The sequence below is a fragment of the Escherichia sp. MOD1-EC5495 genome (assembly GCF_002965965.1).
Lineage (GTDB): Bacteria > Pseudomonadota > Gammaproteobacteria > Enterobacterales > Enterobacteriaceae > Escherichia > Escherichia ruysiae.
In genome coordinates this window covers 1-88,710 of sequence record NZ_PTRI01000021.1, presented here as the reverse complement: position 1 = coordinate 88,710, position 88,710 = coordinate 1, and the positions used below count along the sequence as shown (strand labels likewise).

Sequence of the window (88,710 nt, the reverse complement as noted above, 5' to 3'; positions counted from 1 at the left end):
GACTATCACTTATTTAAGTGATATTGGTTGTCTGGAGATTCAGGGGGCCAGTCTAGCATCAACAAAGTTCATTTGTAAAAATGGAGATAATTATGATTGCACATCACTTCGGAACTGATGAAATACCACGTCAGTGTGTGACTCCTGGTGATTATGTTCTTCATGAAGGCCGGACATATATCGCCTCGGCTAACAATATTAAAAAGCGAAAACTTTATATTCGTAACCTGACTACAAAAACATGCATTTCTGACTGCATGATTAAAGTCTTCCTCGGTCGTGATGGTTTACCTGTAAAGGCGGAGTCATGGTGATGACTAAGAAAATAAAATGTGCTTACCACCTTTGCAATAAAGGAATTGAAGAAAGCAAAAGCATTAAAAGACCGCTTCATTTCATGCGTGGAGTTATCCCAACGACGGAAATGAAAAAATATTGTAGTGAAAATTGTGCCGAAAAAGACCAGATGGCACACGAACTTTAATTAACTGACTATGCGAAACTGAATTTATGCCAGCAATGGCAGGGATTCACTCAACCTTAATTAAGGAGAAAAAATGATTACCAATTATGAAGTCACTGTTGTAACTACCGATGACATTGTTCACGAGGTTAATCTGGAAGGAAAGCGTATTGGCTACGTGATTAAAACAGAAAATAAAGAAACCCCATTCACTGTGGTTGATATTGACGGCCCATCAGGCAACGTAAAAACACTTGATGAAGGTGTCACAAAAATGAGTCTGGTTCACATCGGAAAGAATCTGCCCGCAGAAAAAAAAGCCGGATTTCTGGCAACTCTGATTGCAATGAAATTAAAAGGTGAAATCTAAAAAAAGAAAGCCTGCACAACGTGCAGGCCTGAGTGAAGAACCTGGGACATTTATTCATCACTCGCAGTAATTTTAATCTGAGTTGAGGTTAAAAAACAATGAGCACAAAACCACTCTTCCTGTTACGAAAAGCGAAAAAATCATCCGGTGAACCTGACGTCGTCCTGTGGGCAAGTGACGATTTTGAATCGACCTGTGCCACTCTGGACTACCTGATCGTTAAGTCAGGTAAAAAACTGAGCAACTATTTTAAAGCTGTTGCCACAAATTTTCCTGTCGTTAATGACCTTCCCCCTGAAGGTGAGATCGATTTTACCTGGAGTGAACGCTATCAACTCAGCAAAGACTCCATGACATGGGAACTAAAACCGGGAGCAGCGCCAGACGACGTTCACCACCAGGATAATGCTCAAGAAACCAACGAACTGGCGGGAGGCCAGGAAGAAAACGCGCAGGCAGACGCCCACGAGGATTGCCAGGATTGCGAAGTCTCTGTAGCCACTTTGCGGTTCACACAGCGTCTTCTGCACATTTTTACGTATGCGGCCGGGGATCGGAAATACCTGCATCATGCCACCCGAGAACAACGCGAACACATTACTGCTCTTGAGATGGATCAGGAAAACAGCTATGTCCAGAATCTGCTGTTGGCCATACGCGGCATGGCAGAACCGACAACTCTGGATAATGCCGCCCTGCTCCGCCTGACTGATGCAATTAAGGCAGTTTTCTCTATCACTAAAAAACATCAGCCCTATGAATTTAAGAATTTCATTTCAGCCTGGCTGGATACCGAACACATTGATCGCGGTCTTCTGACAAAAGAATGGCGAAAAGGGAATCGTGTTTCACGCATCACTCGCACGGCTTCCGGTGCTAATGCTGGCGGCGGGAACCTCACAGATCGCGGCGAAGGTTTCGTCCACGATCTGACGTCACTGGCGCGCGATATAGCCACTGGCGTACTGGCCCGTTCAATGGACGTGGACATCTATAACCTTCATCCGGCACACGCTAAACGCATTGAGGAAATTATCGCTGAAAATAAACCGCCCTTTTCTGTTTTCCGCGACAAATTCATCACCATGCCTGGCGGGCTGGATTATTCCCGCGCCATCGTGGTTGCGTCCGTGAAAGAAGCACCAATTGGGATCGAGGTCATCCCCGCTCACGTCACTGCATATCTGAACAAAGTACTGACTGAAACCGATCATGCCAACACTGATCCGGAAATCGTGGATATTGCCTGCGGTCGCTCCTCTGCCCCGATGCCGCAGCGAGTAACAGAAGAAGGAAAACAGGATGATGAAGAAAAACTGCAACCATCTGGAACAACGGCAGATGAACAGGGAGAGGCTGAAACAATGGAACCGGACGCAACTAAACATCATCAGGACACGCAGCCGCTGGATGCTCAGTCACAGGTAAATTCTGTTGATGCGAAATATCAGGAACTGCGGGCAGAACTCCATGAAGCCCGGAAAAACATTCCATCAAAAAATCCTGTCGATGCCGATAAATTGCTTGCTGCATCACGTGGTGAATTTGTTGACGGAATTAGCGACCCGAACGATCCGAAATGGGTTAAGGGGATCCAGACTCGCGATTCTGTGTACCAGAACCAGCCAGAAACGGAAAAAACCAGCCCGGATATGAAACAACCTGAGCCAGTAGTGCAACAGGAACCGGAAATAGCCTGCAATGCCTGCGGCCAGACTGGCGGGGATAACTGCCCTGACTGTGGTGCGGTGATGGGCGACGCAACAAACCAGGAAACATTCGATGAAGAGAATCAGGTTGAAGCTAAGGAAAATGATCCGGAGGAAATGGAAGGCGCTGAACATCCGCACAATGAGAATGCTGGCAGCGATCCGCATCGCGATTGCAGTGATGAAACTGGCGAAGTCGCAGATCCCGTAATCGTAGAAGACATAGAGCCAGGTATTTATTACGGAATTTCGAATGAGAATTACCACGCAGGTCCCGGTGTCAGTAAGTCTCAGCTCGATGACATTGCTGATACTCCGGCACTGTATTTGTGGCGTAAAAATGCCCCCGTGGACACCACAAAGACAAAAACGCTCGATTTAGGAACTGCTTTCCACTGCCGGGTACTTGAACCGGAAGAATTCAGTAACCGCTTTATCGTAGCACCTGAATTTAACCGCCGTACAAACGCCGGAAAAGAAGAAGAGAAAGCGTTTCTGATGGAATGCGCAAGCACAGGAAAAATGGTTATCACTGCGGAAGAAGGCCGGAAAATTGAACTGATGTATCAAAGCGTTATGGCTTTGCCGCTGGGGCAATGGCTTGTTGAAAGCGCCGGACACGCTGAATCATCAATTTACTGGGAAGATCCTGAAACAGGAATTTTGTGTCGGTGCCGTCCGGACAAAATTATCCCTGAATTTCACTGGATCATGGACGTGAAAACTACGGCGGATATTCAACGATTCAAAACCGCTTATTACGACTACCGCTATCACGTTCAGGATGCATTCTACAGTGACGGTTATGAAGCACAGTTTGGAGTGCAGCCAACTTTCGTTTTTCTGGTTGCCAGCACAACTATTGAATGCGGACGTTATCCGGTTGAAATTTTCATGATGGGCGAAGAAGCAAAACTGGCAGGTCAGCTGGAATATCACCGCAATCTGCGAACCCTGGCTGACTGCCTCAATACCGATGAATGGCCAGCTATTAAGACGTTATCACTGCCCCGCTGGGCTAAGGAATATGCAAATGACTAAGCAACCACCAATCGCAAAAGCCGATCTGCAAAAAACTCAGGGAAACCGTGCACCAGCAGCAATTAAAAATAACGACGTGATTAGTTTTATTAACCAGCCATCAATGAAAGAGCAACTGGCAGCAGCTCTTCCACGCCATATGACGGCTGAACGTATGATCCGTATCGCCACCACAGAAATTCGTAAAGTTCCGGCGTTAGGAAACTGTGACACTATGAGTTTTGTCAGTGCAATCGTACAGTGTTCACAGCTCGGACTTGAGCCAGGTAGCGCCCTCGGTCATGCATATTTACTGCCTTTTGGTAATAAAAACGAAAAGAGCGGTAAAAAAAACGTTCAGCTAATCATTGGCTATCGCGGCATGATTGATCTGGCTCGCCGTTCAGGTCAAATCGCCAGCCTGTCAGCCCGTGTTGTCCGTGAAGGTGACGAATTTAATTTCGAATTTGGCCTTGATGAAAAGTTAATACACCGCCCAGGAGAAAACGAAGATGCCCCGGTTACCCACGTCTATGCTGTCGCAAGACTGAAAGACGGAGGTACTCAGTTTGAAGTTATGACGCGCAGACAGATTGAGCTGGTGCGCAGCCAGAGTAAAGCTGGTAATAACGGGCCGTGGGTAACTCACTGGGAAGAAATGGCAAAGAAAACAGCTATTCGTCGCCTGTTCAAATATCTGCCCGTATCAATTGAGATCCAGCGTGCAGTATCAATGGATGAAAAGGAACCACTGACAATCGATCCTGCAGATTCCTCTGTATTAACCGGGGAATACAGTGTAATCGATAATTCAGAGGAATAATTCAGTCTGGCGGTGTAATGCACCGCCAACTTGAAATATTTTTTATGAGAAAAATTATGAGATATGACAATGTTAAACCATGTCCATTTTGTGGTTGTCCATCAGTAACGGTGAAAGCCATTTCAGGATATTACCGAGCGAAGTGTAACGGATGCGAATCCCGAACCGGTTATGGTGGAAGTGAAAAAGAAGCACTCGAAAGATGGAATAAACGAACCACTGGAAATAATAATGGAGGTGTTCATGTATAAAATTACCGCCACTATTGAAAAGGAAGGTGGCACTCCTACTAACTGGACAAGATATTCAAAATCTAAACTAACGAAATCAGAATGCGAAAAAATGCTCTCAGGTAAAAAAGAAGCAGCCGTTTCCAGAGAGCAGAAAGTAAAACTGATAAATTTTAATTGCGAGAGACTTCAGTCCTCGTGAATTGCATTGTATTCAAATTAAAACTTCATAGCTGATTATTAATAATCAACATCGGGCGTCAATTTCAGTCTAACATTGGCGCCTGCCAGAGGTGATGCGATGGCACAAGTAATCTTTAATGAAGAGTGGATGGTTGAATACGGCCTGATGCTTCGCACTGGTCTGGGGGCCAGACAAATTGAAGCATACCGCCAGAACTGTTGGGTGGAAGGATTCCACTTCAAACGAGTATCTCCTTTAGGGAAGCCAGACAGTAAGCGAGGGATTATCTGGTACAACTATCCAAAGATAAATCAGTTTATCAAAGACTCATGATATGTCTAAATTACCAACAGGTGTCGAGATTAGAGGTAGATACATTCGCATCTGGTTCATGTTTCGAGGAAAACGATGTCGGGAAACATTAAAAGGCTGGGAGATTACAAACAGTAATATTAAAAAGGCCGGAAATTTAAGATCGCTGATAGTTCATGAAATAAACTCCGGTGAATTTGAGTATTTAAGACGTTTTCCCCAGTCCAGCACTGGGGCAAAAATGGTGACAACGAGAGTCATAAAAACGTTCGGAGAACTTTGTGATATCTGGACAAAAATTAAAGAGACAGAGTTAACAACAAACACAATGAAGAAAACGAAATCACAATTAAAAACACTCAGAATAATAATTTGTGAAAGTACCCCGATATCACATATTCGTTATAGCGATATCTTAAACTACCGGAATGAACTGCTGCATGGAGAAACGCTTTACCTGGATAATCCAAGATCCAACAAAAAAGGAAGAACCGTGCGCACAGTTGATAACTATATCGCCCTGCTCTGTTCGCTGTTGCGTTTTGCGTATCAGTCGGGATTTATATCAACCAAACCATTTGAAGGAGTAAAAAAATTACAGCGAAACAGAATAAAGCCTGATCCGTTATCTAAAACAGAATTCAATGCATTAATGGAAAGTGAAAAAGGACAGAGCCAGAACTTGTGGAAATTTGCCGTTTACTCAGGACTTCGTCACGGGGAACTGGCAGCTCTGGCGTGGGAGGATGTGGATCTCGAAAAGGGAATAGTGAATGTCAGAAGAAACCTGACGATACTTGATATGTTCGGTCCCCCAAAAACAAATGCCGGGATCCGGACAGTAACACTACTGCAGCCTGCTCTTGAAGCACTGAAGGAGCAATACAAACTGACCGGGCATCATCGCAAAAGCGAAATCACTTTTTATCATCGGGAGTACGGCAGAACCGAAAAGCAAAAACTGCATTTTGTTTTCATGCCCAGAGTGTGTAACGGAAAACAGAAACCTTATTACTCGGTAAGCAGTTTGGGTGCGAGATGGAATGCAGCAGTAAAACGTGCTGGTATTCGCCGCCGTAATCCGTACCATACGCGGCATACTTTTGCCTGCTGGCTGTTGACGGCAGGAGCGAACCCGGCGTTTATAGCCAGCCAGATGGGGCATGAAACTGCGCAGATGGTGTATGAAATTTACGGTATGTGGATTGATGACATGAACGACGAACAGGTAGCCATGTTGAATGCGCGGTTATCGTAGTTGCAAAGTTTGCCCCCAATTTGCCCCATTTAGTACCAGAGAACTGAAATAATGAAAGAAAATCAACAAATTACAAAGAAAGAACAATACAACCTGAACAAATTGCAAAAACGTCTGCGTCGTAACGTAGGCGAAGCCATTGCTGACTTCAATATGATTGAAGATGGCGATCGCATTATGGTTTGCCTCTCCGGGGGTAAAGACAGCTATACCATGCTGGAGATTCTGCGTAATTTGCAGCAAAGTGCGCCAATCAGTTTTTCGCTGGTTGCCGTTAACCTCGACCAGAAACAACCTGGTTTCCCGGAACATGTTCTGCCGGAGTATCTCGAAAAGCTGGGCGTTGAGTACAAGATTGTTGAAGAGAACACTTACGGTATTGTGAAAGAGAAGATTCCTGAGGGCAAAACTACCTGCTCACTGTGCTCTCGTCTGCGTCGCGGTATCCTTTACCGCACCGCAACGGAACTGGGTGCGACGAAGATCGCGCTGGGTCACCATCGTGACGATATCCTGCAAACGTTGTTCCTGAATATGTTCTACGGCGGCAAGATGAAAGGTATGCCGCCGAAGCTGATGAGCGATGATGGCAAGCACATCGTTATTCGCCCGTTGGCCTACTGCCGCGAAAAAGATATTCAACGCTTTGCCGATGCGAAAGCATTCCCGATTATTCCGTGCAACCTGTGCGGTTCACAGCCTAACCTGCAACGTCAGGTGATTGCCGATATGCTGCGTGACTGGGATAAGCGTTATCCGGGGCGAATTGAGACGATGTTCAGCGCGATGCAGAATGTGGTGCCGTCTCATTTGTGCGATACCAGTCTTTTCGATTTCAAAGGTATTACCCACGGTTCCGAAGTGGTTAACGGCGGAGATCTGGCGTTCGATCGCGAAGAGATCCCACTACAGCCTGCGGGCTGGCAGCCTGAAGAAGATGAGAATCAGCTGGATGAATTACGGCTGAATGTGGTTGAAGTGAAATAACCAGGATAGCGCCCGATGCGCAAACTTATCGGGCTACTCTTGCATAGGCCGGATAAGACGCAACCAGCGTCGCATCCGGCAATTCAACATTTCGTTATTTTAATAATCGCACCCGGCACGTTTTCCCTTTAATCTTCCCGCCCTGTAACTGCTTCCATGCCTTATGGGCGACACTCTGACGCACTGCGACATAGACATGCGCCGGATGCACAGCGATTTTGCCAATATCTGCGCCATCAAGACCAATATCGCCCGTCAATGCACCTAACACATCGCCCGGTCGCATTTTGGCTTTTTTCCCGCCATCAATGCACAACGTCGCCATCTCTGCTTCCAGCGGCACAATGGAACTACTGGCTGGCGGCGTTTGCCAGTTAAGTTTTATCTGCAACATGTCAGAAATGATATTGGCGCGCTGTGCTTCTTCCGGGGCACAGAAACTGATCGCCAGTCCGCTATTTCCTGCACGCGCTGTACGCCCGATGCGATGTACATGAACTTCAGGGTCCCACGCAAGTTCAAAGTTCACTACCAGCTCAAGAGATTTGATATCCAGACCGCGCGCTGCGACATTGGTCGCTACCAGCACGCGGGCGCTACCGTTAGCAAAACGTACCAGGGTCTGATCGCGGTCACGTTGCTCCAGATCGCCATGTAACGACAATGCACTTTGCCCTACTTCATTCAGCGCGTCACACACAGCCTGACAATCTTTTTTAGTATTACAAAACACCACACAAGACGAGGGTTGATGCAAACTTAATAACCGTTGTAATAACGGAATTTTAGCCTTGCTGGATGTTTCATAAAATTGTTGTTCAATAGGCGGTAAAGCATCTGTCGAATCAATTTCTATCGCCAAAGGATCGCGTTGTACACGACCGCTAATCGCAGCAATTGCGTCTGGCCAGGTCGCCGAAAACAAAAGCGTCTGACGAGAAGCAGGTGCAAAACGGATCACATCATCAATGGCATCACTAAATCCCATATCCAACATGCGGTCGGCTTCATCCATCACCAGCGTATTCAACGCATCCAGCGATACCGTGCCTTTTTGCAGGTGATCGAGCAAACGACCCGGCGTTGCCACGATAATATGCGGCGCATGTTGCAGCGAATCACGCTGAATACCGAACGGCTGACCGCCGCATAAGGTCAAGATTTTAGTATTTGGCAGAAAACGCGCCAACCGACGCAATTCCCCGGCAACCTGATCCGCCAGCTCACGCGTAGGACACAGTACCAAAGCCTGGGTCTGAAACAGCGACGCATCAATCTGCTGTAACAACCCGAGGCCAAATGCCGCCGTTTTGCCGCTGCCGGTTTTCGCCTGCACGCGAACGTCTTTTCCGGCAAGGATCGCAGGAAGCGCGGCGGCCTGCACCGGCGTCATGATTAAATAACCCAACTCATTAAGGTTAGTGAGCTGGGCGGGAGGCAAAACGTTCAGGGTAGAAAAAGCGGTCACAATCTATTCTCGTGGTCATCGACGCAAAATTAGCAGGCGCGTATCCTCGCAGATCTACGCTCACGATGCGACAATTTAATCGGTTCTTCATCTGGCGGCGGATCGGGCATAGGTTGCGGACGAGGAATCGGATCAGGCACTGGAACAGGATCGCCAGGAATCGGTTCAGGGACAGGAATTTGCAAATAAATGAGTGTCGTCATATTTCCCTCCGGTCATTGGGTGGACTCTTAAAGGGTAGACGCTGACAAATAACAGGCAAAAAAAAGCCGACTCATCTAAGTCGGCGTCGTACGAATCAATTGTGCTATGCAGTAATTCAAAAAAGGAAGTAAGACAATATGGAGCGCAACGCCCATCGCTTGACGTTGCATTCACCTGCGAGGAAGATATTGCCCTGAATGGGTAGAGAGTTTATTGACTTCGCTCAAACTTTACGGCGTTTTTGTATACAGGAAGTAGACAAATTTTCTTTTGTTACAACCATTTACTACGATGCAACCATAAAGCAACACCACCAATAAGAACAACTAACAGAATACAAAAAAGCGAAAAGCCGAATTGCCATCCCCCACCAGGAATACCACCAAGGTTGACGCCAAATAATCCCGTTAAAAACGTACTGGGTAAAAAGACCATTGCCATCAAGGACATTGTATACGTGCGACGCGCTAAATTTTCCTGCATGACCTGGGCGATTTCATCTGCCATCACGCCAGTTCGGGCAATACAGGCGTCAATCTCATCCAGACCACGTCCGAGACGATCGGCAATATCCTGCATTCGACGGCGTTGGTCGTCATTCATCCACGGCAGGCGCTCGCTGGCAAGACGAGCATAAACATCACGTTGCGGCGCCATATAGCGACGCATAACAATTAATTGTTTACGCAGTAGCGCCAGGAAACCGCGCGGAGGAATTTGTTGATCGAGTAGATTATCTTCCAGGTCGATAATTTTATCGTGCAGTTGTTCTATAAACTCACTGGAATGATCGGTCAACGCATCACACACATCCACCAACCAGCCGCCGCAATCGGTCGGACCAGTGCCCTCTTCCAGATCGCTAACCACATCATCCAACGCCAACACTTTACGTTGTCGGGTCGAGACAATTAACCGTCCGTCCATATAAACACGCATGGCCACCAGCTGGTCGGGACGTTCATCAGTACTGCCATTAATGCAGCGCAAAGTAATCAGCGTCCCTTCGCCAAGACGACTGACTCTGGGCCGTGTACTTTCTCCCGCCAGCGCATCGCGCACATTATTTGGCAGCAGTGGTGTCGTCGCCAGCCACTGGGCGCTGTCATGGTGCACATAATTGAGGTGGAGCCAGCAAGGATGCGCTTCATCTATCTCATCTGTATTTTCCAGCGGTTTAACGCCACCTTTGCCATCCAGAATCCAGGCAAATACTGCATCCGGGACATTTACGTCCGCTCCCTTAATCACTTCCACAGTGCCTCCCATCATCAACGGATTATTTTGTAGTCTAGTCTTCTGGTCATGTTACGCAAAATCTCATCACCCCATTACCTTGAAATGATTAATAAAATCCTGTCAAAATTAAATACAGAAAGCAAAATACTTTTCCTGATTTGAAAACGTGTGAAGCGTTAAATAGCGTCTATCATTATCAGAATTATCTGATCATTTGTCGTGGCATTTTTGCGATCAGGTAGCAACAAAAGATTGATAAAAATAACGGGATTTCAATGACTACGCACAACTTCAATACCCTGGACTTATTAACCAGTCCTGTCTGGATCGTTTCACCCTTCGAGGAACAATTAATTTATGCCAATAGTGCTGCGCGACTGTTGATGCAAGAACTCACTTTTAGTCAGCTACGTACCGGCCTCTATTCCATCTCCTCGCAAAACGAACTGCCTAAATACCTTACAGACCTGCATAACCAGCTTGATATTGTAGAAATCCTCACTGTCCAGCGTAATGGTGAAGATACAGCATTAAGCTGTCGGTTGACCCTCAAAGAGATTAATGACATAGAGAAAGTAATTATATTTGAAGGAATGGAAACACCCGCAACTCTGGGTTTAAAAGCCAGCCGCTCTGCGAATTATCAACGTAAAAAACAAGGGTTTTATGCGCGTTTTTTTCTGACTAACTCCGCGCCAATGTTGTTGATAGATCCCTCGCGTGATGGCCAAATCGTCGATGCCAATCTGGCCGCGCTTAATTTCTATGGCTATAACCATGAAACAATGTGTCAGAAACACACCTGGGAAATTAATATGCTTGGGCGTCGCGTTATGCCTGTCATGCATGAAATTTCACGTTTACCCGGCGGGCATAAGCCCCTCAATTTTGTCCATAAACTGGCAGATGGTTCCGTTCGACACGTACAAACTTATGCTGGACCAATTGAGATTTACGGTGACAGGTTAATGTTATGCATCGTACATGATATTACTGAGCAAAAAAGGCTCGAGGAACAGCTGGAACATGCGGCCCACCATGATGCGCTAACGGGATTACTTAACCGTCGACAGTTTTACCACATAACTGAACCAGGACAGATGCAGCACCTGGCAATCGCTCAGGACTACAGTTTGCTGCTCATCGACACCGATCGTTTTAAACATATCAATGACTTATACGGTCATCAGAAAGGGGATGAAGTGTTATACGCACTTGCCCGTACACTCGAAAGCTGCGCCCGCAAAGGTGATTTGGTGTTTCGCTGGGGTGGTGAAGAGTTCGTCTTATTATTGCCCAGAACCCCTCTGGATACTGCACTTTCGTTGGCTGAAACTATCCGCTTGAGCGTGGCAAAAGTGAGCATTTCGGGCTTGCCGCGCTTCACCGTCAGTATTGGCGTGGCGCATAACGAAGGAAATGAAAGTATTGATGAACTGTTTAAACGGGTCGATGATGCGTTGTATCGGGCAAAAAATGATGGACGCAACCGCGTGCTGGCAGCATAAGCCACGGAAGCGTCCCGTGATCAACGGCTGCGTTTAGCGTGGCGCTCCCAGTTTTCCTGCTTCGCCTGCGCCGTTTTACGGAGTGCGACGTAACACGCCCCGCTGCCGCCATGATGCGGTAGCGCGGTACAATATGCCTGAACATCATCAAACTCGGTCAGCCAGCGCGCCACATAGCTGCGAACAATGTTGGCGTGCGATTTATCGTCCCGCCCCTTGCCATGAATAATCAGCACGTTACGCAAACCATCCGCCAATGCCTGTTGAATAAAACTGAACACCATTTTGCGGCACTCTTCCACCGGCTGACGTAGAAGATTCAGGCTGGCCTGCTGCGGATATTTACCGCTGCGTAACTTATCCAGCACCCCATGTTGCAGCCCTTCCCGCCGAAACTCCAGCGGCTGGCTTAGCGGGATGATGTCGAGAAATCCAGTGGTAAGGAAATTATCAAGTTGCAGCGTGTCGATACGCTGCGGCGCACGTTGGTTACGCGTTGGATGCCAGTGGACATCTGTAGCGCGCTTCAGTGGCTGGACATCTTCCATGGCGTCAAGAAACAGCGATTTGTCGTCAAGGTTCATGTAACCTCCTATGCACCTTCACACATCTGATATTTGCTGCATCGTTCACTTCGCAGATTGAAACAATACTTTGCTCCATACCTGCTGGTGTCTGCACAGGCGGGGCATTTTATACTAGCCTGGTGACAGTATCGAACAGTTTAGGCCGGGTTTAATTCAGGTATCCGATCAGGGTGATTTATTCATAGCAGGAACTAACAAAAATGCGATGAAGAGCAGAACGCAGATTAGCGATGCATGATTATGCAATCACGAGACGAATGATTTAACTTATATTTTCGTGAAATCTGTCACTGAAGAAAATTGGCAACGGATGGGCAAAACCGTTATAACACTGTCACCGGTCACGAGGAATCCAGGCCGGATTTAAGACGCGGATGCACTGCTGTGTGTACTGTAGAGTCTGGCGGATGTCGACAGGCTCTATTTTTTTATTCATTTTTTAGCTCTGTAAATAACTACAGAATCAAATAACAGGTCGCCTTCGGTAAAATTTCGCTGACTGGAATTATTCCAGCCTCGATCCAGGTGATGGAATACCCCCATTTATTCAGGCAGAAAAATCAAAAAATCGCTTTATGCTACCAGATCGCGACAAACCAGACGCGAAACCAGGTACTTACTCTTTGTTAGTTTTAATCTTTTTGGTGGTATGGCTGCTCATGTTGCTGGCGTGGTATCTTATCGGCCAGCCTATTGGTTCGGGGTTTTACCCACGTTTGTCTTAAGAGAGAACGGATGCTGAGATTACTTGAAGAAAAAATTGCCACGCCACTGGGACCTCTGTGGGTGATTTGCGATGAACAATTTCGTCTGCGGGCGGTTGAATGGGAAGAGTACAGCGAACGCATGGTGCAGCTGCTGGACATCCATTATCGCAAAGAAGGTTATGAGCGCATTTCTGCCACCAATCCAGGGGGCTTAAGCGACAAACTTCGTGACTATTTTGCCGGGAATCTTAGCATTATTGATAACCTTCCTACCGCCACAGGAGGCACGCCATTTCAGCGCGAGGTCTGGAAAACACTGCGCACTATCCCCTGCGGGCAGGTAATGCATTACGGTCAACTGGCTGAACATCTGGGTCGACCAGGCGCAGCGCGTGCCGTTGGCGCAGCAAATGGCTCTAATCCGATCAGCATCGTCGTCCCTTGCCACCGGGTTATTGGACGAAACGGCACGATGACAGGATATGCAGGCGGAGTGCAGCGAAAAGAGTGGTTATTGCGCCATGAAGGCTATCTGCTGCTATAAACCTTAAACAATTTGTGCCGATTTGTTCACAGTTTTATGTAAAGTTACCCTTAACAATTTAAAGATTTTCAAAGGGATAGACATAAATTTACATCTATTATCGGAATTCTCCGCTGTTAAGGTTTGCTTAGACTTACTTGCTCCCTAAAAAGATGTTAAAATTGACAAATATCAATTACGGCTTGAGCAGACCTATGATCCCGGAAAAGCGAATTATACGGCGCATTCAGTCTGGCGGTTGTGCTATCCATTGCCAGGATTGCAGCATCAGTCAGCTTTGCATCCCGTTCACACTCAACGAACATGAGCTTGATCAGCTTGATAATATCATCGAGCGAAAGAAGCCTATTCAGAAAGGCCAGACGCTGTTTAAGGCTGGTGATGAACTTAAATCGCTTTATGCCATCCGCTCCGGTACGATTAAAAGTTATACCATCACAGAGCAAGGCGACGAGCAAATCACTGGCTTCCATTTAGCAGGCGATCTGGTAGGTTTTGACGCTATTGGCAGCGGTCATCACCCGAGTTTCGCCCAGGCGCTGGAAACCTCAATGGTATGTGAAATCCCGTTCGAAACCCTGGACGATCTGTCTGGTAAAATGCCGAATCTGCGTCAGCAGATGATGCGTCTGATGAGCGGTGAAATCAAAGGCGATCAGGACATGATCCTGCTGTTGTCGAAGAAAAATGCAGAAGAACGCCTGGCTGCTTTTATCTACAACCTGTCCCGTCGTTTTGCCCAACGCGGCTTCTCCCCTCGTGAATTCCGCCTGACGATGACTCGTGGCGATATCGGTAACTATCTTGGCCTGACGGTAGAAACCATCAGTCGTCTGCTGGGTCGTTTCCAGAAAAGCGGCATGTTGGCAGTCAAAGGTAAATACATCACCATCGAAAATAACGATGCGCTGGCCCTGCTTGCTGGTCATACGCGTAACGTTGCCTGATTTTTCCGCATAATCAACTATCCTTCTGTCATATCATTAAATTTTTCTGATTTATTGATCTGGCAGAAGGTTCATCACTGTTTCATTCACCAGATATGGGTTAATCTTTTAATTACAAACTGCGTTGACAGTTGTTGTAAGGAGACCCTGTATGGCTATGTATCAGAACATGCTCGTTGTTATCGACCCTAACCAGGACGATCAACCGGCATTACGGCGAGCTGTTTATTTACATCAACGGATTGGTGGCAAAATTAAAGCCTTTTTGCCGATTTATGACTTCTCATACGAAATGACTACCCTGCTCTCTCCCGACGAGCGTACCGCTATGCGTCAGGGGGTTATCAGCCAGCGTACTGCCTGGATCCATGAGCAGGCAAAGTATTATCTCAACGCTGGCGTCCCGATTGAAATTAAAGTGGTATGGCATAACCGTCCTTTCGAGGCCATCATTCAGGAAGTGGTTAGCAGTGGGCACGATCTGGTGCTAAAAATGGCGCACCAACATGACCGTCTGGAAGCGGTTATTTTCACCCCTACCGACTGGCACCTGTTACGCAAATGCCCAAGCCCGGTGTGGATGGTGAAAGACCAGCCGTGGCCGGAAGGTGGTAAGGCGCTGGTGGCGGTGAATCTCGCCAGTGAAGAGCCGTATCATAATGCGCTCAATGAAAAACTGGTGAAAGAAACGATCGAGCTGGCGGAACAGGTAAATCACACCGAAGTCCATCTGGTTGGCGCCTACCCCGTAACACCTATCAATATTGCCATTGAACTGCCGGAATTTGATCCAAGCGTTTATAACGATGCCATTCGTGGACAACATTTGCTGGCGATGAAAGCCCTGCGGCAGAAATTCGGCATTAATGAAAACATGACGCACGTTGAAAAAGGTTTGCCTGAAGAAGTGATTCCAGATCTGGCCGAACATTTGCAGGCAGGGATTGTCGTTTTTGGCACTGTGGGACGCACCGGTATCTCTGCGGCATTCCTTGGTAATACGGCAGAACAGGTGATTGATCATCTCCGCTGCGATTTGCTGGTGATTAAACCTGACCAGTACCAGACGCCTGTCGAACTGGATGACGAAGAAGACGATTAATTGTTTATCAATTACTTGCAAGGCCCGATATCTCGGGCCTTTCTTTTATTTACTTCTCATCACCACCGAGGAAATAAATTCCCAGCGGGATTGCCAGCAATACAGTAAAGACCAGACTATAAACAAGAATCATCGATGACTGAATCACATACATTGATGTCGTCCAGTCAGAAAGCGGAATATTATATTGTTCGATAACACCGCCGATAGTCGCGCGAGTCACAACTGACGCCGCAATAATGAAAACCGCCAACAGACCAAAGAGAAACTTCTTCCCCTTTGCTGACTTCAGCTTCGCCATGATCATGATGTAATCCTTATGCAGACAAACCCTTTGTTACTTGTGTGTAACAATATCATGACATTTCCTCGTTGTCTGCCCCGAAAGCATGAGATTGTTGCCGTTCAAATCATCAACCCATTGATAAATTCGCTAATGTTGCTACTTCCTTCCCTGTCTATTGATGATATGAATGAATTATCGCGATAAAATACCCCCGCCAGGGGTTTCCGGCATGACATCAATTATCTGGAGGAGCCTGATAAAACAATGATCGCTGAACTGTTTACAAATAATGCGCTTAATCTGGTCATTATTTTCGGTAGCTGCGCAGCATTGATTCTGATGAGCTTTTGGTTTCGTCGTGGAAATCGTAAAAGAAAAGGATTCTTATTCCATGCGGTTCAATTTTTAATCTACACCATAATTATCAGTGCTGTCGGCAGCATCATTAATTATGTTATTGAAAATTACAAACTCAAATTTATCACCCCAGGCGTTATCGATTTTATCTGTACGTCACTGATTGCGCTTATTCTGACGGTTAAGTTATTTCTCCTGATTAATCAGTTTGAAAGGCAACAGATAAAAAAAGGTCGAGACATCACCAGCGCGCGGATTATGTCGCGCATCATCAAAATCAGCATTATCGTGGTGATTGTTCTGCTTTATGGCGAACATTTCGGCATGAGCCTTTCTGGCTTGTTGACCTTTGGTGGTATTGGTGGTCTGGCTGTCGGTATGGCCGGTAAAGATATTCTGAGTAACTTCTTTTCCGGGATTATGCTCTATTTCGATCGCCCTTTTAGTATTGGCGACTGGATCCGTTCACCGGACAGGAATATCGAAGGCACAGTAGCAGAAATTGGCTGGCGTATCACAAAAATCACCACCTTTGATAATCGCCCACTGTACGTACCAAACTCGCTTTTTTCGTCCATTAGCGTAGAAAACCCAGGGCGAATGACCAACCGGCGTATTACCACTACCATTGGTTTACGTTATGAAGATGCCGCAAAAGTTGGGGCTATTGTCGAAGCCGTACGTGAGATGCTGAAAAATCACCCCGCTATCGACCAGCGACAAACCTTACTGGTTTATTTCAACCAGTTTGCCGATTCGTCATTAAATATTATGGTCTATTGCTTTACTAAGACCACGGTCTGGGCCGAATGGCTGGCCGCCCAGCAGGATGTTTATTTGAAGATTATTGATATTGTGCAGTCACACGGCGCGGACTTTGCCTTCCCCAGCCAGACGCTGTATATGGATAATATTACACCTCCCGAACAGCTTAAATAACACTCAACAAAACCGGATGACGATAATAATATTCGACATCCGGTTTTATTTATTTCCTCAATTGACCGCAGCCAGAGCGACATTATTCTCACCCGCTTTAAACTGGGCATACTGTTCTTCAGTACCAAAGAAAACTTCTGACTCTGTGCTGTGACCAATGCCCGGCACCTTTTCGTTTCCTGAATATTGCCAAAGTGTCCAGGGATTACGCCCCTCGAGTTTCACACCAGCTTGTCCCCAATACCCCATCCACACCATATACTGGTCGAACCGACTGTCCATGAAATGAGACAAATTATTATGATTGCCATAAAATATTGGTATTTTATGGTAATTTTTATACATCAGGGCAGCAAAACGTAAAATATCATTCCGTGCATTCACCATTCCCGATTTTTTAAAACAAGCCAGTTGGGTTGTATCTTCACCTTCTGGATTCACCAGTAAAATACCGGGAGGCAACATTTTCGGGTCTTCAGGCAGCAGGCTTTTTGCTGTTTCCAGTTGCGCCTCAGGAGTGTGGCAAAAATCAAATTTAAAATAGCCTCCGCGATCAAATTTTGAATCTGCTAATTGCTTCCAGTGAGCCTTAAACGACGAGTCTGGCCCTCTCCAGCCAACCACTCTCACGTAGACAAAACGCGCAGGTGATTTCTCCTGAAACAATTTCCAGTCGATTTCGCCATCGTTAGACGAAATATCATGACCACTGATCGGGTAAATATCCGGTGTTTTGAAGATACGGATATCAGGTCGGTTGGGAATTGCACTTACGGGGCCATAAGGAATTTCAATAGGTGTTATATCTTTGTTCTTTGGTTCATCTGGCGCAGTAGGCGGTTCTTTAATAGAATATGCGGTCTTATCAACATTTGTAAATTCATCTGCATTCCCGGCTGATAATTGTGTTTTTTTATCCAGACGACTGACCGCAGGATCGTTAATAAAGAAGAAACCACCCGGTCCGGCTGGGTTTTCTGTCGCTCCTATCCAGGCATCACTGAGATGTATTCCTTTCCCTTCCTCGTCCAGTTTTTCATTGATTTTTATATATTGGTCGTTCACATAGATAAACAAACTTAATATTCGGGTAATGCCCGCGTAGTATTCCTTTTTACCATCAATTTTTACCATATACGATTTCCCGAAGCGTTCGTCGGCAACGCCATCAGCAACGCCTTTTATAAGGGTATCAAAAAATACACTGCCTTTATCTTTTTCCAGGGAATAAACTTCTGTTTTATCATCACCAGCGGCTATCGCATACGCACCTGGTTTACTATACGCGTTTGAATTCCCTGCGCCATCTGTCATGCCAAAAAGACCTGAACCAAAACAAGCATTAACTAAAGTCAAAACATGGAAATAACGCTTTGCCAGAATGTTGAGTTGAGCATTCAAAGCTGGCATTTCATACATGCCTTTTGAACCATCGATATCTGTAGCATTACTCAAAACAAATGCCGGTGCCTTATCAGAATTACCATTTTGAGTGCCAAAACGCCCATGACCTGAATAAGCAATTAACAAGCGAGCTTTCTTATCAAACATCATCCCTCTGGCAGGGAGATATTCTTTCAGAAAATAATTAATGTTATCCAGTGACGCATCCTGATCTTTCAGTAAAATAACCTCATCAAACTTTTGCCCATTAATAAGAAAATCAGCCATTCTTTGACCGTCTACTGCAGCTGCTGGAATATCTGCATGTAACAGTGGATATTTTGAAATTGAAATAATCAGCCCAATCGCGCGAGTTTTCGCTGCATCCTGATCTGGTATTTTTAATGCATCACTGATACGGATATCCAGTTTACCAGGAGCCTCAGGCCCATAATGGATAAAAAAATGACAATACTCATCAGGAACCATTGCACCATTTTTACAAATATCATCTGCACGTGCATCTGATATTCCATGTGATATTCCGGCAACAAATAGCCCCAGAACCGATATACATAAAGTAAGCCATCGTCTGTTCATAAGTTAAAATTCCTGCACGCCCAAAGTGGTATAAAATTCAGCAATTGGACCTTTATAAATACTGGCATCAAACTTCTTACTCGATCCTAAATTAAGCTGTGCTGCGTCGGTGAACTGCCAGATCGCCCATTTTGTCTGGTTGATTGAACGCGGTGTTTCACTGGCCTGAGCCTGATTAGAGTAATCAGCCAGCCACAGTTTGTGATCTGCAACCTGGGCAAAACTATTTTCCCCACCAACGGCATCTTTCCACCAGGCTCGCGCAGTGTAGATAACCGGTTTACGCCCTAAATCGGCTTCGACCTGTGCGGTAAACGCCTTGATCATCGTTATAATTTCAGCTGGTTTACGCTTTTGCCAACGATCCTTACCCGTTGATGAGTCCACATCCCACTCCACATCCACCGCCGGTGGCATATCCGTTGCGCGTAATCCCCCGTTAGCTTTAATAATTTTAACAAACGTCATCGCCTGCTTGCGTCCCCATGTTTCAGCGTCGTCTGCCGGTGTACCGCTGGAAAGAAAATGATATGCTCCACGGTGTAATTTTATCCCCCGTTCCGTATCCCCGGCCCGTTGCCAGAAACCGGAAAATTCGGGATCGACATAACGCGTTCCTTGACTGGACTTCATATACAGAAACACAGACTTATTTTTTGCCAACAGTTCGATTGGAAAATTCTTACCGTTATGATGGCTGATATCCACTCCAAATAAAGAACTTGGTCGAGGTTGATTTAATACCGAGTCATAAGAGACATCTGTCGGAAATTTAAAGTATTTTTTTACTGCGAACGTGTCATATTCCATTTCACGGGAAAGATCTGATCCCAGGATTTTTACAAATAACTGCTGTCGTGAGAGATCATTAGTTAAGTTTTCCAGTCCTAGTGATGCGGCATCGGGAAGCGGCTCTGCGGCCAGACTAAAAGAAGAATAATGAGAGAGGAATAGAGAGATAACTAACGGAATAGCGGAGGCTTTTTTCATTTTACCACCCCATTTTTAGCTGTGTGTTTATTTTCATATGAAGATGTTTTACAAGTAATGAAATACACTTCACGTTATAAAAAAAGTAAAGCACAGCTTATATTTGGAGTATGTAATACAGCAGGCAAATAAAATTTATGATTAGAGTTTGTACTTAATATAAACTGGAAATTTCACAGTCTCATCTTGAGAGCAATTTTTATAGGGTAAGTTTAAAAAAGAGAGGGATTTTATCGGGGTTGTAAAATCTGGCGCAACTTTTGCGCCAGATGACATCATAATCAATGTTTTACAATATACATAGTCCGGCTATAAGCCACATCTTCCGGGTTATTAATGGGATAACCTTTCAGCCACGGCTTGATTAGCCGTCCATTGGTATATTGATAAATTGGCGCAATCGGTGCTTGCTCCATGAGGATTTTCTCTGCCGTGTTGTAATCGGCGTTGCGTGCTTTAACGGTGTTTTCAGTCGATGCCTGGGCCAGCACTTTGTCGTATGCCGGATTGTTAAAGCGGGAAATATTTCCTGAGTGTGTTGACGTTAACAGTGTCAGGAAGGTTGATGGTTCATTATAATCCCCAACCCACGAGGCGCGGATAACATCAAAATTGCCGGTATTACGACTATCAATATAGGTTTTCCATTCCTGATTTTGCAGTTTGACATCTACGCCAAGATTCTTTTTCCACATCGACGCCACAGCGATAGCAATTTTCTGGTGATTTTCCGAAGTGTTATATAACAGTGTAAGTTTCAACGGTTTCTGTGGGCCATACCCGGCGGCGCTCAACAATGTTTTCGCCTGAGCATTCAGTTCTTCCTGACTCATTTGTTCAAACGGCGAAGGTTCTGGCGTAAATCCGGCAGTAACATCTGGCGTGAAATGCCATGCTGGTTTTTCACCCGTGCCCAGCACTTTTTCCGTCATCAGACGGCGATCAATTGTCATACTTAATGCCAGCCGCACTCGTTGATCTGCCGTCGGTCCTTTTTGCGTGTTAAATGCATAATAATACGTCCCCAACTGTGGCGGCGTGTAAACCTGCCCTGGAATATCCTTCAACAGCTTTTGATACATATTTTTCGGGAAGGATTCAGTGATATCAATATCACCTGCGAGATAGCGTTTAGTGGCAGCAGATTCCTGGTTAATCGGCAAGAAAGTGACTTTTTGCAGCACCGTTTTGGCGTTATCCCAATAATGAGTATTCGGCACAACGACCAGCTTTTCATTAACCACGCGCTCTTTAAGTACATAAGCGCCATTGCCGATCAGATTCCCTGGTTTCGTCCACTCTTTACCACTTTCAACGTTGGCTTTTTGCACCGGGAAGAAAGCAAAGTTAGCCGTTAAATTCACAAACCAGGGCAATGGTTTATCAAGCTGAATTTTCAGGGTATGAGCATCAACAGCGGTGACGCCTAGTTGGTCAGGCGTAGCCTTACCATCAATAATCGCCTGAGCGTTATTGATCCCTGCCAGCGCGGCAAACCAGGCAAACGGAGACAACGTTTTCGGGTTCACCAGACGCTGCCAGCTATAGACAAAATCTTGCGCCGTTACCGGCGTACCATCGGCCCATTTGGCGTTCTCGCGCAGGGTAAAAGTCCAGATACGATTGTCATTACTTTTCCACTGCGTGGCGACACCAGGCACAATCTCCCCTTTCTCGTTTTGATTCACCAGACCTTCAAACAAATCGCGAATGACCTGAATCTCTGGCAAACCCACGGCTTTCGCGGGATCTAACGAAGCTGGCTCATCTTTAATGTGGCGTACCAGCTCTTGCTTCTCTGCCAGTACTGTGCCGCCCGGAACTTCTGCAGCATACGACAGGGAAATGCTGCTGACTAACAGCGCACAACAAGTAACTGAAACAGAGTGCTGCATAAGATACCCTCAAAATGATGTTAAGATTGATGCGTAATTATTTGTTTCTCCTTGAAGAAATGCAAATAACTTCCGGCAAAAAAGTGATAAAGGATCGATAACATATCGTTGTCGAAAAGGATTTGATAATCCGCAAAATTTGCACAACACTGCCTGTAATACTTCTTATATTCGAGACGATTATGACCGTGACCCGCCCGCGCGCCGAACGGGGCGCTTTTCCGCCAGGAACCGAACATTACGGACGTTCTTTATTAGGTGCGCCGTTGATCTGGTTTCCGGCTTCTGCCGCCAGCAGCGAAAGTGGTTTAATCCTGGCTGGCACCCACGGCGACGAAAATTCTTCCGTCGTCACCCTCTCCTGCGCATTACGCACGTTAACACCGTCTCTGCGCCGCCATCATGTCGTGCTCTGTGTGAATCCTGACGGTTGCCAGCTTGGTCTGCGGGCTAATGCCAATGGTGTGGATCTAAACAGAAACTTTCCGGCGGCGAACTGGAAGGAAGGTGAAACGGTGTATCGCTGGAACAGTGCCGCCGAAGAGCGCGACGTGGTCTTGCTGACCGGCGATAAACCCGGCTCCGAACCTGAAACTCAGGCGTTGTGCCAGCTCATTCATCGTATCCACCCCGCCTGGATTGTCTCTTTTCACGATCCTCTGGCTTGTATTGAAGATCCCCGACACAGTGAATTAGGTGAGTGGCTGGCTCAGGCATTTGAATTGCCGCTGGTGACCAGCGTCGGATACGAAACCCCCGGCTCCTTCGGCAGTTGGTGTGCGGATCTGAACCTGCACTGTATTACCGCCGAGTTTCCGCCCATCTCCTCCGATGAAGCCAGTGAAAAGTATCTCTTTGCAATGGCGAATTTACTGCGCTGGCATCCTAAAGATGCAATTCGCCGGTCGTAAACTGTAGCGCCGGCTCCACATCCACCGCCAGCCAGGTCGGTCCATCAAGATCGGCAAAACTGACCTGTGGCACCAATGGTAAAGCGGCACTAATGGCGCGTGAGGTGCACAGCATACAGCCTAACATCAGGCCGAAACCCTGGGCGCGCGCTTCATTCGCCAATGCCAGGGCTTCGGTCAAACCACCCGTTTTATCGAGTTTGATATTAACCATCTCATAGCGCCCTTTCAGCGCCTTCAGATTGCTACGGGTATGACAACTTTCATCAGCACAAATGGGTAACGGATGAATAAAATTCTCCAGCGCCGCATCGTCCTGTGCGGGAAGCGGTTGTTCCAGCATCGCGACGCCTAAATCAGCCAGCAACTGACATCGCGCTGCCAATCCCTCTGCGCGCCAGGATTCATTCGCATCAACAATCAACGTTGCATCGGGTACAGCCGAGCGAATTGCCACCATCCGCTCGCTAATAAGATGGTTATCCAGTTTCACTTTCAGCAATTTCGCCCCTGCTTGCCATAGTGCCACAGCACTGCTGGCCATTTGATCAGGCGTACCGATGACAACCGTCTGTGCAGTGGTAATGGTGTCGGGAAGCGTTATACCGATAAATTCAGCCAGAGTCTGCTGCTGTTTACGTGCACTGAGATCCCACAATGCGCAATCCAGCGCATTACGCGCCGCGCCCGCAGGCAGAATTTTTTGTAATTCTTCACGTGTCAGCCCTTTTTCCAGTTGCGGTACAACACTCATAATTTGCGCCATTACTGAAGCGTCACTTTCACCATAGCGCGGATAGGGAGTGCATTCCCCGGCACCTTTAACGCCATCTTCTTCCAGTTCAACAACTACCACACGCGCTTCACTGCGGCTGCCACGAGCAATTACAAACGGGGTATGTAACGGCCAGGCTTCCTCAAATACCTTTACGGTTCTCATCTTTACTCCTTGTTGCCGCGATGGACTGCGGATTAAGCGCAAATAGCGATTGCTGTGTTATTGACAGTTAGCATAAACTAGGTGTGACGTTAACTATATGTAAACAGGAAAGATAATCATGTCACAAATCGTTCATTTCCAGGGCAACCCGGTTACAGTCGCCAATTCCATCCCGCAAGTGGGTAGCAAAGCGCAGACTTTTACTCTCGTGGCAAAAGATCTGTCTGACGTCACCCTCGGTCAGTTTGCGGGTAAACGCAAAGTGCTGAACATTTTCCCGAGTATTGATACCGGTGTTTGCGCCGCATCAGTACGTAAGTTTAACCAACTGGCGACAGAAATCGACAACACCGTTGTACTGTGTATTTCCGCCGATCTGCCGTTCGCCCAGTCTCGTTTCTGCGGTGCGGAAGGTCTGAACAACGTCATCACCCTTTCCACTTTCCGTAATAGCGAATTTCTGCAAGCTTACGGCGTTGAGATCGCTGAAGGCCCACTGAAAGGTCTGGCTGCGCGCGCAGTTGTCGTAATTGATGAAAATGACAATGTGATTTTCAGCCAGCTGGTGAATGAAATCACCACTGAGCCGGATTACGAAGCAGCTCTGGCGGTACTGAAGGCGTAATTTATTATGCCTGATGGTATTGCGCCATCAGGCATTTTACGTGTTTACTCTTCGCTCTTCTTCTGGCTCAGGCCGTATTCACGCAATTTGTTGGCAATCGCGGTATGTGAAACGCCCAGACGTTTTGCCAGTTTGCGCGTGCTGGGATAATTGCGATAAAGCTGGGTTAACACCGAACGCTCAAATCGACTGGTGATTTCATCCAGCGAACCTTCCATCGCATCTTCACCCACGGCAACGGTTGTCGCGTCATAATCTGGCAGCAAAATGTCTTGTGGACGCAGTTCGTAGCCGTCCAGTTGCGTGAGTGCACGATAGATAGCATTTTTCAACTGCCTCACGTTACCCGGCCAGCCATAACGCGTCAGCACAGTATTCAGATCGGCAGCCAATTTCGGCCGGGGTACTCCCTGCTCGTCAGCAAAGCGGGCGACGAACAATTCGGTTAACGGCATGATATCCTGCGGACAGTCGCGCAGCGGTGGCAGATTCAGCGTCAACACGTTTAGACGATAATAGAGATCTTCCCGAAATACGCCTTTTTGCACCAGCTCAACCAGATTCTTTTGCGTCGCGCAAATCACCCGCACATCGACATGCACTTCGTGATCTTCGCCAACCCGACGGAAAGTGCCGTCATTAAGGAAACGCAGCAATTTAGCCTGCATCCGTGGAGACATCTCACCAATCTCATCCAGCAGCACCGAGCCGCCGTTCGCCTGCTCAAAGAACCCTTTCTTCCCTTCCGGGGCATGTCCAAACAGTTCGCTCTCAACGGCATCTTCCGGGATAGACGCGCAGTTCAGCGCCAGATAAGGTTTACCGGCGCGAGGGCTGGCCTGATGACAGGCATAAGCAAAGAGATCTTTACCTGTACCAGTGTCACCCGTGATCAGCAGTGGCGCGCTTAACATCGCCAGTTTCTGCGCCTGCTCGACAACGTGTTTCATTTTCGGGCTAACGGCGACAATCTGACTAAAGGCGCTGACATCCTGCGCAGCCACATTTTGCAACTGACGCCCCATACGAATCGTCGAGCGCAGCATCACTACCGCACCGGTCAGGACGTGTTGGTCGTGTTCATCCTGCAAATAAACCGGTGTTATCTCCATCAAGAAATTTTGCCCGTTAATCACCACATGTTCGTTATGCGAATCCTGCGGGTCACTCTCCAGCCAGCGTAAAAAATTAAATCCGTTAATCAATTGCGCAGCGGTATGATTGCGTAAACGATCAAGTTTTTGACCAAATAGCTGACAGCTCGCCGGATTCGCCATATCCACTTTGCTTTTCATATCGACAGAAAGCACGGGTTCAGGCAACGCCTCAAGCAATGCGCTCAACGCCAGATGTTCGCGCTCGGAAGGCATCCATGACACAGTGCGCACATCGGTAACACCTGCAATACGGCGAATTTCCGCCATCAGGCTGCTGAAACTGTCAAAATCCAGTTCGGCAAAATTGAGGTAAATCCGCCCGATTGGGTCAATCTCAATACCGCGTAAATCGATGCCTCTTAGAACCAGTAGATCGAGTAATTCGCGGGTCAGACCGAGTCGGTCTTCACAAAAGACTTCCAGACGCATGGGAACCTTCACCTGAGAAAAGAACAATTAATATGATGATATGACACTATTCGAGTGGCAGGAAGATTTCTGTCAACAAAGATTGACACAAAGACGGATTATCGGGCACTTCGGCGTAAAGATATCCGATCAGCACCCGATATTGCGTTATTATTCGCTGGTCGTTTTGCCTTTTTGCAGCGTCTCCTTTACCTGACCGATAAGCTGGCGACGAAAATCTCCCAGGCGAGGTTTGTCATCGTCGATCCACGGCAACGGACGGCAAAGTTCCATAGCTTTTATTCCCAGTCGCGCGGTCAGGAGTCCGGCGCCAATCCCCTGGGCAGCACGTGTCGACAAACGAGCGGCGAGATCTTGTGACATCCAGTCCATCCCCACTTCGCGCACCAGTTCGCTGGCACCGGCAAAAGCGATATTCAGCAATACCAGTTTGAACAGGCGCAAACGGCTGTAATAACCCAGTTCAATGCCATAGAGCGTGGCGATACGATTAATCAACCGCAGATTGCGCCAGGCAATAAATGCCATATCCACCAGCGCCAGCGGGCTGACAGCAATCATCAGGGTAGATTCTGCCGCCGAACGGCTGATTTCTCTACGCGCCTGCGCATCCAGCACTGGCTGAACCAGATGTGCGTACAGACTGACGACTTCACGATCGTTCTGCGTTTCATGGATTGAGGCATACCAGCGTTGCAGCGCCGGATGCGACTGATCGATGCCGGCCTGCTGTGCCAGTTTCTCGCAAAATACGCGCCCCTTACCCGTGCCGTGACTATGCAACAAATCGCGCGCTTCATCGCGTTCGTGCGCACGCTGGCGCAAGCGCCATAAGCGCCGCCACTCTGTTGCCACAGAGCCAACGCCAGCCCCGATAATCAATGCACCAGCCGCACAACCGCCCAGCGCCACCCAGTCCTGAGTTTGCCAGGCATTAATCGTCCACTGCACACCCTGACCAACAACGCTCACACCAAACAGCGCCAGCCCGCCTATGACCATTTTGCGCCACAAACTGCGCTTCGGACGCAGCGCCGCATCCATTACCGCTTCGACTTGCCCATCTTCTTCCGGCGCTTCGTCGAGCGTCGCCGGGGCAAAATTTTGCGCCTGATTTTCATCAAAGGTCTGCTGCGCCTTAAATTTAGGGTTCTGATCGACCTCCAGCGGACCGTCGAAATCAATACGTGGTTTTAACGGTTCGGTCATCGCAATTTATCTCCTATTAAAAATTCCAGCGCGGCATCAAGGCGAATATGCGGCAGCGGTTTATCGACATCCATCACCTGCGGGCGAAACGCTTCAAACTGGAAGCCTTGTTTATCCCAGAACGCCTGACTGGGCAAACGTGCGGGAACTTCACCTGGGTAAACGGTAAGCGGTGCGCCATCGCTCAGTCGATTACCGCGCAGAGCCGGGATTTTCTCACCGTTGACGTCGATGATGCCGCTGGTGGTCGCCTGTACTGAGGCCAGCCCCAGGCAGTCCATGCTGATCCCTTCAAATGCCGCATTTTGCCAGGCATCCTGAATTAGTTGTTGCAGTAATGAAACCATATTGGCGTGCTGATCGATGGTCACATGGTCCGCTTTAGTCGCGGCAAACAGCAATTTGTCGATAACTGGCGAGAATAAGCGCCGGAAAAGTGTACGTTGCCCGTAGTGGAAACTTTGCATCAACTGCGTCAGCGCCAGACGCATGTCATTAAACGCCTGCGGCCCACTGTTCAGCGGTTGCAGGCAATCCACCAGCACAATCTGGCGGTCAAAGCGCAGAAAGTGGTTTTTATAGAACCCCTTCACCACTTTCTCGCAGTAATAATTAAACCGCTCGCGCAGCATTCCGGCGTTGGTATGCTTATCGGCCTGTGCCAGTTTAGACTCGCCCCAGGCATCGACATCCGGCCACGGGAAGAATTGCAGCGCGGGCGCGCCTGCCATATCCCCCGGCAGAACAAAGCGGCCTGGCTGGATAAAGTGCAGCCCCTGCTGTTTGCAGTGGTGAAGATAATCGGTCCACGCGGCGGCGATATCAGCAAGACGGTTTTCGTCGGCAGGCGCTAACGGATCAAGCCCTTCGCACATCATCCGCCATTTTGCCGACCACTCGCCGCGCTGACCATTAAGCAAGCCCGTCATCTGCCGTGACCAGCTTAAATAGTCCTGCGCCAGCATTGGCAGATCGAGTAGCCACTCGCCGGGATAATCCACAATCTCCAGATACAGCGTGGAGGTGTCTTTGAAGTGACGCAGTAGCGAATCGTTCGATTTATAACGCAATGCCAGGCGGATTTCACTGACGCCACGCGTTGGCGTCGGCCAGGCGGGAGGATCGCCGTACAGCTGCGCTAACCCTTCGTCGTAGGTAAAACGCGGAATGCCAAAATCGCGCTGTGGAATACGCTTCACACCCAGCAGGCGCTCTTCACGCACAGCGCTTAACAGCGGCAAGCGTGCTCCTGCATGAATATTGAGCAACTGATTGACCATCGCGGTGATAAACGCCGTTTTGCCGCTGCGGCTAAGTCCGGTTACCGCCAGTCGCAGGTGCCTGTCGACGCCACGATTCACCAGCGCGTTAAGTTCATTTTTGAGTCGCTTCATTGCTGTCCTGTGCCAGAAAGCTGTAGAAAGGATGAGATGCTGGAGATAATAATGTGGGTTAATTTTGATTTATCAAATGAATAAGCGGCGTTATTTACACCGCTCAATAAGTAATTTGTTAACCTTTGACCTTCGGCATCGCAATGTCTTTAAGACCACCGGCGTTCTCAACGTGGGTATATCCCATTTCGTTGAGGATCTCTTTTGCCTGCCCGGACTGGCGTCCGGCGTTGCAATACACTTTAACGGTGTCGTTTTTATCCGGAACGGCGGTGGCAATGCGCTCTTTCACTTCCTTCAGAGGAATATTGATGGCTCCCTGAACGTGTTCTTGCTGATACTGTTCTGGAATGCGAACATCGATCCAGTGTTCAGCGGCAAAAACAGGCAGTGAAAACACCAGCGTCAGCGCAAGTAAGCCTTTTTTAAACATGTAAGCGTCCTTCTATGAATGAAAATTGCCATCCATTATACGCCTGAGATTTAACAATTTTTGCGAAACTCCCCTCACCTTTTATAACGCTGCGCCAGTTTATTGGCAGCCCGACTTAACAGCGGTTCCAGCGCCACAGCCAGCAACATTTTCAGCGGGCGGCGAGCAACAGATTTTATCGCCCAGCCAGCCACGCCCGCCGGGCCGTAGCGCAGTGCGGTAAGAAGAACCAGCTTGCCTGCTAATTTAAAACCAGGCTTCACCTTTTGCCCGGCCTGTTGCCAGCGAATATTCATAACTTTCCTCACAATTGACGGAAACGGCTACGCAGCGTGAAGGTATCGGAAGTGACATAACGTTCCATCTCGCGTAAACGCGTTTCACTGGCCGCCAGTTCACGGTCGACTTCATCCAGCAATTCGCTGCTGGAAGGTTGTTGTTCACCATACGCCATGTTGTCCGGCATCGGGTCAAGGGCAAATGACAAAATGATGTAAGCAACCAGGGTAAATAGCGCCAGGCCGAAGAAAATCGACAGCACCACGAGGATACGCACCAGTTTTACCGGTACATCAAAATAATTAGCAATCCCCGCGCAGACGCCGCGCACCATGCCCTGTTGTGGAATACGCCATAATTTTTTATTGAGATTAATGCCCGCCATTAGCGATCCCTCCAGTTCGGATGTTCTGCATCAAGAATGGATTCCAGCGCCTGAATACGCTCGCGCATCCGTTTTGCTTCATCAGCCAGTTGCGCTAATCGCTGCTGTTCGCTTTGCGACAATTCACCGCGACTGGAGCGGTTGCTGTAATGCAGCCATAACCAGATAGGTAAAACAAACAGCACAAAAATGGTTAACGGAATAGCCAGAAATAGCGCGCTCATAAGTACTCCTTAAAGAATGAGCGGCGGCGCGTTCAGACGCCGCCTTGGTGTTATTATTGATTATCTTGCTTCATTTTGGTTTTTAATTGTGCCAGTTGCTCACTGATTGCATCATCGGCTTTCAGTTCGGCAAACTGATCGTCCAGCGATTTTTGTTTGCCGAAGCTGTGGCTTTCTGCTTCCGCTTCCATCTGGTCGATACGACGCTCGAAAGATTCGAAACGCGCCATTGCTTCATCCAGTTTGCCACTGTCCAGTTGACGACGCACGTCACGCGACGAGTTTGCAGCCTGATGACGCAACATCAATGCCTGCTGGCGAGCGCGAGTTTCGCTCAATTTGTTTTCCAGCTCGCCAATCTCTTTCTTCATACGCTCCAGCGTATCGTCCACCAGCGTCACTTCATGTTCCAGGCTCTTAATCAGATCGGTCAGTTTCTGTTTTTCAATTAGTGCCGCACGCGCCAGATCTTCTCTCTCTTTCAGCAGCGCCAGTTCGGCTTTTTCCTGCCACTCAACTTCACGCGCCGACGCTTGTTCAATACGGCGAGTCAGCTGTTTCTTTTCCGCCAACGCACGCGCCGAGGTAGAACGCACTTCAACTAATGTATCTTCCATTTCCTGGATCATCAGACGCACCAGTTTCTGCGGATCTTCCGCTTTCTCTAACAGAGCGTTGATGTTGGCATTCACGATGTCGGCAAAGCGAGAAAAAATACCCATAATGTTGTCCTCTTGATTTCTTCGTTCAGGATTGTCCTGCTGAACTGTTAATACAATTTGCGTGCCAATTTTTTATCTTTTTGATTTATAAAGATCTGATTGAAGATTCAACAGCAACATGCCAGGATGAATTAGCGAATTACACTAACAAGTGGCGAATTTCATCATGGCAGAATACAAAGATAACTTACTCGGTGAGGCGAACAGCTTTCTTGAAGTGCTGGAACAGGTTTCGCATCTCGCGCCGCTGGACAAACCAGTTTTGATTATTGGCGAGCGCGGCACCGGTAAAGAGCTGATCGCCAGCCGTTTGCATTATCTCTCCTCCCGCTGGCAAGGGCCGTTTATTTCCCTTAACTGCGCGGCGTTAAATGAAAATCTGCTGGATTCCGAGTTGTTCGGGCACGAGGCGGGCGCGTTTACCGGAGCGCAAAAACGCCATCCGGGACGATTTGAACGTGCCGACGGCGGAACGCTGTTTCTTGATGAACTCGCTACGGCACCAATGATGGTGCAGGAAAAATTATTACGCGTAATTGAGTACGGTGAACTGGAACGCGTTGGCGGCAGCCAGCCATTACAGGTCAATGTGCGGCTGGTATGTGCGACAAATGCCGATCTTCCGGCGATGGTCGATGAAGGCACTTTTCGCGCCGACCTGCTGGACCGCCTGGCTTTCGACGTGGTGCAACTGCCGCCCCTGCGCGAGCGTGAAGGCGACATTATGCTGATGGCGGAACACTTTGCCATCCAGATGTGTCGGGAAATCAAGCTGCCTCTGTTCCCGGGTTTTACCGAGCGCGCCAGAGAAACGTTACTGAGCTATCGCTGGCCGGGAAATATCCGTGAATTGAAAAACGTGGTGGAACGTTCGGTGTATCGCCACGGCAACAGCGATTATCCGCTTGATGAGATCATTATTGATCCCTTTAAACGGCGTCCGCCTGAAGACGCTATCGCCGTTTCAGAAACCACCTCTCTTCCGGCATTGCCGCTGGATTTACGTGAGTTTCAGATGCAGCAGGAAAAAGAGTTGCTGCAACTCAGTTTGCAACAGGGGAAATATAACCAGAAGCGCGCAGCTGAGTTGCTGGGGTTAACCTATCATCAGTTCCGCGCATTGCTTAAAAAGCACCAGATTTAGCGGAGTTGGGCAATGTAGCTTGCCGGATAAGGCGATCAAACCTACAAAATCAAGACGCCGTTTGCAGGCCTGATAAACGCAGCGCATCAGGCATTATTGCGTTGGCCTCCGCTTCTGCGTATTAATCCCTCAGCGCATCCTGCAAAATTTTCATGGCCGCATCGAACTGCGTATCCGGGATGGTCAGCGGATACAGGAAACGAATCACGTTACCGTAGGTGCCGCAGGTCAGCAGTAACAGCCCCTGCGCCAGCGCGCGTTGCTGGATTTTCTGCGCAATCGCCGCCGACGGCTCGCCCGTTTGCGGGTCGTTAAACTCTGCCGCAATCATTGACCCCAGACCGCGTACCGCAGCAATTGCCGGAACGCTTTCTTTAGCCTCAATCAGCGTTTGCGTCAGGCGCAGACCAAGTTGATTCGCACGGTCGCAAAGGGATTCTTTGTCGATAATGTTGAGCACTGCGTGCGCGGCAGCCACCGCCAGCGGGTTCCCAGCGTAGGTGCCACCAAGCCCGCCCGGCGCTGGCGCGTCCATAATGCTGGCGTTACCGACCACACCCGAAAGCGGCATCCCACCCGCGAGGCTTTTCGCCATCGTCATTAAATCGGGCTTGTCAGCATAATGATCCATGGCAAACAGTTTACCGGTACGCGCAAAACCGCTTTGCACTTCATCAGCAATCATCACAATGCCGTGCTCATCGCACAGGCGGCGAATGGCAGAAACCAACTCTTTTGGCGCCACGTTGAAACCGCCCTCGCCCTGCACCGGTTCGAAAATAATCGCCGCGACTTGTTTCGCTTCGATGTCTGATTTAAACAAGCGTTCGATGGCGTCGAGGGAATCTTGCGTCGAAACGCTATGCAAATCTGACGGATACGGCACGTGATAAACCGAACCGGGGAACGGGCCAAAGCCAATTTTGTACGGTGCGACTTTTCCGGTTAACGCCATGGTCATATACGTGCGACCGTGGAAGCCGCCGCTAAACGCAATCACGCCAGGGCGTCCGGTATGGGCGCGAGCAATTTTCACCGCGTTTTCCACCGCTTCCGCGCCGGTAGTGAAGAACGCGGTTTTGGCCTGCCCGCTCACCGGAGCAAGGGCGTTGATTTTCTCCGCCAGGGTGACGTAGCTTTCGTATGGCACAATCTGGTACGCCGTGTGGGTAAACTGTTGCAGTTGCTGTTCCACCGCTGCCACCAGTTCAGGATGGCGATGTCCGGTGTTCAGCACCGCAATGCCTGCTGCGAAATCGATGTACTCGTTGCCCTCAACATCCTTCAGCGTGGCGTTTTCTGCCGACTGGGCGAAGAAGTTACACATTACGCCAACCCCGCGCGGAGTGGCAGAGAGACGACGCTGATGGAATTCATTGTTGCTCATGTTTCACACCTTTTGACTCTTCACTGTTAATCGGAAATTAAACGCCCAGACGATCGCGCAGGCTGTAATAGGCTGCGCCCATCGCGGTAAACGGCACGCGCAGCGTGCGCCCGCCGGGGAACGGGTAATGCGGCAGATTGGCGAACGCGTCGAAACGCTCGGCATCTCCGCGAAGCAGTTCAGCAATTAAACGCCCGGCGAGATGGGTACAGGTCACGCCGTGGCCGCTGTAGCCCTGCATGTAGTAAATGTTTTTATCGAGGCGGCCAAACTGTGGCATACGCGACAGGGTCAGCAGGAAGTTGCCCGTCCAGCGGTAATCAATTTTCACTCCCTGCAACTGCGGGAAGGTTTTCAGCAGTTTCGGCACCACAAGGCGCTCAACGTCATCCGGGTCACGCGCACCGTACACCACGCCGCCGCCGTACAGCAGGCGGTTGTCAGCAGTGAGACGATAGTAATCAAGCAGATAGTTACAGTCTTCGACACAGTAGTTTTTCGGGATCAGCGAACGGGCTAAATCATCGGAAAGCCGCTCGGTGGTGATTACCTGCGTGCCGCACGGCATACTGCGCTTCGCCAGTTCCGGCTCCACTTTATCGCCCAGATACGCATTCCCGGCGACAATCACATACTTCGCCGTCACCTGGCCTTTAGCAGTGCGCACAACGGCTGGCGTGGTGTGCTGGATCTGCGTCACCGCAGAAAGCTCATACACGCGTCCGCCGTTCAGACGAATTGCGTCCGCTTCGCCAATGGCGAGGTTCAGCGGGTGAATATGCCCACCGCTGTGATCCAGCAGCGCACCGGTGTAGCGATCGCTGGCAACTTCGCGGCGAATGGCACTGGCGTCCAGCAGTTCCAGTTGTTTATTACCGTAGCGTTCCCAGTTCTCTTTCTGCTCTTCGAGCGTGGCGAGCTGTTTATCATTCATCGCTACAAACAAGCCGCCGGGGCGGTAATCGCAGTCAATCTGATAACGTTTGATACGTTCGCGGATGATCTCTCCGCCTTCGAACATCATGCTGCCGAGCATACGGGCGGTGTCCATGCCGTAGCTTTTTTCAATAACGTCGATGTCACGGCTGTAGGAGTTCACAAGCTGGCCGCCGTTGCGTCCGCTGGCGCCAAAACCAATGCGTGAGGCTTCCAGCACCACCACATCAAAGCCCGCTTCCGCCAGATGCAGCGCGGAGGAAAGCCCGGTATAGCCGCCGCCGACCACGCAAACATCACAGGTGATTGACTCATTCAGCGTGTCGAAAGGCGCATATTTATTCGCACTGGCGGCGTAATAACTACTGGTATGTTCGGTCATTTCAGGCCTCCAGGCTTATCCAGATGGTTTTCAGTTCGGTGAATTTTTCAAGGGCGTGCAGGGATTTATCGCGACCGTTGCCGCTCTGCTTATAACCGCCAAACGGTACGGTCATATCGCCATCGTTGTAGTTATTGACGAAGACGGAGCCGGCTTTCAGGCGGCGGCTCATGCGGTGTGCGCGGGAGAGATCGCGCGTCCATACCGCCGCACCGAGGCCGTACTGGCTGTCGTTGGCAAGCTGTAGCGCCTGGTCTTCTGATGTGAAACGCGTAACCACCAGCACTGGGCCGAAAATCTCTTCGCGACTTAAGGACGCATTCGGGTCCACATCCACAAAGATGGTCGGGCCGATGGCCGCAGCCAGTTCAGCGTTGCGACCATCCAGCAGCAGTTGCCCTTTGCCTTCACGAATAAAGGTGTGTACCGAGTCAGCGTGAGCACAGTCGATTAACGTGCCCATCGTGGTTGCAGGATCAAGCGGATGCCCTGGCTGCCAGTTTTGCGCCTGCTGTTTTAACAGGGCTAAGAATTCATCGGCGATACTCTCTTCCAGCAATAAACGGGTTCCGGCGATGCACACCTGGCCCTGGTTGTAGAAGATACCTGCGGCTGTCGCGCTCGCCGCTTTTTGCAAATCCGGGCAGTCGGCGAAAACGATGTTGGCGCTTTTACCACCTGCTTCCAGCCAGACGCGTTTCATGTTGCTGTCGCCTGCGTCTTTCAGCAGTTGTTTCCCGGTGCGGGTTGAACCAGTAAAGGCGATGGCATCGATATCGTTATGACGCGACAGCGCCTGCCCGGCTTCATGACCAAAACCAGTTACCACGTTCAACACGCCATCCGGCAGACCGGCTTCTTTCGCCAGCCCGGCAAGGCGAATCGCACTGAGCGGCGATTTTTCGGACGGTTTCAGGACAACACTGTTACCTGCTGCCAGCGCCGGGCCGAGTTTCCAGCAGGTCAGCAGCAGCGGGAAGTTCCACGGTACAATGGCGGCAATTACGCCGACCGGTTCGCGCACAATCATCGCCAGCTCATGGCAACTGGTGGTAGCGACTTCGCCGTAAACTTTATCGATAGCTTCGGCGTACCAGCGAATGGCGCGCGCCGCGCCGGGAATATCATCACGCAGGCTGTGACGAATCGGTTTACCGGTGTCGAGGGTTTCCAGCAGCGCCAGTTCTTCCGCGTTGGCTTCCATTAAATCGGCGAGTTTATTCAGTACCACTTTGCGTTTAGCCGGAGAAGAGAGCGACCAGTCGCCGCGTTCAAATACGTTGCGTGCCGCGCTCACCGCGCGGTCAATATCGGCGCTTTTACCGCGCGCAATATTCGCCAGCGGTGCCTGGGTGACCGGATCAATAGTTTCAAAGGTTTCGTTTTCCGCCGCAGCGGTATATTCACCGTTAATAAATAAGCGGGTTTCAATGGCGAGACTTAACGCTTTATCCTGCCAGTAAGCCAGATGATGAAAATTCATTATGACTCCTGTTTCACGTCTATCAGATATATGCAGTTTGTGAACGTCAGGGCGCAGAGATCCCCGGGCCGTATGCCCGTTTATTTCTGGCGACATTCTTTATAGATTGCCGGGCGCATTGCGCTTACCCGGCTTACAGAACAAAAAGATTAAAACGTGGTGGGGGTATGGGCGCTGATAATCCGGCAAATACCTGCCGACGTATTGCTGAAACTGTGCGGGATGCCGGTATTAATGGCATAACTTTGCCCCGCGACGAGGTGATAATCCTGTCCATTAATGGTCAGAACAATTTCACCTTCCAGTACAGTGCCTATTTCCTCACCCTGATGCTTAATTCTTTCCCCAGTGGTTGTGCCCGGCTGGTACGTTTCAAAGATCATCGCCAACGTGCGATTCGGGTTACCGTTATGCACCAGCTTCATTGACACACCCTGACTGCCCATTTCAATTAAGTCGTCCTGATTAATGACGACCTGCGGCTCATCAGGTTTCTCCGGCTCGGAAAAGAATTCCGAGAGTGACAGTCCATACACTTTCAGCAGCTTTTGCAGCGTACTGATGGCAGGGCTGACTTTATCCTGTTCTATCGTACTTATAGCACTGTGAGTCAGCCCGGAGAGTTCGGCGGCACGACGTTGTGAAAGCCCCTGCTGCTGGCGGATTTCCGACAAGCGTTTTCCTGGCGCCAGTCCCTCATCACTCATATTTGCATTTCCTTAACTGTAGTGGTCAGAGTCGCTGTTTTTCAGCGATATGGTTCTGACAAGCGGTGATAAAGCCCTCGAACAATATACGCGAAAGCGCATACTCGCTACTGTTCCATTCCGGGAGCCACTGTACGCCCAGCGCGAAAGGATGATTGATGACGCTAACCGCCTCAACTAAGCCATCCGGCGAGCGAGCTTCCACACGTAACCGTGGGCTAACAACCTTCGCCCCTTGTCCATGCAGAGAGTTTACCCAAAAGTTGCTACATTCAGGTAACAACGCAGACAGTAATCCCCCCTCTTCAACCTGAACTTCATGCGACGGCGCATATTGCTGCTCCACCGGCAGTTCGGGATCTTCCCGATGTTCCAGTAGCTCAGGCTGTTCGCACAACTTGCGATGCAACGAGCCACCTGTTGCCACCACCATTTCCTGTAACCCCCGGCAGATGGCGAAAATGGGGATGCGCCTTTCGAGTGCGGCGTTAATTAACGCCATGCTCAGAAGATCACGCCCGGGATCGGCGTCAGGCTCATCGCCGTTTTCACCATATAGGTGCGGCTGCACATTGCTGGGGCTACCAGGAAGATAAATACCGTCAAGTTTCGGCAGAAGTTGTTCAAGTAAGGACGGTTCCGCCAGCGCATGGGGCAGCGCAATCGGCAACCCCCCCGCGTGAATGATGGCATTCAGGTACTTTTCTTGCAGAGTCTGGGTCTCATGACCCTTAAGCCTGTTCCTGCACATTACGACACCGATAACAGGATTGTTCATTATATTTTCCATGCTCAATCTCACAAAGTGGACTAAATTATCGCCATTACTGCGGTTTAAATGACCTTTCTGTTCAATATTTTTTCAATCTAGCAGTGAGTTTTCTTTTTTGCAAACTCAATTTAACATTTGACAAACATTTAGTTTGCATACAGATTCGAAGAGTGGTCATTATATTTTACGCTCTGATAACGAGTGGAAAACAAAACCAAAGGCGAAGAATCATGGAAACCAATATCGTTGAAGTAGAGAACTTTGTTCAGCAGTCAGAAGAGAGGCGGGGTAGCGCCTTTACGCAGGAAGTGAAACGCTACCTGGAACGCTACCCTAATACGCAATATGTTGATGTTTTACTTACCGATCTTAATGGCTGTTTTCGTGGAAAACGCGTCCCCTTCTCCAGCCTGAAAAAACTGGAGAAAGGATGCTACTTCCCGGCTTCGGTGTTTGCGATGGATATTCTGGGCAATGTGGTAGAAGAAGCTGGGCTAGGACAAGAAATGGGCGAACCCGATCGTACCTGTGTCCCCATTCTCGGTTCTTTGACCCCTTCCGCTGCCGATCCTGAGTTTATTGGTCAAATGCTTCTGACCATGGTCGATGAAGATGGCGCTCCCTTTGACGTTGAGCCGAGGAATGTACTCAACCGCCTGTGGCAACAGCTACGCCAGCGCGGATTGTTCCCGGTCGTAGCGGTAGAGCTGGAGTTCTATTTACTGGATCGCCAGCGCGACGCCGAAGGGTATCTGCAACCGCCCTGCGCGCCAGGCACCGATGACCGCAATACCCAAAGCCAGGTCTACTCTGTCGATAACCTCAACCACTTCGCCGATGTGCTCAATGATATTGATGAACTGGCGCAATTACAGTTGATTCCGGCAGATGGTGCGGTCGCCGAGGCTTCGCCAGGTCAGTTTGAAATCAACCTCTACCATACCGATAACGTGCTGGAAGCCTGCGATGATGCATTAGCCCTTAAACGCCTGGTGCGCTTGATGGCGGAAAAGCATAAGATGCACGCCACTTTTATGGCGAAGCCGTATGAAGAGCACGCGGGCAGCGGGATGCATATCCATATCAGTATGCAAAATAATCGTGGCGAGAACGTGCTGTCTGACGCGGAAGGCGAAGATTCGCCGCTACTGAAAAAGATGCTCGCCGGGATGATCGACCTGATGCCGTCATCAATGGCATTGCTGGCGCCGAACGTGAACTCATATCGCCGCTTCCAGCCAGGCATGTATGTGCCGACGCAGGCATCGTGGGGTCATAACAACCGAACCGTTGCCCTGCGTATTCCGTGCGGCGATCGCCATAACCACCGCGTGGAGTATCGCGTGGCGGGTGCCGATGCCAACCCGTATCTGGTGATGGCGGCGATTTTCGCCGGTATTCTGCACGGTCTTGATAACGAGCTGCCGTTGCAGGAAGAAGTCGAAGGTAACGGGCTGGAACAGGAAGGATTACCCTTCCCGATTCGCCAGAGCGATGCCCTGTGGGAGTTTATCGAAAACGATCACCTGCGCCACTATTTAGGCGAGCGTTTCTGTCATGTGTATCACGCCTGTAAAAATGATGAGCTGTTGCAGTTTGAGCGCCTCATCACAGAAACAGAAATTGAGTGGATGTTGAAAAACGCGTAGTGCCCCCTTGCGGGGGTTGTCTCATCGGCCTGAGCGGAGCCAGGCCTGACATTTGCTGGTAATCCAGACATTTCCCGGATGTCGCGTTATGGAGCGCAGGCGGCAACGGGCTTCCGTTAACGATTAAGACTGTGACGAGGAAATGAGATGATGCCGATGATGAAATTCCCGCATGGCGAGGGAGGCTGCGTATGCGCTCCCCCTGCGACTGACCGGACTCCGCCCCCTTTGCTTCCCCTGCTAAACAGGTTTGATTTCAGGTCGACGCGACCGCAAACCCGATTACGCAGTGGAGGCAGCGATTATGGCTATTAATTCACCGCTGGACATTACTACACAACCGGGCAAAACCCGCCTGCGAAAATCACTGAAATTGTGGCAGGTGGTGATGATGGGTCTGGCCTATCTCACACCGATGACCGTGTTCGATACTTTTGGCATTGTGTCCGGCATTAGCGACGGTCACGTTCCGGCATCCTACCTGCTGGCGCTGGCAGGCGTGCTGTTTACCGCGATCAGCTACGGCAAGCTAGTTCGCCAGTTCCCGGAAGCTGGCTCGGCCTATACCTACGCACAAAAGTCGATTAACCCGCATGTCGGCTTTATGGTCGGTTGGTCATCGCTGCTGGATTATCTCTTTTTGCCGATGATCAACGTCTTGTTGGCGAAAATCTATCTCTCCGCCCTCTTCCCGGAAGTGCCGCCGTGGGTGTGGGTGGTAACCTTCGTCGCCATTTTAACCGCCGCGAATCTGAAGAGCGTCAACCTGGTCGCCAACTTCAATACCCTGTTTGTACTGGTACAAATCTCCATCATGGTGGTGTTTATCTTCCTGGTGGTTCAGGGGCTACATAAAGGTGAAGGCGTCGGCACCGTCTGGTCGCTACAACCGTTTATTAGCGAGAACGCGCATCTGATTCCGATTATTACCGGGGCGACGATAGTCTGCTTCTCGTTCCTCGGTTTTGATGCGGTGACCACGCTTTCGGAAGAGACGCCGGACGCCGCACGCGTGATCCCGAAAGCCATCTTCCTGACGGCGGTTTACGGTGGCGTTATCTTTATCGCCGCATCGTTCTTTATGCAACTGTTCTTCCCGGATATCAGCCGCTTTAAAGACCCGGATGCCGCACTGCCGGAAATTGCACTGTACGTCGGCGGCAAGCTGTTCCAGTCGATTTTCCTTTGCACCACGTTTGTGAACACGTTAGCGTCTGGCCTGGCTTCACATGCCAGCGTCTCGCGTCTGCTGTATGTGATGGGCCGCGACAATGTGTTCCCGGAACGCGTGTTTGGCTATGTTCACCCGAAATGGCGCACCCCGGCGCTGAACGTCATTATGGTAGGAATTGTGGCATTGTCGGCGCTGTTCTTTGATTTAGTCACCGCCACGGCGTTGATTAATTTCGGCGCACTGGTGGCGTTTACCTTCGTTAATTTGTCTGTGTTTAATCACTTCTGGCGACGCAAAGGGATGAATAAAAGCTGGAAGGAACACTTCCACTATTTATTAATGCCGCTGGTTGGCGCTCTGACGGTGGGCGTGTTGTGGGTTAACCTCGAGTCAACGTCACTGACGCTCGGTCTGGTATGGGCCTCATTAGGCGGCGCATATTTGTGGTATCTGATCCGCCGTTATCGCAAAGTGCCGCTGTACGAAGGCGACAGAACGCCGGTGAGCGAAACGTAATACGTAGGATGCGCGGCGCATTGTCCTGCCGGGGGCAATGCGCCGCGCCATTATCTATAAAAAGATGTATGACCCGGATCACGAGTGCTATCATCCGCCCTTATGCTTAACGCATTAACCCCAGGGCAAAAAATGAACCACGATATCCAACTGAAATATTTTGATATTGCCGATGAGTACGCGACCGAATGCGCAGAACCTGTCGCAGAAGCTGAACGCACGCCACTAGCTCACTACTTCCAGTTACTGCTCACCCGTTTGATGAATAATGAAGAGATCAGCGAAGCAGCCCAGCATGAAATGGCCGCTGAAGCGGGGATTAATCCCGCACGCATTGATGAGATCGCAGAGTTTTTGAATCAATGGGGTAATGAGTAATCCTTTAATTGCAGATGCCCGGCCAGTATCGCAGACCGGATAAGGCGTTCATGCCGCATCCGGCTAAAAATGACATGAACCCAGCTTTAATGGGTTTCTCACGATCGCGCCACGCTGTTCCTCGCTAAGTAGTTCTGTGAGTTATAGTTATAGAGAAATCACGGGTACGAATGTTGAACAGATGGCGACGCCACATGTGCAACAACCAACCATACTGCCCTCATTGCGACCCCTGAACACAAACGGTAATGGCAAATGTCATTAAATATTAGTAAGATAGCCTCTTTACATAAAATCCCTTAATATTATGCGCCAGGTATTATCGTCTCTTTTGGTGATTGCTGGACTTGTGAGTGGTCAGGCAATCGCCGCGCCTGAACCCACCCCGCACGCTGATATCCGCGACAGCGGTTTTGTCTATTGCGTCAGCGGGCAGGTCAACACCTTTAACCCATCCAAAGCGAGCAGTGGGTTAATTGTCGATACCCTTGCCGCCCAGTTTTATGATCGACTACTGGATGTCGATCCCTATACTTATCGTCTGATGCCGGAGCTTGCCGAAAGCTGGGAAGTGCTCGACAACGGCGCAACCTATCGCTTCCACCTGCGTCACGATGTTCCGTTTCAAAAAACCGACTGGTTTACGCCTACTCGCAAAATGAATGCTGATGATGTGGTGTTTACCTTCCAGCGAATTTTTGACCGTAACAACCCGTGGCATAACGTCAACGGTAGCAACTTCCCCTATTTCGACAGCCTGCAATTTGCTGATAACGTGAAAAGCGTCCGTAAACTGGATAATCACACCGTTGAGTTCCGTCTCGCCCAGCCGGATGCTTCCTTTTTATGGCACCTGGCGACCCATTATGCGTCGGTAATGTCTGCCGAATATGCGCAGAAATTAGAGAAAGAAGATCGTCAGGAACAACTCGACCGCCAACCCGTAGGCACCGGACCGTATAAACTGTCGGAAAATCGCACGGGACAATATATTCGCTTACAACGTCATGATGAGTTCTGGCGAGGCAAACCGTTGATGCCACAGGTGGTGGTGGATTTAGGTTCTGGTGGCACCGGACGTCTGTCGAAACTCTTGACCGGTGAATGTGACGTTCTGGCCTGGCCTGCTGCCAGCCAACTGTCTATTTTGCGCGACGACCCGCGTTTGCGTTTAACGCTGCGTCCGGGGATGAACGTCGCCTATCTGGCGTTTAACACTGCCAAACCACCGCTGAATAATCCGGCAGTACGTCATGCGCTGGCACTGGCGATTAATAACCAGCGCCTGATGCAATCTATCTATTACGGTACGGCTGAAACGGCGGCCTCTATTTTACCGCGCGCCTCGTGGGCTTATGACAACGAGTCTAAAATTACCGAATACAATCCGGCGAAATCACGCGAACAGTTGAAGGCGTTGGGGCTGGAAAATTTAACGCTGAAACTGTGGGTGCCAACACGCTCGCAAGCGTGGAACCCCAGTCCGCTGAAAACTGCCGAACTGATTCAGGCGGATATGGCGCAGGTCGGCGTGAAAGTGGTGATTGTGCCGGTAGAAGGTCGTTTTCAGGAGGCGCGGTTGATGGATATGAGCCATGATCTGACGTTATCCGGCTGGGCGACGGACAGTAACGACCCGGACAGTTTCTTCCGCCCGTTACTGAGCTGCGCGGCAATTCATTCGCAGACCAACCTTGCCCACTGGTGCGATCCGAAATTCGACAGCGTGTTGCGTAAGGCGCTCTCCTCGCAGCAACTGGCGGCGCGTATTGAAGCCTATGACGAAGCGCAAAGTATTCTGGCGCAGGAGTTACCCATTCTACCGCTGGCCTCATCACTACGCTTGCAGGCCTATCGGTACGATATCAAAGGGCTGGTTCTTAGCCCATTTGGTAACGCCTCCTTCGCTGGTGTGTACCGCGAAAAGCAAAATGAGGTGAAAAAACCATGATTATCTTCACCTTACGCCGCGTTTTATTATTGATCGTGACCTTGTTCCTGCTGACGTTCGTTGGCTTCAGTTTGAGCTATTTCACGCCACATGCACCGTTACAAGGCGCCTCACTGGGGAATGCCTGGGTATTCTGGTTTAACGGCCTGATTCACTGGGATTTTGGTGTTTCCAGCATTAACGGTCAGCCGATAGCCGAACAGTTAAAAGAGGTCTTTCCGGCGACGATTGAGCTATGCATTCTCGCTTTCGGTTTTGCGTTGATTGTCGGCATCCCGGTGGGCATGATTGCCGGGATTACGCGCCATAAGTGGCAAGATAACTTGATCAATGCCATCGCGTTGCTGGGCTTTTCAATCCCGGTTTTCTGGCTGGCGCTTCTGCTGACGCTGTTTTGTTCGCTGACGCTGGGCTGGCTGCCCGTTTCAGGGCGTTTCGATTTGCTCTATGAAGTGAAACCTGTTACCGGCTTTGCGTTGATTGATGCCTGGCTTTCGGACTCTCCGTGGCGGGATGAAATGATCATGAGCGCAATACGCCATATGGTATTGCCGGTCATCACTCTGTCGGTTGCGCCAACAACTGAAGTGATCCGATTGATGCGTATCAGCACCATCGAAGTCTATGACCAGAATTATGTGAAAGCAGCGGCGACTCGTGGTTTGTCACGCTTTACTATTTTGCGTCGCCATGTGCTGCATAACGCGTTACCCCCTGTCATCCCTCGTCTGGGTTTGCAGTTTTCCACCATGCTGACGCTGGCGATGATCACCGAAATGGTCTTTAGCTGGCCTGGTTTGGGGCGCTGGTTAATTAACGCCATTCGCCAACAAGATTACGCAGCGATTTCCGCCGGTGTGATGGTGTGTGGTTCGCTGGTCATTATTGTTAATGTGATTTCTGATATTTTGGGTGCTATGGCTAACCCTCTGAAACATAAGGAATGGTATGCCTTACGATAGCGTATACAGCGAGAAGCGCCCGCCGGGCACGCTACGTACCGCCTGGCGCAAATTCTATGGTGACGCCGCTGCAATGGTCGGCCTGTACGGCTGCGCGGGGCTGGCTGTACTGTGTATTTTTGGTGGCTGGTTTGCGCCTTACGGCATTGACCAGCAGTTTCTCGGTTATCAATTGTTGCCACCGTCATGGTCTCGCTATGGCGAAGTCTCTTTCTTCCTGGGGACTGACGACCTCGGACGCGACGTTTTAAGCCGTTTATTGAGCGGCGCGGCGCCTACCGTTGGCGGCGCATTTGTGGTGACACTTGCTGCTACCGTCTGTGGCCTGGTGCTCGGCACCTTCGCCGGCGCGACGCATGGCCTACGGTCAGCGGTGCTTAATCATATTCTGGATACCTTACTGGCGATCCCGTCCCTGCTGCTGGCAATTATCGTTGTGGCGTTTGCCGGGCCGAGTTTGTCGCACGCGATGTTTGCCGTCTGGCTGGCACTACTGCCGCGTATGGTGCGTTCGGTCTACAGCATGGTGCATGATGAGCTGGAAAAAGAGTACGTTATCGCTGCTCGCCTGGATGGTGCAACGACGCTGAATATTCTCTGGTTTGCCGTGCTGCCAAACATCACCGCAGGGCTGGTCACGGAGATCACCCGCGCACTGTCGATGGCAATTCTTGATATCGCCGCACTGGGCTTTCTTGATCTCGGCGCTCAACTCCCCTCACCTGAATGGGGAGCGATGCTCGGCGATGCGCTGGAACTGATTTATGTCGCCCCGTGGACCGTCATGCTGCCTGGTGCTGCAATTATGATCAGCGTGTTGTTGGTTAACCTCCTTGGTGATGGTGTGCGTCGTGCAATTATTGCGGGGGTGGAATAATGCCGTTACTGGATATTCGTAACCTGACCATTGAATTTAAAACTGGTGATGAGTGGGTTAAAGCCGTTGACCGCGTGAGTATGACCTTAACCGAGGGCGAAATCCGTGGCCTTGTTGGTGAATCCGGCTCCGGCAAAAGTTTGATTGCGAAAGCGATTTGTGGCGTCAATAAAGATAACTGGCGTGTTACCGCTGACCGTATGCGTTTTGATGACATCGATCTGCTGCGCCTCTCCGCGCGCGAACGGCGCAAGCTGGTTGGGCACAACGTGTCGATGATTTTTCAGGAACCGCAATCGTGTCTAGACCCTTCTGAACGTGTGGGGCGTCAGTTAATGCAAAACATCCCGGCCTGGACCTATAAAGGCCGTTGGTGGCAGCGATTTGGCTGGCGCAAACGCCGTGCCATTGAGCTGCTGCACCGCGTGGGGATTAAAGATCACAAAGATGCGATGCGCAGTTTTCCGTATGAGTTGACCGAAGGTGAATGCCAGAAAGTGATGATTGCCATCGCGCTGGCGAATCAACCACGTCTGCTGATAGCTGACGAACCAACAAACTCGATGGAGCCAACCACCCAGGCGCAAATATTTCGCCTGCTGACGCGTTTGAATCAAAACAGCAATACCACTATTTTGCTTATTAGTCATGACTTACAAATGCTTAGTCAATGGGCGGACAAAATCAACGTGCTTTACTGCGGACAAACCGTGGAAACAGCGCCGAGTAAGGAGCTGGTGACGATGCCGCATCATCCTTATACCCAGGCGCTGATCCGCGCGATACCAGATTTCGGCAGCGCAATGCCGCATAAAAGTCGCCTCAATACGCTGCCTGGTGCAATCCCGCTTCTGGAACAATTGCCCATAGGTTGTCGTCTGGGGCCACGTTGCCCGTATGCACAACGAGAATGTATAGTGACGCCGCGCCTGACGGGCGCGAAAAATCATCTCTATGCCTGTCATTTCCCGCTGAACATGGAGAAAGAGTGAGATGATAGAAACTCTGCTCGAAGTGCGTAATTTAAGCAAAACGTTCCGCTACCGAACTGGCTGGTTTCGTCGTCAGACCGTAGAAGCCGTAAAACCCTTGAGCTTTACGCTACGTGAACGCCAGACGCTGGCGATTATTGGTGAAAACGGTTCCGGTAAATCGACGCTGGCGAAAATGCTGGCAGGAATGATTGAGCCAACCAGCGGTGAGTTATTGATTGACGATCATCCGCTGCATTTTGGCGATTACTCCTTCCGCAGCCAGCGGATTCGCATGATTTTTCAGGATCCATCGACCTCGTTGAATCCGCGTCAGCGTATCTCGCAGATCCTTGATTTTCCTCTGCGTTTGAACACCGATCTGGAGCCTGAACAGCGCCGCAAACAGATTATTGAAACAATGCGTATGGTCGGGCTGCTACCGGATCACGTCAGTTACTATCCGCATATGCTGGCACCAGGGCAAAAACAACGTCTGGGTCTGGCGCGCGCGCTGATATTGCGCCCAAAAGTCATTATCGCGGATGAAGCTCTCGCCTCGCTGGATATGTCGATGCGTTCGCAGTTGATTAATCTGATGCTGGAGCTACAAGAGAAACAGGGCATTTCTTATATTTATGTTACCCAGCATATCGGGATGATGAAGCATATCAGCGACCAGGTTCTGGTCATGCATCAGGGTGAAGTGGTCGAGCGCGGTAGTACGGCTGACGTGCTGGCATCGCCGCTACATGAACTCACCAAACGGCTCATTTCCGGGCACTTTGGCGAAGCGTTGACGGCGGATGCGTGGCGCAAAGATCGTTGATTTTCTGAACCCGCCTTCCAGATAATTCACCTCATTCTGACAAGGGATTAAATCTTGTCAGAATGAGTGGATGGATAAAATAGAATCAAATGCGCGTTATTTAAGACGCAATCTCACCCCGCAGGAACGAAAGCTCTGGCGATATCTTCGCAGCCGACGTTTTGGTGATTTCAAATTTCGCCGTCAACATCCGGTGGGGAGCTACATTCTCGATTTTGCCTGCTGCTCGGCACGTGTAGTTGTTGAACTGGATGGTGGGCAACATGATTCGACCGTTGCCTATGATATCAGGCGCACACGCTGGCTTGAGTCGCAGGGCTGGACCGTGCTGCGTTTCTGGAATAATGAGAGCGATTGTAATGAGGAGGCGGTGCTGGAGATTATTCTGCAGGAACTGAGTCGCCTGTCACCCTCACCCCAGCCCTCTCCCTGAAAGGGCGAGGGAGCCGACCGAGCCGGGTGGCTGTTGTGGTGAAAATATGGAGGCGAATGATGAAGAATATTCGGCAAGGACTGAACCGCCGGTTACCCTCACCCCAGCCCTCTCCCTGAAAGGGCGAGAGAGTCGACTGAGCCGGGTAGCTGCTGTGGTGAAAACATGGAGGCGGATGGTGCAGAATATTCGGCAAAGACTGAATCGCCGGTCACCCTAGCCCTCTCCCTGAAAGGGGCTGTATGTGCCTGTTTGTTGCTGGGGTGACAATATTTGCACAATACGGTCCCCTCGCCACTCTGGGGAGAGGGTTAGGGTGAGGGGAAAAGCCCCCCCTGCCCGCGCCCTGCTCCGGTCGGACCTGGCAACTATAGCCACCCACAGCCAGGTTGATTATAATAACCGTTTATCTGTTCGTACTGTTTATTTAAACGACGAATCGCCTGATTTTCAGGCACAACAAGCATCAACAATAAGGATTAAAGCTATGGGTTTTCTTTCCGGTAAGCGCATTCTGGTAACCGGTGTTGCCAGCAAACTGTCCATCGCCTACGGTATCGCTCAGGCGATGCACCGCGAAGGAGCTGAACTGGCATTCACCTACCAGAACGACAAACTGAAAGGCCGCGTAGAAGAATTTGCCGCTCAATTAGGTTCTGACATCGTTCTGCAGTGCGATGTTGCCGAAGATGCCAGCATCGACACCATGTTCGCTGAACTCGGTAAAGTCTGGCCGAAATTTGACGGCTTCGTACACTCTATTGGTTTTGCACCTGGCGATCAGCTGGATGGTGACTATGTTAACGCCGTTACCCGTGAAGGCTTCAAAATTGCCCACGACATCAGCTCTTACAGCTTCGTTGCAATGGCAAAAGCTTGCCGTTCCATGCTGAATCCGGGTTCTGCCCTGCTGACCCTCTCCTACCTGGGTGCCGAACGCGCTATCCCGAACTACAACGTTATGGGTCTGGCAAAAGCGTCTCTGGAAGCGAACGTACGCTATATGGCTAACGCGATGGGTCCGGAAGGTGTGCGTGTTAACGCCATCTCTGCTGGTCCGATCCGTACTCTGGCGGCTTCCGGCATCAAAGACTTCCGTAAAATGCTGGCTCACTGCGAAGCGGTTACACCGATTCGTCGTACCGTTACCATCGAAGATGTGGGTAACTCTGCAGCGTTCCTGTGCTCCGATCTCTCCGCAGGTATCTCCGGTGAAGTCGTTCACGTTGACGGCGGTTTCAGCATCGCTGCCATGAACGAACTGGAACTGAAATAATCGTTCTATTGATAAAGATGGGCGGCGTTCTGCCGCCCGATTTCTCTGTTATACCTTTCTGATATTTGTTATCGCCGATCCGTCTTTCTCCCCTCCCAGCCTTGCGTCAGGATAACGATTTCCTTTACGACCAAGGAGTCCCCATGGAACAACGCCACATTACCGGCAAAAGCCACTGGTATCATGAAACGCAATCCAGTACTTCGGAGTATGACGTTTTGCCACTGGTTCCGGGAGCCGCAAAGGTAACCGATCCTTTTCTGCTCGACGTGATCCTTGATGAAGAAACACTTGATCCCTTTCATTCGTGGCTGATCCCGGCGCGTGCTCTTGCTGTAGAGTTCTTCCCCGACCAGCTTGCGGTGACCCGTTTACAGACATTCACCGCCTATGAACGCCTGACGACCGCACTGACCGTTGCTCAGGTCTGCGGCGTCCAGCGGCTATGCAACTACTATTCCGCGCGTCTGACACCGCTTCCCGGACCTGACTCCTCCAGGGAAAGCAATCATCGGCTGGCGCAAATCACGCAATATGCCCGTCAACTGGCCGGTTCTCCATCAATCATCGACGGTCAGTCCCGCCAGCATCTTAACGATGTCGGGCTTACCGCCTGGGATTGTGTGATTATCAACCAAATCATCGGCTTTGTTGGTTTCCAGGCGCGAGCGATCGCCACATTTCAGGCTTATCTTGAGCAACCGATACGCTGGCTACCCGGTCTGGAAGTGCAAAGCTACGCAGACGGTTCACTTTTTGCTGAAGCATCAACTGGTTGGCGTGCCTGCTACGAAGTGGAGAAATCTCCGCAAGAGCAAGAGATGAATGCTCACCGACAGTTACCATCCGAACTCCGCCAACTGGTCGCAATCCTGAATCTGCACCCGGCCTCACTTTCACTCTTTGTGACATTGCTATCCAGCTCGTTGGTAACAACAAAATCCAGCCATCAACTTGCTGCCTTACTCAGTGCGCGAATTAATGGTAGCGTTGCCTGTTTCACCTCTTTAATTCATTCAAATTTTGAATATAAAGAAGCAATATGCATTTTGCGTCAGGGCGAAAACGAAATAAACCAATGGGCTGACCGTCATTCTGTTGAGCGCGCTACCGTTCAGGCGATACAATGGCTAACACGAGCACCCGATCGCTTTAGCGCCGCCCAGTTCAGCCCATTACTCGAACATGAAATATCATCAGCTCAGGTTATCAATCTGCTGGTATGGAGCGGGTTTTGTGGTTGGATAAATCGCTTAAAAATCGCGTTGGGTGAAACACATTAACCTTGCTGCGTCAGGCAGAATCGCGTAAAACTGTCAGCCGCTCTAATGGCCACCAAAATAGACAATTATGTTTCAGGACAACCCGCTGCTAGCGCAGCTTAAACAGCAACTGCACTCCCAGACGCCCCGCGCTGAAGGGGTGGTAAAAGCCACTGAAAAAGGCTTTGGCTTCCTGGAAGTCGACGCACAGAAAAGTTATTTCATTCCGCCGCCGCAGATGAAAAAAGTCATGCATGGCGACCGAATTATCGCGGTGATCCACAGTGAAAAAGAACGTGAATCCGCAGAGCCAGAAGAACTGGTTGAACCGTTTCTGACTCGTTTCGTGGGTAAAGTTCAGGGTAAAAATGATCGTCTGACCATCGTTCCTGATCATCCACTCTTAAAAGACGCCATTCCTTGTCGCGCGGCTCGTGGCCTGACCCATGAGTTTAAAGAAGGCGACTGGGCGGTTGCCGAAATGCGCCGCCATCCGTTGAAAGGCGATCGCTCCTTCTATGCGGAACTGACACAATACATCACTTTTGGTGACGACCACTTCGTACCGTGGTGGGTAACCCTGGCACGCCATAATCTGGAAAAAGAAGCGCCAGACGGTGTTGCTACCGAAATGCTCGATGAAGGTCTGCAACGTGAAGATTTGACTGCTCTGGACTTTGTCACCATTGACAGCGCCAGCACGGAGGATATGGATGATGCCCTTTTCGCTAAGGCGTTGCCGGATGACAAACTACAGTTGATTGTCGCGATTGCCGACCCAACCGCGTGGATCGCAGAAGGCAGCAAGCTGGACAAAGCCGCGAAAATTCGTGCGTTCACCAACTATCTGCCAGGCTTCAATATCCCAATGCTGCCACGGGAACTTTCCGACGACCTCTGCTCCCTGCGTGCCAATGAAGTGCGTCCGGTGCTGGCATGTCGGATGACGCTATCCGCTGACGGCACCATTGAAGACGACATCGAATTTTTTGCTGCTACCATCGAATCCAAAGCCAAGCTGGTTTATGACCAGGTTTCAGATTGGCTGGAAAACACCGGTGACTGGCAGCCAGAAAGTGATGCGATTGCGGAACAAATCCGCCTGTTAGCGCAAATTTGCCAGCGTCGCGGCGAATGGCGTAATAACCATGCGTTGGTGTTTAAAGATCGCCCGGATTACCGTTTTATTCTCGGTGAAAAAGGTGAAGTGTTGGATATCGTCGCTGAACCGCGTCGTATTGCTAACCGTATCGTCGAAGAAGCGATGATCGCCGCTAACATTTGTGCGGCTCGCGTGCTGCGCGATAAGCTCGGTTTCGGTATCTATAACGTACATATGGGCTTTGATCCGGCAAATGCCGACGCGCTGGCAGCATTACTGAAAACGCACGGCCTACATGTTGACGCCGAAGAAGTGCTCACACTGGACGGCTTCTGCAAACTGCGCCGTGAGCTGGATGCGCAACCGACAGGTTTTCTCGACAGCCGCATTCGCCGTTTTCAGTCTTTTGCAGAAATCAGCACCGAACCTGGCCCTCACTTTGGCCTCGGTCTGGAAGCATATGCCACCTGGACTTCACCGATTCGTAAGTATGGCGACATGATCAACCATCGTCTGCTGAAAGCGATCATCAAAGGCGAAACAGCGACGCGCCCACAGGATGAAATCACCGTCCAAATGGCAGAACGTCGCCGTCTTAACCGGATGGCAGAACGTGATGTCGGCGACTGGTTATACGCACGTTTCCTGAAAGACAAAGCCGGAACCGACACCCGTTTTGCGGCAGAAATCGTCGATATCAGCCGTGGCGGTATGCGTGTGCGGCTGGTCGATAACGGCGCTATTGCCTTTATCCCTGCACCATTCTTACACGCTGTGCGCGATGAACTGGTTTGCAGTCAGGAAAACGGCACCGTACAAATTAAAGGTGAAACAGTTTACAAAGTAACCGACGTTATCGACGTCACCATCGCCGAAGTACGCATGGAAACCCGCAGTATTATTGCGCGCCCGGTCGCGTAATCCCCCTTCACGGCCCGTTCATTACGGATGGGCCGTTTGCTTTCCCCCCTCCCTTCGCATTCGTTTTATCTCAGCAGATTTTTTTTAATGACTTCCGTTTGAAAACTGGCGTTTTCCCAAAACTGGATTACAAATAAATATATAAAAAAAACAATACGTTTAGCCGACATTAATTTCATGTAAGTCATGTTGGACCTTCCATTTAATGGCATGGTTCGCCGTTAACCGTAGGGTATGCATCATGAAAACCGTTAGGGAGTCCACAACGTTGTACAACTTTCTCGGATCGCACAACCCATACTGGCGGTTGTCGGAAAACAGTGATGTTTTGCGCTTTTCCACCACTGAAACAACAGAACCTGAACGTACTCTGCAGTTATCCGCCGAACAGGCTGCTCGCATCCGGGAAATGACGGTCATCACCTCCAGCCTGATGATGAGTCTGACAGTCGATGAGAGCGACCTTTCTGTCCATCTGGTGGGACGAAAAATCAATAAGCGCGAATGGGGTGGCAACGCGTCGGCATGGCATGATACACCCGCAGTTGCTCGTGATTTATCACATGGACTTTCCTTTGCCGAACAGGTCGTTTCTGAAGCGCATTCCGCAATTGTGATTCTGGACAGCCGGGGAAATATCCAGCGTTTTAATCGGTTATGTGAAGAATATACAGGGCTGAAAGAACACGATGTCATTGGGCAAAGCGTGTTTAAATTGTTTATGAGTCGCCGTGAAGCTGCGATCTCACGGCGTAATAACAGCAGTTTTTTTCGTAGTGGCAACGCCTATGAAGTTGAACGTTGGGTACAGACGCGCAAAGGTCAGCGACTGTTTCTATTTCGCAACAAATTTGTCCACAGCGGTAGCGGCAAAAATGAGATCTATTTAATCTGTTCCGGCACCGATATCACCGAAGAACGTCACGCCCAGGAACGATTGCGAATCCTGGCTAACACTGACAGCATCACCGGGCTACCGAATCGTAACGCAATGCAGGAATTAATCGACTACGCCATTAATCAGACCGACGAGAGTAAGGTCGGAGTGGTTTATCTCGATTTAGACAATTTTAAAAAAGTGAACGATGCCTACGGGCATTTGTTTGGCGACCAGCTGTTACGCGAGGTTTCACTGGCCATTTTAAGCTGTCTTGAACAGGATCAGGTGTTGGCACGTCTTGGCGGCGATGAATTTCTGGTACTCGCACCAGACACCTCACAAAGTGCCCTGGAAGCAATGGCATCGCGGATTTTGACCCGCCTGCGCCAACCCTTTCGCATCGGTTTAATCGAAGTTTATACTGGCTGTTCGATTGGTATTTCACTTTCACCGCAACACGGTCCAGACAGCGCGGCGATTATTCGCCATGCCGATACGGCAATGTACAGTGCCAAAGAAGGCGGACGAGGACAATTTTGCGTCTTTTCGCCGGAAATGAATCAACGGGTATTTGAGTATCTGTGGCTGGATACCAACCTGCGTAAAGCACTGGAAAACGATCAGTTAGTCATTCACTATCAGCCGAAAATCACCTGGCGCGGTGAAGTACGCAGTCTGGAAGCTCTGGTACGCTGGCAGTCCCCCGAACGTGGCTTAATTCCCCCTCTGGACTTTATTTCCTATGCCGAAGAGTCTGGTCTGATTGTGCCACTGGGCCGTTGGGTTATTCTCGACGTCGTGCGCCAGGTTGCAAAATGGAGAGATAAAGGTATTAATCTTCGGGTGGCGGTGAATGTCTCAGCACGCCAACTTGCCGATCAAACCATTTTCACTGACCTGAAACAGGTGCTCCAGGAACTTAAATTTGAGTATTGCCCTATTGATGTCGAACTGACAGAAAGCTGTCTGATTGAAAACGATCAGCTGGCGCTTTCCGTTATTCAGCAATTCAGTCAATTAGGCGCACAGGTTCATCTGGATGATTTCGGCACGGGTTACTCTTCTCTTTCCCAACTGGCACGATTCCCCATCGATGCTATAAAACTCGACCAGGTTTTTGTTCGTGATATTCACAAACAGCCAGTCTCGCAGTCGCTGGTACGTGCGATCGTCGCCGTGGCTCAGGCGCTCAATCTTCAGGTGATTGCCGAAGGTGTAGAGAGTACAAAAGAAGATGCCTTTTTGACCAAAAATGGCATCAATGAGAGACAAGGATTTTTGTTTGCCAAACCGATGCCTGCCGTAGCTTTCGAACGCTGGTATAAACGTTATCTGAAGCGCGCATAAAGAGACGAATATATAAATGTAACGGTATATAATTCCATTACATATCGTATTAATGAATGATAATTAGCCTTTGCCGTTAAGCACTTCTCTTTTAGCGGCAATTTTTGCATTATTCATTTTCACTTTTTGCCTTGAGGATACCCTGATGTCTGAATTTGATGCCCAACGCGTTGCCGAACGTATTGATATTGTGTTAGATATCCTTGTGGCGGGCGATTACCACTCTGCGATCCATAATCTCGAGATACTTAAAGCAGAACTGTTGCGCCAGGTTGCTGCATCTACGCCAGACATCCCGAAGGCACCGTGGGAGATTTAACAATCGTGCTTTCAGTTTTCCCTATTTAAGGATGCCCGGCACGTCAGCATTTTTTATTTAGTATTATAACGTTATAAGAATTACAGCGATGAATTCCCGACAACAAACTATTCTACAGATGGTCATTGAGCAGGGTCAGGTTAGCGTAACCGATCTGGCGAAAGCCACTGGAGTTTCCGAAGTTACCATTCGCCAGGATCTCAACACCCTCGAAAAACTTAGCTATCTACGCCGTGCACATGGCTTTGCAGTTTCGCTTGATAGTGATGACGTCGAAACCCGTATGATGAGTAATTATACGCTGAAGCGTGAACTCGCCGAGTTTGCCGCCTCACTGGTTCAACCGGGTGAAACCATCTTTATCGAGAATGGTAGCAGTAACGCCCTTCTGGCTCGCACATTAGGTGAGCAGAAGAAAAATGTCACCATCATTACGGTCAGCAGCTATATAGCGCATTTACTGAAAGACGCGCCTTGTGAGGTCATTTTACTTGGCGGCGTGTACCAGAAAAAAAGCGAAAGTATGGTTGGGCCACTGACACGTCAGTGCATCCAACAGGTGCATTTCAGTAAGGCATTTATTGGTATCGATGGCTGGCAACCTGAAACTGGATTTACAGGTCGCGACATGATGCGTACCGATGTGGTCAATGCCGTGCTGGAAAAAGAATGCGAAACCATAGTCCTGACTGACAGTTCTAAGTTTGGTGCCGTACACTCTTACTCCATCGGTCCTGTGGAGAGAATCAAACGTGTTATAACCGATTCGAAGATTCGCGCCAGCGATATGATGCTTTTGGAACACAGTAAATTAATCGTTCACGTCGTTGACATATAATCACTTTCCCTCCCTACGGATGGTTTGCCCTGACGCAAATCATCCGCTCTAAGATGATTCCTGGTTGATAATTAAGACTATTTACCTGTTATTAACATCCTAAAGTTATAAACTTATTATCAGCGATATAACAGGAAGTCACTATCACCTGCGTGATATAACCCTGCGCGCGAGAAGATTTCACGGAATTATTTTACCAGGCGTATTCTAAACTATTATAGTTATAGAGAGCTTACTTCCGTGAATCATAAATTCAGGAGAGAGTATTATGTTTGTAACGAGCAAAAAAATGACCGCAGCTGTTCTGGCAATTACACTGGCAATGTCTCTAAGCGCCTGTTCTAATTGGTCAAAACGAGACCGTAACACCGCAATCGGTGCGGGTGCAGGGGCTTTAGGTGGTGCAGTACTGACTGATGGCAGCACGCTGGGTACATTAGGTGGTGCAGCAGTTGGTGGTATTATCGGTCACCAGGTCGGTAAATAATCGTAAATAAATGTCGATAAGCGACTCGCAATTATAATACGCTTGACTCTGTTCATTACGAAATAACTGAATAGTACACACAGTAAAATAAACGAAAGCCACGGAATATTTCCGTGGCTTTTTTGTTAACCGCCAGCGAGTTTTACTTTCATTCCTTTCGCTTCAAGGAGTGATTTTAATAAATCACGCTTATCTCCCTGGATTTCGATAATTCCGTCTTTTACTGCTCCACCGCAGCCGCATTTTTTCTTCAGCTCCGCCGCCAGTTTTGTCAGTTCTGCATCATCGAGATCGACTCCAGTGATCAGGCAAACGCCCTTTCCTTTACGTCCACTGGTTTGACGTTGAATGCGCACCACGCCGTCGCCTTTAGGGCGTACAGGGGCCGCTTTTGGCTCATCAATACGTCCGGTTTCCGTTGAGTAAACCAGACGGCTATTGGAATCACTCATCATGCACTCCGTTGTAATGAGGCGTTGATCGCTTTCAGCGTTTGCGCTGGATCTGCCGATTGCGTTACCGGGCGACCAATCACCATATAATCAACTCCAGCCACCAACGCCTGTTCTGGCGTCATAATGCGGCGCTGGTCACCAGCGTCACTCCCCTGCGGACGAATGCCCGGCGTAACCAGTTTGAACTCCTGGCCGAATACCTGTTTAAAACGCACAGCTTCCTGAGCAGAACACACCACACCATCAAGCCCACATTTTTGCGTCAATGCCGCCAGACGTTCTGCATAATCCGCTGGTGACAGTGTCACGCCAAGATCGGTCAGGTCACTGGCTTCCATGCTGGTCAATACAGTCACGGCAATTAATAACGGTGCATCTTTACCAAACGGAACCAGAGCCTCACGCGCTGCGGTCATCATACGTGCCCCACCGGAGGCATGAACGTTAACCATCCACACGCCTAAGTCAGCCGCTGCAGCCACAGCGTGCGCTGCGGTGTTGGGAATGTCGTGAAATTTCAGATCGAGGAAAATATCAAAACCACGATGTTGCAGTTCATGCACAAACTGCGGCCCAAACAGCGTAAACATCTCTTTGCCGACTTTCAGACGACAATCACGTGGGTCGATCTTGTCGACAAATGCCAGCGCGGCGTCACGATTATGGTAATCAAGGGCAACAACGACAGGAGAATCCGTAACAGCGCGGGAAGAAGATGAAGCAGTTAACGTCATGACCAGACCTTCTTGATGATGGGCACCGGAAGTGGCGCGAAACAGGTAAACGGCGTGCATTCTACCCGTGGAAATAAAAAATTAACAGTTGCGATTTTTCCCCTGCCAGGCTTTTTTACACTGGAGTTGCCGAAGCAAAATGTGGGAACAACCATTAGGATGTTGTAACTAAAGCTGGATTTTTTTAAAAATTACAGGCCATCAAGGCCGCGAATAGGTTTAATGGTTGACCACGCCCGACATGACGGGCAATGCCAGTAGAGCGTATATGCAGTAAAACCACACTTCTGGCAACGATAACGCGGCTTACTACGCACCTTCTCACCTACCATGTCACGCAGCACCATCAGGCTCTCTTTAGCGCGCCCTTCTTCTGCTTCATTCAGGTGGTAATCCATTAACTTGTGGAACACGCGCATGGTCGGGTGACGTTGTAGCTGGCGCGTAATATAGACCTGTGCGGCATCACTGCCGTCGCGCGCTTCGATAATGTCTGCAAGCATCAATTCAGCATCGGCACCGGTATTCTCTTCCACCGCGCGCTGCAGGAACTCTGCCCATTCGGCAGTTTTACCCAGTTGCTGATAGCAGGTTTGCAGCATTTCCAGCGTTTCGCTGACCAGTTCTCTGTCCTGGGAAATGACGCGTTGCAGGCTTTCGACCGCTTTGGCGTATTCTCCTTTCGCCATAAACACACGTCCCATCATGATGGATACGCGGGCGCTGTTTTTGTCTGCCGCAGCCCCTTTTTTCAACAAAGTCATAGCGCGATCAAGATCATCGCTGGCCATGTGCTGGAGCGCCAGTTCACAGTAGAAATGGGCGATCTCAACGCGTTGCTTATCTTTGCCCAGCTTCACCAGGCGTTCTGCAACATCAATTGCTTTCTGCCATTCACTGGTGGACTGATAGATTTGTAACAGCTGTTGCAATGCGCCAACACGGAAGTCCGTTTCATCGGTCAGTTGATTAAACATATCTTCCGCACGATCGTATAAACCCGCCGCCATGTAATCACGCCCCAGTTGCTGAATTGCCAGCAAGCGTTGCTCATAGGTCAACGAGGCACTTTCCATTAAGGTTTGATGAATACGAATCGCGCGATCGACTTCGCCACGCGAACGGAACAGGTTTCCGAGCGTAAGGTGGGCTTCAACGGTGCCGGTGTCCTCTTTGAGCATATCGAGGAACAGATCAACCGCTTTATCCTGTTGATTACTAAGCAGGAAGTTAACCCCTGCTACGTAATCACGTGACAGGCGGTTGGCTTCATCTTGCTTGTTTTGTTGCGCACTTCTGCGGCCCATATACCAGCCATAGGCAGCGGCTACAGGCAAGAGCAGAAACAACAACTCCAGCATAGAAAGTTATTCCTTCGCCACTGACGAATCAGGCGCTACCGCCACGCCAGTCGCAGGTGAAAGCTGGTTTTCCAGTCGCTTTATTTTACGTTCAGCGCGTACCAGAGAAACACGAACTCGCAGCCAGAAAAGGCCACAAATCAACCAACCAATAGCAAAACCCGCAGCAAACAATACAGCGAGCAATGTGGAGATACGATACTCCCCTTGCGCTAACAGATAATTAAACGTTACCTGTTGATCATTTTGCGCACCCAATGTGACGGAAATCACAAAAATCGCTAACACCAGTAAGAAAATGAGTAAATATTTCACATTACTTCCCGTTATGTGGTTAGAGCGAATAAATTATGGTCAATTTACCGCAATAGCCCTTTAAATTACCATTTTCACGACGTCTGCGAAATGGTAGCCACAATCATTGTTGATGATTTGAGGGTTAAATTCGGAAATTCAACCAGTATTAACTTTCTTGTTCTCGTTGCGCTATCTCACGATTTTCTTCCGGTGGTGGTGTTAATGGCCCACAAATACGTTGCGCAAGCCAGGTTGCTACCGCGACCAGCGCCCACGAAATCAACGTAGCCACCACCAGATCGCGCGGCCAATGCATCCCAAGCAGCAGGCGGCTTCCCATGACTCCCATTGCCCAAACCAGCAAGAGTGCAATGGTTACGGTTCGCCGACGCGGCCATAACAACCCAACGGCCAGCAGAGCCCAACTGGCAGCAAACATTGTGTGACCAGAAGGAAAGGCAAAACCGGTCTCTTTCTGCCAATGAGAACGCAAATATTGCGGAATATTTTTCTCTTCAGCCAACTGTTCTTTCACTAAATTTCCGCGCTCTGCACGCTTTAAAGTGTAGAACTCATCAACCGGAATATGATGTGTTTTTTCCAGCCAGATAACAAACGGGCGCGGCTCCTGAACTTTGTCTTTAATCCAGGATTTTACCGCTTGCCCGACAAGGATCGCCGCTGCCAGTATGGAAAACAACATAATTGCAGCTTTGATACGAAAGCGCAGACACCAGAGAAACCAACCGAATAAAATCAGATGCGTAATGACGCCCCAGGGCTGAGTGACGGTTTCAGTGACCCAAAAGGCCGCTTTTAACAACCCATTTTGCTCTCCTGGTTGCCAACGCCAGCCAGAAATCCATACCGCTACAGGCATGATAAGTAATAGTGCAGCTCCAACTGCGGTACGTCTGGCAATCGAACGCATGGTCTCTCCTTTCTTATAAGTCTCACAATCATAACTGAAAATGCCCTGACCTGGAAAAATTGACAGATTTGTGCCATTCAGTGAACGATCGACGCGTCGTGATTAGGTGAACGCCTTCGCGTTATGGCAAAATAAGCCAATACAGAACCAGCATTATCTGGAGAATTTCATGCAGCTTAAACGTGTGGCAGAAGCCAAACTGCCAACCCCATGGGGCGATTTCCTGATGGTGGGATTTGAAGAACTGGCAACCGGACACGATCATGTCGCGCTAGTCTATGGCGATATTTCCGGGCATACCCCGGTACTTGCGCGCGTCCATTCCGAATGTCTGACCGGTGACGCCCTGTTCAGCTTGCGCTGCGATTGTGGCTTCCAGCTGGAAGCGGCGCTGACACAAATCGCCGAAGAAGGCCGTGGTATTTTGCTGTATCACCGCCAGGAAGGTCGTAACATTGGTCTGCTGAATAAAATTCGCGCTTACGCATTGCAGGATCAAGGCTACGACACCGTAGAGGCTAACCACCAGTTAGGCTTCGCTGCAGATGAGCGCGACTTCACTCTTTGCGCTGATATGTTCAAACTCCTTGGTGTCAATGAAGTCCGTTTGTTAACCAACAACCCGAAAAAAGTCGAAATTCTGACCGAAGCCGGGATTAATATTGTTGAACGCGTGCCGTTGATTGTTGGTCGTAACCCCAATAACGAACATTATCTCGATACCAAAGCCGAGAAAATGGGTCATCTGTTGAACAAATAACCCACTTGCGTTGTGAAGTTAATTTGCTTGCCGGTTATCTGACTTCCGGCAAGCAAATACTCGTTACTTCAACATATTACGGATGACATAATGCAAAATCCCGTCGTTCTGGTAATAGGTTAATTCCGTCGCAGTGTCGATACGACAACGGCACGGCACAACTTCCTGACTACCATCAGCTCGCGTTAGCGTCACTGGAACCGTTGCGCCGGGTTGTAGATTTTGCAGATCGCTAATATCAATCTTCTCTTCCCCGGTCAGCCCTAATGTTTTACGCGTCACGCCTTGCGGAAATTCCAGCGGCAGAATGCCCATGCCAATTAAATTCGAGCGGTGAATACGTTCAAACGATTCGGCAATAACCACCCGGATACCAAGCAGACGCGGACCTTTTGCCGCCCAGTCACGGCTGGAGCCAGAACCATATTCTTTACCGGCAATCACCGCCAGCGGCGTTTGCTCCTGCTTATAGCGCATCGCTGCATCGTAAATAGAGACAACATCGCTGGCAGGTAAATGCCGCGTCATCCCCCCTTCAACGCCAGGCACCATTTCGTTACGAATGCGAATGTTGGCAAACGTGCCGCGCATCATCACTTCATGGTTACCACGCCGCGAACCGTAGGAGTTAAAGTCTTTCCGCTCAACACCCCGACCTTGTAGATATCGCCCTGCCGGACTGTCGGGCTTAATACTGCCCGCCGGAGAGATATGGTCAGTGGTGACCGAATCCCCCAGCATTGCGAGTATCCGCGCGCCGTGAATATCCTCCACTGGCGCAGGCATTGCCTGCATCTCATCAAAAAACGGCGATAACCGAATATAGGTCGAATCATCCTGCCATCCGTAGGTATCGGATCGCACAACGTTAATTTCTTTCCACTCAGCTGTCCCTTCGAAAACTTCTGCGTACTCTTTACGGAACATTTCTGTAGAGACTTGTGCTACCGCACGGGCAATTTCTTGTGCTGATGGCCAGATATCTTTCAGATATACCGGATCGCCTTTACGATCATGACCGATAGGCTCTGAAGCCAGATTGATATTCATATTGCCCGCCAGCGCATAGGCAACCACCAATGGCGGCGAAGCCAGCCAGTTAGTTTTAACCAGCGGATGGATACGGCCTTCAAAGTTACGGTTGCCGGACAGCACCGCACCGACGGTTAAATCGCCTTTTTTGATTGCCGTTTCGATAGGATCGGGCAGCGGCCCAGAGTTACCAATACAGGTGGTACAACCGTATCCCACAAGGTTAAACCCCAGTTCGTCGAGATACGGTGTCAGTTTCGCTTTTGCCAGATAATCAGAAACGACTTTTGAACCCGGTGCCAGCGACGCTTTGACCCACGGTTGCCGCTTGAGGCCCAGAGTTACGGCTTTTTTCGCCAGCAAGCCTGCGGCCATCAGTACACTTGGATTAGAGGTGTTGGTGCACGACGTTATCGCGGCAATGACCACTGCACCATCAGGCAACTGATACTGATGTCCGTTCATAACATAATCGACCGGTTGGCGATCTTTATGCGTGGCATTCACTTCCAGTTCGTTACTGGCGGCAAAAGCTTTTGGTACATCGGGCAGTGCAACGCGATCCTGTGGGCGTTTTGGTCCCGCCAGACTCGCTTCAACGTCATTCATGTCCAGTTCTAACGTACTGGTAAAAATCGGTTCATCGCCCGGGTTACGCCACATGCCCTGCGCTTTAGCATATTTTTCGACCAGTTCGACCTGATCTTCACTGCGCCCGCTTAAACGCATGTAATCGAGGGTGACCGCATCGATTGGGAAGAAGCCGCAGGTCGCGCCATATTCTGGCGACATATTGGCAATGGTAGCGCGATCTGCCAGCGGCAGCGAATCCAGCCCATCGCCGTAAAATTCGACGAATTTCCCCACTACGCCATGTTTACGCAGCATCTGGGTAACGGTGAGAACCAGGTCTGTGGCGGTGATACCTTCACGTAATTTTCCGCTGAGTTTAAAGCCCACTACATCCGGGATAAGCATGGAAACCGGCTGACCTAACATTGCGGCTTCCGCTTCGATCCCGCCAACGCCCCACCCCAGTACGCCAAGACCGTTGATCATAGTAGTGTGCGAGTCAGTACCGACGAGCGTATCCGGATAAGCAATCCATTCACCGTCCTGCAGTTCACTCCACACTGCTTTGCCGAGATATTCGAGGTTAACCTGATGGCAAATGCCTGTGCCTGGTGGCACGACGCTAAAACGACTGAACGCCTGCTGCCCCCATTTCAGGAATACATAACGTTCGTGGTTTCGCTCCATTTCCAGACGCACGTTTTCCTCGAATGCTTCATCATCGCCAAAACGATCGACGGTCACCGAATGGTCAATTACCAGGTCGACCGGTGAGAGCGGATTCACTTTCGCGGTATCGCCACCGAGACGTTTTACCGCTTCTCGCATCGCCGCAAGATCCACGACAGCGGGCACGCCGGTGAAGTCCTGCATCAGCACTCTTGCCGGACGGTAGGCAATTTCACGGTCAGCATGGGCATTTTTCAACCAGCCAGCCAGCGCGTGGATATCCTCTTCGGTAACCGAGTTACCATCCTGCCAGCGGAGCAGGTTTTCGAGCAGAACTTTGAGTGACTTAGGCAGACGGGTGATATCGCCCAGTGATTTGGCAGCAAGCGGCAGGCTGTAGTAGTGGTAAGTTTTATCTTTGGCCTGCAAAGTGTCCTTACTGGCTTCTCGTAGGGTTGACGACATAGCTCCTCCTTAATAACAGGGTTGCGATGCCCTGATTCTCTTCAGGGTGAATATTAAAGATAACACAAACACCGCGTAACGATTTGATAACAACCCGAATTGATAAAAGAGGGAAACCTTGCGGATAAGAAAAGAAAAACCTCGCCGTAGCGAGGTTAGAGATTAGTGAGCAACTATCCAGATGAGTTCAACCCAGAAGAGCATCGACAGAGAAAATGCGCCCATCCAGGACCAGTATTTCATATTTGTGGTGATCATAGGCTACACCCTTCACTTGTTATTACTTTCTGTTGAAATTATTCAACCTTTTATTGCTGTGGTGTATTAAAAACCGTTTATTTCACGAATATATCGGATAATAAGAATGATGATAATTATTGTTTCTGCTGATCATCTTCAGCAAACATCTCTATAAAAGCTTGCTGTTGCGACGTCAGTTTCCAGCCATCTGGAATAACGACTGAACATTCCCGTTTCGTTTCCGTTTCATTGTCACTATGCTGAGACAGTGGCAAAGCAACCTGATGCTGTTCCTGAACGACCATGCTTTACCCCCACACTTTCCAAATTAGCAGTGCGACAAGCACCCAGAAGAGCGCAGACCCAAGAAATACCGCAAGCCAGGCTTTACGTTTCATTTCAGGGTCCCTGCGGGGTTCCTGATTTCCAGAAGGCATTGCTAACCTCATATAATCGCCATCACTTATCAGCAAGACGCCAAACGATTGGTATAATTAATCAATTGATGAGACAAATCCTAATGAAACTTTAGCCAAAAATCCAGCTAATTTACGAATCGTCTCCAGTGAATAATTCAATCTTTTGACTTGAAATAGATATTTGAAGACTGACGTTTGCGAGGCAGGTAATTAGGCACTACTTTATGTCCGATTTACCATAAAGATTTCAGGGATAATTATATTGTGAGCGGTGTACAAATAAGAAAAAACAGAGGATATATTCCGGCACCCTGAAAACATAAAAGGTGCCGGAAATAATGCAGGTAATTATTTTTCCGGCAATTTGATATCTTTAAACATGATCTCAATTTCTTCATTGGAACGCAGTGCTACGGCGGCATCAACGACATCGCGAGTTAAATGCGGCGCAAAACGCTGAATGAAATCATACATATAACTGCGCAAAAACGTACTGCGGCGAAAACCAATTTTGGTTGTGCTATGACTGAAAATGTCATGCGCATCAACACGAACCAGGTCGGGATCCGAAACCGGATCCACCGCCATGCTGGCAATCACCCCTACACCCAACCCTAATCGAACGTAAGTTTTAATCACGTCAGCATCGGTAGCAGTGAAAACAATACGCGGCGTCAACCCTGCGCGGTTAAAGGCGGTATCCAGCTCGGAGCGTCCGGTAAAACCGAAGGTATACGTCACCAACGGATACTGCGCCAGTTCTTCAATGGTAATTGCTTTTTTGCCCGCCAGCGGATGGTCAGGTGTCACCACAATAGCCCGATTCCAGTGATAGCATGGCAGCATCACCAAATCTTCATACAAATGAAGTGCTTCCGTGGCGATAGCGAAATCGGCATTACCTTTAGAGACAGCATCGGCGATTTGTGTCGGCGATCCCTGATGCATATGCAAAGAAACGCGAGGATAACGCTCAATGAAACCTTTGATGACATTCGGTAATGCATAGCGCGCCTGAGTATGCGTGGTGGCGATATATAGCGAGCCTTTATCTGGCCAGGTGTGTTCTCCGGCGACCGATTTAATAGCATCAACTTTCGACAGAACTTCACGAGCGATACGGATTATTTCCTGCCCGGCTGGAGTAACCTGCGTCAAATGCTTGCCGCTACGGGAAAAAATTTGAATACCCAGCTCATCTTCCAGCATTCTGACTTGCTTACTGATCCCAGGTTGTGATGTGTAAAGTCCTTCAGCCGTTGATGAGACGTTCAGGTTATGATTGACGACCTCAACAATATAGCGAAGTTGTTGTAATTTCATGTTAAACCATCCAATTAGACGCCATCAGAACATCGTTTTTTCGTCACGCCTGACGGGTGACTAATACGATTTAATAATAAAAAAGGTGCTAACTATAACCACTATATCATTTATAGCTTTAGTGTATAGGTGTGGAGATAAAATAATATGCAATAAAAAAGGGTCGCTTTTGCGACCCTTTGTTTTAAAAAACCAGAAAGAATTAAAGGTTATTTTTTACCTTCAACCCATTTGCCATCAACATAAAATGCTGACCAGCCAGTTGCCTTTCCGTCTTTTTCCGAAGAGACATATTGCTGCCTGGTTTTCCGGCTAAAGCGAACCATTGTCTTATTACCTTCTGGATCTTGCTGTGGCGCATCAGCCAGATAACGCAATTTTTCTGGTAAACGGTCGCGGAAGCGATAAAGCTCTTCCACCAGCGGCGCACGCGTTTCACGTGATTTCGGGAAAGTATTGGCAGCCAGGAACACACCGGCAGCGCCATCACGCAGCACGAAATAAGCATCCGATTTTTCGCACGGTAATTCTGGCAGCGGAACCGGATCTTCTTTCGGCGGCGCGACTTCACCGTTACGTAAAATCTTACGTGTGTTTTTACACTCTTCATTGGTGCAGGCCATGTATTTACCGAAACGCCCCATTTTCAGGTGCATTTCAGAACCACATTTTTCACACTCAACGATCGGGCCGTCATAACCTTTAATACGGAATTCGCCCTCTTCGATCTCATAACCGTCGCAGGTTGGATTATTACCACAGACATGCAACTTACGTTTTGGATCGATGAGATAGCTGTCCATCGCTGTACCGCATTTCGGGCAACGACGTTTGGCACGCAGCGCGTTGGTTTCAGCGTCTTCGCCTTCCAGCACGTTAAGCACTTCGTTTTCCGGCACCAGGTTAATGGTGGTTTTGCAACGCTCTTTCGGCGGCAGCGCATAGCCAGAACAGCCAAGGAATACCCCGGTGCTAGCTGTGCGAATCCCCATTTTGCGACCACAAGTCGGGCAGTCAATGCTGGTCAGAACCATCTGGTTCGGGCGCATACCACCCTCTTCCGGATCTTTTTCAGCTTTATCTAACTGCTGGGTGAAATCCGAGAAGAAGTGGTCCAGTACAGCTTTCCACTCTGCTTCGTGATTTGCCACCTGGTCGAGGCTGTTTTCCATCTGCGCGGTGAAGTCGTAGTTCATTAACTCGCGGAAATTCTCTTCCAGGCGATCGGTGACGATTTCGCCCATTTTTTCCGCATAGAAACGACGATTTTCTACTCGCACATAGCCACGATCCTGAATGGTCGAAATGATCGACGCATAGGTAGACGGACGACCGATACCACGTTTTTCCAGTTCTTTAACCAGCGATGCTTCACTGAAACGGGCTGGCGGCTTGGTAAAGTGCTGGGCTGGTGTCAGTTCAACGAGCGTCAGAGCATCGCCTTTATTGACTGCCGGTAAGATACGATCTTCATCGCCTTTACGCAGTGCAGGCATCACTTTTGTCCAGCCATCAAAGCGCAAAATACGACCGCGTGCTTTCAGGCGGAAATCGCCCGCACCAACGGTCAGCGTCGTGGAGTCATATTTCGCTGGGGTCATCTGGCAGGCAACGAACTGACGCCAGATTAACTGGTATAGTTTCTGCGCATCTGCTTCCATATCCTTCAGCGATTCCGCCATCACATTGACGTCAGAAGGACGAATCGCTTCGTGCGCTTCCTGAGAATTTTCTTTGCTGGCGTATTGGTTTGGACTTTCCGGCAGATATTTATTACCAAAATTATCGCTGATATAACCGCGAACCATGTTTACCGCGTCCTGACTCAGGTTAGTGGAGTCGGTACGCATGTAAGTGATATAGCCTGCTTCATACAGACGCTGTGCCATCATCATGGTTTTTTTCACGCCAAAACCAAGACGGGTGCTGGCAGCTTGTTGCAGCGTAGAGGTAATAAAAGGAGCGCCTGGTTTACTGGTTGTCGGTTTGTCTTCACGTTCCAGCACGCTGTAGCGGGCTTTTTCCAGCAGACTCACCGCAGCCTGAGTTTGTTCTTTGTTGACCGGGCGGAACGGTTTGTCATTCTGATGAGTCACCTGCAACGCCAACGCTTCACCAGAAGGCGTAGTCGTACTGGCATCGACTTCCCAGAATTCTTCCGGCACGAACGCTTTAATTTCACGCTCACGCTCGACCACCAGGCGGACCGCTACGGATTGCACACGTCCGGCGGAAAGACCGCGAGCGATCTTTTTCCACAGCAGCGGAGAAACCATATAACCCACAACGCGATCCATAAAGCGACGCGCCTGCTGGGCATTAACACGATCAATATTCAGTTCGCCGGGTTTGTTGAACGCCTGGCGGATCGCGTTTTTAGTAATTTCGTTAAACACCACTCGGCTATAACGCGCATCATCACCCCCAATCACTTCCCGCAGGTGCCATGCAATGGCTTCCCCTTCGCGGTCAAGGTCGGTTGCGAGATAGATGTGGTCGGCTTTTTCAGCCAGTTGTTTCAGTTCAGAGACGACCTTCTCTTTACCAGGCAACACTTCATAGTGCGCCTCCCAATTGTGCCACGGGTCAACCCCCATACGGTTGACGAGAGCGCCACGTTCATCCTTTTTAGGCTTTTTAGCCGTTTTGGTGGAGGTAGAGTCGGCACTCTTTTTAGCAGCTGAGCCACTGGTCGGCAAATCGCGGATGTGACCGACACTGGATTTCACCACGTAGTCACTACCCAGATACTTGTTGATCGTTTTGGCTTTTGCCGGGGACTCAACGATGACAAGAGCTTTACCCATATTCACCTTACCTAATTTGATTCTTCCAGGAATGCGTCGCACATTGATAAACCTTCCACTGGCAACGAGTTACCGATATGGACTCGCTCTCTGCGGATATCAACCCCTTGTCGTGACTCTGTTCACGAAAATTCCGGTGACTGAGTTAACAGGTCTTGGCCTACAGGCGCTATAGCACGACGGAATTTTGGTCGAATGTCAAGCAAATCTATTGCCAGATTGACGAAAGCGTCACACTGTACCTGATAAAATCCGTTACGCAACTTTATTAGCATGCAAAATCCAAAGTTGCCAGTAAGGCGCTCCTGACGCCAGCGTGGTATATTTGTCTGTATGCCATGCCTGGCGTAGACTAATGTCCTTGTTTAAGGAGTAAATAATGAACAAAGAGACACAACCCATCGACCGCGAAACGCTGTTGAAAGAGGCCAACAAAATCATTCGTGAGCATGAGGACACGCTCGCAGGAATTGAAGCCACCGGCGTCACGCAGCGTAATGGCGTGCTGGTGTTCACCGGCGATTACTTTTTAGATGAGCAAGGACTGCCGACAGCGAAAAGCACTGCGGTGTTTAATATGTTCAAACACCTGGCACACGTGTTCTCGGAAAAATACCATCTGGTAGATTAAAGCAAAACGCGAGGTTTTACCCTCGCGTTTATCTTTTACATCAACGGCTTTTGCCCGCGTTGCCACCAGCGTAGCAACAATCGGTCGGCGCTCTCTGCCGCACTGCCGGTGAATCGGTCGATCAACCGTTTACGCTGCATATAACGTACATTGACCACTTCACGACCTTCCATCAGGCTAAGAATGACTTCATCACTGGTGTTGATTTCGTCAACCAGGCCTTTCTCTACCGCCTGTTGCCCATACCAGTGTTCACCGGTAGCCACCTCTTCAATATCCAGAGACGGACGCATACGTTTTACAAAATCTTTAAATAGCTGATGTGTTTCGTTCAGTTCTTCGCGGAATTTTTCGCGCCCCTCTTCGGTATTTTCACCCAGCAATGTCAGCGTGCGCTTATATTGCCCGGCGGTGTGCAGTTCAATATCAATATCTTTGCTTTTCAGGAAGCGGTTAAAGTTGGGCATTTGCGCCACCACACCGATGGAGCCTACAATGGCAAACGGCGCGGAAACAATTTTGTCAGCCACGCAGGCCATCATGTACCCGCCGCTGGCAGCTACTTTATCTACCGTAACGGTTAAAGGAATGTTTTTATCGCGCAGACGCCGCAACTGCGAAGCTGCCAGGCCATAACCATGAACCATGCCGCCGGGGCTTTCCAGACGCAAAACAACCTGATCCCGTGGCTTAAATGCCGCGAGTACTGCGGTTATCTCTTCGCGTAACGAGTTAACTTCATGCGCGTCCATGCTGCCTTTGAAATCCAGTACCCAGACTCGGGGTTTACTGTCAGTCACCACCTCGCCCAGTTTGGCTTTCGCTTTCGCTGCTTTCGCTTCTTGCTTGTGCTTCTTCTTCTGCGCTTTGTGCCACTGCTTTTGCTGATGCGGATCCATCAACGCTGCTGCCAGTTCTTCTTTCATCTCCTTATATTGTTCGCTGAGATTGTTAACCCGTAACTCGCCACGCTGGCGTTTATTACGTTGAGCAACATTGACAATAATGGCGGCAACAGCCGCAATCGCCACAACAACAGTGACAATTTTCGCCAAAAACAAACCATATTCAGACAACAATTCCACGAGTCCCACCTTGGTTAAACAACGCTTTGCCTCACAGTTTACAACAGGCATCTTAAGCCGTCTCGCAGAGATATTCTTGACGAGAAAGTATGACAAAGTATTCATTTTGCGGCGTTATCGCCCCAGGCCGATTGAAATGCGCCTCTGTTTAAGGCATAACCCCTCAAAGTCATAAAGTACACTGGCAGCGCGACTGATGATGTCGTTGAGGAGTAGCCATGCATTACCAACCAAAACAAGATTTACTCAATGATCGTATTATCCTGGTAACCGGCGCCAGCGACGGCATTGGTCGTGAAGCCGCTCAGACTTATGCGCGTTATGGCGCGACAGTGATTTTACTGGGTCGTAATGAAGAAAAATTACGTCAGGTCGCCCAGCGTATGTTCGAAGAGACCGGACGTCATCCACAGTGGTTTATTCTCGATTTACTGACCTGCACATCCGAAGATTGCCATCAACTGGCACAGCGCATTGCCGTTAATTATCCGCGTCTGGACGGCGTTCTGCATAATGCCGGATTGCTTGGCGAAGTTTGCCCGATGAGCGAACAAAATCCACAGGTCTGGCAGGATGTCATGCAGGTCAACGTTAATGCCACCTTTATGCTGACCCAAGCACTGCTTCCTTTATTACTCAAATCGGACGCCGGTTCGCTGGTCTTTACCTCATCAAGCGTCGGCCGTCAGGGGCGAGCCAACTGGGGCGCATATGCGGTGTCGAAATTTGCCACCGAAGGGATGATGCAGGTACTTGCCGATGAATATCAGCAACGTCTGCGCGTTAACTGTATTAATCCAGGAGGTACGCGCACCGCAATGCGTGCCAGTGCCTTCCCGACGGAAGATCCGCAGAAACTCAAAACCCCCGCTGATATCATGCCACTTTACCTCTGGCTGATGGGCGATGATAGCCGCCGTAAAACCGGCATGACCTTTGACGCCCAACCGGGCCGTAAACCAGGAATTTCCCAATGAGTGATGAACGCTACCAACAGCGTCAGCAGCGAGTTAAAGAAAAAGTGGATGCCCGTGTGGCGCAGGCCCAGGATGAACGCGGCATTATTATCGTTTTTACTGGCAATGGAAAAGGCAAAACCACTGCGGCATTTGGTACGGCAACGCGCGCGGTAGGTCACGGAAAAAAAGTGGGCGTCGTGCAGTTTATTAAGGGCACCTGGCCTAACGGCGAACGAAATCTGCTGGAGCCGCACGGCGTCGAGTTTCAGGTGATGGCAACCGGCTTTACCTGGGATACACAAAACCGCGAGTCTGATACCGCCGCCTGCCGCGAAGTCTGGCAACATGCAAAACGAATGCTGGCTGATTCCTCGCTAGATATGGTTTTGCTCGATGAGCTGACGTATATGGTGGCGTATGACTATTTGCCACTGGAAGAAGTGATGCAGGCCTTAAATGATCGTCCACATCAGCAAACGGTGATTATCACGGGTCGTGGCTGTCATCGGGATATACTTGAGCTGGCAGATACCGTCAGTGAATTACGCCCCGTCAAACATGCGTTTGATGCAGGCGTTAAGGCGCAAATCGGGATTGATTATTAAGTGAAAGCACCTCAAAAGATCGTCTCTTGGGGTGCTTTAATCATAATTATATTCAAGCGGCAATAGCGAAATTCAGAATGCGTTTAATCTCACTCAAATGTCCCGGATATGCTTCATGATTCTCAGCGTCAACATCTTCAATAAATAATATCAGTTCAGTAATTAACGCATTCGCGTCTTCATAACTGATTGCGCTTAACTCTGGTGAGGTTTCAGTACCATAGTTAATCGTCAGGTTGTTCATAACCGAGAGGATAAGGATAAAATATTTATGGCAAACCTTGCATGTGGTTTTGTTGCCCAGGGTATTATACAGCATGTCGAGTAATGCCAGTATTCTACGATTTTGTACATCGTTCATAAAAATCCTCCTATAACATTATTCCGCTAGCAAGAAGTAGTTTTGCCAGCCCCTCAGACGCCTTTAATCCACTAATTACTTGTGCGCGTAATATTTCATTTAACCTTTTTTGTTCAGCCGCTGTGCGTGTTTTATTAGTGTATAAATTTTTCAGATAATCACCCTTATCTATAAAGGCATTTAAAGCCTCAATCGCGGGCATAGCTGGTGCCGATGCCTGTAGTCTGGTTTCATTCACATTGATTACTGAGCTTAGAAACTCTTTCCTGTTTTTCAGAGTGTTAAACTCTGTATTTCTTGAGTTTTTAGATATGTCATTATAATAAACCATATTATTATGCACATTCGCAAAGGTAAGTTTTTCCATTTTATTACTTTTTGTATAAATATCATTGCGCAAAACTTTCATATTATTTATAAGTCTTGCCCAGTTTTTATCTACCGTTTTACCTATTTTCCCAGAATTGACTTTTATTATATATAACTCATTGAAATAATTTACTAAATCTTTAACTGCTGCTGCAGATTGCTCTAAATCTTTCCCTGGTGAAACACCAAGTAATGCTTCCGCGTTGTTTGCGTGATCCAGAGCCTGTTTAAGTAATGCCACCTGCTGACTCTCAGTCGATGCCATATCTTCAGTCAGGAGTTCTACATAAGCACTCATGCTATTAATGACTTCCATTGAAGCAAGTAATTTCTTTTTTTCAAATGGAGCTAGTTGTACTTTTTCTGTCATTGGACCCGGCGGTTGGCATAAACTTTCGCCCTGTCGATTGTTCCCTACATCAATGGTATAATCAGGCCGCAATGCACACTCTGGATTAGTCGCATAAAAATTAACAAGAAAGTTTTCACGAGAAGCATAGTATTGTTTAAAGAAACTTGCATTCGCCGCAACCGCCTTGTTACCCGCAGAAATAACAGATTCAGCTTGTTCATTTTTTAATGCTTCGGTTGCACATCCTGAAAGCATTAACAGAGATAGAAATATTCCACTATATCTAATCATAACCCACCTCTTGACGTTGAGTTTATCTCAGATAATTAAATATTAATGTGGCTATTTCCGGGTATTATTCATAAGCAAGTATGAAATTAAATTAAAATACTGCGACTATTTATCATGCTTCAAATAAAGAAAAGGCCCCGTAGGGCCTTTATTTTATACTTAACTTAAATTAACCGTTATTATTACGTCCACCAGAACGACGACCGCCACTCACCTGACTGTGACGTTTCACCGCACGTCGAATTTGATTCGCCTTCATACGACGACGATCTTTTTCTACGGCAACTTTAGAACTGGTTTCTGGCGGTAGTTCCACCAGCTCACGCAAATAGTTAGTCTGGGCGAGATCCAGCTCCGTCCAGCCACCACGTGGCAGACCTTTCGGTAGAGGGATATCACCATAACGCACACGAATCAGGCGGCTAACCTGCACGCCAACCGCTTCCCACAAACGACGAACTTCACGGTTACGGCCTTCGGTCAGGGTAACGTTGTACCACTGGTTGATCCCTTCGCCGCCGCTGAACTTGATGGTTTTAAAGGCTGCCGGACCATCTTCCAGCTGCACGCCACGACTCAAATCACGCAGTTTCGCGTCGTCAACCTGACCAAATACACGCACGGCATATTCACGTTCAACTTCACGACTGGGGTGCATTAAACGGTTTGCCAGTTCACCGTCGGTGGTGAACAGCAACAGACCACAGGTATTAACGTCGAGACGACCTACGGCAATCCAGCGCGCACCACGCAGTTTTGGCAGACGATCAAACACTGTCGGACGCCCTTCCGGGTCGTTACGGGTACATAACTCACCTTCCGGCTTGTAATAGGCCAGAACGCGACAAATTTGCTCAGCGGACTCACGCACCGAAATAAGATGACCATCGATACGGATTTTCAGTCCAGGGGTAACTTCAACGCGATCGCCGAGTTTAGCAATTTTGCCATCAACACTCACGCGACCGGCTTCAATAATAGATTCGATTTCACGGCGAGAACCGTGGCCGGCACGCGCCAGCACTTTCTGTAGCTTTTCGCTCATAGAGCTTCCTTTTGGTGTCGCCTTCACAGGCGTCGAACAGGAGAATGAATGGCACCATTCAGTGCCATTTTAAGGCCGCGTAGTATACAGAGTTACGCTCTTATAAGAAAGGCTTCACATCACCCACGCCTTCACGCACCACGACCGGCGTATCATCGGTAAGATCAATAACCGTTGTTGGTTTCTGCCCGAGATAGCCGCCGTGAATAATCAAATCTACCTGTTTTTCCAGACGGTCTTTAATTTCTTCCGGATCGGATTCGGTAAATTCGCTGCCTGGCAGCATTAGCGAAGTGGAAAGCATCGGTTCGCCCAGTGCTTCAAGCAACGCCTGCGCAATCGGGTTAGAAGGCACACGCATACCGATGGTTTTGCGTTTTTCCTGCAACAAACGGCGTGGCACCTCTTTCGTTCCCTTCAGGATGAAAGTGTAGTTACCTGGCGTGTTGTTTTTCATCAGGCGAAACGCGACGTTATCCACAAAGGAATAGGTCGAGAGTTCGGAAAGATCGCGACACATCAGAGTAAAGTTGTGACCGTCCGGCAGCTGGCGAATACGACAAATACGCTCCATCGCGTTTTTATCTTCAATTTTACAGCCGAGCGCATAGCCGGAATCGGTTGGATAAACAATCACCCCGCCTTTACGCACGATCTCCACCGCCTGGTTGATCAGACGTTGCTGCGGGTTATCAGGATGAATATAAAAAAACTGACTCATAATTCCCTCTCTGTGGTGTTCTGCGGCTGTTCCCATAGCTGCCAGACGCCTTCAACGCCTGCGGGCAGCCAGAGTTTACGACCCAGTTCAATCCACGGGCACGGCTGATGAAAATCAGATCCTTGTGATGCCCATAAATGGTGCTGGCGGGCAAGTGTCGCCAGTTGGGTGCGTTCATTGGGCGATTGCTGGCACTGCGCGACTTCCATCGCGTCGCCGTGGTGTTCGGCAAAATGCGCAACCAATCTTTTCAGCCATTTAGCACTAAGATTGTACCGCCCAGGATGAGCAAGCACCGCCTTACCGCCAGAATGATGAATGACATCAATAGCTTGTTCTATTGTACACCACTGCGGCGGAACGTATCCGGTTTTCCCACGCGCCAGATATTTTTTAAAGACATCCGCCATTGAACTGGCTTTGCCGCATTCGACCAGAAAACGAGCAAAATGACCGCGCGTCACTGCGCCCCCCTGCGCCAGTCTTTGCGCGCCTTCCAGAGCACCAGGTATTTGCGCTTTTTCCAGTCTTTCAGCGATTAACTGCGCCCGCTGATTGCGCCGTGCTGTTTGCTGCGCCAGGAACTCACACATTAGCGGATGAGTAATATCAATATTCAGCCCGACAATATGAATTTCATGATTTTCCCATACGGTAGAAATTTCCACGCCTGGAATAAGATTCAGCGCCAGTCCTGAACGTGAAATTTCTTCTCTTGCTGGTGCGATTGCTGCTGTGGTGTCATGGTCAGTGATCGCCAGCGTGCCGACGCGCATGTCTACAGCACGGTGTACCAGCGCCTCTGGCGTCAGGCAGCCATCGGAAGCCGTGGTATGGCTGTGCAGGTCATAAATGACTGCGTAATTTGTGTCGCTCAAGGCGCACTCCCGTTTTGGAAAATGTTTTTTGCGCCGACATCATAACGGTTCTGACAAATATTCTGAAATGAGCTGTTGACAATCAATCATCGAACTAGTTAACTAGTACGCAAGTTCACGTAAAAAGGGTATCGACAATGAAAGCGATTTTCGTACTGAAAGGTTGGTGGCGCACTTCCTGAAACGGGCAGTGTATTCACCATGCGTAAAGCAATCAGATACCCAGCCCGCCTAATGAGCGGGCTTTTTTTTGAACAAAATTAACGAGAATAACAATGCAAACACAAAAACCGACTCTCGAACTGTTAACCTGCGAAGGTGCTTATCGCGACAATCCAACCGCACTTTTTCACCAGTTGTGTGGGGATCGTCCCGCAACGCTGCTGCTGGAATCCGCAGATATCGACAGCAAAGATGATTTAAAAAGCCTGCTGTTGGTGGACAGTGCGCTGCGCATTACAGCTTTAGGTGACACTGTCACAATCCAGTCGCTTTCCGGCAATGGTGAAGCCCTGCTGACACTACTGGATAACGCCCTGCCTGCGGGTGTGGAAAATGAACAATCACCAAACTGCCGTGTGCTGCGCTTCCCCCCTGTCAGTTCACTGCTGGATGAAGACGCTCGCTTATGCTCCCTTTCTGTTTTTGACGCTTTCCGCTTATTGCAGAATCTGTTGAATGTACCGAAGGAAGAACGAGAAGCAATGTTCTTCGGCGGCCTGTTCTCTTATGACCTGGTCGCAGGATTTGAAGATTTACCGCAACTAACGGCGGAAAATAGCTGCCCTGATTTCTGTTTTTATCTCGCTGAAACGCTGATGGTGATTGACCATCAGAAGAAAAGTACCCGTATTCAGGCCAGCCTGTTTGCTCCAAATGAAGAAGAAAAACAGCGCCTCACCGCACGCCTTGCTGAACTTCGCCAACAGCTAACCGAAACCGCACCGCCGCTGCCGGTGGTTTCTGTGCCGCATATGCGTTGTGAGTGTAATCAAAGTGATGAAGAGTTCGGCGGTGTCGTGCGTTCGTTGCAAAAAGCGATTCGCGCCGGAGAGATTTTCCAGGTCGTACCCTCTCGCCGTTTCTCACTGCCCTGCCCGTCACCGCTGGCGGCCTATTACGTGCTGAAAAAGAGTAATCCCAGCCCGTACATGTTTTTTATGCAGGATAATGATTTCACCCTGTTTGGCGCGTCGCCGGAAAGTTCGCTCAAGTATGACGCCACCAGTCGCCAGATTGAAATCTACCCGATTGCAGGAACACGCCCACGAGGTCGTCGCGCCGATGGTTCACTGGACAGAGACCTCGACAGCCGCATTGAACTGGAGATGCGTACCGACCATAAAGAGCTTTCGGAACATCTGATGTTGGTGGATCTCGCTCGTAATGACCTGGCGCGCATTTGCACTCCCGGCAGCCGCTACGTTGCCGACCTCACCAAAGTGGACCGTTACTCTTACGTGATGCATCTCGTCTCCCGCGTTGTCGGTGAATTGCGTCACGATCTCGACGCCCTGCACGCTTACCGCGCCTGTATGAATATGGGCACATTAAGTGGCGCGCCGAAAGTGCGTGCCATGCAGTTAATTGCCGAAGCAGAAGGTCGTCGACGCGGCAGTTACGGCGGCGCAGTAGGTTATTTCACCGCGCACGGCGATCTCGATACCTGCATTGTGATCCGCTCGGCGCTGGTGGAAAACGGCATCGCCACCGTGCAAGCCGGTGCTGGCGTGGTTCTTGATTCTGTTCCGCAGTCGGAAGCCGACGAAACCCGTAATAAAGCCCGCGCTGTACTGCGCGCTATCGCCACCGCGCATCATGCACAGGAGACTTTCTGATGGCTGACATTCTGCTGCTCGATAATATCGACTCTTTTACTTACAACCTGGCAGATCAGTTGCGCAGCAATGGTCATAACGTGGTGATTTACCGCAACCATATTCCGGCGCAGACCTTAATTGAACGCCTGGCGACGATGAGCAATCCGGTGCTGATGCTTTCTCCTGGCCCTGGTGTGCCGAGTGAAGCCGGTTGTATGCCGGAACTGCTTACCCGTCTGCGCGGCAAGCTGCCGATTATTGGCATTTGCCTCGGTCATCAGGCGATTGTCGAAGCCTATGGGGGGTATGTCGGACAAGCGGGCGAAATTTTGCACGGTAAAGCGTCGAGCATTGAACATGACGGTCAGGCGATGTTTGCCGGGTTAACAAACCCACTGCCGGTGGCGCGTTATCACTCGCTGGTTGGCAGTAACATTCCGGCCGGTTTAACCATCAATGCCCATTTTAATGGCATGGTAATGGCGGTTCGTCATGATGCGGATCGCGTTTGCGGATTCCAGTTCCATCCGGAATCCATTCTCACCACTCAGGGCGCTCGCCTGCTGGAACAAACGCTGGCCTGGGCGCAGCAAAAGCTGGAACCCACCAACACGCTGCAACCGATTCTGGAAAAACTGTATCAGGCGCAGACGCTTAGCCAGCAGGAAAGCCACCAGCTTTTTTCAGCGGTGGTGCGTGGCGAACTGAAACCGGAACAACTGGCAGCGGCGCTGGTGAGCATGAAAATTCGCGGCGAGCACCCGAACGAAATCGCCGGAGCAGCAACTGCGCTTCTGGAAAACGCTGCGCCGTTCCCGCGCCCGGATTATCTGTTTGCCGATATCGTCGGCACCGGCGGTGACGGCAGCAACAGTATCAACATTTCTACCGCCAGTGCTTTTGTTGCAGCAGCCTGTGGCCTGAAAGTGGCGAAACACGGCAACCGCAGTGTCTCCAGTAAATCGGGTTCGTCGGATCTGCTGGCAGCGTTTGGTATCAACCTGGATATGAATGCCGATAAATCGCGCCAGGCGCTGGACGAGTTAGGCGTTTGCTTCCTCTTCGCACCGAAATATCACACTGGATTCCGCCATGCGATGCCAGTTCGTCAGCAACTAAAAACCCGCACTCTGTTCAACGTGCTGGGGCCATTGATTAACCCGGCGCATCCGCCGCTGGCGTTAATTGGTGTTTATAGTCCGGAACTGGTGCTGCCGATTGCCGAAACCTTGCGCGTGCTGGGGTATCAACGCGCGGCGGTGGTGCACAGCGGCGGGATGGATGAAGTTTCATTACACGCGCCGACAATCGTTGCAGAGCTTCATGACGGCGAAATTAAGAGCTATCAGTTGACCGCAGAAGATTTTGGCCTGACTCCCTACCACCAGGAACAACTGGCAGGCGGAACGCCGGAAGAAAACCGTGACATTTTAACACGTTTGTTACAAGGTAAAGGCGACGCCGCCCATGAGGCAGCCGTCGCGGCGAATGTCGCCATGTTAATGCGCCTGCATGGCCAGGAAGATCTGCAAGCCAATGCGCAAACCGTTCTTGAGGTACTGCGCAGTGGTTCCGCTTACGACAGAGTCACCGCACTGGCGGCACGAGGGTAAATGATGCAAACCGTTTTAGCGAAAATCGTCGCAGACAAGGCGATTTGGATAGAAGCCCGCAAACAGCAGCAACCGCTGGCCAGTTTTCAGAATGAGGTTCAGCCGAGCACGCGACATTTTTATGATGCGCTACAGGGTGCGCGCACGGCGTTTATTCTGGAGTGCAAGAAAGCGTCGCCGTCAAAAGGCGTGATCCGTGATGATTTCGATCCAGCACGCATTGCCGCCATTTATAAACATTACGCTTCGGCAATTTCGGTGCTGACTGATGAGAAATATTTTCAGGGGAGCTTTGATTTCCTCCCCATCGTCAGCCAAATCGCCCCGCAGCCGATTTTATGTAAAGACTTCATTATCGACCCTTACCAGATCTATCTGGCGCGCTATTACCAGGCCGATGCCTGCTTATTAATGCTTTCAGTACTGGACGACGAACAGTATCGCCAGCTCGCTGCTGTCGCCCATAGTCTGGGGATGGGTGTGCTGACCGAAGTCAGTAATGAAGAGGAACTGGAGCGCGCCATTGCGCTGGGGGCAAAAGTCGTTGGCATCAACAACCGCGATCTGCGTGATTTGTCGATTGATCTCAACCGCACGCGCGAGCTTGCGCCGAAACTGGGGCACAACGTGACGGTGATCAGCGAGTCGGGTATCAACACTTACGCGCAAGTACGCGAGTTAAGCCACTTCGCTAATGGTTTTTTGATTGGCTCGGCGCTGATGGCGCACGACGATCTAAACGCCGCCGTGCGTCGGGTACTACTGGGTGAGAATAAAGTGTGTGGCCTGACTCGCCCACAAGATGCCAGAGCTGCTTATGACGCAGGCGCGATTTACGGCGGATTGATTTTTGTTGCGACATCACCGCGCTGCGTCAGCGTTGAACAGGCGCAGGAAGTAATAACTGCGGCGTCACTACAGTATGTCGGCGTGTTTCGTAACCACGACCTTACCGATGTGCTAGCAAAAGCGAATACCTTATCGCTGGCAGCAGTACAACTGCATGGCAATGAAGACCAGCAGTATATCGACGCACTGCGTGATGCTCTGCCAGCAAACGTTGCCATCTGGAAAGCATTGAGCGTTGGAGAAACCCTGCCCGCGCGCGATTTTCAGCACATTGATAAATATGTTTTCGACAACGGTCAGGGCGGGAGCGGGCAACGTTTCGACTGGTCACTGTTAAATGGTCAATCGCTTGGCAACGTCCTGCTGGCGGGGGGCTTAGGCGCAGATAACTGCGTGGAAGCGGCACAAACCGGCTGCGCCGGGCTTGATTTTAATTCTGCTGTAGAGTCACAACCGGGCATCAAAGATGCACATCTTTTGGCCTCGGTCTTTCAGACACTGCGCGCATATTAAGGAAAGGAACAATGACAACATTACTTAACCCCTATTTTGGTGAGTTTGGCGGCATGTACGTGCCACAAATCCTGATGCCTGCCCTGCGCCAGCTGGAAGAGGCCTTCGTCAGCGCGCAAAAAGATCCTGAATTTCAGACTCAGTTCAACGATCTGCTGAAAAACTATGCCGGACGTCCGACCGCGCTGACTAAATGCCAGAACATTACGGCGGGTACTAAAACCACGCTGTACCTGAAGCGCGAAGATTTATTGCACGGCGGCGCACATAAAACCAACCAGGTGCTCGGTCAGGCTTTACTGGCGAAGCGGATGGGTAAAATCGAAATCATCGCCGAAACCGGTGCCGGTCAGCATGGCGTGGCGTCTGCCCTTGCCAGCGCCCTGCTCGGCCTGAAATGCCGCATTTATATGGGAGCCAAAGACGTTGAACGCCAGTCGCCTAACGTTTTTCGTATGCGCTTAATGGGTGCAGAAGTAATCCCGGTGCATAGCGGTTCGGCGACGCTGAAAGATGCCTGTAATGAGGCGCTGCGCGACTGGTCAGGCAGTTATGAAACCGCGCACTATATGCTGGGCACCGCAGCTGGCCCGCATCCTTACCCGACCATTGTGCGTGAGTTTCAGCGGATGATTGGCGAAGAAACGAAAGCGCAAATTCTGGAAAGAGAAGGTCGCCTGCCGGATGCCGTTATCGCCTGCGTTGGCGGTGGTTCTAATGCCATCGGTATGTTTGCTGATTTCATCAACGAAACCGACGTCTGCCTGATTGGCGTGGAGCCTGGCGGTCACGGTATCGAAACCGGCGAGCACGGCGCACCGTTAAAACATGGTCGCGTGGGCATCTATTTCGGTATGAAAGCGCCGATGATGCAGACTGAAGACGGGCAGATTGAAGAATCATACTCCATCTCCGCCGGACTGGATTTCCCGTCCGTCGGCCCGCAACATGCGTATCTCAACAGCATTGGACGCGCAGATTACGTGTCAATTACCGATGATGAAGCACTGGAAGCCTTTAAAACGCTGTGCCTGCATGAAGGGATTATTCCTGCGCTGGAATCCTCCCATGCCCTGGCTCATGCGCTGAAAATGATGCGCGAAAATCCGGAAAAAGAGCAGCTGCTGGTGGTTAACCTTTCCGGTCGCGGCGATAAAGACATCTTCACCGTTCACGATATTTTGAAAGCACGAGGGGAAATCTGATGGAACGCTATGAAACTCTGTTTGCCCAGTTGAAGGAGCGCAAAGAAGGCGCATTTGTTCCTTTCGTGACTCTCGGTGACCCTGGCATTGAGCAGTCGCTGAAAATTATCGATACGCTAATTGAAGCTGGTGCTGACGCGCTGGAGTTAGGCATCCCCTTCTCCGACCCACTCGCGGATGGCCCGACCATTCAAAACGCGACTCTGCGTGCTTTTGCGGCAGGAGTGACCCCGGCGCAGTGCTTTGAGATGCTGGCACTGATTCGCCAGAAGCACCCGACCATTCCCATCGGCCTTTTGATGTACGCCAATCTGGTGTTTAACAAAGGCATTGATGAGTTTTATGCCCAGTGCGAGAAAGCCGGCATCGATTCGGTGCTGGTTGCCGATGTGCCCGTGGAAGAGTCTGCGCCCTTCCGTCAGGCCGCGTTGCGCCATAATGTCGCACCTATCTTTATCTGCCCGCCGAATGCCGATGATGATTTGCTGCGCCAGATTGCTTCTTACGGTCGTGGTTACACCTATTTACTGTCGCGAGCAGGCGTGACCGGAGCTGAAAAACGCGCCGCGTTACCCCTCAATCATCTGGTCGCGAAGCTGAAAGAGTACAACGCTGCGCCTCCGTTACAAGGGTTTGGTATTTCTGCCCCGGAACAGGTAAAAGCAGCGATTGATGCAGGAGCTGCGGGCGCGATTTCTGGTTCGGCAATTGTTAAAATCATCGAGCAACATATTAATGAGCCAGAGAAAATGCTGGTAGCATTGAAAGCTTTTGTACAACCGATGAAAGCGGCAACACGCAGTTAATCCCACAGCCGTCAGTTCTGCTGACGGCATTTTGTATTCCTTTAACGAAGCCAGAAAAATCTTAATTTTATTTATTATTTGCCTTTTTACCGTTTTGCTTAACCCTAACATACGTCAACTTACGTCATTTTTCCGCCCAACAGTAATATAATCAAACAAATTAATCCCGCAACATAACACCAGTAAAATCAATAATTTTTCCTAAGTCACTTATTCCTCAGGCAATTGTTAATATACCTAGAAGTTTCCTCAAAAATATATTTCCCACCCTCCTTCTTGCCACACTTAATTTGACTAATTCTCATTAGCGGCTAATTTTAATGAGTGTCGACACACAACACTCATATTAATGAAACAATGCAACGCAACGGGAGAAATAACATGGCCGAACATCGTGGTGGTTCAGGAAATTTCGCCGAAGACCGTGAGAAGGCATCCGACGCAGGTCGTAAAGGCGGTCAGCACAGCGGCGGTAATTTTAAAAATGATCCGCAACGCGCATCCGAAGCGGGTAAAAAAGGCGGTCAACAAAGCGGTGGTAATAAATCAGGAAAATCCTGATCCACTGTTAATTATTAATATCAGCTGATAAAGATAATTGCATCTGCGAGCCTTCTGGCTCGCAGTAATTTCACTGGAGAAAAATATGAATATGAAGACCATTGAAGATGTATTTATTCACCTGCTTTCAGACACCTACAGCGCAGAAAAACAGTTAACTCGCGCGCTGGCAAAACTTTCCAGAGCGACATCTAACGAAAAATTAAGCCAGGCCTTTCATGCGCACCTTGAGGAAACTCATGGACAGATAGAACGTATTGATCAAGTCGTAGAATCCGAATCAAATCTTAAAATTAAACGCATGAAGTGTGTAGCAATGGAAGGACTCATTGAAGAAGCTAATGAGGTCATCGAAAGCACCGAGAAAAACGAAGTGCGTGATGCCGCACTGATTGCCGCCGCACAGAAAGTCGAGCACTATGAGATTGCCAGTTACGGGACATTAGCGACCCTGGCTGAACAGTTAGGTTATCGTAAAGCAGCGAAGCTTCTTAAAGAAACCCTGGAAGAAGAAAAGGCTACCGATATCAAACTGACTGATCTGGCCCTTAATAACGTAAATAAGAAAGCCGAAAATAAAGCCTGAAATATGAACTTAAACTTTCAGTAATTTTATAAAGAGGACATTTTCATGAATCGTATTGAACATTATCATGACTGGCTACGTGACGCCCATGCAATGGAAAAGCAAGCAGAATCTATGCTTGAATCAATGGCCAGCCGCATAGATAATTATCCTGATTTACGCGTACGTATTGAACAACATCTTAGCGAAACTAAAAACCAGATTGTTCAACTGGAAACTATTCTTGACCGTAATGACATTTCGCGCTCAGTCATTAAAGATTCGATGAGTAAAATGGCGGCGCTTGGGCAGTCTATTGGTGGTATTTTCCCTTCTGATGAAATTGTAAAAGGTTCAATTAGCGGCTATGTCTTCGAGCAATTTGAAATCGCCTGCTATACCTCACTATTAGCTGCGGCAAAAAATGCCGGTGATACCGCCTCTATTCCGGTCATCGAAGCGATTTTAAATGAGGAAAAGCAGATGGCCGACTGGCTGATTCAGCATATTCCGCAAACAACTGAGAAATTTTTAATTCGCTCTGAAGCTGATGGCGTAGAAGCGAAGAAATAATACCCTTTATGCCATGTCCTTATTGACCCCGTAATTACGGGTCATTTTTGCGGGGAATTAAAAGCGATAACCTGCTGAGAACATAAACACCCACGGATCGAGGCGTACGCTATCGTGTTGCTGTGCACCGCCCAGCTTATAATTGGCGGTAGTATCGATATCCATGTACCAGACTGGCAGGTTTTGAAAAAGGTAATAACCATTTGTTTATAAAAAGAAAAACAAGACTTTTAGTCGCTTTTTTATACCGATTCCCTGCTACATTAACTGTTTGATTTCGTTGAACTCTTTTTTATTTTTGCAGGGGCTTATTCCTGTCAAATTGGTCTTCTCCCACCCGATACATCCACATATCGGTTGTTTGCCATACCAACGAATTTTCAGTATCCATAAAATGTTCATTTTTGTAGCGCAAAGCCCTGAATATTTAATCAGGGCTTTTTATGTAATGGAATGCATTCAACCGCGCCAGACTCGCCATTATCATCAAAAAATCGGCCCCCCTGCCGTGCAAAAATGCGAACAACATCACTCCACTAATCAGCCTGTTATGGCATGATTAGCACGCTGACCATTATAAAAACCTGATATGTAGTGGCACACTAAATTTGGTCACCTGATTAATGTTTAGCGATATTACAACAGGCACTCAATGAATACATGTTATAAGGCTCTCGCTCAGGAGCACTGAATCGTTCCATTCCTGAATTAAATTTCTGCGACTCTTCCATCACTATCTCCTGATAAATAATATCATGCGACCACGGTCGCACGGCTCTGAATACACGTCCTGTTTATCCCCCCTCACACAGGACTGGCGAGCATGAGGGACAAACTCGCGAATCATAAACGCGGTAAAAAACCGGTGTGCATCGTTTTTGATTATCCCCGCACACTCGCGCAGAGGAGTATCCCGTAATGGCTGCGGTCTCTGTTAATGCGGGAACACGGCGACGATACAGCGCCAGTTATGGGTATGAAAATCCTCACTATCGCAAAGCTATATCAACCTGTAGTGATGCGAAATTACCCGTAGCAAAAGGTATCTCCGCACATCTGCAAGAACACAGCCTTAAACACTCAGATGAAATAATGATTTGTTAAGATTTATATTATATGTTCGACATGGTACAACACTTAAGGGATGAAATATGAACAGATACTCTAAACTTCAAATTCAATTACATTGGCTGACTCTCGTATTAATAGCTATAGCCTGTGCTGCCATGGAACTTCGAGGTTTGTTTCCTAAAGGGTCTTCCGCCTATTTGCTTATGAGAGAAACACATTACAATGCTGGTATATTTATCCTTCTACTGATGATAATAAGAGTAATTATCAATAATAAATATATAACACCAGCTATTACGCCGCCCCCACCTGCATGGCAAATGATATCAGCCAAATTCATGCAAACCCTGTTATACATATCTTTTTTGGTGTTACCAATATCAGGACTTGCAATCATGGTTTTTGGAGGTAAAGCATGGAGCCTTCTGGGGATTGATATTCCCACTTTCGCTAACACCGACGGAGAAGTAAAATCCGTAGCCAAGACTATTCATGAATCACTTGCAAACATTGGTTATTTATTAATCACACTCCATGCTGGCGCTGCATTAATTCATCATTATATTCAGAAGGACAATACACTTGTCAGAATGCTCCCTGAGCACCAGCATGATAAAAAGTGAGGAAGAGAAGAACCATCACTCTGACAGGTATTTTATAATACCTGTCACACTCTGTACCTCAGTTTCAGTGACTATTAGTACGTCTCTGTCAGATAATTTGAATCTCTGACTAAATTATAAATGCGTTCACATGTCAATCCAGCGCGGTAATTTTCGTCAGCTCGTTTAGCATAATATCCAGCTTCTTCTGCAAGGCTTCCGGGCATGTCGGCGAGCATTGCGACGTTGCTTTCGATTGTTTTGCTTCTGACGGTAGCGGCAATATTTGCGGTATGCTCTGCCGATTCCAGTCTGACTGGTAAGCCTTGTTGCTTTTTCCCGCAACTGACTAACAGTGGCAGATAAACCAGCAACAGTAGCATTGGCTTTGACAGCTTTCTCTTGTGCATCTTTGACAGCCTCATCACGGGCAACAATACGCCCCTGTTCAATCCTCCTGGTAGCAATCTGCGTATTAACAATCTGCGACGACTCTTCACTGTCCCGCTCAGCCCATTTCGTTTGCCATTCTCTTTCACACCAGACATTTCCGGCAATAAATGAGCCAATTGACAGCAATACAATGGCCACAAGCTTAATCAATTATCTATCCCCCAGCACGTCAGCATGCTTTCCTGGTCACGCCGTGATACCTGACCGTAGCAGTTGTTTGAGCGAATACGGCAGTCTTTGCCACCATCCTTAATCCACCAGCGAATCGCCTCGCAGGCACCTTTACGATCACCGGCATTAAGCCGCTTATAAAACGTCGACGGGAAACACTTACCTGGGCCAATGTTGTACGGACAGAACGACGCGATACCTGCTTTCTGCGGCTCAGTCAGCGATACCTGGATATTTTCCTCCACCCACGCCAGCGCCTTATTGCGCTCGATGGCGTTCACCTGCTCGCATTTTGTCTTCGTCAGTTTCATGCCAGGAACGACAGGCTTACCGTCCACCATTGTGGCACCACGGCAGATGGTCCAGATACCCGTACCATCACGGTATGCTGTTATGTGGTTGCCTTCCTTTTCATCCAGAAACTGGTCGAGAATTTCAGGCGCAGAAGCCCCTGCGGCAATCATCGCCAGAACGGCAGCCGACAGGCCGTATTTGATTTTTGCACTCATGGATATTTATCAGGATTTATCGGTTTCTCATTCCATGGTATGTCTGGTGCGTAATCCAACATTCACAACACATATAATCAATATACTCACCGGGACACATCAGATAACAACAAATGAGATTTTATAAATGAATAACAAAGACAATTTACGCAGGGAGTTTTTGCAGGTAATGAATGAAAATATTAAGTCAGAGCTCCGGAGACTTATCACGGATAATAGCGAAACCACTAGAGCCATTCTCGCAGAGCCTTACGGCAAACTGTCAACAGAAACGATGGATATCGTTATCACCACATTAACACCATTAATGCTTCAGCATCTGAAACACCATATTAACAAATGGGTTAATGAGGAATTCAGTCGCCCTGATTGCCCATGGGATAAGAATTATGCATGCCTGCAAAAAAAGCGAATTTTCAATAATCTATCATTAAAATTCAGATAGCCAGAAACCTGTAGTACCCCTTTTTCCCTTGGTTCCCATGACAGGCACAAACCATAATGTACTTTACTGAATGGTGGTTATCAGAATCACAAAGAAGAGGCTTCATCAGCGATGCTTCCTTTTCTGCACCACTGACCAGTGCTTCAATCCCCGCAACAACCTGAAAATCCCCCATTATCCAGGCAATCATGTATCCCTTTAACAACCAGTTAGTATTTTTTATTCATCACCTACTCTCCACGCGCCGCCTTACGACGATCATCTTTAATTTTGAAATACAGATTCGTCAGGTACGTCAGCAAACCAAACAGCAGACTCCCCAGCACACCTATCGCCGCCCACTGAGACGGGGATAGCCTGTCCAGCAACTGCAGAAACCAGTATCCCGTCCCCACCGCAGACGTGGTGTATGACACTCCTGTTGTGATTTTTTCCATCTGGTACATATCCCCGCCTCCCGTTCACCGAAAGCGCACGATAACAAAAGACCACCGCGATATGCTGGTGGCCTGTGCGTCATGTATCACAGCATGGTCGCTGGTTCAGGCTGCAGTACATCAGCCGGTTGTTCTCCAGCACCGGGTTGTGCCTCAGGTTGTTCGCTGCTGTTTTCCACCGGAGAGTCTGCTGTATTCTCACCATCCCCTGCCTGTGGCGCAGATGCCCCCTCAGCAGGTCCGATAAGCTCATCCAGAATCGCTTCCACATCAGCATCAATCTGAGCCTCAAACGTTTTACGGATAGATGCTTTCAGCGTACCGCGTACTTCTTCAGTGCGCAGCGCAGACTTCACTGCATCAGCAGTGACAAGTTTTTTCATTTCTGTCATGGGATTTTCTCGCTGTGAGATGTGATTACGGGAGGGGGGGAGCTTTTGGCTCAGCTGACTGACTGGCGCTGATTTTTTCAGCCGCCATGGCATCAATTTTTTTACGGATGTAGTTACGGATGATTTTATAACCGCCACTCACCAGATATAAGACACATACCACCGTGCAGAAATACAATAAAATAAGCTGTAAAAATATCATTATCCCTCCCAATTATTGATATGGTGTTGACATCGTTAATACCTGTTGGTTAAAAAAGCGTCCTGCATTTTTTGCTTTGGACATAACGACCTCTGCCGCCGGTTTCCTTGTTTTCCCTTTCCCGGCGGCATTTTTTTATCCTGCTGACGGGTTATTCACTTCCACCATAATGCTGCCAATCAGTACCGGATACGTTGCATTACTGGTGATATCGGTCAGGCGTAACTTGTCTGCCGCCAGTGTCCCTACCGGAGACTGCGACAGCATGAACGGTGTCCCGTCCTGTCCATCAATCACCGGCGTCACCTGAATGCTGGTAATATGCCCGTACGGCCTGCATAAGTGACGACATATGGATGTATTTCAGATGATGTACCCACCTTGTGGTTCATTCGCATAAAAGAAGCCCCTCCAAAGAGGGGCTGATGGCCGCATTTACTTCCATCGTCGGTATGACGCCGGGAGCCTCCCGGTGAATCCTGCAATGACCAGACAGGATACGTAACTGGCCTATGCGATAACGCGACCAAACATATGTCATTCTTCCCATCTGCACAGGGGGATTCACAATGCGATTATTATTTGAATAACAGAAACCCAAGGAAGAACAACACTGTGATATTAATAAAACTCAATATTCATATTTTATTATCGAATACAGAAATAAAAACCTTTACCACCTCCAGATAATAATAATCACTATGGATTTGCCCCTATATTTCCAGACACCTGTTATCACTTAACCCATTACTGGCCT

97 protein-coding genes, 4 pseudogenes and 1 other annotated feature are annotated in these 88,710 nt (G+C 49.3%); of the genes and pseudogenes, 51 read left to right on the top strand and 50 right to left on the bottom strand.

The features are described from left to right. Positions 1 to 92 precede the first annotated feature (92 nt). The 10 genes from kilR (at position 93) to ttcA (ending at position 7,356) form a co-directional block, all read left to right on the top strand. Complete coding sequence (kilR, locus tag BEG40_RS17050; RefSeq protein ID WP_000560218.1) at positions 93 to 314, top strand: killing protein KilR; 222 nt, start codon at positions 93 to 95, stop codon at positions 312 to 314. Then, a complete protein-coding gene (locus BEG40_RS17045) occupies positions 314 to 484 on the top strand; it encodes a YdaE family protein (RefSeq protein ID WP_001427414.1) in 171 nt (56 codons plus the stop codon). Before kilR ends, BEG40_RS17045 begins: the two co-directional genes overlap by 1 nt. Positions 485 to 557: 73 nt before the next feature. Continuing rightward, positions 558 to 833 carry a hypothetical protein gene (locus tag BEG40_RS17040; protein ID WP_001307773.1) on the top strand — a complete coding sequence of 92 codons (276 nt, stop codon included), beginning with the start codon at positions 558 to 560 and terminating at the stop codon, positions 831 to 833. A gap of 98 nt (positions 834 to 931) precedes the next feature. Continuing rightward, positions 932 to 3,583 (top strand): exodeoxyribonuclease VIII, encoded by a 2,652-nt coding sequence (recE, locus tag BEG40_RS17035; protein WP_105285808.1) that lies wholly within the window; start codon positions 932 to 934, stop codon positions 3,581 to 3,583. After that, positions 3,576 to 4,385: a recombination protein RecT gene (recT, locus tag BEG40_RS17030; RefSeq protein ID WP_016158370.1), complete on the top strand. Its 810-nt coding sequence runs from the start codon at positions 3,576 to 3,578 to the stop codon at positions 4,383 to 4,385. Before recE ends, recT begins: the two co-directional genes overlap by 8 nt. A 56-nt stretch (positions 4,386 to 4,441) precedes the next feature. Further along, positions 4,442 to 4,636: a type I toxin-antitoxin system endodeoxyribonuclease toxin RalR gene (ralR, locus tag BEG40_RS17025; protein WP_001317028.1), complete on the top strand. Its 195-nt coding sequence runs from the start codon at positions 4,442 to 4,444 to the stop codon at positions 4,634 to 4,636. Next, positions 4,629 to 4,817 (top strand): DUF1187 family protein, encoded by a 189-nt coding sequence (locus BEG40_RS17020; protein ID WP_001551036.1) that lies wholly within the window; start codon positions 4,629 to 4,631, stop codon positions 4,815 to 4,817. Before ralR ends, BEG40_RS17020 begins: the two co-directional genes overlap by 8 nt. A gap of 99 nt (positions 4,818 to 4,916) precedes the next feature. Continuing rightward, positions 4,917 to 5,132 (top strand): excisionase XisR, encoded by a 216-nt coding sequence (xisR, locus tag BEG40_RS17015; RefSeq protein ID WP_000079604.1) that lies wholly within the window; start codon positions 4,917 to 4,919, stop codon positions 5,130 to 5,132. A 1-nt stretch (position 5,133) separates the two neighbouring features. Next, complete coding sequence (locus BEG40_RS17010) at positions 5,134 to 6,369, top strand: site-specific integrase (protein ID WP_000040859.1); 1,236 nt, start codon at positions 5,134 to 5,136, stop codon at positions 6,367 to 6,369. A gap of 51 nt (positions 6,370 to 6,420) precedes the next feature. After that, positions 6,421 to 7,356 carry a tRNA 2-thiocytidine(32) synthetase TtcA gene (gene ttcA / locus BEG40_RS17005; protein WP_016158372.1) on the top strand — a complete coding sequence of 312 codons (936 nt, stop codon included), beginning with the start codon at positions 6,421 to 6,423 and terminating at the stop codon, positions 7,354 to 7,356. Between the two features lie 94 nt (positions 7,357 to 7,450). Here the strand turns inward: ttcA and dbpA are convergent, their stop codons facing one another. The 3 genes from dbpA to zntB form a co-directional block, all read right to left on the bottom strand. After that, the gene (gene dbpA, locus BEG40_RS17000; RefSeq protein ID WP_105285807.1) at positions 7,451 to 8,824 is read right to left on the bottom strand and encodes an ATP-dependent RNA helicase DbpA; all 1,374 of its coding nucleotides are present in this window, start codon (positions 8,822 to 8,824) and stop codon (positions 7,451 to 7,453) included. A gap of 29 nt (positions 8,825 to 8,853) precedes the next feature. Beyond that, on the bottom strand, positions 8,854 to 9,027 hold the full coding sequence (gene ynaL, locus BEG40_RS21865) for a proline-rich small protein YnaL (protein WP_001296046.1): 174 nt from the start codon (positions 9,025 to 9,027) through the stop codon (positions 8,854 to 8,856). A 274-nt stretch (positions 9,028 to 9,301) separates the two neighbouring features. After that, positions 9,302 to 10,285: a zinc transporter ZntB gene (zntB, locus tag BEG40_RS16990; protein ID WP_016158374.1), complete on the bottom strand. Its 984-nt coding sequence runs from the start codon at positions 10,283 to 10,285 to the stop codon at positions 9,302 to 9,304. Positions 10,286 to 10,542: 257 nt separating this feature from the next. Here zntB and BEG40_RS16985 point away from each other — a divergent pair, with 257 nt between their 5' ends. Continuing rightward, the gene (locus BEG40_RS16985) at positions 10,543 to 11,775 is read left to right on the top strand and encodes a sensor domain-containing diguanylate cyclase (protein WP_105285806.1); all 1,233 of its coding nucleotides are present in this window, start codon (positions 10,543 to 10,545) and stop codon (positions 11,773 to 11,775) included. 20 nt (positions 11,776 to 11,795) lie between these two features. Here BEG40_RS16985 and smrA read toward each other — a convergent pair whose 3' ends face one another. Further along, positions 11,796 to 12,359 (bottom strand): DNA endonuclease SmrA, encoded by a 564-nt coding sequence (gene smrA / locus BEG40_RS16980; protein ID WP_001046829.1) that lies wholly within the window; start codon positions 12,357 to 12,359, stop codon positions 11,796 to 11,798. A gap of 590 nt (positions 12,360 to 12,949) precedes the next feature. Here smrA and BEG40_RS16970 point away from each other — a divergent pair. The 4 genes and pseudogenes from BEG40_RS16970 to uspE form a co-directional block, all read left to right on the top strand. Then, positions 12,950 to 13,087 (top strand): annotated as a pseudogene (locus tag BEG40_RS16970) (hypothetical protein); the annotation flags it as partial. 10 nt (positions 13,088 to 13,097) lie between these two features. Further along, on the top strand, positions 13,098 to 13,613 hold the full coding sequence (gene ogt / locus BEG40_RS16965; protein WP_105285804.1) for a methylated-DNA--[protein]-cysteine S-methyltransferase: 516 nt from the start codon (positions 13,098 to 13,100) through the stop codon (positions 13,611 to 13,613). A gap of 194 nt (positions 13,614 to 13,807) precedes the next feature. Beyond that, a complete protein-coding gene (gene fnr, locus BEG40_RS16960) occupies positions 13,808 to 14,560 on the top strand; it encodes a fumarate/nitrate reduction transcriptional regulator Fnr (RefSeq protein ID WP_000611910.1) in 753 nt (250 codons plus the stop codon). 151 nt (positions 14,561 to 14,711) lie between these two features. After that, positions 14,712 to 15,662, top strand: a complete 951-nt coding sequence (uspE, locus tag BEG40_RS16955; protein ID WP_105285803.1) for a universal stress protein UspE — start codon at positions 14,712 to 14,714, stop codon at positions 15,660 to 15,662. A gap of 49 nt (positions 15,663 to 15,711) precedes the next feature. Here the strand turns inward: uspE and BEG40_RS16950 are convergent, their stop codons facing one another. Continuing rightward, positions 15,712 to 15,969 (bottom strand): DUF2534 family protein, encoded by a 258-nt coding sequence (locus tag BEG40_RS16950; protein WP_000605087.1) that lies wholly within the window; start codon positions 15,967 to 15,969, stop codon positions 15,712 to 15,714. Between the two features lie 243 nt (positions 15,970 to 16,212). Between BEG40_RS16950 and ynaI the strand changes: the two genes are divergently transcribed. Next, a complete protein-coding gene (gene ynaI / locus BEG40_RS16945; RefSeq protein ID WP_000559884.1) occupies positions 16,213 to 17,244 on the top strand; it encodes a low conductance mechanosensitive channel YnaI in 1,032 nt (343 codons plus the stop codon). Positions 17,245 to 17,301: 57 nt separating this feature from the next. On the opposite strand, the gene BEG40_RS16940 is transcribed toward ynaI, so the two are convergent. From BEG40_RS16940 to mppA, 3 genes are all read right to left on the bottom strand, one after another. Continuing rightward, positions 17,302 to 19,227, bottom strand: coding sequence for a GH25 family lysozyme (locus BEG40_RS16940; protein ID WP_105285802.1), 1,926 nt, complete (start codon positions 19,225 to 19,227; stop codon positions 17,302 to 17,304). 3 nt (positions 19,228 to 19,230) lie between these two features. Next, on the bottom strand, positions 19,231 to 20,217 hold the full coding sequence (locus BEG40_RS16935) for a glycoside hydrolase family 25 protein (protein ID WP_105285801.1): 987 nt from the start codon (positions 20,215 to 20,217) through the stop codon (positions 19,231 to 19,233). 281 nt (positions 20,218 to 20,498) lie between these two features. Next, positions 20,499 to 22,112: a murein tripeptide ABC transporter substrate-binding protein MppA gene (gene mppA, locus BEG40_RS16930; RefSeq protein WP_105282427.1), complete on the bottom strand. Its 1,614-nt coding sequence runs from the start codon at positions 22,110 to 22,112 to the stop codon at positions 20,499 to 20,501. Between the two features lie 182 nt (positions 22,113 to 22,294). On the opposite strand from mppA, the gene mpaA reads away from it, so the two are divergent. After that, positions 22,295 to 23,023, top strand: coding sequence for a murein tripeptide amidase MpaA (gene mpaA, locus BEG40_RS16925; RefSeq protein WP_010344731.1), 729 nt, complete (start codon positions 22,295 to 22,297; stop codon positions 23,021 to 23,023). Here the strand turns inward: mpaA and ycjG are convergent. Further along, positions 22,998 to 23,963: an L-Ala-D/L-Glu epimerase gene (gene ycjG / locus BEG40_RS16920; protein WP_105285800.1), complete on the bottom strand. Its 966-nt coding sequence runs from the start codon at positions 23,961 to 23,963 to the stop codon at positions 22,998 to 23,000. The two genes, mpaA and ycjG, sit on opposite strands and share 26 nt — an antisense overlap. 118 nt (positions 23,964 to 24,081) lie before the next feature. On the opposite strand from ycjG, the gene tpx reads away from it, so the two are divergent. Next, entirely contained in the window at positions 24,082 to 24,588 is a 507-nt protein-coding gene (tpx, locus tag BEG40_RS16915; protein WP_000078459.1) for a thiol peroxidase, read from the top strand. A gap of 44 nt (positions 24,589 to 24,632) precedes the next feature. Here tpx and tyrR read toward each other — a convergent pair whose 3' ends face one another. The 8 genes from tyrR to pspA form a co-directional block, all read right to left on the bottom strand. Further along, complete coding sequence (tyrR, locus tag BEG40_RS16910; protein WP_010357009.1) at positions 24,633 to 26,174, bottom strand: transcriptional regulator TyrR; 1,542 nt, start codon at positions 26,172 to 26,174, stop codon at positions 24,633 to 24,635. A gap of 150 nt (positions 26,175 to 26,324) precedes the next feature. Next, entirely contained in the window at positions 26,325 to 27,383 is a 1,059-nt protein-coding gene (locus tag BEG40_RS16905; protein ID WP_105285799.1) for a YcjF family protein, read from the bottom strand. Further along, on the bottom strand, positions 27,380 to 28,777 hold the full coding sequence (locus BEG40_RS16900) for a YcjX family GTP-binding protein (RefSeq protein WP_000825802.1): 1,398 nt from the start codon (positions 28,775 to 28,777) through the stop codon (positions 27,380 to 27,382). Before BEG40_RS16900 ends, BEG40_RS16905 begins: the two co-directional genes overlap by 4 nt. 118 nt (positions 28,778 to 28,895) lie before the next feature. Then, positions 28,896 to 29,210 carry a thiosulfate sulfurtransferase PspE gene (pspE, locus tag BEG40_RS16895; RefSeq protein WP_000473120.1) on the bottom strand — a complete coding sequence of 105 codons (315 nt, stop codon included), beginning with the start codon at positions 29,208 to 29,210 and terminating at the stop codon, positions 28,896 to 28,898. A 74-nt stretch (positions 29,211 to 29,284) separates the two neighbouring features. Continuing rightward, complete coding sequence (gene pspD / locus BEG40_RS16890; RefSeq protein ID WP_001469239.1) at positions 29,285 to 29,506, bottom strand: phage shock protein PspD; 222 nt, start codon at positions 29,504 to 29,506, stop codon at positions 29,285 to 29,287. A gap of 8 nt (positions 29,507 to 29,514) precedes the next feature. Further along, entirely contained in the window at positions 29,515 to 29,874 is a 360-nt protein-coding gene (gene pspC, locus BEG40_RS16885) for an envelope stress response membrane protein PspC (RefSeq protein WP_000907390.1), read from the bottom strand. Next, on the bottom strand, positions 29,874 to 30,098 hold the full coding sequence (pspB, locus tag BEG40_RS16880; protein WP_001274965.1) for an envelope stress response membrane protein PspB: 225 nt from the start codon (positions 30,096 to 30,098) through the stop codon (positions 29,874 to 29,876). Before pspB ends, pspC begins: the two co-directional genes overlap by 1 nt. Positions 30,099 to 30,151: 53 nt before the next feature. After that, positions 30,152 to 30,820, bottom strand: coding sequence for a phage shock protein PspA (pspA, locus tag BEG40_RS16875; protein ID WP_105285798.1), 669 nt, complete (start codon positions 30,818 to 30,820; stop codon positions 30,152 to 30,154). 166 nt (positions 30,821 to 30,986) lie between these two features. On the opposite strand from pspA, the gene pspF reads away from it, so the two are divergent. Next, the gene (gene pspF / locus BEG40_RS16870) at positions 30,987 to 31,964 is read left to right on the top strand and encodes a phage shock protein operon transcriptional activator (protein ID WP_016231730.1); all 978 of its coding nucleotides are present in this window, start codon (positions 30,987 to 30,989) and stop codon (positions 31,962 to 31,964) included. A 121-nt stretch (positions 31,965 to 32,085) separates the two neighbouring features. On the opposite strand, the gene puuE is transcribed toward pspF, so the two are convergent. From puuE to puuD, 5 genes are all read right to left on the bottom strand, one after another. Then, positions 32,086 to 33,351 (bottom strand): 4-aminobutyrate transaminase, encoded by a 1,266-nt coding sequence (gene puuE / locus BEG40_RS16865; RefSeq protein WP_105285797.1) that lies wholly within the window; start codon positions 33,349 to 33,351, stop codon positions 32,086 to 32,088. Between the two features lie 37 nt (positions 33,352 to 33,388). Further along, on the bottom strand, positions 33,389 to 34,669 hold the full coding sequence (gene puuB / locus BEG40_RS16860) for a gamma-glutamylputrescine oxidase (protein WP_000134879.1): 1,281 nt from the start codon (positions 34,667 to 34,669) through the stop codon (positions 33,389 to 33,391). Between the two features lies 1 nt (position 34,670). Then, on the bottom strand, positions 34,671 to 36,152 hold the full coding sequence (gene puuC / locus BEG40_RS16855) for an aldehyde dehydrogenase PuuC (protein ID WP_105285796.1): 1,482 nt from the start codon (positions 36,150 to 36,152) through the stop codon (positions 34,671 to 34,673). Positions 36,153 to 36,301: 149 nt separating this feature from the next. Then, complete coding sequence (gene puuR / locus BEG40_RS16850) at positions 36,302 to 36,859, bottom strand: HTH-type transcriptional regulator PuuR (RefSeq protein ID WP_001278727.1); 558 nt, start codon at positions 36,857 to 36,859, stop codon at positions 36,302 to 36,304. 25 nt (positions 36,860 to 36,884) lie between these two features. Next, positions 36,885 to 37,649: a gamma-glutamyl-gamma-aminobutyrate hydrolase gene (gene puuD / locus BEG40_RS16845; RefSeq protein ID WP_105285795.1), complete on the bottom strand. Its 765-nt coding sequence runs from the start codon at positions 37,647 to 37,649 to the stop codon at positions 36,885 to 36,887. Positions 37,650 to 37,861: 212 nt separating this feature from the next. Here puuD and puuA point away from each other — a divergent pair, with 212 nt between their 5' ends. From puuA to BEG40_RS16780, 13 genes are all read left to right on the top strand, one after another. Further along, positions 37,862 to 39,280 (top strand): glutamate-putrescine ligase, encoded by a 1,419-nt coding sequence (gene puuA, locus BEG40_RS16840; RefSeq protein WP_000449634.1) that lies wholly within the window; start codon positions 37,862 to 37,864, stop codon positions 39,278 to 39,280. Positions 39,281 to 39,430: 150 nt separating this feature from the next. Next, positions 39,431 to 39,595 (top strand): YmjE family protein, encoded by a 165-nt coding sequence (locus tag BEG40_RS21795; protein WP_123058196.1) that lies wholly within the window; start codon positions 39,431 to 39,433, stop codon positions 39,593 to 39,595. Beyond that, positions 39,585 to 40,970 (top strand): putrescine/proton symporter PuuP, encoded by a 1,386-nt coding sequence (gene puuP, locus BEG40_RS16835; protein ID WP_105285794.1) that lies wholly within the window; start codon positions 39,585 to 39,587, stop codon positions 40,968 to 40,970. The genes BEG40_RS21795 and puuP overlap by 11 nt, the downstream gene beginning before the upstream one ends. 132 nt (positions 40,971 to 41,102) lie before the next feature. Then, positions 41,103 to 41,348: a YmjA family protein gene (locus BEG40_RS16830; protein ID WP_001015114.1), complete on the top strand. Its 246-nt coding sequence runs from the start codon at positions 41,103 to 41,105 to the stop codon at positions 41,346 to 41,348. Between the two features lie 307 nt (positions 41,349 to 41,655). Beyond that, positions 41,656 to 43,299 (top strand): ABC transporter substrate-binding protein SapA, encoded by a 1,644-nt coding sequence (gene sapA / locus BEG40_RS16820; protein ID WP_001250189.1) that lies wholly within the window; start codon positions 41,656 to 41,658, stop codon positions 43,297 to 43,299. Then, positions 43,296 to 44,261, top strand: coding sequence for a putrescine export ABC transporter permease SapB (gene sapB, locus BEG40_RS16815; RefSeq protein ID WP_000583302.1), 966 nt, complete (start codon positions 43,296 to 43,298; stop codon positions 44,259 to 44,261). The genes sapA and sapB overlap by 4 nt, the downstream gene beginning before the upstream one ends. Further along, the gene (gene sapC, locus BEG40_RS16810) at positions 44,248 to 45,138 is read left to right on the top strand and encodes a peptide ABC transporter permease SapC (protein ID WP_001146146.1); all 891 of its coding nucleotides are present in this window, start codon (positions 44,248 to 44,250) and stop codon (positions 45,136 to 45,138) included. The genes sapB and sapC overlap by 14 nt, the downstream gene beginning before the upstream one ends. Beyond that, the gene (sapD, locus tag BEG40_RS16805; protein WP_001128858.1) at positions 45,138 to 46,130 is read left to right on the top strand and encodes a peptide ABC transporter ATP-binding protein SapD; all 993 of its coding nucleotides are present in this window, start codon (positions 45,138 to 45,140) and stop codon (positions 46,128 to 46,130) included. The genes sapC and sapD overlap by 1 nt, the downstream gene beginning before the upstream one ends. Before the next feature lies 1 nt (position 46,131). Further along, on the top strand, positions 46,132 to 46,938 hold the full coding sequence (gene sapF, locus BEG40_RS16800) for a peptide ABC transporter ATP-binding protein SapF (RefSeq protein WP_000573415.1): 807 nt from the start codon (positions 46,132 to 46,134) through the stop codon (positions 46,936 to 46,938). Positions 46,939 to 47,008: 70 nt separating this feature from the next. After that, on the top strand, positions 47,009 to 47,371 hold the full coding sequence (locus BEG40_RS16795) for a DUF559 domain-containing protein (protein ID WP_105285793.1): 363 nt from the start codon (positions 47,009 to 47,011) through the stop codon (positions 47,369 to 47,371). A 487-nt stretch (positions 47,372 to 47,858) separates the two neighbouring features. Then, positions 47,859 to 48,647, top strand: a complete 789-nt coding sequence (gene fabI / locus BEG40_RS16790; protein WP_000506490.1) for an enoyl-ACP reductase FabI — start codon at positions 47,859 to 47,861, stop codon at positions 48,645 to 48,647. 143 nt (positions 48,648 to 48,790) lie between these two features. Next, positions 48,791 to 49,930 (top strand): CMD domain-containing protein, encoded by a 1,140-nt coding sequence (locus BEG40_RS16785; RefSeq protein ID WP_105285792.1) that lies wholly within the window; start codon positions 48,791 to 48,793, stop codon positions 49,928 to 49,930. 67 nt (positions 49,931 to 49,997) lie between these two features. Then, positions 49,998 to 51,932, top strand: a complete 1,935-nt coding sequence (locus tag BEG40_RS16780; protein WP_000485032.1) for an exoribonuclease II — start codon at positions 49,998 to 50,000, stop codon at positions 51,930 to 51,932. A 65-nt stretch (positions 51,933 to 51,997) separates the two neighbouring features. Here the strand turns inward: BEG40_RS16780 and BEG40_RS16775 are convergent, their stop codons facing one another. Beyond that, positions 51,998 to 52,120 carry a hypothetical protein gene (locus BEG40_RS16775; RefSeq protein ID WP_000221850.1) on the bottom strand — a complete coding sequence of 41 codons (123 nt, stop codon included), beginning with the start codon at positions 52,118 to 52,120 and terminating at the stop codon, positions 51,998 to 52,000. A gap of 53 nt (positions 52,121 to 52,173) precedes the next feature. On the opposite strand from BEG40_RS16775, the gene pdeR reads away from it, so the two are divergent. Beyond that, positions 52,174 to 54,159, top strand: coding sequence for a cyclic di-GMP phosphodiesterase (pdeR, locus tag BEG40_RS16770; protein ID WP_016158387.1), 1,986 nt, complete (start codon positions 52,174 to 52,176; stop codon positions 54,157 to 54,159). On the opposite strand, the gene BEG40_RS22380 is transcribed toward pdeR, so the two are convergent. Then, a complete protein-coding gene (locus BEG40_RS22380) occupies positions 54,141 to 54,269 on the bottom strand; it encodes a hypothetical protein (protein WP_225762567.1) in 129 nt (42 codons plus the stop codon). The two genes, pdeR and BEG40_RS22380, sit on opposite strands and share 19 nt — an antisense overlap. A 35-nt stretch (positions 54,270 to 54,304) precedes the next feature. Here BEG40_RS22380 and BEG40_RS16765 point away from each other — a divergent pair, with 35 nt between their 5' ends. The 3 genes from BEG40_RS16765 (at position 54,305) to osmB (ending at position 55,803) form a co-directional block, all read left to right on the top strand. Continuing rightward, positions 54,305 to 54,478, top strand: a complete 174-nt coding sequence (locus BEG40_RS16765) for a YciZ family protein (protein ID WP_001288366.1) — start codon at positions 54,305 to 54,307, stop codon at positions 54,476 to 54,478. 88 nt (positions 54,479 to 54,566) lie between these two features. Next, positions 54,567 to 55,316: a DNA-binding transcriptional regulator YciT gene (yciT, locus tag BEG40_RS16760; protein WP_001088634.1), complete on the top strand. Its 750-nt coding sequence runs from the start codon at positions 54,567 to 54,569 to the stop codon at positions 55,314 to 55,316. A gap of 268 nt (positions 55,317 to 55,584) precedes the next feature. Continuing rightward, positions 55,585 to 55,803 (top strand): osmotically-inducible lipoprotein OsmB, encoded by a 219-nt coding sequence (gene osmB, locus BEG40_RS16755; protein ID WP_000498252.1) that lies wholly within the window; start codon positions 55,585 to 55,587, stop codon positions 55,801 to 55,803. 125 nt (positions 55,804 to 55,928) lie between these two features. Here osmB and yciH read toward each other — a convergent pair whose 3' ends face one another. The 5 genes from yciH to pgpB form a co-directional block, all read right to left on the bottom strand. Next, a complete protein-coding gene (yciH, locus tag BEG40_RS16750; protein ID WP_001353236.1) occupies positions 55,929 to 56,255 on the bottom strand; it encodes a stress response translation initiation inhibitor YciH in 327 nt (108 codons plus the stop codon). Further along, on the bottom strand, positions 56,255 to 56,992 hold the full coding sequence (pyrF, locus tag BEG40_RS16745) for an orotidine-5'-phosphate decarboxylase (RefSeq protein ID WP_000176254.1): 738 nt from the start codon (positions 56,990 to 56,992) through the stop codon (positions 56,255 to 56,257). The genes yciH and pyrF overlap by 1 nt, the downstream gene beginning before the upstream one ends. Positions 56,993 to 57,183: 191 nt before the next feature. Further along, positions 57,184 to 58,353 (bottom strand): lipopolysaccharide assembly protein LapB, encoded by a 1,170-nt coding sequence (lapB, locus tag BEG40_RS16740; protein ID WP_000891364.1) that lies wholly within the window; start codon positions 58,351 to 58,353, stop codon positions 57,184 to 57,186. A gap of 6 nt (positions 58,354 to 58,359) precedes the next feature. Continuing rightward, positions 58,360 to 58,668: a lipopolysaccharide assembly protein LapA gene (gene lapA, locus BEG40_RS16735; RefSeq protein WP_000876294.1), complete on the bottom strand. Its 309-nt coding sequence runs from the start codon at positions 58,666 to 58,668 to the stop codon at positions 58,360 to 58,362. Positions 58,669 to 58,816: 148 nt separating this feature from the next. Continuing rightward, complete coding sequence (gene pgpB / locus BEG40_RS16730; protein ID WP_105285791.1) at positions 58,817 to 59,581, bottom strand: phosphatidylglycerophosphatase B; 765 nt, start codon at positions 59,579 to 59,581, stop codon at positions 58,817 to 58,819. A 169-nt stretch (positions 59,582 to 59,750) separates the two neighbouring features. Here pgpB and ribA point away from each other — a divergent pair, with 169 nt between their 5' ends. Further along, entirely contained in the window at positions 59,751 to 60,341 is a 591-nt protein-coding gene (gene ribA, locus BEG40_RS16725) for a GTP cyclohydrolase II (protein ID WP_001176295.1), read from the top strand. Positions 60,342 to 60,404: 63 nt separating this feature from the next. On the opposite strand, the gene acnA is transcribed toward ribA, so the two are convergent. From acnA to topA, 6 genes are all read right to left on the bottom strand, one after another. Further along, positions 60,405 to 63,080 carry an aconitate hydratase AcnA gene (gene acnA, locus BEG40_RS16720; RefSeq protein ID WP_021550865.1) on the bottom strand — a complete coding sequence of 892 codons (2,676 nt, stop codon included), beginning with the start codon at positions 63,078 to 63,080 and terminating at the stop codon, positions 60,405 to 60,407. A 162-nt stretch (positions 63,081 to 63,242) separates the two neighbouring features. Then, the gene (ymiC, locus tag BEG40_RS21785) at positions 63,243 to 63,338 is read right to left on the bottom strand and encodes a small membrane protein YmiC (protein ID WP_016158389.1); all 96 of its coding nucleotides are present in this window, start codon (positions 63,336 to 63,338) and stop codon (positions 63,243 to 63,245) included. A gap of 116 nt (positions 63,339 to 63,454) precedes the next feature. Then, on the bottom strand, positions 63,455 to 63,625 hold the full coding sequence (locus BEG40_RS16710; RefSeq protein WP_000261430.1) for a YciX family protein: 171 nt from the start codon (positions 63,623 to 63,625) through the stop codon (positions 63,455 to 63,457). A 3-nt stretch (positions 63,626 to 63,628) separates the two neighbouring features. Further along, positions 63,629 to 63,769, bottom strand: a complete 141-nt coding sequence (locus BEG40_RS16705) for a YmiA family putative membrane protein (RefSeq protein WP_222672706.1) — start codon at positions 63,767 to 63,769, stop codon at positions 63,629 to 63,631. A 318-nt stretch (positions 63,770 to 64,087) separates the two neighbouring features. Next, positions 64,088 to 65,062 carry an HTH-type transcriptional regulator CysB gene (cysB, locus tag BEG40_RS16700; protein WP_000776255.1) on the bottom strand — a complete coding sequence of 325 codons (975 nt, stop codon included), beginning with the start codon at positions 65,060 to 65,062 and terminating at the stop codon, positions 64,088 to 64,090. 209 nt (positions 65,063 to 65,271) lie between these two features. Further along, positions 65,272 to 67,869, bottom strand: a complete 2,598-nt coding sequence (gene topA, locus BEG40_RS16690; protein WP_105285789.1) for a type I DNA topoisomerase — start codon at positions 67,867 to 67,869, stop codon at positions 65,272 to 65,274. A 379-nt stretch (positions 67,870 to 68,248) separates the two neighbouring features. Here topA and BEG40_RS16680 point away from each other — a divergent pair, with 379 nt between their 5' ends. Further along, entirely contained in the window at positions 68,249 to 68,500 is a 252-nt protein-coding gene (locus tag BEG40_RS16680; RefSeq protein ID WP_104208405.1) for a YciN family protein, read from the top strand. Positions 68,501 to 68,535: 35 nt separating this feature from the next. On the opposite strand, the gene sohB is transcribed toward BEG40_RS16680, so the two are convergent. Further along, on the bottom strand, positions 68,536 to 69,585 hold the full coding sequence (sohB, locus tag BEG40_RS16675) for a protease SohB (protein WP_000422075.1): 1,050 nt from the start codon (positions 69,583 to 69,585) through the stop codon (positions 68,536 to 68,538). 218 nt (positions 69,586 to 69,803) lie between these two features. Between sohB and BEG40_RS16670 the strand changes: the two genes are divergently transcribed. Together BEG40_RS16670 and cobO are read left to right on the top strand one after the other, a co-directional pair. Continuing rightward, positions 69,804 to 70,562 (top strand): YciK family oxidoreductase, encoded by a 759-nt coding sequence (locus tag BEG40_RS16670; protein WP_000559298.1) that lies wholly within the window; start codon positions 69,804 to 69,806, stop codon positions 70,560 to 70,562. After that, on the top strand, positions 70,559 to 71,149 hold the full coding sequence (gene cobO / locus BEG40_RS16665; protein ID WP_001278900.1) for a cob(I)yrinic acid a,c-diamide adenosyltransferase: 591 nt from the start codon (positions 70,559 to 70,561) through the stop codon (positions 71,147 to 71,149). The genes BEG40_RS16670 and cobO overlap by 4 nt, the downstream gene beginning before the upstream one ends. A gap of 52 nt (positions 71,150 to 71,201) precedes the next feature. Here the strand turns inward: cobO and BEG40_RS16660 are convergent, their stop codons facing one another. The 5 genes from BEG40_RS16660 to rnm form a co-directional block, all read right to left on the bottom strand. After that, positions 71,202 to 71,510, bottom strand: coding sequence for a hypothetical protein (locus BEG40_RS16660; protein WP_001000708.1), 309 nt, complete (start codon positions 71,508 to 71,510; stop codon positions 71,202 to 71,204). Between the two features lie 10 nt (positions 71,511 to 71,520). Further along, entirely contained in the window at positions 71,521 to 72,522 is a 1,002-nt protein-coding gene (locus BEG40_RS16655; RefSeq protein WP_000622016.1) for a hypothetical protein, read from the bottom strand. 169 nt (positions 72,523 to 72,691) lie between these two features. Continuing rightward, positions 72,692 to 73,567, bottom strand: a complete 876-nt coding sequence (rluB, locus tag BEG40_RS16650; protein ID WP_001291217.1) for a 23S rRNA pseudouridine(2605) synthase RluB — start codon at positions 73,565 to 73,567, stop codon at positions 72,692 to 72,694. Between the two features lie 100 nt (positions 73,568 to 73,667). Beyond that, on the bottom strand, positions 73,668 to 74,288 hold the full coding sequence (locus tag BEG40_RS16645) for an L-threonylcarbamoyladenylate synthase (RefSeq protein ID WP_001295575.1): 621 nt from the start codon (positions 74,286 to 74,288) through the stop codon (positions 73,668 to 73,670). Next, positions 74,285 to 75,166 carry an RNase RNM gene (rnm, locus tag BEG40_RS16640; protein ID WP_001285653.1) on the bottom strand — a complete coding sequence of 294 codons (882 nt, stop codon included), beginning with the start codon at positions 75,164 to 75,166 and terminating at the stop codon, positions 74,285 to 74,287. The genes BEG40_RS16645 and rnm overlap by 4 nt, the downstream gene beginning before the upstream one ends. 137 nt (positions 75,167 to 75,303) lie before the next feature. Between rnm and trpL the strand changes: the two genes are divergently transcribed. The 9 genes from trpL to BEG40_RS16595 all read left to right on the top strand — a co-directional run bounded on the left by trpL (position 75,304) and on the right by BEG40_RS16595 (position 83,671). After that, the gene (gene trpL, locus BEG40_RS16635) at positions 75,304 to 75,348 is read left to right on the top strand and encodes a trp operon leader peptide (RefSeq protein ID WP_001700591.1); all 45 of its coding nucleotides are present in this window, start codon (positions 75,304 to 75,306) and stop codon (positions 75,346 to 75,348) included. Beyond that, positions 75,325 to 75,418: a sequence feature (Trp leader region), on the top strand. Its footprint overlaps the gene before it by 24 nt. A 23-nt stretch (positions 75,419 to 75,441) precedes the next feature. Continuing rightward, the gene (gene trpE / locus BEG40_RS16630) at positions 75,442 to 77,004 is read left to right on the top strand and encodes an anthranilate synthase component I (protein ID WP_001194608.1); all 1,563 of its coding nucleotides are present in this window, start codon (positions 75,442 to 75,444) and stop codon (positions 77,002 to 77,004) included. Further along, positions 77,004 to 78,599 (top strand): bifunctional anthranilate synthase glutamate amidotransferase component TrpG/anthranilate phosphoribosyltransferase TrpD, encoded by a 1,596-nt coding sequence (trpD, locus tag BEG40_RS16625; protein WP_016158394.1) that lies wholly within the window; start codon positions 77,004 to 77,006, stop codon positions 78,597 to 78,599. Before trpE ends, trpD begins: the two co-directional genes overlap by 1 nt. Further along, positions 78,600 to 79,961, top strand: coding sequence for a bifunctional indole-3-glycerol-phosphate synthase TrpC/phosphoribosylanthranilate isomerase TrpF (gene trpCF / locus BEG40_RS16620; protein ID WP_000983847.1), 1,362 nt, complete (start codon positions 78,600 to 78,602; stop codon positions 79,959 to 79,961). A gap of 11 nt (positions 79,962 to 79,972) precedes the next feature. Then, complete coding sequence (gene trpB / locus BEG40_RS16615) at positions 79,973 to 81,166, top strand: tryptophan synthase subunit beta (protein WP_105285788.1); 1,194 nt, start codon at positions 79,973 to 79,975, stop codon at positions 81,164 to 81,166. Continuing rightward, the gene (trpA, locus tag BEG40_RS16610; RefSeq protein ID WP_000443099.1) at positions 81,166 to 81,972 is read left to right on the top strand and encodes a tryptophan synthase subunit alpha; all 807 of its coding nucleotides are present in this window, start codon (positions 81,166 to 81,168) and stop codon (positions 81,970 to 81,972) included. Before trpB ends, trpA begins: the two co-directional genes overlap by 1 nt. A 381-nt stretch (positions 81,973 to 82,353) precedes the next feature. Beyond that, complete coding sequence (locus tag BEG40_RS16605; protein ID WP_000807651.1) at positions 82,354 to 82,533, top strand: con-10 family general stress protein; 180 nt, start codon at positions 82,354 to 82,356, stop codon at positions 82,531 to 82,533. Positions 82,534 to 82,618: 85 nt separating this feature from the next. Then, positions 82,619 to 83,119, top strand: a complete 501-nt coding sequence (locus BEG40_RS16600; protein ID WP_001056502.1) for a YciE/YciF ferroxidase family protein — start codon at positions 82,619 to 82,621, stop codon at positions 83,117 to 83,119. Positions 83,120 to 83,164: 45 nt separating this feature from the next. Continuing rightward, positions 83,165 to 83,671: a ferritin-like domain-containing protein gene (locus BEG40_RS16595; protein ID WP_105285787.1), complete on the top strand. Its 507-nt coding sequence runs from the start codon at positions 83,165 to 83,167 to the stop codon at positions 83,669 to 83,671. Between the two features lie 57 nt (positions 83,672 to 83,728). On the opposite strand, the pseudogene BEG40_RS16590 reads toward BEG40_RS16595, so the two are convergent. Beyond that, a pseudogene (locus BEG40_RS16590) lies at positions 83,729 to 83,854 on the bottom strand (OmpW family outer membrane protein); the annotation flags it as partial. 968 nt (positions 83,855 to 84,822) lie between these two features. Here BEG40_RS16590 and BEG40_RS16585 point away from each other — a divergent pair. Continuing rightward, positions 84,823 to 85,365, top strand: a complete 543-nt coding sequence (locus BEG40_RS16585; RefSeq protein ID WP_105285786.1) for a cytochrome b — start codon at positions 84,823 to 84,825, stop codon at positions 85,363 to 85,365. A gap of 74 nt (positions 85,366 to 85,439) precedes the next feature. Here BEG40_RS16585 and BEG40_RS22375 read toward each other — a convergent pair whose 3' ends face one another. The 3 genes and pseudogenes from BEG40_RS22375 to BEG40_RS16575 all read right to left on the bottom strand — a co-directional run bounded on the left by BEG40_RS22375 (position 85,440) and on the right by BEG40_RS16575 (position 86,477). Then, entirely contained in the window at positions 85,440 to 85,601 is a 162-nt protein-coding gene (locus tag BEG40_RS22375) for a DUF2514 family protein (protein WP_491624916.1), read from the bottom strand. Positions 85,602 to 85,734: 133 nt separating this feature from the next. After that, positions 85,735 to 85,935: pseudogene (locus BEG40_RS22370) on the bottom strand (DUF2514 family protein); the annotation flags it as partial. Between the two features lie 8 nt (positions 85,936 to 85,943). Beyond that, the gene (locus tag BEG40_RS16575; protein ID WP_105285785.1) at positions 85,944 to 86,477 is read right to left on the bottom strand and encodes a lysozyme; all 534 of its coding nucleotides are present in this window, start codon (positions 86,475 to 86,477) and stop codon (positions 85,944 to 85,946) included. Positions 86,478 to 86,604: 127 nt separating this feature from the next. Here BEG40_RS16575 and BEG40_RS16570 point away from each other — a divergent pair, with 127 nt between their 5' ends. Then, a complete protein-coding gene (locus BEG40_RS16570) occupies positions 86,605 to 86,922 on the top strand; it encodes a hypothetical protein (protein ID WP_105285784.1) in 318 nt (105 codons plus the stop codon). Here the strand turns inward: BEG40_RS16570 and BEG40_RS16565 are convergent. The 5 genes and pseudogenes from BEG40_RS16565 to BEG40_RS16545 all read right to left on the bottom strand — a co-directional run. Continuing rightward, complete coding sequence (locus BEG40_RS16565; RefSeq protein ID WP_105285783.1) at positions 86,915 to 87,112, bottom strand: hypothetical protein; 198 nt, start codon at positions 87,110 to 87,112, stop codon at positions 86,915 to 86,917. The genes BEG40_RS16570 and BEG40_RS16565 overlap by 8 nt on opposite strands. A gap of 40 nt (positions 87,113 to 87,152) precedes the next feature. After that, positions 87,153 to 87,368 carry a class II holin family protein gene (locus BEG40_RS16560; protein WP_105285782.1) on the bottom strand — a complete coding sequence of 72 codons (216 nt, stop codon included), beginning with the start codon at positions 87,366 to 87,368 and terminating at the stop codon, positions 87,153 to 87,155. A 77-nt stretch (positions 87,369 to 87,445) separates the two neighbouring features. After that, entirely contained in the window at positions 87,446 to 87,751 is a 306-nt protein-coding gene (locus BEG40_RS16555; RefSeq protein WP_261785824.1) for a DUF826 domain-containing protein, read from the bottom strand. A gap of 25 nt (positions 87,752 to 87,776) precedes the next feature. Further along, positions 87,777 to 87,953 carry a DUF1378 family protein gene (locus tag BEG40_RS16550; protein WP_105285780.1) on the bottom strand — a complete coding sequence of 59 codons (177 nt, stop codon included), beginning with the start codon at positions 87,951 to 87,953 and terminating at the stop codon, positions 87,777 to 87,779. Positions 87,954 to 88,088: 135 nt separating this feature from the next. Further along, positions 88,089 to 88,268: pseudogene (locus tag BEG40_RS16545) on the bottom strand (hypothetical protein); the annotation flags it as partial. Positions 88,269 to 88,710: the final 442 nt, after the last annotated feature.

Bases quoted from the DNA above. Each gene is read 5' to 3' on its own strand.
- BEG40_RS16680 (WP_104208405.1), top strand. From the start codon at position 68,249: ATGAACAAAGAGACACAACCCATCGACCGCGAAACGCTGTTGAAAGAG.
- lapB (WP_000891364.1), bottom strand. From the start codon at position 58,353: ATGCTGGAGTTGTTGTTTCTGCTCTTGCCTGTAGCCGCTGCCTATGGC.
- osmB (WP_000498252.1), top strand. From the start codon at position 55,585: ATGTTTGTAACGAGCAAAAAAATGACCGCAGCTGTTCTGGCAATTACA.
- BEG40_RS16670 (WP_000559298.1), top strand. From the start codon at position 69,804: ATGCATTACCAACCAAAACAAGATTTACTCAATGATCGTATTATCCTG.
- BEG40_RS16605 (WP_000807651.1), top strand. From the start codon at position 82,354: ATGGCCGAACATCGTGGTGGTTCAGGAAATTTCGCCGAAGACCGTGAG.
- ynaL (WP_001296046.1), bottom strand. From the start codon at position 9,027: ATGACGACACTCATTTATTTGCAAATTCCTGTCCCTGAACCGATTCCT.
- BEG40_RS16660 (WP_001000708.1), bottom strand. From the start codon at position 71,510: ATGAACGATGTACAAAATCGTAGAATACTGGCATTACTCGACATGCTG.
- ralR (WP_001317028.1), top strand. From the start codon at position 4,442: ATGAGATATGACAATGTTAAACCATGTCCATTTTGTGGTTGTCCATCA.
- BEG40_RS16780 (WP_000485032.1), top strand. From the start codon at position 49,998: ATGTTTCAGGACAACCCGCTGCTAGCGCAGCTTAAACAGCAACTGCAC.
- BEG40_RS16560 (WP_105285782.1), bottom strand. From the start codon at position 87,368: ATGTACCAGATGGAAAAAATCACAACAGGAGTGTCATACACCACGTCT.
- BEG40_RS21795 (WP_123058196.1), top strand. From the start codon at position 39,431: ATGCCGATGATGAAATTCCCGCATGGCGAGGGAGGCTGCGTATGCGCT.
- fabI (WP_000506490.1), top strand. From the start codon at position 47,859: ATGGGTTTTCTTTCCGGTAAGCGCATTCTGGTAACCGGTGTTGCCAGC.
- smrA (WP_001046829.1), bottom strand. From the start codon at position 12,359: ATGAACCTTGACGACAAATCGCTGTTTCTTGACGCCATGGAAGATGTC.
- BEG40_RS16585 (WP_105285786.1), top strand. From the start codon at position 84,823: ATGAACAGATACTCTAAACTTCAAATTCAATTACATTGGCTGACTCTC.
- pyrF (WP_000176254.1), bottom strand. From the start codon at position 56,992: ATGACGTTAACTGCTTCATCTTCTTCCCGCGCTGTTACGGATTCTCCT.
- BEG40_RS16705 (WP_222672706.1), bottom strand. From the start codon at position 63,769: ATGAGGTTAGCAATGCCTTCTGGAAATCAGGAACCCCGCAGGGACCCT.
- BEG40_RS16600 (WP_001056502.1), top strand. From the start codon at position 82,619: ATGAATATGAAGACCATTGAAGATGTATTTATTCACCTGCTTTCAGAC.
- sapB (WP_000583302.1), top strand. From the start codon at position 43,296: ATGATTATCTTCACCTTACGCCGCGTTTTATTATTGATCGTGACCTTG.
- rluB (WP_001291217.1), bottom strand. From the start codon at position 73,567: ATGAGCGAAAAGCTACAGAAAGTGCTGGCGCGTGCCGGCCACGGTTCT.
- BEG40_RS16900 (WP_000825802.1), bottom strand. From the start codon at position 28,777: ATGAAGCGACTCAAAAATGAACTTAACGCGCTGGTGAATCGTGGCGTC.
- cysB (WP_000776255.1), bottom strand. From the start codon at position 65,062: ATGAAATTACAACAACTTCGCTATATTGTTGAGGTCGTCAATCATAAC.
- pdeR (WP_016158387.1), top strand. From the start codon at position 52,174: ATGAAAACCGTTAGGGAGTCCACAACGTTGTACAACTTTCTCGGATCG.
- uspE (WP_105285803.1), top strand. From the start codon at position 14,712: ATGGCTATGTATCAGAACATGCTCGTTGTTATCGACCCTAACCAGGAC.
- BEG40_RS16940 (WP_105285802.1), bottom strand. From the start codon at position 19,227: ATGAACAGACGATGGCTTACTTTATGTATATCGGTTCTGGGGCTATTT.
- BEG40_RS16985 (WP_105285806.1), top strand. From the start codon at position 10,543: ATGACTACGCACAACTTCAATACCCTGGACTTATTAACCAGTCCTGTC.
- BEG40_RS16550 (WP_105285780.1), bottom strand. From the start codon at position 87,953: ATGATATTTTTACAGCTTATTTTATTGTATTTCTGCACGGTGGTATGT.
- BEG40_RS16655 (WP_000622016.1), bottom strand. From the start codon at position 72,522: ATGATTAGATATAGTGGAATATTTCTATCTCTGTTAATGCTTTCAGGA.
- BEG40_RS17010 (WP_000040859.1), top strand. From the start codon at position 5,134: ATGTCTAAATTACCAACAGGTGTCGAGATTAGAGGTAGATACATTCGC.
- BEG40_RS16785 (WP_105285792.1), top strand. From the start codon at position 48,791: ATGGAACAACGCCACATTACCGGCAAAAGCCACTGGTATCATGAAACG.
- BEG40_RS16595 (WP_105285787.1), top strand. From the start codon at position 83,165: ATGAATCGTATTGAACATTATCATGACTGGCTACGTGACGCCCATGCA.
- BEG40_RS16710 (WP_000261430.1), bottom strand. From the start codon at position 63,625: ATGGTCGTTCAGGAACAGCATCAGGTTGCTTTGCCACTGTCTCAGCAT.
- pspC (WP_000907390.1), bottom strand. From the start codon at position 29,874: ATGGCGGGCATTAATCTCAATAAAAAATTATGGCGTATTCCACAACAG.
- BEG40_RS16570 (WP_105285784.1), top strand. From the start codon at position 86,605: ATGAATAACAAAGACAATTTACGCAGGGAGTTTTTGCAGGTAATGAAT.
- pspF (WP_016231730.1), top strand. From the start codon at position 30,987: ATGGCAGAATACAAAGATAACTTACTCGGTGAGGCGAACAGCTTTCTT.
- topA (WP_105285789.1), bottom strand. From the start codon at position 67,869: ATGGGTAAAGCTCTTGTCATCGTTGAGTCCCCGGCAAAAGCCAAAACG.
- BEG40_RS17045 (WP_001427414.1), top strand. From the start codon at position 314: ATGACTAAGAAAATAAAATGTGCTTACCACCTTTGCAATAAAGGAATT.
- ribA (WP_001176295.1), top strand. From the start codon at position 59,751: ATGCAGCTTAAACGTGTGGCAGAAGCCAAACTGCCAACCCCATGGGGC.
- BEG40_RS16765 (WP_001288366.1), top strand. From the start codon at position 54,305: ATGTCTGAATTTGATGCCCAACGCGTTGCCGAACGTATTGATATTGTG.
- sapC (WP_001146146.1), top strand. From the start codon at position 44,248: ATGCCTTACGATAGCGTATACAGCGAGAAGCGCCCGCCGGGCACGCTA.
- sapD (WP_001128858.1), top strand. From the start codon at position 45,138: ATGCCGTTACTGGATATTCGTAACCTGACCATTGAATTTAAAACTGGT.
- BEG40_RS16775 (WP_000221850.1), bottom strand. From the start codon at position 52,120: ATGACTTACATGAAATTAATGTCGGCTAAACGTATTGTTTTTTTTATA.
- sapA (WP_001250189.1), top strand. From the start codon at position 41,656: ATGCGCCAGGTATTATCGTCTCTTTTGGTGATTGCTGGACTTGTGAGT.
- trpA (WP_000443099.1), top strand. From the start codon at position 81,166: ATGGAACGCTATGAAACTCTGTTTGCCCAGTTGAAGGAGCGCAAAGAA.
- BEG40_RS16575 (WP_105285785.1), bottom strand. From the start codon at position 86,477: ATGAGTGCAAAAATCAAATACGGCCTGTCGGCTGCCGTTCTGGCGATG.
- sapF (WP_000573415.1), top strand. From the start codon at position 46,132: ATGATAGAAACTCTGCTCGAAGTGCGTAATTTAAGCAAAACGTTCCGC.
- mppA (WP_105282427.1), bottom strand. From the start codon at position 22,112: ATGCAGCACTCTGTTTCAGTTACTTGTTGTGCGCTGTTAGTCAGCAGC.
- BEG40_RS16555 (WP_261785824.1), bottom strand. From the start codon at position 87,751: ATGACAGAAATGAAAAAACTTGTCACTGCTGATGCAGTGAAGTCTGCG.
- xisR (WP_000079604.1), top strand. From the start codon at position 4,917: ATGGCACAAGTAATCTTTAATGAAGAGTGGATGGTTGAATACGGCCTG.
- BEG40_RS16905 (WP_105285799.1), bottom strand. From the start codon at position 27,383: ATGACCGAACCGTTAAAACCACGTATTGATTTCGACGGTCCGCTGGAG.
- puuB (WP_000134879.1), bottom strand. From the start codon at position 34,669: ATGACCGAACATACCAGTAGTTATTACGCCGCCAGTGCGAATAAATAT.
- kilR (WP_000560218.1), top strand. From the start codon at position 93: ATGATTGCACATCACTTCGGAACTGATGAAATACCACGTCAGTGTGTG.
- trpE (WP_001194608.1), top strand. From the start codon at position 75,442: ATGCAAACACAAAAACCGACTCTCGAACTGTTAACCTGCGAAGGTGCT.
- puuD (WP_105285795.1), bottom strand. From the start codon at position 37,649: ATGGAAAATATAATGAACAATCCTGTTATCGGTGTCGTAATGTGCAGG.
- recE (WP_105285808.1), top strand. From the start codon at position 932: ATGAGCACAAAACCACTCTTCCTGTTACGAAAAGCGAAAAAATCATCC.
- BEG40_RS17040 (WP_001307773.1), top strand. From the start codon at position 558: ATGATTACCAATTATGAAGTCACTGTTGTAACTACCGATGACATTGTT.
- trpCF (WP_000983847.1), top strand. From the start codon at position 78,600: ATGATGCAAACCGTTTTAGCGAAAATCGTCGCAGACAAGGCGATTTGG.
- BEG40_RS16830 (WP_001015114.1), top strand. From the start codon at position 41,103: ATGAACCACGATATCCAACTGAAATATTTTGATATTGCCGATGAGTAC.
- pspD (WP_001469239.1), bottom strand. From the start codon at position 29,506: ATGAATATTCGCTGGCAACAGGCCGGGCAAAAGGTGAAGCCTGGTTTT.
- BEG40_RS16950 (WP_000605087.1), bottom strand. From the start codon at position 15,969: ATGATCATGGCGAAGCTGAAGTCAGCAAAGGGGAAGAAGTTTCTCTTT.
- yciT (WP_001088634.1), top strand. From the start codon at position 54,567: ATGAATTCCCGACAACAAACTATTCTACAGATGGTCATTGAGCAGGGT.
- ycjG (WP_105285800.1), bottom strand. From the start codon at position 23,963: ATGAGAACCGTAAAGGTATTTGAGGAAGCCTGGCCGTTACATACCCCG.
- ymiC (WP_016158389.1), bottom strand. From the start codon at position 63,338: ATGATCACCACAAATATGAAATACTGGTCCTGGATGGGCGCATTTTCT.
- BEG40_RS16935 (WP_105285801.1), bottom strand. From the start codon at position 20,217: ATGAAAAAAGCCTCCGCTATTCCGTTAGTTATCTCTCTATTCCTCTCT.
- fnr (WP_000611910.1), top strand. From the start codon at position 13,808: ATGATCCCGGAAAAGCGAATTATACGGCGCATTCAGTCTGGCGGTTGT.
- trpB (WP_105285788.1), top strand. From the start codon at position 79,973: ATGACAACATTACTTAACCCCTATTTTGGTGAGTTTGGCGGCATGTAC.
- puuR (WP_001278727.1), bottom strand. From the start codon at position 36,859: ATGAGTGATGAGGGACTGGCGCCAGGAAAACGCTTGTCGGAAATCCGC.
- BEG40_RS16645 (WP_001295575.1), bottom strand. From the start codon at position 74,288: ATGAGTCAGTTTTTTTATATTCATCCTGATAACCCGCAGCAACGTCTG.
- BEG40_RS16795 (WP_105285793.1), top strand. From the start codon at position 47,009: ATGGATAAAATAGAATCAAATGCGCGTTATTTAAGACGCAATCTCACC.
- BEG40_RS22380 (WP_225762567.1), bottom strand. From the start codon at position 54,269: ATGCAAAAATTGCCGCTAAAAGAGAAGTGCTTAACGGCAAAGGCTAAT.
- BEG40_RS16565 (WP_105285783.1), bottom strand. From the start codon at position 87,112: ATGATTGCCTGGATAATGGGGGATTTTCAGGTTGTTGCGGGGATTGAA.
- pspB (WP_001274965.1), bottom strand. From the start codon at position 30,098: ATGAGCGCGCTATTTCTGGCTATTCCGTTAACCATTTTTGTGCTGTTT.
- yciH (WP_001353236.1), bottom strand. From the start codon at position 56,255: ATGAGTGATTCCAATAGCCGTCTGGTTTACTCAACGGAAACCGGACGT.
- pgpB (WP_105285791.1), bottom strand. From the start codon at position 59,581: ATGCGTTCGATTGCCAGACGTACCGCAGTTGGAGCTGCACTATTACTT.
- ynaI (WP_000559884.1), top strand. From the start codon at position 16,213: ATGATCGCTGAACTGTTTACAAATAATGCGCTTAATCTGGTCATTATT.
- puuP (WP_105285794.1), top strand. From the start codon at position 39,585: ATGGCTATTAATTCACCGCTGGACATTACTACACAACCGGGCAAAACC.
- puuA (WP_000449634.1), top strand. From the start codon at position 37,862: ATGGAAACCAATATCGTTGAAGTAGAGAACTTTGTTCAGCAGTCAGAA.
- ttcA (WP_016158372.1), top strand. From the start codon at position 6,421: ATGAAAGAAAATCAACAAATTACAAAGAAAGAACAATACAACCTGAAC.
- puuC (WP_105285796.1), bottom strand. From the start codon at position 36,152: ATGAATTTTCATCATCTGGCTTACTGGCAGGATAAAGCGTTAAGTCTC.
- tpx (WP_000078459.1), top strand. From the start codon at position 24,082: ATGTCACAAATCGTTCATTTCCAGGGCAACCCGGTTACAGTCGCCAAT.
- trpD (WP_016158394.1), top strand. From the start codon at position 77,004: ATGGCTGACATTCTGCTGCTCGATAATATCGACTCTTTTACTTACAAC.
- puuE (WP_105285797.1), bottom strand. From the start codon at position 33,351: ATGAGCAACAATGAATTCCATCAGCGTCGTCTCTCTGCCACTCCGCGC.
- pspA (WP_105285798.1), bottom strand. From the start codon at position 30,820: ATGGGTATTTTTTCTCGCTTTGCCGACATCGTGAATGCCAACATCAAC.
- cobO (WP_001278900.1), top strand. From the start codon at position 70,559: ATGAGTGATGAACGCTACCAACAGCGTCAGCAGCGAGTTAAAGAAAAA.
- BEG40_RS17020 (WP_001551036.1), top strand. From the start codon at position 4,629: ATGTATAAAATTACCGCCACTATTGAAAAGGAAGGTGGCACTCCTACT.
- pspE (WP_000473120.1), bottom strand. From the start codon at position 29,210: ATGTTTAAAAAAGGCTTACTTGCGCTGACGCTGGTGTTTTCACTGCCT.
- ogt (WP_105285804.1), top strand. From the start codon at position 13,098: ATGCTGAGATTACTTGAAGAAAAAATTGCCACGCCACTGGGACCTCTG.
- mpaA (WP_010344731.1), top strand. From the start codon at position 22,295: ATGACCGTGACCCGCCCGCGCGCCGAACGGGGCGCTTTTCCGCCAGGA.
- recT (WP_016158370.1), top strand. From the start codon at position 3,576: ATGACTAAGCAACCACCAATCGCAAAAGCCGATCTGCAAAAAACTCAG.
- tyrR (WP_010357009.1), bottom strand. From the start codon at position 26,174: ATGCGTCTGGAAGTCTTTTGTGAAGACCGACTCGGTCTGACCCGCGAA.
- acnA (WP_021550865.1), bottom strand. From the start codon at position 63,080: ATGTCGTCAACCCTACGAGAAGCCAGTAAGGACACTTTGCAGGCCAAA.